Source organism: Cyanobium sp. HWJ4-Hawea, from assembly GCF_024345815.1.
Classification (GTDB): Bacteria; Cyanobacteriota; Cyanobacteriia; order PCC-6307; family Cyanobiaceae; genus Cyanobium_A.
The window spans coordinates 1-96,336 of record NZ_JAGQBV010000002.1 but is presented as its reverse complement, the minus strand read 5'-3'; the positions used below and the strand labels follow the sequence as shown (position 1 = coordinate 96,336).

Genomic DNA, 96,336 nt, shown 5'->3' with positions numbered 1-96,336 from the left:
GCCGCGACTGGCGATGGGACGACCTGGGCACTGGGTGGTTTGAGTGCTGCCCTTATCACCTGTGGCTGTTGTTTCCCCGAAGGTTTCCCAAGAAGAAAAGCTGGTGGCCGCCCTGATTGCCCTGCTGGAAGCGGGCACAACCCCCTGGCGGCGGGAATGGGACGGCGCCTCTGGCGGCCATCATCTAAATCTGCTTTCAGGGCGGCGCTACCGCGGCGCTAATCCGGTGTTGCTCACCCTGGGCCTGCACCTACGGGGTTCCGCCATCCCCTACTGGTGCGGGTTTCAAGAAGCCAAGGCCTTGGGAATCTTGCCCCGCAAGGGCAGCAAGGCGGTGCATGTGCTGCGGCCCCAAGTTCATCAGCGGGGCGAGGGACGGCTGGTTGATGCCAGCTCCACAGACGGGGCAAACCCCGGCGGCAGCTGGGTCAGCTATCGCTCCGTGGCGGTATTCAACGTCGTCGATCTGGAAGGTGAGGGGGCTGTGTTGCGACCCGAGCCGGAGCGGCTGGTGCGGGCAGAGGCTGTGCTCAGTTCGGGGCCAGTTGAGGTGCTCTTTGGCGGTGATCGGGCCTGTTACTTGCCCAGCCTCGATCGCATCCAGCTGCCTGATCGCAGCACCTTCCATTCCGCCGGGGCCCTCTATGCCACCTGGGCCCATGAAGCCATCCATTCCTCAGGGCACAGCTCGCGGCTGGCCCGCGATCTTTCCGGCGGCAAGGCCTATGCCCGTGAGGAGCTGGTGGCGGAGCTACTTAAGGAGTCGCCAAAGGTGTTGTTTCGGGTGCTCAGCGATGCCCGCAAAGCCGCCGACCTGATCTCTCCGGAAGCTCCTGAAGCCCACGCTCTGAGCTGGTCCTATTGCTCCGGATCTGTGGCAACCAAATCAACGGGCCAGGCCAAGAACCACCAGTAGCGAGCGGTTTAGACGCAGCAATTGATCTTCACTCAGCTGACCTATGCACTTGCCGAGTCGACTGCGGGGCACGGTGGTGAGTTTGTCCACCATCAGGCAGCTGGGTGACAGCCCAAAGTCACTACCCAGAAACCCCATCCAGCAGTCGATCCAACAACTTTTTCCTTAGCTCTGCCGAGATCTCAAGGATTAGCGACAGATCAATCTCTGGATCAGGCTCATTCGGGTCTGGATAGCGAAAGTCAACGGCAGCAAGAGATAGGCGGTTGAGATCTATCGATTCAGCACTCCAACAGTCGTCGGCCTGGCCTAATAAATCCGACAATTCTCGGAGGTTGTGGATTTTTGGGACAGGAAGCTGCAGTCGCATCAGCTCAGCCTTGAAGAGCTTCTCAATGCATTGCTGCAGGTGAAAGCAAATGCTTCTCCAATTACCGCCAGCTTCAGAAAGGATCTGGCTGTCTTTCCAGTCGTGCTCCGCGTAGCTAATCCAGGCCTTAACCAAAGGCGTGAGCTCAGCCATGGAGCACTTCGCCGTGATCAATGGCTTCACGGATGAAGGGATCACCCCATTCATATCGCTGCTCTGCAGCTTCTGGTCTGCAAAGCAATAGGTCAACCGGAAACGACGGATCTCCCACCTGCAGCATCGTCAGCCTCTGCTCGAAGGAGCTGCCTTCAAACGGCATTACCACCAGGATGTCGGCATCGGAATCCCAACGGGCCTCTCCTCGTGCCTGGGAGCCAAACAAAATCACTTTCTGAGGAGAAAAGTGTTCCACCAGCCGCTGGGTGAAAGCCCTCAAGGCTTCGCGGCTAACCAGGGGAGGCGGAGAAGGAACCATCTAAATGATTATCGCGCAACCTGAAGGTTCAGGTGTGGGTAGTTGAGCCTGGCTGCCACCACCCACCGCCACCCGTCTCGTGTTGAATTCATAAACAGCTGGGTGACAGCCCAAAGTCACTGCTTAGAAACCCAATCCAGCAAAGGGATCTCCATGCAGCTCCGCATCGGCAACGGCTACGACATGCACCCCCTGGTGGCTGGCCGGCCGCTGATCCTGGGGGGCCAAACCCTGCTGCATCCCGATGGGCTGGGGCTGGATGGCCACAGCGATGCAGACGTCTTAGTGCACGCAATCATGGATGCCCTGCTGGGTGCCCTGAGCCTCGGCGACATTGGCAAATACTTCCCGCCCGACGATCCCCAATGGCAAGGCGCCGACAGCCTGGTGCTGCTGGAGCAGGTGGTTGCCCTGGTGCGCCAGCGTGGCTGGAGCGTGGTGAATGTGGATTCAGTGGTGATCGCCGAGCGGCCCAAGCTCAAAGCCCACATCGAAGCGATGCGGGCCGCCATTGCCAGCCGCATCGGCATTACAGCTGAACAGGTGGGGGTAAAGGCCACCACCAATGAAAAGTTGGGTCCAGAGGGCCGGGAAGAAGGCATCTCCTGCCACGCCGTAGCCCTGTTGCAGATGCCATGATCCGGTTGCTTTGTATATGTCTGTCGTTGCTGTTGCTGGCAGCCCATCCGGCCCCAGTGGTGGCGGCCTTCAACGAACCAGACGGCAGCTACGCCCTGGTCGTGGTTGAGCAATTGCGCCTAAAAGTGCCAAGCGAATCTCGCCAGGCCTGGCTTGAGGCGGAACAGGGCAGCTGGGAGCCCTGGCTGGAGCAGCAACCGGGCTTCCTGGGGCGCCAATTGCTCTGGGATCCCCAGCGCCAGGAGGGCACCCTGCTGATTCGCTGGGCCAGCCGCGAACAGTGGAAAGCCATCCCAGAGGCCGACCTATCCGCCGTGCAGCAACGCTTCGAAGAACTGGCCCGCGCAGGCACCAAAACCGCCCTCGGCAACCCCTTCCCCCTGGTTTTTGAAGGAGAGCTGCGGCTGCCATGAGCTCGGCGGCCTATGTGCTCGGCTGCGATGCCGAAGAACAGGGGCGCCTGGCCAGGCAGCACGCCACCTGGAGCGCAGAGATGCAGGCCGGATGGCAACGGGCCGGCTTTAGCGCCGGCCAGCGGCTGCTGGATTTGGGCTGCGGCCCCGGCCACGCCAGCCTCAAGCTGGCTGAACTGGTGGGCCCCACAGGCAGCGTATTGGCGATCGACAGCTCAGCGGTTTTCCTGGCCCAGCTGGAGCACCAGTGCCTCCAGCGTCAGCTACCGCAGCTGCAGACCCTTGAACACAACCTCAGCAACGCCCTTCTGAAAGAACTTGGTTCTGGTGGCTGGGATGGGGCCTGGTGCCGCTGGCTGGCGATGTTCCTGCCCCAGCTTGAGCCCCTGCTCGACCTCCTGCTTGAGGCCCTCCGGCCCGGCGGCAGGTTGGTGATGCATGAATACCTGCGCTGGGACACCTTCTCCCTGCATCCGCGCGGCAGCAACCTGGAGTTATTTGTGGGGCGTTGCATTGGCCATTGGCGCTCCCATGGCGGCGATCCCGACGTCGCCCAGCGGCTACCGGCCCTACTGGAAGAGCGCGGCTTCAGGCTGTTGCACAGCCAGAGCCTGATGGCCTGCGCCCCCAGTGACAATCCCAAGGCGCTCTGGCTGCAGGATTTTCTAGGCAGCTATCCGGCCCAGTTGATGGCAGCCGGCTGCTGGAGCGCCGATGAACAGCAAGCCCTGGAGGCTGAACTCCACTGGGCAAGGCAGCATGCCAGCTTGTGGGTTACCCCGGCCCTGGTGGAAATGGTGTGGGAGCGGCCATGAGCATCCAGCACCGACTCGATCTCGGCCGTCGCCAGCGCCTGGGCATGGTGGAGGCGATCTGGGGGGAGCACAAAAGTGCCGAGCAGATCGCCCAAATTCTTACCGAGCTCAATAACGCTGGTGAGTTAGCCCTGGCCACCCGCATCAGCCCCGAAAAGGCCGAGGACGTAGCTGCTGCCCTGGATGGGGCGGTGCAAAAGGCGATGGCCCTGCAGCACCATCCCCAGGCCCGCTGCCTGACTGCGGGAGCGCTGCCAGCGGCTGATCCCAGCCGGGGAGCCGTGGCGATTCTCAGTGGCGGCACCAGTGATCTGACCGTAGCCAGCGAAGCCCAGCTGGCCCTGGGCTGCCATGGAATTGCCACCAGCCTCGAGCTCGACGTGGGCGTGGCCGGCCTCCATCGCCTGCTCGATCGACTCCCCGCCATAGCCAAGGCCGATGTGCTGCTGGTGTGCGCCGGCATGGAGGGGGCCCTGCCCACCGTGGTCGCCGGGCTCCTTCCCCAACCGGTGATCGGAGTACCGGTGGCGGTGGGCTATGGCGTCAGCGCTGGTGGCCATGCGGCCCTAAACGGCATGCTGGCCAGCTGCGCCCCGGGCCTCAGCGTGGTCAACATCGACAACGGCTACGGAGCAGCCATGGCGGCCCTGAGAATCCTCAATAGCCGCAGCCCCATCAAGCCCGTTTAGAGGTGCTGGAGCTGGGGATAGGCCGTGATCAGGGCATCGGTGCTGAGCACCTCACCGGCCCCATCGGGCTGCCAGATCACTTCCAGTGCAATCAAGTCTTCTGCACCCACCCCACCTAGCTGCTGCAGCGATTCCCTGAGCTGATCAGCCGAGCCTGCACCACTGAGGGTCAAGCGACTGCGGCTAGCCACCAGCAGGGTGATGGCGATGAAATCACTGCTGGCATCACTATCTCCGGCCTCAACCGTGCCCGCCGTCAGCAGTTGACCGGCCACATTGCTGGTGATCTCGCGATCGAGCTTGCTGCGCTCTGCCACAGACAAGCGGTTAAACGTGCTTTCAGCACTGGTGAAGGGCACCTGGCCCACTTCGGCATTGGCGTAAACCCACAAATCGGGATTACGCAGCAGGGCCAGGCTGGTTTCCTGCAAAACCTGCTGCAGGCCACCGGGGCTATTGGTGTCTGCCCGGCTAGCCAGGCGGCGCAAGTCGGTTTGCAGATCGCGGGCCGAAGCCAAAAGACCAAGTTGCAGCTGGGCAATCGCCACCGGGCCATCAACCCGGCGGCTGTCCTCACGGGGCACAAGTGCGGAGCGGCCGCTGCCAATCGCACCGCCACCTCCGCCCCGCACCGCATTGACCAGCAAGCCCACCACGGCCATCAGCACCAAAAAGCCAAACAGGCCGCCACCACCAAAACCAAAAAGTGGAATCAGGAAGGGAAAACCAATGCCGCCGCCGTAGCCACCGCGGGCGCCACCCCCATAGCCGCCTCCATAGCCGCCTCCATAGCCACCACCCCCGTAGCTGCGGGGCATCGATGGTGCAGAGCGAAAGCTGCCTCCACCAATTCGGCCACCACTTGCTGCCCAGCTGGGATCAGGCCTGGCCAGCAGCAGCACAACCGTGAACAGCGGCAACACCATCCAGCTCAAGCGCCGGCTCCATAGGCGGCCCACTGATGGTTGGGATGGGAGCGCCAAGGCGCAGCTGCAAGTGACCAAAATCTAGGAACCACCCCCCACGATGGTGACCACCTCCAGCACATCGGATTCCACCACCACCTGCTGGGGCCAAAGTTGGCGGGGCAAGATCACGCCGTTGAACTCCACCACCACCAGCTGGGGGCGGTAGCCCAGCTGGTCCAGCAGTTCCGGCAGGGCCAATCCCGCCGGGCAAGGGCGCGCTTCTCCGTTGAGCTGGATCGTGATCGTGGTGTTTGGCATTTCCCCATTCCCCCCCATCACCGGCTCAGGCCCCCTGCCCCAGGGCTTGCAACAGGCCATGGGTGGCGGCCTTGGGATCACTCGCCTCGGTGATTGCCCGCACCACGGCCACCCGTTGGCCGCCCGCCTGGCGCACCGCAGCAATGGCCGCCTGGTCAATGCCACCAATCGCAAACCAGGGCAGGGGGCTCTCGGCCGCGGCCTGACGCACATAGTCAAGGCCCACCGGCTCCCGGCCGGGCTTGGTGGGGGTGGCGTTCACCGGGCCCACCCCCACGTAGTCGCAACCGTCGGCCACGGCCTGGCGCAGCTGCTCCAGGCAATGGGTGCTGCGACCGATCAACTTGGCTGGCCCCAGGAGCTGGCGGGCGATGGCCGGCGGCAAATCCCCCTGGCCCAAGTGCACCCCATCGGCATCCACCGCCAGGGCGATGTCGATGCGGTCGTTGACCACAAACAGGGCGCCATGGCGGCTGCAGAGCTGGCGCAGGTTGCGGGCCTGCCCCAATTTCTGGCTGTCATCCAGATCCTGGCTGCCATCTGGGCCACCACCCTTTGAGCGGTATTGGACCAGGCGCACCCCCCCCTGCAGGGCCGCCTCCACCATTTCCTCGAGCCGGTTGCTGGGGCTTGTAACTAGGTAGAGATGGCATTGGGCCAGCTGGAGCCGGCGCTCCTGGCCGCCCCGGCAGGCCTGCAAAAGGTCCACCTCCAGGTCGTAGAGGGCGTAGCGCAACAGGGAAGCCTCAGAGGCAAGCTCGCCATCCAGGCTGCGGCCAAATTCCTCCAGCACCCGCAGGGCCTCGTGCACCCTGCCGGCATTGGCGCCCACCACCTGGCTTGGGGCCTGGCGCTCAGCCTGGGCGGGATGGGCCATGCCAGCGGCCGGATCGGTGGCGCTATGGCGGGCAAATTTGTATTCGTCTCGGTGCAGGCGGCCAAGCCTTTGGCGCATGTCCTTACTGCGGGCCACCAGATCGGCCCGATCCAGGCCAAAGCGGGCCCAATCCTCCAGAACCCTCAGCCCCTCTCGGGCCCGATCCAGGTTGGCGTCCAGCAACCGCTGCACCGCAAGGAGCCCAGGATCAGGTGGTGTGGAAAGCGACATGGCGAAACGGCGCAAGCTGTTTAGGGTTGGTCCAGTGCACAAGGGCTGTAGCTATGGACCAGGGCAGCCCGATGTTGGTCTTGATTTCAGGGATTCTGCTGCTGGGCGGCATCGCCACCTTCATCGGCTGGGGTCTCACCCATGCCTACCCGAGCCCATAGCGGCCAGCTCCGCCTGGCCCAACTGCAGGGCCTGGGCCGCATCAGCCGCAATTTGGGTGCTGAGGGCCTCAAAACTCTCAAACTTCATCTGGGTACGCAGCCAGGCCAGGGGTTCCACCGTCAACTCCCGCCCGACCAGCTCCACCCCAACCAACTCCTCGCCCTGGTCGAGTAGATGCACCTCCACGGCTGAGGGGGCCATCGGATCAACGGTCGGCTGGGGGCCCAGGTTCATCACCGCCGCACAGGTGGGGCCATCCCCCACCGCCGCCAGGGCCGCATAGACCCCTTCCTTAGGCAGAAACTTGCGGCCATCCACCTGCAGGTTGGCGGTGGGCCAGCCCAGCTCCCGGCCCAGGCCGCGGCCGCGCACCACCCGGCCACTAAAGCGATAGGGGCGCTCCAGCAGGCGCCGCGCCTCCGCCACATCCCCGGCGGCCAGGGCCCGGCGAATCCGGCTACTACTCACCCGCTCGGGGCCATCCCACAACATCGGCAGCACCTGCACTGCCATGCCATGGCGCTCGCCCAGGGTTTTGAGGGTTTGGGCATCGCCGCTGCGGCCGGAGCCAAAGCGGAAGTTTTCTCCTACGGCAATGCTTTGGGCCGCCAGCTGGGCCACCAACACCTGCTCCACAAAAGCCTCTGGCGTCAAGACGGCCAGGGCCCGATCAAAGGGCACAAGCACCAGCTGGCGAATCCCGAGGGGCTCGAGCAAGGCCAACTTTTCCGAGGGCAAATCGAGGCGCAGGCGTGCCTCACCGTGCAGCACCTCCCTGGGGTGGGGCCAGAAGCTGACAACCGTTGGCACTGGGCCTAGGGCGGGTTCTGAGCCAGTCACCGCGGCAATTACTCGCCGGTGCCCATGGTGCAAGCCATCAAAACTGCCCAGGGCAATCGCTGTGGGACGGTCAGCGTCCTGGGGTGATCGCAGGGGTATCAACGCTACGGAACCCAAAGGCAATGCGGGCTAAAACGATTCTCCCATGGCAACTTTGGGGGCAACCGACTGCACCGCGATGGCCGACCGTCTCGACCTCCAGCTGATCTCCGCGGCGCTGCGGCGGATGGGCTGGATTCGGTTCTGGATCCAGGTGGTGCTGTCCGTAGTGGTGGTGGGGGTGCTCGTGTTCAACAACATCGGCGGACGCATGGCCGCCAATTCCTCCAGGGCCCTGGGCCTGGGCCCGGGCATTTCCCTGACGACCCTGTCTTTCTTCGTGCTGCTGTGGTGCCTCTGGCAGGGCTGGCTGATGATCAAATGCGGCCGCGCCTTAGATAGCGCCGCCCGGCCCAGCAAGGGTGAAACGGCCCGCCTGATCAAGCGGGGCCTAATCGCCGACCTGGTGGGCCTCACCCTTGCGGTGGTGGGCTATCAGTCCTTGGCCGGCAGCCTCTTTGTGCAGGCCTCCCAACAGGTGCCAGGTTTCTTTGGGGCCCAAATCCAGGGCGCCGCCGGTGGCCGGGGCTCAGTGGTGGGGCTGCCGATCACCTCGATTGAGATGTTTTCCGTACTGGGCAACACCCAGGTGCTGTTTGCCCACCTGCTTGGCCTGGTGATCAGCCTCTGGCTGCTGCAGAGGATCTACCGGCCCTCCTAGCCGTGGATGCCGCCCAACTCAGGTAGGTCGGAGCTGGCGCCCCGCCAGAAAATATCCGGTTGCAGGGGGGTGAGCGAGGCACCGCCGGCATGGACATGGGCCACATCGGTCGGCCAATCGCCGGGCCCTGAAACCACGGCATCCAAATCGTTGGCCACCTCGCCGGCCAGCCAGTAGTAGGTGCGGCCCCGGGGATCAACCCGCTGATCGAATTGATCGGTGTAGCGGCGCACCGCATTGCGACACCAGCGCAGGGGCCCAATCGCCTCCAGGGGCCTCGGCGGCACGTTGAGGTTGAGCAACATTCCCTCGGGCCAGCCCCGTTGCAGCATCTGCTCTGCCACATCCAGGGCCATCTGGGCCGCCGGAGCGAACTGGCGCCACTGGAAATCGGCGCTACTGACAGCCAGGGCGTTTAGCCCCTCGATCGTGCCCTCCATCGCCGCCGAAACGGTGCCGGAATAGAGCACGTCGGTGCCGAGGTTGGGGCCATGGTTGATGCCGGAGAGCACTAAATCGGGCCACTCATCCAGCAGGCTGAACAAGGCCAATTTGACGCAATCGCTGGGGGTGCCGCTGCAGGCCCAGGCCCGCACCCCATCGTCAAATAATTCATCGGCCCGCTCCGCCCTGATCGGGGTGTGGAGGGTGAGGCCATGGCCGGTGGCCGAGCGCTCCTGATCCGGGCAGACCACACTCACCTGGTGGCCGCGGGCCACGGCCGCATTAGCCAGGGTGCGAATGCCCTCGGCAAAGACCCCGTCGTCGTTGCTGATCAGGATCTTGAGCGGTGCCATGGGGGAAAGGCGTGATTGCCGGGTCGCCTCCTTACAGTCTCAGATCCTTTCGCCCCTGCCGTGAGCGCCACCGTGTCCCTGCAGCAGCTCACCGCCCAACTGGAGTCGTTGGAAGCGGAGGCGGCCCAAGCGATTGCCGCCGCAGCCACCCCGGCCGACCTGGAGGAGCTCAGGGTGGGCCTGCTTGGCAAAAAGGGGAAGCTTTCGGGCGTACTCGGCGCCATGGGCAAATTGCCGGGCGAGGAGAGACCCCTGGTGGGGCAGCGCGCCAACGTGCTCAAGGAGCAGGTGCAGGGCCTGCTAGCTGAGCGCCTGGGCGGATTAAAGGGGGCCGCCATGGCCGAGCGCATTGCCACCGAAACCCTTGATGTAACTGCCCCAAGCAGCTACATCCCCGCCGGCCACCGCCACCCCCTGATCAGTACCACAGAAGAGATTGTCGACATCTTTGCCGGCCTGGGTTACCGGGTCTCGGAGGGCCCTGAGATCGAGACCGACTACTACAACTTCACCGCCCTCAACATCCCCGAGCACCATCCAGCCCGGGACATGCAGGACACCTTTTACCTAGGTGACGGCCGCCTGCTGCGCACCCACACCTCACCGGTGCAGATTCGCTATCTCGAAAACAACCCCCCGCCGGTGCGGGTGATTGCACCGGGCCGGGTTTACCGGCGCGATGCGGTGGATGCCACCCACTCGCCGGTGTTTCACCAGGTGGAGGTGCTGGCCATTGATGAGGGCCTCGATTTCACCCACCTGCGCGGCACGGTAACGGCCTTCCTGCAGCAGTTCTTTGGCGACCTACCGGTGCGCTTTCGCGCCAGCTACTTCCCCTTCACCGAACCATCGGCCGAGGTGGATGTGCAGTGGCGCGGCCGCTGGCTGGAGGTGATGGGCTGTGGGATGGTCGACCCGGCCGTGCTCAGCGGCATGGGCCTGGATCCGGAGCGCTGGAGCGGCTTTGCCGCCGGCCTGGGGGTGGAGCGGTTCTGCATGGTGCGCCACGGCATCGACGACATCCGCAGGCTCTACACCAGCGATCTGCGCTTCCTCGAGCAGTTCTGAGTAGGAAAAGCCGGCAGCGCCCATAAACTCAGGCAACCTTCGCCACCCGAGCGGTGCCCCGGGTTGGTCTGATCGTTAATGACGGCAAGGACGTGGCCATGGCCACTGCGGATGCCATTGAGGCCCGCTTCACCAAGGCGGGCTATGGGGTGGCGCGGGTCAGCAGCGCCGGCGGCATGGTCGGTTTCGCCAACCCCGACCAACACCTGCGCACCCGCGGCCACGCCGGATGTGTGCCCGCCAGCTTTGATGGCGAGATGGCCCTGGCGGTGGTGCTGGGAGGGGATGGCACAGTGCTTTCGGCGGCCCGCCAAACCGCACCGATTGGGGTGCCGATCCTGACGATCAACACCGGCCACCTTGGTTTTTTGGCCGAGGCCTACCTCAACGAACTCGACCAGGCCCTCGACCAGGTGCTCAGTGGCGAGTGGAGCGTGGAAGAGCGAACGATGTTGATCGTCAGCGTGATGCGCGGCGACCAGAGGCGCTGGGAGGTGCTCTGCCTCAACGAGATGGCCCTGCACCGCGAGCCCCTCACGAGCATGTGCCATTTCGAAATTGCCATCGGCCGCCACGTGCCCGTGGATATCGCCGCCGATGGCGTGATCCTCTCCACCCCCACCGGTTCCACCGCCTATGCCCTCAGCGCCGGCGGTCCGGTGATCAGTCCCGACTGCCCGGTGCTGCAGCTAACGCCAATTGCGCCCCACTCGCTGGCCTCTAGGGCCTTGGTCTTTAGCGACAGCGAACCGGTGACGGTTTTTCCGGCCACGCCGGAGCGGCTGATGATGGTGGTGGATGGCAGCGCCGGTTGTTACATCTGGCCAGAAGATCGGGTGCTGATCCGCCGCAGTGACCAGCCGGTGCGCTTCGTGCGGCTGGCCGACCACGAGTTTTTCCAGGTGTTGCGCAACAAATTGGGCTGGGGCCTGCCCCATGTGGCCAAACCCGGCAATGGCTGAGGCCCTGATCCTGCTGCTGGGCCAGGAGGCCAGCTGCCTTGCCCCGAGGCTGGAAGCCTCGGGCTATCTCACCTGCGAGCACCCCCCAGGCGGCCATCCAGAGCTAACCATTGCTCCAGATGCGGTGCTGATCTCCGCCGCTGAAGCAGGCCAGATCCCCTGGCTGCGCCAGCAATTGGGCAGGGTGCCCCTGCTGCTGGATGTGGAGCAAGACACCATCGAAGCCCGCTCCCTTTGCCTCAGCACCGGCGCCGACGACTTTTGGCTTTCCTGCCTGGGGCCCAGCGACCTACTGATGCGCCTGCGGCTCCACCTCAACTTGAGCCAGCAAGTGAGCATTCCGATCCAGTTGCTGCAGGTGGGGGATCTGGTGGTGAACCCCAGCGCCCGCCAGGTAAAACGCGCCAGCCGCACGGTCAATCTCACCGCCCGCGAATACCAGTTGCTACTGCTGCTGCTGGAGCGCAAGGGCACCGTGGTGAGCCGCGAGCAAATCCTGCGCCTGATTTGGGCAGACCAGCAGGGCGCCTCCAGCAACGTGATTGAGGTCTATGTGCGCTACCTGCGCCAAAAACTGGAAGGCGGAGGCGAGCGTCGCCTGATCCACACTGTGCGGGGCCAGGGCTACTGCCTCAGCGAGCGCCTGCCCCACCTGGAGCCAACCGATGCCCCCTAGCGCCAAAAAAATAATCAGGGCAGCCCTTGCCCTGGCACCGATTTTGGCAGGGGCCAGCTGGGCTGCTCCGCCCCAATATTTGCCGGTGGAGGCCCAGTGGTGCCTGGCCAAGGGCCCCTGCATCCAGCTCGAAGTGCCCAACACTCCGCAGCAATATGCCTGGGGCCTGCAGCTGCGTCCGCCCCTTTCGCCCCTGCGGGGCATGTGGTTTCGCTTTGAACCGGCCGGCGTCCAGCGCTTCTGGATGCACCGCACCCCCGAACCCCTCGACATCCTGTTCGTGCGCAACGGCCAGGTGCTGGCGATCGAAGCCAAGGTGCCACCCTGCATGCACCTGCCATGCCGCAGCTATGGCCCCGACCTACCCGTGGATGGGGTGATTGAACTGGCAGCCGGCCGCAGCCAGCAGCTGGGGATTGGCATCGGCAGCCCCGTAACGATTAGGCCCGTTCCCCCCGCAACACGAACACGGGATTGAGGGGCGCCAGGCGCGTGCCGCCGGCCAGGGGGGCCCCGCGCCAGGCCTGGTGTTGGGCCACCTTCACTTCCATCCCGGCCCCGTCCATTACGGAGCGCAGCTCGCCCAGGGCCTCCACCGTGGCCAGGGGGATCACCACCACCCCCTTGGGCCGCAGGCGCTCCAGCACCGCCAGCAGGATCGCCGAGCGCCCCTCACCGCCGCCGCCGATCACCACCCGATCGGGATCCGGCAGGTCCGCCAGGCCATCGGGCGCCCGGGCTTCCCTAATCCCGGCGGGTTCGACGCCCAGCCGTCCGGCATTGGCAGCGATCAAGCCAGCGGAGCCGCCGCGGGATTCAAGGGCCCAAAGCTGCAGCTCCGGCCTCAGCCGCAGGGCCTCCAGGCCAATACTGCCCACCCCCGCCCCGATGTCCCAGAGCACCCCCTGGGCGGGCAGGGCCAGATCCGCCAACAACTGGATACGCACCTCCCGTTTGGTCATTAGCCCGGGCCGATCCGGCAGCTGCAGCCAGAGGCCGTCGTCGAGGCCAAACAGGGGCAGAGCTGCCGGCTCGATGGCCGCTGGAGCTTCAGCGATCAACAGCACCAGGTGCAGGGGGTCAATCTGCTGGGGCAGCGGTGCTGCAGCACTAAGGCGCTGCACCCGCTCCTGGGGATGGCCGAGGCGCTCGCATAGCCAGAAGCCATAGGCGGCCTCCAGGCCAGAAGCCCGCAGGATCTGGCGCACCGCCTGGGCGCCGCCGCGGCCCGGGTCGGTGAGCACCGCCAGGGCCGGCGGCCGACCTTGCAAAGCCAGGGCCAGGGGTTCGGGATCGCGGCCATGGAGGCTCACCCAGCTGGCGTCCTGCCAGGCGCGGCCGATGCGGGCAAAGGCCAGCTGCAGGGAGCTGGGGGCTGGATGGAAGCGCAGCTGGTCCGCCCCAAAGGTCTGCAGCAGCACCCGACCAATGCCAAACCAAAGCGGATCGCCGCTGGCGAGCACCACCGCCGCCCGGCCCGCCGCCAGGGCCTGCTGCAGGGCCGCAATCAACGGCTGGGGTTGGTCGCTGCTGATCCAGGCAGCCCCAGGGCCACCGGCCAGTTCGGCCTGGGCCAGCAGGCGGCTGGGGGCCGCCACCAGCTGGGCCCTCTCCACCAGGCTGCGCAGCTCTGGATTGAGGCTGGCCAAGCCCGAGGCATCGCAACCCACCACGTCGATGCAGCCGGCGGAATCGGGGATCGTCAAAGCGCCAGCAGAATGGGGCAAGTGTGGTCATGTTGCCGCCATGAGCGACCGCCGACAGCGCATCCATGAATTGGTGGTGGCCCTGCTGGGCCAAAAGGGCGAGCTCGAATTGCTCGATGGCCACGACAACGGCTTCGCTCCCGCCGGCACCGATGCGGCCGGCTGGCTAGATCGCAACCGCCGCCTGGTGCAGCGCTACTCCGCCCTGGTGCGAACCGCCGTGACCCTCGATGCCCTCGTGGATCAGGAAACAGCCAGCAACCTCTGACAAGCTGGGCGCATCTTTTTTGGCCCCATGGCGCGCTTCGGCCTTTCCGCCCTCAAATCGCTTTTGCGGGGTATTGGCTCCCGGCGACCTGACTTCCTGCGACCTGGCGCCAGCAGCTGGAAAGCCCCTGCCGCCAGTTGGCAGCGCCCCATCGGCCTGGGCTGGGAGCAGCCCTACACGGTGCGCTACGCCAGCAACCTCGACGACGGCCCCAGCCATGGCATGCCCCTCGGCGGCTTTGGGGCTGGCTGCATCGGCAGGGCGCCCGATGGCAACTTCAACCTCTGGCACCTCGATGGCGGTGAGCACTGGTTTGGGGTGATCCCCGATTGCCAGTTCGCCCTATTCGAAAGCAATGGCCGCAGCAGCCGGGCCCATGCCCTGGCGGTCAAGCCGGATCAAGATGCCAGCCGGCCGGAAAGCGGCGAGCCCCTGGCCGCCTGGCAGTGGTATCCCGCCAGTAAGCCTGAACAATCCACGGGCACCTATGCGGCCCGCTACCCCCTCAGCAGCACCAACTACACGGGGGTCTTTGACGCCGAAGTGAGCTGCGAGGCCTTCAGTCCAATCCTGCCCGGGGATTACCAGCGCACCAGCTACCCGGTCGCCGTGTTCGTTTGGCGGCTAAAGAACCCCACCAACAAGCCCCTTGACCTCTCCTTACTGCTGAGTTGGCGCAACATTTCAGGCTGGTTCACCAACACTGACCCGAGCGCGGCGGTCGAGTTCCGCGACGACGGCAGCCCTGAGCACAACTACGCCCCGGCGATTGGCAGCACCCAGGGCCAACGCCAGCGGCTGGTGGACCAGTCCGATCTCCAGGGAATTTTGCTCGAAGCTGGGCGCTCCAGCCCGATCGCCGAGGGCCAGGGGCAGTGGTGCATCGCCACCAGCCCCCAGGCCGGGTTGGAAATCCAACGCTGCAGCCGCTGGGACCCCAGCGGTGATGGCAGTGAGATCTGGGGACCATTCTCCCAGGACGGCTCCATCCCCCAGGGCAACGACACCCGGGTGAGTGGGGCCGCCGATCCGGCCAGTGCCGCCATGGCGCTGCGCTGCCAACTCGCCCCTGGCCAGAGCCTGGAAATTCCAGTGGTGATCAGCTGGGACCTACCGGTCACCGCCTTTGCCACCGGCACCCGGGCCCTGCGGCGCTACACCGACTTTTTTGGAAGCAATGCCGGCGCCACGGAAGGTGCTACTGAGGGCACCAATGCCGCTGCGATCGCCGCCGAGGCCCTGCGGGATTGGCCCAACTGGCACAGCCAAATTGAGGCCTGGCAAAAGCCGGTGCTGGAACGCACGGATCTGCCCGAAACCCTGCGGATGGCCCTCTTCAATGAGCTCTACGACCTCGCCAGTGGCGGCAGCCTCTGGACCGCCTCCAGCCCCCTCGACCCGGTGGGTCAATTCGGGGTGCTCGAGTGCCTGGACTACGCCTGGTACGAGAGCTTGGATGTGCGGCTCTACGGCTCCTTCGCCCTGCTGCAGCTCTGGCCCGAGCTCGACAAGGCCGTGCTGCGCAGCTTTGCCCGGGCCATTCCCGCCGCCGATGCCACCCCCAGGCCCATTGGCTGGTATTTCACCCAGGGCAAGGGGCGGGTCGAGGCCGCCCGCAAGGTCGCAGGTGCCACACCCCACGATTTAGGCGCCCCCAACGAGCTGCCGTTTGAGGCCACCAACTACACCGCCTACCAGGATTGCAACCTCTGGAAAGACCTGGCCAGCGACTTCGTGCTGCAGGTTTGGCGCACCTTCTGCCTGGCCCCCAACGGCAATGATCAGCGCTTTTTGGCCGATTGCTGGCCCGCCTGCGTGCAGGCCCTGCGCTATCTCAAGCGCTTTGATGTCAACAACGACGGCCTGCCCGACAACGGCGGTGCCCCCGACCAAACCTTCGACGACTGGCCCCTTAAAGGCGTCAGTGCCTACTGCGGCGCCCTCTGGATCGCGGCCCTGGAAGCGGCCCTGGCGATGGCCCAACGGTTGCAGCTCGAGAGCGGGCTCGACACCTCCTCCGAACAGCGGGAATTTGGAGATTGGCTGGGCCAGTCACGCCGCAATTTCGATGCCCTGCTCTGGAATGGCGAGTACTACCGGATCGATGCCGAGAGCGGCACCCCCGTGGTGATGGCCGACCAACTCTGCGGCGACTTCTACGCCAGGCTGCTGGGCCTGCCGGCGGTGGTGGCCGACGAGCGCGCCAGCTCCTCGCTCCAGGCGGTCAAGGAGGCCTGCTTCCTCGGCTTCCAAGGCGGCCAGCTGGGGGTCGCCAATGGCCTGCGCCGCGATGGCACCCCCCTCGATCCCAACGGCACCCACCCCCTGGAGGTATGGACAGGCATCAACTTCGGCTTGGCCGCCTATTACAGGCTGATGGGCGATGGCAAAACCGCTGAGGCGATCTGCTTGGCTGTGGTCAACCAGGTGTATGCCGGTGGCCTGCAATTCCGCACCCCAGAGGCGATTACGGCGGTGAACACCTTCCGGGCCTGCCATTACCTGCGGGCGATGGCGATCTGGGCCCTGTGGGCCACCCACACCAATTGGCAGCCCATTCCCGGCGCCGAGCGGCCGGCAATTACCAGCGAAAGGGCATGAACCGGTTTCAAAGGCTGCTTCAAAAGGGGCTCGAGGCCCTGCTGGCCAGCCTGCTTTTGGCCCTATTGCTTTTGGCGCCCCCGGCGGCCCTATTTCTTTTGGCGCCCCCGGCGGCCCAGGCCCAGCTCCACAGCGACAACAATTCCCCCCCCGTGGTGCGCAGCATCGAGAGCCTGCGCGACCTCGACTACCAGAGCTGGCAGCTGGTGGCCTACCGGGAAGGGCCCCCAGGCGGCCCCCTGATCCTGCGGATCGTGGGCTATCCCGGCAAGGTGCGGCTCGATCACCCCACGGCCCTACGGGTAAAAAGTGGGCGCCAGCACTGGGATTTAGAGGATGTCACCCTGGCCAATCCCCAGCTGCTGGGGGATGGTCGAGCCGCCGCCGCGGAGTTTGATCTGGCGCCCCTCCTGGCCGACCTGAAGCAAGATCGCCCGCTGCGCCTGGCCCTAAACGGGGTGTTCGTGGAACTGCCGGTGCCGCCCTTTGTGGTGGAGGAATGGCGCAGCTTGGCCAAGGCCAAGGCATGAGCGCCTGGCTGCCCTGGATGGAGCGGGCCCTGCAACTGGCCGCCCTGGGCGCCGGCCGCACCAGCCCCAACCCCATGGTGGGAGCCCTGGTGCTCGATGGCGCCGGCCAACTGGTGGGCGAAGGCTTCCACGCCAAAGCCGGTGAACCCCATGCCGAGGTGGGGGCCTTGGCCCAGGCGGGCGATCGGGCCCGGGGCGGCACCCTGGTGGTAACTCTCGAGCCCTGCTGCCACCAGGGGCGCACCCCCCCCTGCAGCGCGGCCGTAATCGCAGCCGGACTGCGGCGGGTAGTTATCGCAATGGCCGACCCCAACCCCCAGGTGGCTGGTGGCGGCATTGCCGAACTGCAGCAGGCCGGCCTGGAGGTGATCGTGGGGATCGGCGAAGCCCAGGCCCTCCAACTAAATCGGGCCTTCTGCCATCGCCTCGCCCATGGCCGGCCCCTGGCGATCCTGAAGTGGGCGATGAGTGTGGATGGCCGCACGGCCCTCAGCAATGGCGCCAGCCAATGGATCAGCGGCCCCCAGGCCCGAGCCTGGGTTCACCAGCTGCGGGCCCAATGCGATGCGGTGATCGTCGGCGGCGGCACCCTGCGCGCCGACAACCCCCTGCTCACCTCCCGCGGCAGGCGCAGCCCCGAGCCCCTGCGGGTGGTGCTGAGCCGCAGCCTCGAACTGCCAGCCGAGGCCCAGCTTTGGCAAACGGACCTGGCTCCCACCCTGGTGGTCCATGGGCCCGAGGCGACCCCGGCTAGGCGGCAAGCCATTGACCAGCTGGCCCAAAAGCCCGGATCAGAACGGCTGGAGCGCCTCGAACTGGCCAACTGCGGCCCCCTGGCCCTGCTGGAGGCCCTGGCGGGGCGGGGCTGCAACAAGGTGTTGTGGGAATGCGGCCCTGGCCTGGCAACGGCCGCCGTGGCGGCGGGCTGCGTCCAGGAGCTGGCGGCGGTGATCGCCCCCAAGTTGCTGGGGGGTCTGCCAGCCCAAACCCCCCTGGGGGAGTTGGGCCATACCGCCATGGATCAGCTGGTGGGCTGGGGCAGCCAACCGCCCCAAAGCCTCGGGCCAGACCTGCTTTGGCAGCTCAAGCTTGAATGAAATTGCGCAGCTTGCGGGCTTCCACCCCGGCCCGGGCCTGCAGCTCGCCATCGCTGAGGCTGGATTCCTGGCGCTGCTGCGCGGCGATTACATCAGCCTCATCAAGGGGATAGCCCGCCCCGCGGGCCAGGGCCAAGAAGGCTTCCAATTCCAGGGGTTCGGCCAGGCTTTGCTGCAACTCCTGGCAGCTGCGGGCGTGGGCCAAAAAGGCATCCAGTTGCGCAAGGCTCATGGTTTGGCGGCCTCCGATAGCCGATTTGGTCCCAGGTCTAGCCCAGGCCCACCAGCGTTCGGTTCTCCCAACCGGGAATCAATTCAGCGGGGTGAGCAGCGGCCCTAGCTTGGTCGCACCAAGAGCAGCCGCAAAATGGCGATCCGCCAGGACGACAACCGCCCCACGCGGCGATTCGGCTTGATCAACATCATCCTGATCGGCTTCGGCGTGCTGCTGCTAGTTAGCAACTTCCTGCCAAATCCGGCGACCCAGGTGCCGCGGGTGCCCTATTCCCTGTTCATTGACCAGGTCAACGGCAACAACGTCAAACGGGCCTTCATCACCCAAGACCAGATCCGCTACGAACTCACCACCGTGGAAGACGGGGCGCCATCCGTTCTCGCCACCACGCCGATCTTCGACATGGATCTGCCACAGAGGCTCGAGGCCCATGGGGTGGAATTTGCGGCCGCTCCGCCCAAGCGTCCCAGCTTCATCACCACCGCCCTGAGCTGGGTGGTGCCCCCCCTGATCTTCATCCTGGTGCTTCAGTTCTTTGCCCGCCGCCAGATGGGCGGTGCCCAGGGGGCCCTGAGCTTCACCAAGAGCAAGGCCAAGGTTTACGTGCCCGATGAGGAGTCGAGGGTCACCTTCGCCGACGTGGCTGGCGTGGATGAGGCAAAGGCCGAACTGGCCGAGATCGTCGATTTTCTGAAGAAGCCCGAGCGCTATGCCGCCATTGGCGCCCGCATCCCCAAGGGTGTGCTGCTGGTGGGCCCCCCTGGCACGGGCAAAACCCTGCTCTCCAAGGCTGTAGCCGGTGAAGCGGGCGTGGCCTTTTTCATTATTTCCGGCTCGGAATTCGTCGAGCTATTCGTGGGGGCTGGCGCAGCCCGGGTGCGCGACCTGTTTGAAGAGGCCAAGAAAAAGGCCCCTTGCATCATCTTCATCGACGAACTTGACGCGATCGGCAAGAGCCGTTCCGGCTCAATGGGAGTGGTGGGCGGCAACGACGAACGTGAGCAGACCCTCAACCAACTGCTCACCGAAATGGACGGTTTCGCCGGCCAGGACAAACCGGTGATCGTGCTTGCGGCCACCAACCAACCGGAAACCCTCGACGCGGCGCTACTGCGCCCGGGCCGCTTCGACCGCCAGGTGCTGGTCGATCGCCCAGACCTTTCCGGCCGCAAATTGATCCTGGATATCTACGCCAAAAAGGTGAAGCTCTCCAGCGCCGTTGACCTCGACAAAATTGCCCAGGCCACCAGTGGCTTTGCCGGTGCTGACCTGGCCAACCTGGTAAATGAAGCTGCCCTATTGGCCGCCCGCTCCTACCGCACCGAAGTGGAACAGGGCGACCTCAATGAGGCTATCGAGCGGGTGGTGGCTGGCCTGGAGAAAAAGAGCCGGGTCCTGCAGGACGATGAGAAAAGGGTGGTGGCCTACCATGAAGTGGGGCACGCCATCGTCGGGCACCTGATGCCAGGCGGCAGCAAGGTTGCCAAGATTTCGATTGTGCCCCGCGGCATGAGCGCCCTGGGCTACACCCTCCAGCTCCCCACCGAAGAGCGCTTCCTCAATTCCAAGGAAGACCTCGAGGGCCAGATCGCCACCCTGCTGGGCGGCCGCAGCGCCGAGGAAATTGTCTTTGGTGAGGTCACAACCGGTGCCGCCAATGATCTGCAACGGGCCACCGACATCGCCGAGCAAATGGTTGGCACCTTCGGCATGAGCGAAACCCTCGGCCCCCTCGCCTACGACAAGCAGGGGGGTAGCCGCTTCCTTGGTGGCGGCGGCAATCCCCGCCGGGTTGTCAGTGATGCCACGGCCCAGGCAATCGACAAGGAGGTGCGCGGCCTGGTGGATTCAGCCCACGGCAGGGCCCTCGACATCCTGCGCCACAACCGCGGCCTGCTCGAGTCAATCTCCCAAAAAATCCTCGAGAAAGAGGTGATCGAAGGAGATGAACTCAAGGACCTGCTCGCCTCCTCAATCCTGCCCGGAGCAGTGCCCGCCTGAACCAAAACACTTGACGGCGGGGCCCCCAATCCCGGATAAGGGTTCTTTGACATAGGCCGATGGCTGCCAGCAGCGGCTACCCCGCCTTGGCGGAACTCCAGGGGAGTGACTTCCTCTCTTCGGCGGACATCACCGCTGATCAGACCAGGCAGCTGCTGCGGCTCGCCGCCGACCTCAAGGCGGAGCGCACAACCATCCACCTTGGTGGCCGCTGTCTCGGCCTGATCTTCAGCAAGGCCTCCACCCGCACCCGGGTCAGCTTCACGGTGGCAATGGCCCGCCTAGGCGGGCAAACCATTGATCTCAATCCCCAGGTAAGCCAGGTGGGTAGGGGCGAACCGGTGGCCGACACCGCCCGGGTATTGAGCCGCTACGTGGATGCGCTGGCAATTCGCACCTTCGCCCAGGAGGAGCTGGCCGAATATGCCCATTGGGCCTCCATTCCCGTAATCAATGCCCTCACCGACCTGGAGCATCCCTGCCAGGCCCTGGCCGATTACCTCACCCTGCAGGAAGCCTTCAACGACCTGCCAGGCCTGACCATGGCCTACGTGGGCGATGGCAACAACGTGGCCCATTCCCTCATGCTCTGCGGTGCCCTGCTGGGGGTGAACGTGCGGATTGGCTGCCCCAGGGGTTTTGAACCAAGTGCAGCGGTGCTGGAGCAGGCCCGCAAGCTGGCGGCAGGCCATTGCCAGATAGAGGTGCTGCACGACCCCGTCGCCACGGTGCGGGGCGCCCATGGCCTCTACACCGACGTCTGGGCCTCCATGGGCCAGGAACAGGAACAGTCGACCAGGGAAGAGGCCTTCGCGGGCTGGTGCCTCAGTGAAGACCTGGTGGCAGAAGCCGATGGCCGGGCGATCGTGCTCCACTGCCTGCCTGCCCACAGGGGCGAAGAAATCAGCGCAGGCGCCATGGAAGGCTCCAGCAGCAGGGTGTTCGACCAGGCCGAAAACCGCCTGCACGCCCAACAGGCCCTGCTCGCCGCCCTACTGGCCAACTAACAGGGCAGCTGGCAGATCGGGACCAAAAGCTAGACAAAACGCCCGGAAGGCGGTACATCTGTATTAGCTAGGCCCCGCGCGTCCATTCGCGCTGCCCCCTTCCCTGAGCCAATCCCCCGCCGTGCGTCACCCCGACCAAGAAGCCCTCACCTCGGCCCAGCAGGAGCTCTACGACTGGTTGAGCGACTACATCGGCAACAACCGCCACAGCCCCTCCATCCGCCAGATGATGGAGGCCATGGGCCTGCGCTCACCGGCCCCGATCCAGAGCCGCCTGCGCCACCTCCAACAGAAGGGCTGGATTACCTGGCAAGAGGGCCAGGCCCGGACCCTGCAGCTTCTTGGCGGCCTGACGGGCGGCATCCCCGTGCTGGGCTCGGTGGCCGCAGGGGGCCTAATCGACACCTTCGACGACGTAAGCGAGCGGCTCGACCTCGCCCCCGTGCTGGAAACAAGGGGCCTGTTCGCCCTAACCGTGAACGGAGACTCGATGGTGGATGCCCACATTGCCGACGGTGATGTGGTGCTGATGGAGCCCGTAACCGACCCAAGCCGGATCAAGGCGGGAACGATCGTGAGCGCCCTTGTGCCGGGCAGTGGCACCACCCTCAAACACTTCCATCGCAAGGGCAGCGAGGTACATCTCGAGGCCGCCAACCCGGCCTACGAACCGATCGTGGTCCCGGCAGAACAGGTGGCCGTTCAGGGGAAACTGGTGGCCGTCTGGCGCCAGGTGTGACCTGGCGTTGTAAGCTCTGCTAACGCCAGGCAAGGCCCTCGGGCCAAGGCAGAACGACCAGCGTTCATCCCGCCAAACGTAACTATGGGGCCATAGCTCAGCTGGTAGAGCACCTGCATGGCATGCAGGGGGTCAGCGGTTCGAATCCGCTTGGCTCCATTCAAATTTTACCCTCGATATCACCCTCTATTCCTGTATGCCCATCGCCCGGGGCGGCAGTAACAGAGGGTGATCGACAATTTCATCATGCTTCTCGGGTGCCTGAGCCTTGGGTTAACCTTTTCATAACTTATGCAATTTCTGCATGGCGCTGACCGGAGCTGAACTTGTAGCAAAAGTAAGAGAGCTGGGCGAATCTTCCAAATCCGACATGGTTCGCAGTTGCGGATACGTCAGCACCAAAAAAGACGGCAGCGAAAGGCTTAATTTCACCGCCTTCTATGAAGCCCTCCTCGATGCAAAAGGCCTGAACCTCGGCGATCAGCGCGGCAAGGGCAAAGGCGGCCGCAGCCTTAGCTATACCGCCAAGGTGCACTTCAATGGCAACTTGATGGTTGGCATGGCCTACATGGAAGAGCTGGGCTACAAGCCAGGTGACCAGTTCGAAATCAAGCTCAACCGCAACGAGATCAAGCTGACCCCCTTGGGTGGTTCAGACGAAGAGTAATAACCAACAAAATAATTGCCATCTGGCAATCACCAAGGGCCCCTAGGGCTCTCCCCTAGGGCGATCCCCTCTTGCCACTCCGGTCCGATTTACCCTCCACAGACCCGCCAGCAGGGTTAGGGCCAGCAGGGGCATTTCACCCCAGCGGTCGTAGGGGGTAAGGGCGCTGAGCTGGGGCACCTTCAGCAGGGAGGTGGCCGCCCCATTTACCGGCAACCTCGTCACCACCAAGCCCCGGGCATTGATCAGGCCACTGGGGCCGGTGTTGGCAACACTCACCAGGGCCCGGCCGGTTTCGATTGCCCGCAACTGGGCCAGGGCCTCAAATTGGGCCTGCAGCAAGGGCGGATAGGGATCGAGGTTGGCGCTCACCAGCAACCAGCGCGCCCCTTCCCTGGTGGCTGCAGCCAGGGCCGAGCCATCGGATAGCTCGTAGCAAATGGCCGCCCCAATTGCCCCCTGGGGTCTGGGCAGCAAGCGCGAAGGCTCCCCTGGTTCGAGGCCGCCGACGGCCGAAAGGCCACTCCAGCGCAGCAATCCGCCCAGGGGCACCCATTCCCCCAAGGGCACCAGACGGTGTTTATCAAGGGCCGCGCCGGCCCTGCTCTCGCCTGGCTCAAAACGCAGCAAGCTGCTGCGCTGCTCCCATTGCCTGCCCCTTTCCTGCCAGCGGAACCCCCCGCTGATCAGCTGCACCGGTGCCGGCTCAGCCAACAGGGGATCTACCCCCATGGCCCCCTCCGGCAAAAGCACCGCAACCACCCCCAGGCGCCGGCCCTCCTCGAGGCCCAGGGCCAGGCGCCTATCCAACAGCGCCTGCTCGGCGGCTTGAAACTTCTGGCGGGTGGGGATTGCTGGCTGCACCACCAACACCTCTTCTGTGGCTGAGCCCACCAGGGGAATTGCCGCCAGGGCCCAGGCGCCTAGTCCATGGGCGACCAGCACAACCAGGGCGCTGATCGAGGCCCATTTGCGCCGTCCGCCGGGGCCCGCCCGCCAAAGCTGCCAAAGGCACCAGCCAATGGCCAACTGCACGGCCGCCAACAGGCCAGCCCCCCCCCAACTGGCCAACCCCGCCAGGGCCCGGTCGCCCGGCAGGGCCGCCCCGCCCAGGCCGATCCAAAACAGGGGCCCCTTGGCCAGGGCCACCTCCACCAGCCCCCAGAGGCCAGACAACAGCAGGGCAGTGCTGGGCCGAGCCCCATTCAGGCGCTGGGCCAGGGCAACCCAGGTAGCCACCAGCAGCGCCCCAGCTGCCGCGCAGAAGAGCAAGAGCAACCAACAGAGCGGCAGGCTCAAGGCCATGGGAACCCCAATCCAATCGAGGGGATGGAGGGCCAGTAGCCAGCGGTGGCTCACCAGCACCGCCAGCCCCCCCCAGATGGCAGCGGCACCAATGGCTGGGCGCCGCTGGCCGCCCTCTGCAGCGGCAAATGACCAAAGGGGCACCAGGGCCAGCCACAACAGAGGAGGCAAACCCAACGGCGGCAGGGCCAGCCCCGCCAGCGCTCCAGCAACTAACCCAGCCGAAACACCGCCCATGGCCGGCGAGCCTAGGGGCGCCAGGTAGGCAGAATCAGCCAATCTTCCGGCGCGATTTCGCCACTTCGCCATGCGCGACATCCTGATCAGCTCAGCCGTGTGTGTGGCCTGCCTGCTGCTGGCCCTGGTGAGTCAATTGGTCAACCCGACCATCGTGGCAGCGGCCAATCCCGCTGCAGAGACAACCAGCGGCTTCATGAATGCCGTGGCCGCACCCGCGATCAATAACCGTTTAGAAGTCGATCCGGAAGATCCCAACCCCACCCTTTTTGCCATGGCAACCGACATCGCCCAAGCCAGTGACCTGGGCGGCGACATCTCCTCCCCCAAGGCCCGCATCACCCCCAGCGGCCTCAGCATCACCGATTTAGTAGTAGGTGAAGGGACAGAGGCCGTAAACGGCCAAACCGTGAGCGTCAACTACCGCGGCACCCTCGAGAACGGCAAGGAGTTCGACAGCAGCTATGGCCGGGGCCCCTTCTCCTTTCCCCTTGGCGGCGGCCGGGTGATTCGTGGATGGGATGAAGGCGTGGCCGGGATGAAAGTTGGCGGCAAGCGCAAATTGGTAATTCCCCCGGATCTGGCCTACGGCGAGCGCGGTGCTGGCGGCGTAATTCCGCCAAACGCCACCTTGATTTTTGAGGTGGAATTACTGAAAGTGGGCGGTTAACCGATCTGCCCCCAGCCAGGGCAGCGAAAAGCCATCGGTAAGATTTGCCCACGGCAAAACGCTCTACTTGAACCCATGGCCCACACGCTGCCCGCGCTGCCCTACGGCCTCGATGAGCTCGAGCCCCATATTTCCCGCTCCACCCTGGAGTTTCACCACGGCAAGCACCACGCTGGCTACGTCACCAACCTCAACAATCTGGTGGCGGGCTCAGACCTGGAAAGCAAAAGCCTCGAAGACACCGTCAAGGCAGTTGCCGGTGATGCTGGCAAGGCCGGTGTGTTCAACAACGCCGCCCAGGTTTGGAACCACAGCTTCTACTGGCAGTGCATGAAGCCCGGTGGTGGTGGCCAACCCACTGGCGCACTGGCCGAGAAGATCACCGCTGACTTCGGCAGCTACGAAGCCTTCGTGGAGCAGTTCAAAACCGCCGGTGCCACCCAGTTCGGCAGCGGTTGGGCCTGGTTGGTGCTCGATGGCGGCACCCTCAAGGTCACCAAAACCGCCAACGCCGACCTGCCCCTGGCCCACGGTCAAACTGCCCTGCTGACCATGGATGTCTGGGAGCACGCTTACTACCTCGACTACCAGAACCGCCGCCCCGACTACATGACCACCTTCCTTGAGAAGCTAGTCAACTGGGACTTTGTGGCAGCAAATCTGGCTGCCGCCTGACTCCTAGCCCCCGCCCGGATCAGGCGGGGGCTTTTTACTAAACACCCCAAAGCCAAGGGCCAGAAAGCTGGGTTAATCTGACCAGATAATTCTGGTCTGTTTTTTCGATGACTCAGATCATCAATGTTCAGCAGGCCAAGACCCACCTCTCGGCTTTGCTCGCTCGGGTGGCAGCAGGCGATCGAATCGTGCTGGCTCGCCATGGCAAACCAATCGCCCAGCTCGTACCTCTAGATCCAAAGCCCAAGCGCCAGCTGGGGTTCATGCAAGGCCATGTCGACCAAAGTTTTTTTGAACCCCTGCCAGACGAAGAGCTGAAGGGCTGGCAAGCATGAGGCTTCTGTTGGACACCCATGTGCTGCTGTGGGCTGCACTAGAGCCCCATCTCTTGTCAATCAAAGCGCGCGATGCCTTGGAAGACAGTGCCAACGATTTGTTCGTGAGTGCCGCCAGTGCTTGGGAGATCGCAACCAAATGGCGACTTGGGAAATTAACCCACGCCGCTTCCGTAGTTCACAACTACCCTCAGGTGCTGAATTCCCTAGCCGCCACTGAGATACCGATTGAGGGGAGGATCGCTCGTCAGGCTGGGTTACTTGAGGTAGAGCACAGAGACCCCTTTGATCGATTACTTGCCGCCCAAGCGATGGGAAGAGAACTCACATTGGTAAGCAGCGATCCCGCTTTCCGTGGGTTCACTGGCTTGGCGCTGCTGAACTAAGCACCGCCTCCGGCGGGATCCACATGGCATCGCCATAGGAGAAAAAGCGATAGCGCTGCCCAATTGCTTCGGCATAGAGATTGAGCAGCCTCTCGCGGCCAATTAGGGCACTGACCAGCAACAACAGCGAACTTTTCGGCAGGTGGAAGTTGGTTAGTAGCCCCTGCACCACGGCAAAGCGATAGCCCGGCTGGATCACCAGATTCACCGGTCCCTGGTGGGGTTGGAGCTGGCCCCCATTAAGTGCTGCCACGGCCTCCAGGCTGCGCACGCTGGTGGTACCCACCGCAATCACCCGCCCACCCCGCTGCCTACAAGCCTTCACAGCTTCCACAAACTCAGGCTTCACCTCCACCCATTCCTGGTGCAACTGGAGTTCACTGAGATCCTCATGTTCGAGGGGCCGGAAGGTGCCAAGGCCCACGTGCAGTGTGATACGGCCCAGCTCCACACCCCGAGCCTCCAATCGCTCCAATAGGGCATCGCTGAGATGAAGACCTGCCGTAGGTGCTGCCACTGCTCCCGGGGTTGTCGCATAGCGGGTTTGATAGCGCTCCTGATCCCGGTCACTGTGCTGGTGGATGTAGGGCGGCAATGGCACTGAGCCATAGCGCACAAGCAATGGTTCCAACGCCGCCGCATCTGCGCAGTTCGCGGGGAATTGCAGGATGCGGCCACCTGTTTTCTGATCGAAGCCCACAACCAATAGTTCCAGGGCTGGCTCGCCGCTGGCCTCCACACTCAATGCATCCCCTGGCTTAAGTTTTTTGGCGGGCTTGGCCAAACAAAGCCAGCGCCCGTCACCCACGGGCTCCAGCACCAGAATTTCGACCGCACCGCCAGTGGCCCGCCGCGCCAAAAGGCGGGCCTGCAAAACCCTGGTGTCGTTAACCACGAGCAGATCACCTGGGCGCAGCTCGTCTGCCAGGTCCCACACGGTTCGGTGGCGGGCGCCCTCCCCTGGGTCCACCAAGAGCAATCGGGCCCCATGGCGGGGCTCCGCCGGCAGCTGGGCGATGCGCTCCTCAGGCAGATAAAAGTTATAACTGGAGAGTTTTAGATCAGCTGGATCAAGCATCAAGCAGGTAGATAGAAACGGACCAAGGTAAATACCAATTGCTGGTGCTCGGCCAGGGCTTGGCGCAAATTAATACCCCTCTGATTGAGCAGCAAAGAATCAAATCGATAGCGAGGTATCGCTAAGGGCATGACAATGGTGATAGTGGTATCACCCCAAAGCTTCGAGAGGCCATCGACGTAATCGGCAAATGGATTTATCAAGGATGAGTATGGACTTTCAAGGATTTGCAACTCCAGGTTGGGATCGCTGCCAACACTTGAGCGCCAAGCTGCCAACAAAGGCTCCTCGCTCTCCCCATCTGGCTGCACCCAGACGCCAATCACCCGATCTGAAACGGTGGCTGCATATCTCAATGCCTGCACCGTGGGCTTAGTCCAAGCGGCAATCCAAACCACACTTATATTGCCAATTTTTAAATCCCGAACTGGCACATTGATTGCACACACATCCCCGGGCGCAATACCTATTTCTTGATAAACCTTGCGATAGCGGGCACGAATATTTACCAGCGCCATCACCAAAAGCGGTATCGCCACAACCACGGTCCAGGCACCTTCCCCAAATTTGCTGATCACAATCACAATCAGCACCAATAGGGTGCTGATTGCACCAACACCATTCATTAGGGCCCGCGCCAACCAGCTCTGACCACGCTTACGCCACCAGTGCACCACCATGCCGCCCTGGGAAATGGTGAAGGCTAAAAACACACCAATGGCGTAAAGATTAACGGCAATAGTAGTATTACCCTGGCATACAAGGATGATAAATCCAGTTACAACTAGAAGTGCAAAAATACCATTTTGAAAAACCAGACGATCCCCAACCCAGCCCATCTGACGCGGCAAGAAGTTGTCCCGGGCCAGCAGGGCTGAAAGCCTGGGAAAATCAGCGAATGCCGTATTTGCCGCCAACATAAGTATCAGCAGGGTCGTCACCTGCAACAGCACAAACAAGGCACTTTTAGCTCCAAATAGGCGCATGCCGATCTGGGCCATCACGGTGACATCCGGATTGGGGGCAATTCCATACATGAACCCCAAACCACTCACCACCAAAAACATGCTGGCCAAAAGCAAGCCCATTACCAAGAGTGTTGCCCTGGCCCGCTTTGCCGCCGGGTCGCGAAAGAGTTGCACCCCATTGGCAATCGCCTCAATGCCGGTCATGGCCGAACAACCCGAACTAAAAGCCCTCAAAATCAAAAACAGACCCAGGGGCTCCACCGCTCTGAGCAAGGGTGGTGGATCGGGGGTCCAACCATGGCTGGTAACCAAATCATGGAAACCTGCCACGCCAAGCAAGGCCACCATTACAACAAAGGCATAGGTGGGCAAAGCAAACAGGCGGCCCGTATCCCCCGCTCCCCGCAGGTTTGCCCAACCCACCAATACAAGAAGCAGCAAGGCAATTGGCACTTCCCAGGGCAACAGGCCAGGCACCAGGGAAGAAAGGGCCTGGGTTCCCGCCATCAAACTGACAGCAGAGGTGAGCACATAATCAATTAATAGGCTGGCAGCCGCCACCAGACTTGCCAGCACACCTAAATTTTCACGACCAACAATATAGGCTCCGCCTCCTTGGGGATAGGCAGCAATCGTCTGCCTATAGGACATCACCACAATGGCGATTAATAGAACAATTGCCAGGGTAATTGGCAATGACAATGACAACCTCTGGCTGCCCGCCAGAATCAATACCCCAAGGGCTGCCTCCGTGGCATAGGCCACGGAGGAGAGCGCATCCGAAGACAAAATCGGCAGCGCCTGAAAACTTGGCAGGGTCTTGGATTCGGTCGCGGCCCGCGGAATTGGCTTACCGAGTAGTCGGACCTGCAATGAATTCTTCATTCAGCCGAATTTAACGCGTAAATATCTACCGCCCATCAAATCACATTGACCCTTGCCGAGGCTCAGATTGCCAGGCTTTCGGGATTGGTCTCGATCAGTTGGGCCAGGTCCTTGAGGAAAGCAGCCCCTTGGGCCCCATAGATCACCCGGTGGTCAGCGGTGAGGTTTACCTGCATTTGGCGCTTAACGGAAATGGAGCCATCCTTGCCGGCCACCACTGCCGGACGAGAGGCCGCCACCGCGAGGATGGCACCGGTACCCGGGGGAAGGATCGCGTCGAAGCGATCAACACCAAACATGCCGAGGTTGGAAAGGGTGAAGGTGCCGGTGCTGTATTCCTCGGGTTGCAGCTGCTTGGAGCGGGCCCGGGCCACCAAATCAGCCCAATTACGCGCCATCGAATAGATATCGGTTTTGTCGGCGTTGGCAAGCACTGGCGTAATTAGGCCCCCATCCTCCATGGCCACAGCCACTGCCACGTTTACAGCCGTGGGATAAGACATGGCAGATCCATCGGCGGAAATTGCACAATTGACCTGGGGATGGCGAGCCAGGGTGACACCCACGGCCTTTGCCAACAGGGCCGTCATGGTTACCCCCTTGCTTTTCACTTGTTTATAGAAAGCATCCAGCTTGTCGGTCGTGATGGTGTAACCCACGTGGAAACAGGGCACGGCCAAGCTGGCCACCATGTTGCGGTTGACCGCGTTTTGGAGGGTGTTGAAGGCCACGCTGTCACCGGGGGCCCCAAAGGCCTCACCTGCAGGGGCCGGCGCTGCGGAGCCATTGCCACCAGCGGAGCCATTGCCACCGGCGGAGCCGTTAACACCAGCCGCGCTGACGGCTGGACCGCTGCCCTCAGCCACCCTGGGAACGGTGATCGGCTGGCCGGTGGCCTTGAGCACATCCTCGGCCTGGATCCGACCATGGGGTCCACTGCCGCGCAGCGCCTCCAGCGCCACACCGAGCTGGCTGGCGAGTTTCTTAGCCCGGGGGGATGCCACCAGCCGACCACTGGCACTGGAAGCGACCGCCAGCACAGGAGCTGGTGGGGCCACTGGGATCACGGGCGTTGCCGCAGGCGTAGAAACGGCCTCTGCCGTGGGGACAGCAGCAGGGGCTGGGATGGCTGCTGGTGCTGCTGCAGGAGCGGCAGCCGGCGCAGCTGGAACGGCAGGCGCATTGGCCGCCACCTCGGCAATTTCAGACTCGGTTTCCACGATCAAGGCAATCGTTTCGCCCACGGGCGCAGTGCCACCGGCGGGCATCAACACCGCCGCCAGGTAACCCTCGTTAAACGACTCCACATCCATATCCGCCTTATCCGACTCGACCACCAGCACGGATTCACCGCGCTCAACCTTCTCGCCAGGTTTTTTGAGCCACTCCACAATCTTGCCCTCGGTCATCGTCGACGAGAGGGCCGGCATGAAGATTTCGTGGGTTGCCAAAGTCCTGTCTCCGCCTGGGGTTAAAGAGAGTCGCGGCAATCTGGTCTGCGGCAGGCCCAGGGTGGGGCAAACGCAGTGAAAGCAGCTCTTACTTCAACTTTAGAAGGGCAGCGGGCTGCCCGCCAGGATGGGTTTGGCCGCCTAACAGGCGAGATGCCAGCCCAATTAATCAACTCCCAGATCAAAACGATCCGCATCCATCACCTTGACCCAGGCCGCCACGAAGTCGGCCACAAACTTGGCGGCCCCGTCGCTCTGGGCATACACCTCGGCAATGGCCCGCAACTGGGAGTTAGAGCCAAATACCAGATCCGCCCTGGTCGCAGTCCAACGCCTGCTGCCACTTGCGCGGTCGCTGCCCTCAAACAGTTCGCCGGTCCCATCGCTCGGCGACCAGCTGGTCGCCATGTCGAGCAGGTTCACGAAGAAGTCATTGCTCAGCACACCGATCCGCTCGGTGAACACACCGTGACGGACCCCATCGGTGTTTGCGCCCAACACCCGCAGGCCACCGACCAACACGGTCATCTCCGGGGCACTCAACCCCAGCAACTGGGCCCTGTCGACAAGCAGGTGCTCTGCGGAAACGCTCATCGGTCCCTTTTGCCAGTTGCGGAAGCCATCGGCCTGGGGCTCCATCACCGCGAAGGAGGCCCCATCGGTCTGCTCCTGGCTCGCGTCCATTCGGCCAGGAGTAAAGGGCATGCTGATGGGGTGGCCTGCGGCGGCGGCGGCCTGCTCCACACCCACGCCACCGGCCAACACGATCAGGTCTGCGAGCGACACCCGCATCCCCCCACTCCGGGAGCCATTAAAAGACTGTTGAACACTTTCTAGGTAGCCGACCACGCGCTGCAACTGCTGGGGCTGGTTGACCGGCCACACGGCCTGGGGAGCCAGGCGCACCCGCGCACCATTGGCGCCGCCCCGCCTATCGGATCCGCGGAAAGTGGAGGCGGAAGCCCAGGCGGCGCTCACCAGTTCGGAGTTGGACAATCCCGTTGCCAGCACGCGGGCTTTGAGGTCGGCGATGGCGGCTGCATCGACCACCGGATGGTCGAGAGCTGGAATCGCGTCTTGCCAAATCAAGTCTTCGGCCGGAACCTCAGGCCCCAGGTAGAGGCTCTTCGGGCCCATGTCGCGGTGGGTCAACTTGAACCAGGCCCGGGCGAAGGCATCGGCGAAGGCCTCCGGGTGCTGGTGGAAGTGGCGGGAGATTGGCTCGTAAATCGGATCGAAGCGCAGCGACAGATCCGCGGTGGTCATCATCGGCGGATGCTTAATGCCCGGGCGATGGGCATCGGGAATCAGGTGCTCCTCACGGCAGTCCTTGGCCTGCCACTGCCAGGCGCCGGCGGGGCTCTTGATCAGTTCCCACTCGTAGCCAAAGAGCATGTCGAAGTAGCCCATGTCCCAGCGGTTGGGGTTGGGCTTCCAGGCCCCCTCGATGCCGCTTGTGATGGCATCGGCACCCTTGCCGCTGCCGTGGCTGTTAGCCCAACCCAGACCCATTTCTTGCATGGACGCCCCCTCTGGAGCTGATCCGACAAACTCTTCGCTGGCGGCACCGTGGGCCTTACCAAAGGTGTGGCCGCCGGCGGTAAGGGCAACGGTTTCTTCATCGTTCATCGCCATGCGGGCGAAGGTCTCGCGCACGTCGCGGCCGGAGGCCACCGGATCGGGCTCGCCATTGGGCCCCTCAGGGTTCACGTAGATCAGACCCATCTGCACCGCCGCCAAGGGGTGCTCCAGCTGGCGATCGCCGCTGTAGCGCCCATCGCCTAGCCAGGTGTTTTCGTTGCCCCAATAGATGTCTTCCTCCGGTTGCCATATGTCGGCGCGGCCGCCGGCGAAGCCAAAGGTGCGCATACCCATCGATTCCAGGGCGCAATTGCCCGCAAGAATGATCAGGTCTGCCCAGGAGATGCGGTTGCCGTAGCGCTGCTTGATCGGCCAGAGCAGCCGGCGGGCTTTGTCGAGGTTGCCGTTATCGGGCCAGCTGTTGAGGGGCGCGAAGCGCTGGTTTCCGGTGCCGGCGCCGCCGCGGCCATCGGCGGTGCGATAGGTGCCGGCGCTATGCCAGGCCATGCGGATGAACAGACCGCCGTAGTGGCCCCAGTCGGCGGGCCACCACTCCTGGGAGTCGGTCATCAGGGCCAACAAATCCTCCTTCAGGCCCCGGTAGTCGAGCTGCTGAAAGGCTTTGCCGTAGTTGAAATCAGCGCCGAGGGGGTTGGAGGCCACTCCGTGCTGATCAAGGATCGCCAGATTCACCTGCTGGGGCCACCAATCCCGCGGCGAAGGTCCCTGGCCCGCCACCGACTTGGGGGCAGAACCGTGGTTAACGGGGCACTTACCAAGTTCAGTCATGGGATTGGGGAAAGGGGACAGCAAAACAAAGGAGATGGCCCCGGCGGGCTCACCAGACTCAGAGCGGTATGGCCGCCTAATCAGCGCCTTCTAACGCTTCAATCACACCATCGCGCACCAGCACAGCTGCCTGGAGTTTTTCAACGAGGTTGTCGCCCACCCGCACCTCGCAGAAGCTCTCAATCTGGCCCTGGTCCACGATCTGCTCCATTTCCAGGTCCCGCACCTGGCGTTGTTGCTCGAGCATCTGGCGCTTTTGCTCCTCCAGTTCGGCCCGCTTGGCGGCCACCTGCTGCTGGACCGAACCCACCTGTTCCTGCACCCGGGGATCAAGGGGGTTGGCGCTTTGGCGGCGAATCTCATCGACCAATTGCTGGCCCTCCTGCTCGAGTTGGGCCAGCTGGGAATCGGAGCCTGCCAGGGCGCTGCTCAGTTCCCGCTCGGCGTCCTCCTTCCAGCGGGGGGTCACCACGGCACGCACGGTGATGGTGCGCTTAATCGAAAGGGTGCCGTCGGCCATGGAATTTGCAAAGCAGCGCCCAGGTTGTCAGCGCCTACTGCCCGGGTCAACCTCAGCGGGCTCCGTAGATGGAAGCGATTGCCCCCACATCGCGCAGCCCAATCCGATCCCGGCGCTGCTTAAGGGTTTGGGTGAGCAGGCCATTTTCCAAGCTGAAGGGCTCCACCAGGGCCACCCCTCCCAGGCGCTCGTCGGGCCTGGAGCCAGGCCGCGCCGCCAGCAACCGGTTGCATTCCCGGGTGAGGGCGCGCAGCAAGGCATCCCCGGCCAACCCCTGCTGGGATCCGAAGGCCGCCAGGGCCTCGGCGCGGGGCACCACCAGGGCGCCCAACTGCTTGCGGTCCTGGCCCACCACCATCACCTGCTCCACCAGGGGGCTGGCCACCAGGGCCTCCTCCAGGGGGCCCGGCTCGATGTTTTCGCCGCTGCTGAGCACGATCGTGTCCTTGGCCCGGCCAGTGAGCACCAGGGTGCCGTCCTTGAGCAGATGCCCCAAATCGCCGGTGTCAAACCAGCCGTCGCCATCGAGAACCTGGGCCGTAGCCTCTGGTTTGTGGAAATAGCCCGCCATTACCTGGGGGCCCTTGGCCTGCACCAGGCCTGTCATGCCAATGGAGAGAAGCTGGTGGCCCTGGGGATCCACAATCCGCAGAGCTGTGCCCGGCAGGGGTTGGCCCGCACTGCCGCGGCGGTTGGCCCATCGACGGCGGCAGGTGAGAACGGGCGAGGTTTCGGTGAGGCCGTAGCCCACCAGCAATTCGATGCCGATCGCCTCGAAAAAGCCATCCACATGCATGGCCAGGGCTCCGCCGCCACTGATGGCGGTCCGCAGCCGCCCCCCCACCAACTGGCGCCGCAAAGCTGGCCAGAGCACCCCTGCCGCCAACCGGTGTAGGGGCCAACGCAAAACGGCTTCGATTACCGCAGCCGAGCGCACCCACCAGGCCTCGTCTGAGAGGGTGAGATTGAGGGCCTGGCGGCGCCGCCAGGCATGGGCCCTGCTGTTGGCCAAGCCCACCTGCAGCAGCCGCTGGCGCGACCGGGGCATGGCAGCCAGGGCATCGTCGAAGCCCGACAGCAGGGCCTCCCAAAGCCTGGGGACACTTATCAAGTAGTGGGGACGCACCTTCTGCAAATCAGCGCGCAGGTGCTTGAGCGTGGTGTAGGTCTGCTGGCAACCACAGGCGAGCAGCAAATACTCGGCGGCCCGCTCGTAGGCATGCCAGATCGGCAGCACGCTCACCACGTGGTCACCTGGCCTGGGCATTACCGCCACGCCGAGGGTGCGGATCTGATGCAAGAGGTTGGCGTGGCTGAGGGGCACCCCCTTCGGTTGGCCCGTGGTACCTGAGGTGTAAAGGATCGTCGCCAGGCGGTGGGGGTCGTCGCTGGGGGGCCGCATCACTCCAGCCCCTGCCCCCTGGGCCATCAACTCCGACCAGCCCAGGCAAGGCAGTGCTGGTGGTAGGGCCCCAAGGCCGGTTGGGCCAGGATCCGGTTCCCCCTCCAAAAGCACCACAAAGCGCAGGGAGATCGCTGGATCCTCGAACACCCCGGCGGCCTGGAGCTTGGCCAGCAGGGCCCCCGATTCCAGCACCAGGCCCATGGCGCCGGAGTCGGCCAGGATGTAGCGCAGCTCCTCCAGCGGTGCCGAACTGCCCCGCACCGCATCGGCGCCGCCGGCCCGCATCAAGCCCTGGTCTGCCTGCAACCAGCGGGGGCCATTTTCGGCAAATAGCGCCACCACGGAGCCAGGACCTACCCCCAGAAGGGAAAAGCCAAGGGCTGCCTGCTCAATCGATTGGTGGAGCTGGCGAAAACTGAGCCGTTCGGGCGGCTGGCTGTGGGGAGCATCGAGGGCCTGGGCCTCTCCATAGCGACCGGCCAAAACTGGCCACAGCTGCTCCAGCCCGCTGAGGTGGCTCCAGTCGTCGCGCAGGGCAAGGGCCCGCCGATCGCGGCGACTGGCTCGCCAGTGAATTTCGGCCTTTGGCAGGGCAGGAGCAGTCACGGGAAGGGGCACAACCGATCTGTTCTGCCCTAAGAATTACCACCCATCAAGGGCTTCCTGGGGCCTGGGGGGACGCAAGCTCAAGCCAAATTGGCGGGCTAGGGCCGCAAGCAATAGGGGGCGCAGCGCCCCGGTGCTGAGCTCCGGGCGCCAATCCACCAGCCGCCCCACCGGCCGATCGGCAATGCCGCAGGGCACCACCTGGGCAAACCCCTCAAGGGCACAGCTCACATTCAGGGCCAAGCCGTGCTGGCTCACCCAGCGCTTGGCCCCCACGCCGATCGCCGCCACCTTTTTGCCCCCTAGCCACACACCGGTGAGGCCCTCCAGGCGCTCCCCCCGCAAATCCAGCTCGGCCAACAGCTCAATCACCACCTGCTCCAGGCCCCGCAGGTAGGCGTGGAGGTCGGCTCCATGGCGAAGCAGGTTGAACACCGGATAGAGCACCAGCTGGCCCGGCAGGTGGTGGGTCACCTCACCGCCCCGATCAATGCGATGCAGCGGTAGGGGGGGATGGGCCGGATCAAAAAGCAAAAAATTCGGATCGGCGCCCCGCCCGAGGGTGTAGCAGGCCTGGTGCTCCAACAGCAGCACCGCATCGGGGCCATCGGGATCCAGCAACAGGCGCTGCTGCAGTTGCTTCTGGGCTCGCCAACCCTTTTCAAAGGCCAGGGGCTCGCCTGCTTCAAAAAGGATTGCGTCGACCGTTGTCCCCATGGGTTGGCGTTCCTAGCGTTGATGAGCACCAGCACCGGAGGAAGTAGGCACCTGATGAAACTGCTGATCCATGGACGCAATCTTGACGTCACCCCAGCCATTCGGGAGTACACCGAAACCAAGTTGGGTCGAGCTATCACCCATTTCGAGGGAATGGTGAAGGAGGCCGATGTGCACCTTTCCGTTGCCCGCAATCCCCGGGTACCCCAGCAGACCGTGGAAGTCACGGTCTATGCCAATGGCACTGTTATTCGAGCCCAAGAACACAGCGACAACCTCTACGCCAGCATCGACCTGGCGGCCAACAAACTTCACCGCCAACTGAATCGCTACCACGATCGCCTCAAGGATCACCACCACAGCCCTGGCCATCGGGCAACACCCACTCCCGGCACCGAGCAAGTGGTGGATGAGCAGGTGGTTGAGGGAGCCCTAACCGATGGCAAGGAGCCCCAACTGCCCAACCGGGGGGTGCGGCGCAAGTACTTCGCAATGCCGGCGATGGCCCTCGACGACGCCGTGCACCAGCTGGAGCTGATCGACCACGACTTCTATGTCTTCCGCGATGCGGACAGTGGCCAAATCCAGGTGGTCTATCGCCGCAACCATGGGGGATTTGGCTTGATACAAACCAGGGAGTCTTGAATCGGGACCATCCCCATCGGACCTCCGTAGGTGATTTGGCTGCCCTCCTGGACCACGCCCTGCTGGATCCCCATCAGGGCAGGGAGGCCGTCATCCGCTGCTGTGATGAGGCCCGCCACTTCGGCTTTGCCGGAGTTTGCGTGGCCTCCCGCTGGCTCGAGGTGGCCCGCGAACGGCTGCCCCTCTCCGGAACTGGCAGTGGAAGTGGCCGGGACAGGGGTAGTGGCCAGTCGCCGCGGCTGATCAGCGTGGTGGGGTTCCCCTTTGGAGCCGTGCCCCAGCCCATCAAGCAGGCCGAGGCAGAAGCGGCCATTGAGGCAGGCGCCGATGAATTGGATGTGGTGCCCGACTTCGGAGCCCTGGCCGATGGCAACAGTGGCGCCGTGCTGGATGAACTGGCGGCGATCTGCGAACTGGATCGGCCCGTCAAGGTGATCCTGGAGGTGGGAAAGCTCTCCCCAGAGAACCTGGAGCTGTTAGTGGAGATCGCCATAGACGCCGGTGCCCTCTTCCTGAAAAGCGGCAGTGGCTTTGGCCCCCCCGTCAGCGCGGCCCAGGTGCAAACCCTGCGGGACCTGGCCAGGGGCCGGGCCGCAGTTTCCGCCTCCGGAGGGATCAGCGACCTCTGGCACGCCCTGGATCTGGTGGAGGCCGGCGCCACGCGCCTGGGCACCAGCCGCAGCCTGGCCCTGATGGAAGCCTGGCGCAGCCGTGGCTGAACAGCGCCTCGAGGGCCTGGCCCTCAGCTGCAAACCGCTAGGGGAGCAAGACCGACTGTTGACCCTGCTCAGCGAAGAAGAGGGGCTTACTCGCCTGGCAGTGCCTGGCGCCCGCAGACCCAAAAGCAGCTTGGCCGCGGCCGTACCCCTGGCCCACCTACGGCTGCAGGTGGGGGGCGGCGGCAGCAGTGGCACCGGCCTCAAACGGGTGCGCCAACTCAAGGTTGTGCGCAACTACAGCCTGCTGGGCCAGCGCCTAGAAACCCTCGCCGCCGCCCAGGCCTTGGCCGAAATCTGCCTGGCCCTGGTGCCGAGCGGCAGCCCCGCCCCCGGCATGCTCAATGCCCTATTGGTTCAAATCGGCCGACTGGAGGAGCTGCTGAGGGAGAAGGGTCCAAATTTGGAGGCCCTGGCCACGGCGGTGCAGGGCGCCGTCCACCTCTTGGCCATTGGCGGCTATGCCCTGCCGCTGGCCCATTGCAGCCGCAGCGGCGATCTCCTAGAGCCACCGATCGGCAACTGGGAGTGGCGCTGCAGCCTGCTGCCCAGCGAGGGGCTGGCCATAGGTGCCATTGCCGGGGCCCGGATCATGCTCAACGCCTCCGAATTGGCGCTTTTGCAAAGGTTGCTCAGGCCAGCCCTTCCCCGCAAACGCGACGGGGAACTGATGGGCCCTGAGGCGGTTTGGCTCCATTTGCTTTCCCTCGTGGAGAGCTGGTGCAGCGAGCACCTGGGCCGCAAACCAAGGGCCTTCCAACTACTGAGAACTGGCTTTGGAGCATCATGAACAGCCAGATCGTGATGGATCACCCCGATTGAGCGGCCCCAAAGTCACCGTGGGAATAGCGGGCGTCTTAGCCCTGCCTGAATTTCGAAAGCTCTGGCTTGGACAGATCTTCAGCCAGTTGGCCGACAAGTTCTACATCGTCTTGATGGTGTTCCTGATCGCCCAGTACTGGGTGGGCACTGCACCCCCCACGGGCGGAGCCCTTGCCGAGGCCGCCGACGCCTTCAAATTCAACATCGATAGCCGGGCCCAACTGATCACCCTGCTGGCCACAGGCATCTATGTGGCCAACACAATTCCGGCGATGGTGCTGGGCCTGGTGGCGGGGGTGTGGGCCGATCGCTGGCGCAAGCGGGAGGTGATGGTGGCCTCCAACGCCCTGCGGGCCGGCCTGGTCCTATTGGTCCCCCTTTGTCTGGTGGAGGGACCCATCTGGCTGGGATTGAGTTGGGGCTATTGGGCCCTCCTGCTGATCACCTTCCTGGAATCGGTACTCACCCAGTTTTTTGCCCCTGCTGAACAGGCCGCCATCCCGATGCTGGTGCCCCAGCCCCAGCTCCTGGCGGCCAATTCCCTCTATCAAGCCACCAGCATGGGGGCCACGATCGTTGGCTTTGCCCTGGGTGATCCAATCCTGCGCCTACTGCAAAGGCTGCTCAATGGGGTTGGCATCCACGACGGCGAATTCGTGTTGCTGCCCCTCTGCTACGGCCTAGCAGCCCTATTCATCGCCCGAATCCACGTCCAGGAACCAGCGCGCAGCGAGAGCAGCGACAGCATCTGGCAGGAAATTGGCGATGGTCTGCAGGTGCTCAAGGAGCGGGCCAGTGTGCGCAGTGCCATGGTCCAGCTGGTGCTGCTCTACAGCCTGCTGGCGGCCCTCTATGTGCTGGCAATCAGCCTGGCTTCCGCCATCAAGGGCCTGGGGCCCACCCAATTCGGCACCTTGCTGGCGATGAGCGGCGTGGGCCTGGCAGTGGGAGCCGTGGCGGTGGCCCAGCTGGGCAATGGCATCAACCGGCGCAGTCTGGCCTCAGCTGGCCTTGGCACAATTGCCTTCAGCCTGGTTTTGTTGGGGCAATTGCGCGGCAATTTGTGGTTCACCCTGGGCCTTTGCGCCGTGCTTGGCATAGGTGCTGCCCTGCTGGCGATCCCAGCCCAAACCACGATCCAGGAAGACACCCCAGAAGCGATGCGGGGCAAGGTTTTTGGCCTCCAAAACAACCTGATCAATATCGCCTTGAGCCTGCCCCTGGTGCTCGCCGGCACCGTGGTGAGCCGCTATGGCCTGATGCCGGTGCTCTGGGTGCTGGCGGCAATTGCCCTGGGGGCGGCCCTCATGGAGCGACCCTGGCGGCGCTGTTAGCTTGAGATGCCGGATGCTTCAGCCCTGGTGGCCCACATTGCCTGGCTAGGCAAGAAATCCCCCTTCTGCGGCAACGTCACCTACGGCCTCAGCACCACCCACGCCCTGCGCAGTCGCGGGCATGGAATCAGCTTTATCCATTTCGACACGCCCGCCGGCACCATGAGCAGCGGCGGCGGGCCCGATGTTTCCCTGCCTTACCTGGTCAAATCCCAGGTGTACACAATCCCCTCCCCGGGGGCCCAGCGGGAGCTGAGGGAGTCACTGGAGCGACTGCGGCCCGATCTGGTGCACGCCAGCCTGACCCTCTCACCCCTGGATTTCCGCCTACCAGACCTATGCCAACAACTGGGGCTGCCGCTGGTGGCCACCTTCCACCCAGCCTTTGACGCCAGCCTGCGCAACATCACCGCCGGCACCCAGCAGCTCACCTACCAGCTCTATGCGCCGGCCCTGGCCAAGTTTGATCGGGTGATTGTGTTCTCCGAACTCCAGGCTGAGCTGTTGATGCGCTTGGGCCTGCGATCCGATCGCCTGGCCGTAATCCCCAACGGCGTGGATGTGGGAACTTGGAAACCAGCCATCCCAACGGCCATCAGCCCAGATCTGGCCGACCTGCGCAGGCGCTTTGCCGGCCGGCGGGTATTTCTCTACATGGGCCGGGTAGCCACCGAAAAAAATGTGGAGGCCCTGCTCAAGGCCTGGCGTCTGGTGCGGCCTGCCGGTTGCGTGCTGTTAATCGTGGGGGACGGCCCCCTGCGCAGCGCCCTGCAGACCTCAACGGAAGAGAACGATGTGGTCTGGTGGGGCTATGAACCCCGCCTGGAAATGCGCGTGGCCCTCCAGCAGCTGGCGGAGGTATTCCTGCTCCCCTCCCTGGTGGAGGGGCTGTCGTTGGCGCTACTGGAAGCCATGGCCTCCGGCACCGCCTGCGTGGCCACCGACGCCGGTGCCGATGGCGAGGTATTGGAAGGGGGGGCCGGCATCGTGATCAGCACCCAGGGCGTCACCACCCAATTGCGCACCCTGCTGCCGGTGCTACGCGACCAACCCGTACTCACGGCCGAATTGGGGCGGCAGGCCCGCACCCGGGCCCTGGAGCGCTACACACTGGAGGGCAACATCGACCAGCTGGAGAGGCTCTATGCCGAGCTGGCGCCCCGCCTCAAGCTAGAGCTGCCCCCACCTCAGCACAACAGGCCGCAAAGGCCGCTGCCGGGTCTGGGGCAGCGGTAATCGGCCGGCCAATCACCATCTGGCTAGAACCAGCTGAAATCGCCTGGGCGGGGGTCAGCACCCGCTGCTGGTCCCCAAGGGCCACACCGGCGGGGCGTATGCCTGGGGTCACTAGGTGGAAGGGCACGGGGTGGTCGGCCCGCAGCTGAGCCACCTCCAGGGGAGAGCACACACAGCCGCCAATGCCCGCCTGGGCAGCCAGCTGGGCCAGCTGGGGCACGTAGTTGGCCAATGGCTCAGTGATCTTCAATTCAGCGGCAAAACGGGCCGGATCCCAGCTGGTGAGCACCGTCACCGCCAAGAGCGTCGGCGCGGGCAAGCCTGCGACCCCTGCCGACTCCTGGGCCGACTCCTGGGCAGCCCGCAGGGCCTCGCTGCCGGCGCAGGCATGCACGGTGATCAGTTGGGCGCCCAGGCGGGCGGCGCTGCGGCAGGCGCCGGCCATGGTGGCCGGGATGTCGTGGAACTTGAGATCGAGGAATACCTGCTTGCCCTGGTCATGCAGCTGTTGCACCACCACCGGTCCGCCGGCTGCGTACAGCTCCAGGCCCACCTTGACCCAACGCAGCTTTGGCAAGCCAATGGCAAAAGCGAGGGCCTGGTCGGGATCCATGCCATCGAGGGCCACGATGATCCTTTCGGCCGGATCGGCAGCCGCAAAGGGAGCAGCTAAGGGCGCCATCAGCTCGCCACCAGGCGCCGGAAAATTTTCTTGCCGATTTGCAGCACCTTGCCCGCCAGCTCAGTTGCCGCAGCGAACTCCTGATTCGGGTCGGCCAGCTTGATCCCATCGAGCTTGACCCCGCCGCCCTGGATCTGGCGACGGGCATCGCTACTGCCGGAGCAGATGCCAATGGCACTGAGCAAGTAAAAGGCTTTGGCCGGGAAATTGACCGCGGCCATGGAGGCCTCGGGCACATCTGCATCGGCCGCACCCACGCCGGCCGCTCCCCCCACCAGCTTGGCCGCATCGGCCTGGGCCGCCTGGGCGGCAGCCAGTCCATGGCGCTGGCCAGTGATTTCAAGGGCCAGGGCCTTCTGGCGCTCCCGGGGATTGGCGGGCAAGCCAGCCAAATCCAAGTTGGTGAGCAGGGTGATGTAGTCGGAGAGCACCGCATCGGGCACCTTCTCAAGCTTCGAATACATCGAGAGCGGGTCTTCGGCTAGGCCCACGGTGTTGCCCAGGCTTTTGCTCATCTTCTGGACCCCATCAAGGCCCGGCAGGATCGGCAGGAGCATCGCAAATTGGGGTCGCTGGCCGAAGTGACGCTGCAGATCGCGGCCCATGGCCACGTTGAATTTCTGGTCGGTGCCGCCCAGCTCCAGATCGGCGCTAATTGCCACTGAGTCGTAGCCCTGCAAGAGGGGGTACAGAAACTCATGCAAGGAAATCGGCGTGCCCGAGCCGTAGCGGTTAGCAAAATCTTCTTTCGCCAGCATCTGGCCCACGGTGGTGGTGCCCAGCAGCTCAATCACCTCAGGCAGATCCAAACCCGAAAGCCATTCGCTGTTGCGCCGCACCTCCAGTCGACCGGGGGTCTCAAAATCAAGTAGGGCATGGGCAGGGTCCTGACCCTGGCCCAGCTGCTGCAGATAGGTTTCGGCGTTGGCCTCCACCTCGGCAGCGCTGAGCTGCACCCTGGTGGCGCTCTTGCCCGTGGGATCACCGATGCGGGCGGTGAAATCGCCGAGGATCAAAACCGCCGTATGGCCCGCATCTTGGAAGGCCCGCAGCTTCCTAAACAGGATTGAGTGCCCCAGGTGAATATCCGTGCCGGTGGGGTCAATGCCGAGCTTGATCCGCAGGGGCCGACCCTCGCTGGCAGCTTCCTCGAGCCTCGCGGCCAGTTGTTGGTCGCCATCGCTGGCCGAACCAGGCGCCGCTCCACAGGGGAAAAGATCGGCCACACCCCTGGCCAGAGCTTCCGGCAGGGCCCCTGCTCCCGTTGACCAATCTGCTGCTGCCATCAATCAAGTTCGCCCTTCATGCGCTCGAGGGTTTGGTTCATCTGCCCAAACATCGTTTCAGGAGTGAGTCCAAACTGGCCCAACTGGGTGCGCAACTGCTCAATGGTCAACTTTGCCTGGAAGTCTTCCGAGAGCTCAAAACGCTTCATGAACACCCGATAGCGCTCCATCATTTCTTCCATTCTCTCGATGTAGAGCTTTTTGCCCTCCCGATCAAACCTGGCGTACTCGCCACCCAGCTCCATCAGCTGCTGGTAATCAACAAAAAGGCGCTTGGCCTCATCTTGAACAATTTCGGATTCAAAGAACGCCATCGTCCAGGGCCAGGGCCGTGATCAATCAATTTTGGAGACAGGCGCCAGGTCTGCATAGTGCGGATCCACGTATGGGCAGCAAGTGGGCAAAAATGGGGCCATTAATTGCCCGCCACCCCTGGATTTCACACCCCTAATCGACCAGGTTCGCCGCAATAACGACCAGGCCAACCTGCTGTTGAAGGACGTCCGAATCGTGGCGTGCTTTGGCAGCAGGGCCCTCCTGGTGGCATTTCTCGGCTGGACCGCCAACCATGCCTCGGTGGTGGGAGCTGCCACCACCGAAGCGGAAGCACTCCAGCTGGTGGAGACCCAGCAGCCCCAGATGGTGCTGCTCAGCGACCGACTGGAGCAGGGCAATGGCATTTCGCTGGTGCAGCGGATAAAGGGCCGTTGGCCGCAGATGCACACCATCCTGCTGATCTGCCAGGAGCAGCGTCAACACCAGATCAAGGCCGCGATAGATGCCTGCTGCGATGGCATTTTGCTGGAATCGAAGCTGGGCCTGGGTATGGGGGTGGCCGCCCTCAACGCCGTGGGTGGCGGCGGCATTTTTATCGACAAAAGCCTGCAGGAGATCTTCCGTCGCGGCCACGAACATGGCGCGCCGATCGAACCGCTCACGGCCCGGGAGTTGGAGGTGCTTGCCCTGGTGGCCAAGGGCAAGGGCAACAGCAAGATCGGCTCAGAGCTCTACATCTCAGCCGACACAGTCAAGACCCACCTCAGCAACGTGATGCGCAAGCTCCAGGCCCAGGACCGCACCCAAGCCGCCGTAATTGGTCTGCGCTGGGGGCTGATCGACTGGCCTGAGATGGATTGGCCTCGCTAGGTTGGGTAGAGATGGCCCAACGCCCCTGGCTGGATCCCTTAGCCCGCAGGTTGCTCCTGGCGGCGGGAGCAACTGATCCGACTGGAGCAATCAACAAAGATGGGGATAAAGATGGGGATGTGGAGAGGGAGCTGCTGGCCCTGAAGTTGCGCCAAAACCCAGCCCTGCGCCTAGGCAGCGCCGAAGAGGTCCGCCACGCCGGAGCCCTGGGTTGGCGCCTAGACGTGAACCGAGCCACCGCCGCCGATTGGCTACGCCTGCCCGGCATCGGCCCAGACCAGGTGGATCTTTTATTGCGCTTACAACAGGGCGGCGTGCAGCTAACGGGAGCCGAAGATCTGGAGCGGGCCTTGGAATTGCCCAGCGCCAAAATCGAAGGCTGGTTACCGGTTTTGGATTTCCGTTGGTATGGCGAACCACCAAGCAGCCCAGCCCAGCCCCCTCGGGTCAATTTGAACCACGCCAGATCGCCAGAGCTCATTGGCCTCGGGCTCTCCCAGGAGCGGACCCAAAGGCTGATCGGGGAAAGGGCCAGGGAACCCTTCCAGGATTTAGCCGATCTCCAGCACCGGCTCCAGCTGCCTGCGGCATTGGTGGAACAGTGGATTGGCCGGGTGCGCTTTGGCCCGGCTGCAGCGAGCCCCCACAAGGGGGGGCCGGCCCTGCCCCTGGCACGGCCCAAGACCAGGGGTTAATGGCCATCCAGGGCGATCTATTTGCCGCTGCAGACACCCTGCAGCCGGTTCAAATCCCTGGGGAGCTCCCCCTACTGCGGCACCAATTGCTCAGCTGGCAAGAGCGCCTGCTGGCCCACCAAGGCCCGCTTTTTGCGGGGGAAGCAGCCCCCAGCAGCGGCCAAGGCCTGCTTTTTGAGCCTGGTCCAGGTAATGCGACGCACCTGGCCAGCAGCTTTAGCCCCCTAGGCCTCCAACCCCAGGCCCTCTCCTTCTGGCGCTGGCCCCAGGCGCCCCAGCAGGGTGCCGCCCTGTACTTCGTGATCGATCGCCCAGATTCAGGCCCAGCCACGGCCTACCCAGCCCCAGCCCTGCTGCTCTACGTGGGTGAAACCGCCAAGGCCGACCAGCGCTGGAAAGGCGAGCACGACTGCAAAAGCTACTTAGCGGCCTATCAGGAGGCCCTCCAAAAAGCCGATCTCCGTTGCCAGCTGAGCATTCGTTTTTGGCTTGATGTGCCGGTGGCCATCAAGCCCCGCCGCTGCCTGGAACAGGCCCTGATCCAGCGCTGGCTCCCACCTTTCAACAAGGAAACCCGCGGTCGCTGGAGCACCCCCTTCACCGCCGAAACCAAAACGGGCACCTAAATTAAGGACCGTTTGCATCCCCATTCATGCAGTTTCGTTGCCTGCCCCAGGACCTCGGCAATGCCATTGCCAGCTGGGAAGGCGACGGACTGGTGGTGGGGTTATTCGCTGAAGCAAAGGCCCTGGGCCACCAGGCCACAACCCATCAAGCCCTTGTCCAGAGATTTGGGCCCGAACTCCTCGAACGGCTAGAGCAACGCCGTTTCAAGGCAAAGCCCGGCGAATCGATCTGCATCGAGCGCCTGGGGGCAAAACCCCAAACCCTGATCCTGGTGGGCCTCGGCAACGAAGAGCAATGGGATCTTGATCGTCTGCGCCAGGCCGGCGCCGCCGGCGCCAAGGCCGCCGTGGCGGCGGAAGTGGGCCAGCTGGGCCTGGCCCTACCAACCGGTGTAATACCTGCTGAAGCCGCTGGTCAGGCCATGGCCGAGGCCGTGCGTTTGAGCCTCTTTCAAGACCAGCGCTTCAAAAGTGAAAGTGAAGCCCCCAATTTGCCCAGCGAGGTGTGCCTGCTCGGCCTGGGCGGTGATCTCAGGGAGATCAACCGGGCCTTGGAGGCCGTCGATGCCATCTGCTCCGGGGTGGAGCTGGCCCGGGAATTGGTGGCCGCTCCCCCCAATGTGGCCACCCCCCAGCACCTCGCCGATACCGCTTCGCAGATCGCCCAGGATTTTGGGCTCCAGCTCCAGGTGCTTGAGCGGGCCGACTGCCAGGCCCTAGGCATGGGTGCCTTTCTTGGAGTGACCCAGGGATCCGATCTGCCACCCAAGTTCATCCATCTCACCTACAGGCCCCAGGGGGGCTCCAGCCGCAGGGTGGCCCTGGTGGGTAAAGGGCTCACCTTCGATTCAGGCGGCTACAACCTCAAAACTGCCGGCTCCCAGATCGAAATGATGAAGTTCGACATGGGCGGCAGTGGCGCCGTATTGGGGGCGGCGAGGGCCATTGGCCAGCTCCAGCCGGAAGGCGTGGAGGTGCACTTCATCGTGGCCTCCTGCGAAAACATGGTCAGTGGCGGCGCCATGCACCCCGGCGACATCCTGACCGCCTCCAACGGCAAAACGATCGAGATCAACAACACCGATGCGGAAGGGCGGCTCACCCTGGCCGATGCCCTTGTTTACGCCTGCAAACTCGATCTCGATGCGGTTGTGGACCTGGCAACCCTTACGGGTGCCTGCCTAATTGCCCTCGGCGAAGAGATTGCTGGGCTGTGGTCGAGTAGCGATGGGTTGGCGGCTGCCCTGCTTGGTGCCGGCGACAGCAGCGGCGAGCCGCTCTGGCGCATGCCCCTCAGGCCCTCCTACAAGCAGGGCCTTAAGAGCTCCATTGCAGACATGAAAAACACCGGACCCAGGCCCGGTGGCTCGATCACTGCAGCCCTGTTCCTTCAGGACTTCGTCAGCCCCAACCTGCCCTGGGCCCACCTGGATATCGCCGGCACCGCCTGGAGCGACAAGGGCAGGGGCATGGATCCCGCTGGGGCCACAGGTTTTGGCGTGCGAACCCTGGTGCATTGGGTCTGCCAGGGGGCAGCCACCTAGGTTTAAAGCCACCTACCTCCCCATCTGAAATCCCATGGCCGTTCAGAAGATCCGCTGGTATGTCAAAGCCCAATTGGGGGTTTTGCTGTTGCCGGCGGGCCTGTGCCTGTTTGGCGAAGCGGTGATCCGCAAGGGCATTCAGGTTTTAGCTGCCTCGGGAAAAATCGAAACCTTGGCCAACCCGGGGCCCTGGTTTTGGTACGGAACCCTTGGTTTGATCCTGATCAACGCCGGCGTGGGCCTGATGATCGAGAGCGGTCTGCTGCGGGGCTATCCGGGCCGCAATTAAACCAATGGGCCTACAGGGCAATCAATAAGCCCAGTTACCAGGCGGCTCCTGTGCGGGCCTTGTTTCCCCAAAGGGAATCCAGGCGGCGGTCCCGACCGCAGGCCCAGCGGTAATAGTTGTATTTGACGCTGTTGCGATCGGCATAGTTCTGGTGGTAGCCCTCCCCTAGCCAAAAGCGCTGCAGGGGCTTGATCTCAACGCGGATCGCCGCCTCAGGCCTCTTCAATTCCGCCGCCGCTGACTTCAGGCTCGCCTCGGCGGCGGCGCGCTGCTGGGGTGAATTGAAAAAGATCACCGGCCGGTATGAATCACCGCGATCACAGAACTGTCCCTTGCCATCAAGGGGGTCCACATTGCGCCAGTAGCTGCGCAGTAGGGCGGGGTAGCTGATGCGCTTGGGATCAAAGCGCACCAAGACTGCCTCCTGATGACCCGTTCCCTCTCCAGATACCTGCTGATAGGTGGGATTGGCCAAGCTGCCGCCGCTATAGCCGCTTTCGGCCTTAACCACCCCGGGCAGTTTTTCCAAATCGTGCTCTAAACACCAAAAACAGCCCCCAGCCAGCACCGCCTCCTGGGTAGGAGGTGCTGCATAGGCCAGCGGTGCCAGCCAAAACAGGGCAAGAAAAAAGCCGAACAAACCGTGGGCAATGCGCCAATTTGCCTTCAAAGCGAAGCCTCCAGTACCTGATCCAGGATCGCCCTTGCCGCCCGCTGGGTAACCCCAGGTTCGCCCAACTCACTGCGCAGGCGTCCGTAGCCAGCGAGCATCTTCTGGCGAGGGGCGGAACCAGCTACAAGCAGGGGAAAAGCCTGCTGGAGGATCGCTTTGACCGTTAGGCCTTCCTGCAGCAGTTCTGGCACCAGGCGCTCCCCCAGCACCAAATTGACCGGAGAGATGTGGGGCACGTTGAAGCGCAGGATATGGCGCGCCAGGAAAGCCGTCACCCGACTAACCCGATAGACCACCACCTGGGGCACACCGCGCAGGGCCAACTCCAAATTGACGGTGCCCGACTTGGCAATCGCCACATCAGCTGCAGCACAGAGGGCTGGTTTAAGTCGATCGGAATCGGCGGCCGGAATGATTAGGGCCCTGACGCCCAGCTGATCCAGGTGCCTAGCCAGGTGACTTTCAAACCCAGGCAAACCGGTGGAAACCACCACCTGCAGGTTGGGATCCTGGCGCTGCAGGGAAGCGGCCGCAGCGGCAATTTTGGGAAGCATGTAGCGCAACTCCTGGCGCCTAGAGGCGGGCATCAGTAGTAGCACTGGGGCATCAACGGCCAGGCCCAGCTGCCGCCGGGCATCGGTCTTTGTTGGCAGCTCGCCGATCGTGTCCAGCAGGGGGTGGCCCACATAGGTGACGTTGGCGCCACGGCAGCGGTAAAAACGGGCCTCCTGTTCGAAGATCGCCAGGATTTGATTGGTGAAACTGATCAGATTGCTGCGGCCCTTGGAGCCAAATTTGAAGGCCCACTCCTGGGGAGCGATGTAATAGGTGACGGGCACTTGGGGGAATTTGCGCTTCAGCCTCAGGCCCAGGCTCACGTTGGGGCCCATGTAATCGATCAAGACAACCCCATCGGGGGGCTCTCCCTTGAACCAACGCTTGAGACGGCGCTGCAGCTTCAGGGTGGGCAGCACAAAAGGAATGGCCTCGAGCAGACCAATCGCCCCCATCCGGGTGGTGTTGGCCAACAGGACAGCCCCTGCCCTTTCCATCCGCTCACCACCCAGGGCCACCACCTCTAACTGCAATCCGCGGCGCTGGGCCTCTTGATACAGGGCCTTCACCAACAGGGAGCCCTGGAGATCCCCGGAAACCTCACCGGTACTAACCAAAAGGCGCAGCATCAACGCGCCCCGGGGATGGGCCCCCTCCTAGAGGGGGCCAGGGAGGCCTCCAGGAAGGCCACCAGCTGTTCAGCCGCGCCGCCCAGGGATTGGCTCCGCAACCTCTCGAGGGCCTGGGCCAGGGGCACACCCTCTCGATAAATCAGGTTCCAGGTGCGCTTGAGTTCAGTCAACTGCTGGCCCGCATTGGCCTCGGCTAGGCCACTGCGCTGGAGGCCGATCTTGTTGAGCGCCCGCACCCGCGAGGGATGGCCCTCAACCATGGTGAAGGGGGGCACATCCCGCTCAATCCGACTCATGCCCCCCACCATCGCCAAGGTGCCGATATGGACGAACTGGTGGATGCCCAGCACTCCGCCAATCACGGCCCGGTCGCCCACCACCACATGGCCGGCCACGGCCACCCCATTGGCAATCACTATTCGATCGCCCAGCTCACAGTTGTGGCCCAGGTGGCTGTAGGCCATCAGCAAGTTGCCATTCCCCAACCGCGTTTCTTGTTCGCCGGTGGTGGCACGGTTAATGGTTACGCACTCCCGGATCGTGTTGTCATCCCCCATCACCACGGCGGTGGGGTCACCTGAGTATTTGAGGTCCTGGGGTTCAAGGCCGATGCAGGCACCGGGAAAAATGTGGTTGCGCTCCCCCATGCGCACCCGACCATCCAGCACCACATGGGGGCCAATCGTGCTGGCCGCACCGATCACCACATCGGCACCAATAACCGCATAGGGGCCTACCCGAACCCCTTCACCCAATTGGGCCTTGGGATCAACAACAGCGGTGGGATGGATGGAGGTCGCCATCGCTCACGCCACCAAGGAGAACATCAATTCACCGGAACAGGCCAGTTGGCCATCCACCGTTGCTTCGGCCTTCACCTTGCCAAAGCGCTGGCGCTTGAGACTCAGCAATTCGCAGGTGATCAGTAGCTGGTCTCCAGGCACCACGGGCCGGCGAAAGCGCACCCCATCAATGCCCGCAAATACAAACAGCCCCTTCGGGAGATCTGGCATCTGGGTAACGATCAGGCCGCCCACCTGGGCCATCGCCTCCACAATCAATACGCCTGGCATCAAGGGGCGCCCGGGGAAATGCCCCTGGAATTGGGGCTCGTTAATGGTGACATTCTTGATGGCCACCGCCCTCTTGCCAGGGTCGTGCTCAATCACCCGATCCACCAGGGCAAAGGGATAGCGGTGGGGCAATAGACCCTGAATCTGCTCGGCACTGAGCACAACTAAAGAGGTTGCGGTTTCTGGCTCAGACAAGGATTTATGGGGCAGGGGAGCGTGGAAAAGCGAACCTAGGCCGCCAGGCTTTGGGGGCAGCTTGCCAAGACAGCGGCCAGGGAAGTGTGAAGCCCATGGGAGCCCCGATAGGCAAACACCTGGGCCCTTGGCAAGCCAACAAGCGCCAGATCGCCAATCAAGTCGAGAATTTTATGGCGTACCGGTTCATCGTTAAAACGCAGGGGGGGGTTGAGCCACTTGTCGCCATCGCAAACCAGGGCATTTTCCAGGCAACCTCCCTTGATTAAACCTGCTGCCAGCAACTGATCCACCTGGGAGCGCAGGCCAAAGGTGCGGGCTGGGGCGATCTCCGCAACAAAGTTCTGGGGGGTGAGGCCTAGGGAGAAGAGCTGGCGGCCAATGGCCCGATCCTGGAATTCAATGGCTGCCCCCACCTGGAAACAGGCGGCAGGTAGGGCAGTGGCAAAACTGCTGCCCTGCTGAAGAGTGACGGGTGACTCCACCATTGGGGCAGTCACGGACGTGCCTAGGGGGGCCAAACCAGCCTCAGCGATTGCTTCCACCCAGGGAAGGGCCGAGCCATCCAGCAGGGGCACCTCCTCCCCATCCACCAGGATTTCTGCCTGACTCACCCCGGTGCCAGCCAAGGCGGCCAAAAGATGCTCCACCGTGGCTAGCCGCCCGCCCTCGAGCTGAAGGGCCGTGCAGAGCTCGGTGTCGGCGACCTGGGAAGGCTCAAGCCGCACTAGGGGATGGAATGGCTTACTTAGCCAGCCAACCCAGTAACCCGGCCTCTCGGAGGGCTGGAGCCTGACCCTGGCCGCAATGCCGCTGTGGAGGCCCACCCCACTGCGCTCGACTGGGCCAGCGAGGGTATGGGCTTCGCCGTAATTCTCTGGCCAGGGATAGGAATCGAGACCGGGCAGCACTAGAACTTCCAGCCCACACCAAGGTTGAAGCGGTAGTTGCTGGTGAAATCCTGGGTCGCGATTTCCAAGCGCAGGGGACCTACCGGGGTGTTGACAATCAAGCCCGTACCCACGGAGAAACCATCACCTGGCTTACCAAGCTTTCCACCTGGATTGCCATTGATATCTGCCTGACTGCCAAAAGTAGTGCCAGCATCCACAAAAAGTTCGCCGCTAATAATCTTGAAAAGTGGAAATCTGTATTCAATCGTGGCCTCTGCCATGCTCTTACCCACGCCCAAGTCGCAGGTGTAGTAGCCGCGCACTGAGTTGCCACCACCCAGACAGAACGCTTCGTAGGGGGGGACATCTCCAACCATCGTGCCCAGGGTTCCCTGGAAGGCAAGGGCCTGTTTACAGTCTGGGGTTTCGCCATTTTTAGGCCTACAGCCCTTGAATATTTTTATCCAGTTAACCGGGATGTAATGGGTGGCACTGGCTCGCAAGCGGTTAAAAGTTGGCGAATCGGGGCCAACCGACATGAACTGCTCGGTACTTGCCGTAAAGAAATTGCCTTTAGTGGGGTTACGGGGATCGTTGAGGGTGCTGTAGGCGGTGCCTAGGCGAAAGCTGAGCAGTTGGTTTTCAGTTGCACAATTATAAGCCAAACAAATATTCGAGTTGGGCTGGCCAGCTATGGAAGCCCTAGCAGCAGCCGTTCCGGAATAATCCATCGGGGTTACTTTTTGGCCACCAAAAGCAAGGATCAAATTCCAGGGTGCTTTTTTAAAAGGATTGCCGCCATTCAGGGGCCGCACGAATTGAACGCTGGCACCAATGCGCTGTACCGCCACCTCATTGCCGGTATTAGTGGGCGGGGAATCGCCATTTAACGTGGCAAAGTAACTGTTATTTTCACTTTGAAAGATTTGCGGCACCTCCCTACTGAAGAAAATCCTAGTGCGCATTGAGGTGCGATATTTATTCCCCTTAATCCAAGGATTGGAGAGGCTGATATCACCCAATCCCCCATATTGTCCATAGGAGATGTTTGTTGAAAGATCCCAAGCCTTACCCCAAAGGTTGGAGTCCTGCAATTGGATCTGACCAAATACACCCTGGCTTTGGCTATAGCCCAAACCACCAGACAAAGAGCCTGAAGACTGCTCGACAATGCCAAGCACCACGGTTACCTTGCCCGGTTCTGAGGGCAGGGGCTTAAGGGTCACCTTGACATCGCCAAACAGGCCCGTGCCGTAGAGGCGCTTGATGTCCTCTTCCAAGGTGCGGCGATTAAACAGGGCACCAGCCTTAAGGGACACCTCGCGGGTAATTACGTACAACTTGGTCTTGCCCTTAATAGGCTGACCCTTGTCGTTGGTGGTGGAGCCTTCCTTGTTAATGAACTCCACGTCCACCCCGGCCACGGTGCCCTCCCGCACCTGCAGCTGAACATCACCATCGGGGCTGACCCGGCCAGGCCCCGTAACCCTGGCCAGGGAGTAGCCCTGGTCTGCGTACCACTTCTGCAGTTCCTGCATGCGCTGCTGCAGGGTGTTGAGATTGAGGGTCTTGCCGTAGTCGGCCGCGAAGGTCTCCTTGATTACCTGGGGCGGCAGTTTGGGCTTGGCCAGGTCAAGGCTGACCTTGGTAAGCACCGGATTGGCCACCAAGGTGACCACTAGGCGCACGCCCAAGGGGCCATCGATGGGCTTGATCTGCACATCCGAAAACCAACCGCTGGCGTAGATGGCCGAGAGATCGTTTTGCAGCTGGCTGCGGGTCACCCTGGTGCCAGGGGTTGTCACCATCGCCGCATAGGCAGCCAACTCCAGGCGCTCCCGCTCCGGATGGCCCTGAAGGCCCTCAATGGCCACCTCGGAAATTAGTACCTGCTTTTCGGCCGGAGGGGTTTTGGCTGCCGCTGCAGGAAGATTTTTTTTGGCAGGCTGGTTTTTTGGTGCAGGCTTGTTTCCTGGCGGAGCCTGGGCCAGCGCTGGTGCAGAGGCCAAAATCATGGCCCCAATGGCGGGAAGGGCTGCCCCAATGGCGGGAAGGGCAGAGGCCCTAAAACCAAACGAGCCAGCCATGGAAAACACTAGGGAGCGGCTAGGCCGCAAATTTGAGTGACCTTAGCCGTAATGTCTCGGCTCAGGACACACCCCTTGGACCCGTTTGCAGACCTGCCCGTAGGCCTCGACAACTCCCCCTAAATCCTGGCGAAATCTGTCCTTGTCTAGGATGCGGTCCTGGTCGTCGGCCACAGCCCCATCCCAGAGACGGCAGGTATCCGGGCTGATCTCATCTGCCAAGACCAGCTCACCTGATTGGGTTAGGCCCAGCTCAATTTTGAAATCGACCAGGATTAGCCCCGCTTCCGTAAAAAGCTCCAATAATTCCCGGTTGACCAGGCGGGCGAGGTCTTCGATTGCCTGGCGTTGCACCGGGCTGACCAGGCCCAGCAGTTCCAACCTGGCCTCAGTGAGCAGGGGGTCTCCAAAGGCATCGTCCTTGTAATAGAGGTCGAGCAAGGGGGGATCCAGCGGAGTCCCCGCCCCAATTGGCATCTGCTTACAGAGGGAGCCCGCAGCGATATTGCGAATCACCACCTCGATCGGAATCACCCGCACCGGCCTAACCAACATCCAGTTGGATCCATCCACACCGAGGTAGTGGGTGGGCACCCCCCGGGCAGCCAAGCGTTCAAAAACCAGGGCTGAGATCCGGCAATTGAGCTCACCCTTGCCAGCCAGCTGGGCCTTTTTGAGGGCGTTGAAGGCGGTGGCGTCGTCCTTGTATTCGACCGCCACCACGTCGTCGTGGTTGGTGGCATGCACTCGTTTGGCCTTGCCCTCGTAAAGGAGGGGGCCGAGGGTGTAGGCGCTCATGGCTTGCTTTGGAGCTGGGTTTGGGGCGGGTTTTGGGGCTGGAGAGCAGCTGCGTGGCCGCCGGCGGACCGGGGGGAGCGCAGTTGCAGTTCCAGGGCTGCCAACCGCTCCCGATCAGCTCGCGCTAATGGGGCTGGTTCAGTAATTGGGGCTTGGCGCCGGCGTGCCTTCCATTCACCGTAGGCATCGTCGATGCGGCCACTGAGTTTTAGGCGTCGCTGCATGGCCACGGAACGGCCCAGCCCCCCTTCGGCTTTATTTCCAGTTGGAGTTGGGGCATTGGCAGCATCCAGATCCAGCTGGCGATCTAGCAGCTCTGCCACCAGTCCCCAGGAGCCTGAGGCTGCGGCCTGCTCCAGGGCCAACTCCAGCAGCCGCTGTTTTTGCCCCCTTGGCAAGGAGTCTTGGGGGGGCAAAGCCTCCAGCAGGGCCACGGCCAGGGCGATACGCTCGGCCCGCACCGCTCCGCCTTGACGGCCAGCCAGCAGCACCTCCGCCGCTTCGCGGTTACGCCCCAGGCTCTCCAGATGGCTCACCAATAGATCCAGGGCCGAACGGGTGATCCAGCTGCCGTCTTCTTTTTGCTTGAGGGGCAGTTGGCGCAGCTCCAGGCTGGGAATGGGCCCTGAAGCCAAGTTTTGGAGGGCCTGGACCGCCAGGCCGTGATGGAGACCGGCCGCAGCAGCCCGCCACTGCATTTCCATCCAAAGGTTTCGCTCAGCCCCTGGAGCTGGCGAAAAACGGGCCAAAACCTGCAGCGCCAAATCCGGAGCCTGGCAAGTCAGCAAAACCTGGGCATTGGCCAGCACCACCGCCAGGGGCTGGGGCGCTGGCTTGATTGTCATCAATCGCTCCTGCAGCAGCTGGACGGTGCTGCTGTCGCCCTTGGCAATGGCCTCCTCGCAGGCGCTGGCGAGATCCTGCCCAGCTCCAGGCTGGGAGAGTCCAGCTTTGCCAGCTCCAGGTTGGGCGACCCCAGGCTGGCCGACCGCCAGGACCACCAAACTGGAAAGGCCGACCTTTACCAGGGCTGAAAATGGATAAGGCCGGGCCGGCATGTAGAGAAGGTGGGCACGGCGGCCCGCAATGCGGCGCCCAACCTAAGGGAGCTGCTGCGCTCCTTCCAACCCCCATCCCCCCCAAGTAGATGGCTCCAGCCGCAAGCCAAAGCCCAGCCCGGATCCTGGTGGTGGGAGGCGGAGGCCGGGAAAACTCCCTGGGCTGGGCCCTGGGCCGCTGCCCTGGTGTGGAGCAGGTGTGGATAGCACCTGGCAATGGCGGCACCGCTGATTTGGCGGGAGTTGGCCAGCTCGCCATCGCCGAATGCGACCAGGCCGCCCTGGTGCAGGCGTGCCAGCAGCACCAGATCGAACTGGTGGTGGTGGGCCCGGAAGCCCCCCTGGCCTCAGGCCTGGCCGACGCATTGCGCAGTGCTGGTTTCCCGGTTTTTGGCCCCGGGGCCGATGGGGCCCAGCTGGAAGCCAGCAAGCAGTGGGCAAAGGCCCTGATGCTGGAGGCGGGCGTACCTACGGCGGGCTACTGGGCCGCCAACAGCCGCGAAGAGGCCCTGGCAGTGGTGGATCGCGAACAGCAGGCCTTTGTGGTCAAGGCGGATGGTTTGGCCGCTGGCAAGGGGGTCACGGTGGCAGAAAACATCGAAGAAACGAAGGCGGCCATTGAGGAGATCTTCGCTGGCCGTTTTGGCGAGGCCGGCGCATCCCTGGTGTTGGAAGAGCGGCTGAGCGGCCCCGAGGTGTCGGTGTTTGCCCTTACCGATGGCTCCGGCATGGTGCTGCTCCCCCCGGCCCAGGACCACAAGCGTATCGGCGAAGGAGACACCGGGCCCAACACCGGCGGCATGGGCGCCTATGCCCCTGCCCCCCTGCTCGATGGGGCAGGCCTGGAAAATGTGCGCACCCTTGTGCTTGAGCCCATCCTGGCGGCCCTGCAGGGGCGCGGAATTGATTACCGGGGCGTTATCTATGCGGGTTTGATGCTCACCGCCCAGGGCCCCAAGGTGATCGAATTCAACTGCCGCTTTGGCGATCCAGAATGTGAAACCTTGATGCCCCTGATGGGTCCTGAATTGGCCCCAGTGCTGCTGGCCTGCGCCTCAGGCAACCTGGAAGGCGCTCCCAAACTGAGCGTTTCCCCCCGCTGCAGCGCCTGCGTGATCGCCGCAGCCCAGGGATATCCCGGCGAAATCCGCAGCGGTGATCCGATCTCCAGCGGCCTCCAAAACCAAAACGACCTCCAGCTATTCCACGCCGGCAGCCAACGCAATGCCAGCGGCCAATGCCACACCAGTGGCGGCAGGGTGCTGGCGGTGGTTGCCCAGGCGGAGGATTTCGATGGGGCCTTTGAGCGGGCCTACGCCGGCCTTAAGCAGGTGCATTTTGAGGGAATAACCTTCCGCCGAGACATCGGCCACCAGGTGCGCCACCGATGAGCTGGCAAGCGCGGTTAGGGCAATGGTGGGCTGAATTCAGCCTGCAAACCAAGCTGCTGGTGGTGGCAACCCTGGTGGTGAGCCTGCTGATGACAGGCATCACCTTCTTTGCCCTCAACAGCATCCAAAGGGATGCCCAACGCAGTGACACCCGCTTCGCCCGCGACCTGGGTCTGCTGCTTTCCGCCAACGTGACGCCGCTGGTGGCCGAGGGCAACGACCGCGAACTGGCCGCGGTGGCCGATCGCTTCTGGCGCTCTAGCCGCAGCCTCCGCTACATCTTTTTCGCCGACCCGGAAGGGGTCATTTACCTGGGCATTCCGATTGGCGGCACTGCCGGCAGCAGCAGCCAGTTACTTACCCGCCGGCTGGAATTGCCAGCCGACATCCAAACGCGCCCGGACAACCCCCTAATCCGCCAGCACCTCAGCCCCGACGGCAAGGTGACCGATGTATTTGTACCAATCGTGAGCCAGGGGCGTTACCTGGGGGTATTGGCCCTGGGCATCAACCCCAACGAAACCCTGCTCACCAGCGCCGCCCTGACCAGGGAAGTAACCGTGGCGGTGTTCATCTCAATCTGGGTGCTTGTGATCCTGGGCGCAGTGTTCAACGCCCTGACAATCACTCGGCCCGTAAAAGAATTACTGGAGGGGGTCCGCTCTATTGCCGGCGGCGATTTTGAAACGCGCCTCTCACTGCCGGTGGGCGGCGAACTGGGGGAACTGCTCGGCGGCTTCAACATGATGGCTACCCAGCTAGAAGTTTATAAAGCGGCAAACATCGAAGAGCTCACCGCTGCCCAGATCAAGCAGCAATCCCTTATCGCCACCATGGCCGACGGGGCAGTTTTACTAGATGCCGAAGGGGCAATTGTGCTGGTAAATCCCACTGCCCGAAGGCTGTTTCGCTGGGAAGGTCGCAACCTAGAAAGCAAAGACCTGATCGCCGAGCTCCCCGAGGTCCTGGCGATAGAGCTGCAGGCCGCCCTGGAAAGCCTGGTCAGCAACAGCAAGGATTCAGCCGATGTGCGCTGCAGCTTTGGCGAGCCGGCCCGCACCCTACGGATCGTGCTGCAGGCCGTTAAAGATGCCAGTGGTGAAAGCCTTAAAGGTATAGCGATGACCATCCAAGATCTCACGCGAGAGGTGGAGCTAAATGCGGCCCAAAGCCGTTTCATCAGCAACGTTTCCCACGAGTTGCGTACTCCTCTTTTCAACATCAAGAGCTACGTGGAGACCCTCCATGACATGGGGGACCAACTGACGGAAGCGGAGAAAAAAGAATTCCTTGGCATTGCCAACGACGAAACCGACAGGCTCACCCGCCTGGTGAATGATGTTCTGGACCTATCCAGGCTGGAAAGCGAGCGGATATGCACCCTGGAGCCCCTGGACGTGGCACCGGCAATTGAGCAAACCCTGCGCACCTACCGCCTAAACGCCGAAGAAAAGGGCGTCAAACTGGGCTTTGATGCCGAGGCCCAACTGCCTCGGGTTCTAGGCAATTGGGATTTATTACTGCAGGTGTTCGACAACCTGGTGGGTAATGCACTCAAATTCACCCCCCAGGGGGGGCAATTAATGCTGCGGGCCTACCCCTGGCCCGACCAATGTCAACTCACTTACAACTCAAGTGACGGCTCCAACAATAACTCAAGCGACAACCTAAATGACAACCCGAGCTGTGAACTCACCTCCCCATTGCCCAGGCTGCGCATTGAAATTGCCGACAGTGGTTGTGGCATCTCAGAAGCTGATCAAAGCCGCATCTTTGAGCGCTTCTACCGGGTAGAAAACGCGGTACATACGGAAGCTGGCACGGGCCTTGGCCTGGCGATTGTGCGCGGCATTTTGGAGAAGCACGGCAGCTTCATCAAGATGGCAAGCGGGCTGGGGGTAGGCACCCTCTTCTGGTTTGACCTAGCCCTGGAAGATTCCGATTCCGATGAATTGCAGCTGCAAGCTGATCGCCGCCGCTACGACTACGAAGCCAGCAGCCTGACCCGGAGCTAATCGTCGTCGGCCACACCGCGCACTATGCGTGATAGCTCGCTGCGCTCATCGGTGCTGATGCGGTGGGGAACACCACTGATAATCCGCTCAAAGTTAGAGAAGGAATCCTTGATCTCAGGGCCGTTGCTGGTGATCACAAATTCGCGGATTCCCTTGTCGTGCCATGAGCCGCGCATCTTGAACACGTTGAGGGCGCGGGCCATCTCACCGCAAATTTCCACGTATTGAAGCAACAGGATTGTGTCCGTAATCGTGGAGATATGGGAATCGGTGATCGAATGGCTACCCATAAACTCCTCGGAGGTGTTCGTGAAGAAGCCGGCAATTTCCTCCTGCTTGGCATAGCCGGTCACACCGATTACAAACTGGCGGAAGGCGTTATGGCTGACCCCCCGGGCCAAGGCAGATAGGGAATCGATAGCCATCCGGGATGGCTTGAACTGACTGATCTCGGTTTTGATGATTTGGAGATGGTCCTCTAGGCCCGTGGATTCCGGATAGGCACAGATGATCTTGAGCAGCCCGTCCTGCTCCATCTGCTCAAAGTCAATGCCCCAACTGGTGGCATTACGAAGCAACTGGGCCCGTGATTCCTCGTAGGCGAATAGGATTGCCCGCTCCTTGTTGGCGCAAGCATTCTCAACGAATTTGCTTACCAGCAGTGTCTTACCCGTACCGGTGGCACCGGTTGCCAAAATAATCGAATCCTTGAAGAATCCCCCTCCGCACATCTCATCTAGACGGGGCACACCCGAGCTCACTCGCACATTCGAACTGCGCTGGGTGAGGCGCATGGCGCCCAGGGGGAAGACGCTGATGCCATGGCTGCCCATGGTGAAGGGGAACTCCCCCTTCATGTGGGTGGTGCCCCTTAGTTTGAGAATTTCCACGGTGCGGCGGCGGCGCTCCCCCTCCAGCACGTTGCGGAGAATCACCACGTTGTCGGAGACAAATTCTTCGACGCCATAGCGGGCGATAGGGCCATATTCATCAATGCGTTCGGTGGTCATAACCGTGGTAACGCCAATCTCCTTGAGCCTGGCAATTAGGCGAAAAATCTCACGTCTTACCACCGAGACAGCATCGTATTGCTGAAACACTGCGGTGATCGAATCAATTGCCACCCGGCGGGCTTTATATTTACGAATCGCGTAGTTGATTCGCTCAATCAAACCTGAAAGATCAAAACTACCGGCCACATCCTGGCCCTCTGGATCGGGAGAAGCATCCAGAATAAAGAGCTTGTCCTGCTCCACCATCTCCTGGAGATTCCAGCCAAAGCTGGCGGCGTTGCGCAGGATATCTAGGGGCGATTCCTCAAAGGTGACAAGGATTCCAGGCTCGTTGTAATGACGAATGCCGTTGTAGAGAAAGTTCAGCGAGAAGACGGTTTTACCCGTACCAGAGGTGCCGCTGATCAAGGTGGAGCGGCCGATCGGCAGGCCGCCGTGGCAGACATCATCGAAGCCCTCTATCCCGGTCGGGAGCTTCTGGACCTGCATCAGGGAGGAACCGGTGGAGCTGGGATCCTGCATGGAAAAAACGGGCTTACAACGACGCTAGGCAGAAAGTGGCGCCCAAACCATGGAGAAGAGCTGAAGAGCGCTCAGTCGCCGGTGGCTGGGGCTTCGGTGGCATCGATCTCGCCATCTTCAAAGTCCTCCTCCACCAGCTCCTCGTAGAGCAGATCAAGCCCGATCAATACCCGCTCCCGGTTGGAGAGGTCGCCAATAATGCGGCGCACGGGCGGCGGCAAGATTTTGGCGAGGGTGGGGGTAGCCAAAATTTTGTCCTCCTCTGCCAGCTGGGGATTTTTGAGAACATCGATCACCTTGAGGGCATAGACACCACGAAACTCCGTTTCCAAGATGTTGCGCAGGGTCTTGAGGGCCCGCATCGAGTTGGGCGTGTTGCCGGCGACATACAACTTGAGGATGTAGGTCTTTCTGGGGGTCATGGCAGGGGCCTGCTGGGTCGAGCCAAAAAGGTCAAACTTGGGCGCCCAAGGGCGCGTCGGGAGGCACCGAACGGCGGTACATCTCACAAAGATGGGCCATCACATCAAGCAGGGCAAGGCGATAGTCCTGCAGAAAGTCGTTCTTGTGTCCCTCCAGCTTGAGCTGCTTGGAGAAGCCATCGATCAGATTCATGTGAATCTCTACAGCTTTGGTGACCGCCAGGTCACAGAAAAAGGCAGTGTTCACAAAGCTTTCTAGGGCCTGGTTGGCCGCGGCCGGATCCCGGAAATAGCTCAAAAGCAAGTCGCGGTAGGTGCGCTCAAGGGAACGCATCAGCACCTCCCTCTCCTGCTCCGGCAGATTTCGCAAAAAGCGCGCCGGATCCCGCTTATAAAAAACCCCAATAAATCCGAGCCGGCCCTTGAGCCGATTGGCCAGCTTCCAGCGCTCCGGGGGGCCCGGGGGCGCCTGCTCAGACGCCCCATCACTGGCGGACAAGCGACCGAGGCGCAGAAAGCGGGATACGGCCGCATCAAAGCTGTAGCTCAGTTGCTCGAGCTGGTCTGGCGGCAGATGCACCTCGGCATCGTGGAACTCCAGTTGGCCACTGACCTCTCCCACCACCACAGCCGGCAGCACCAGGCCCGCCCCCAGCAGGGATTGGTACACCTCAGGGGCAATCGCTCCCTGCTCCAGCAGCAGGGCATCAAAGGCATCCCGGCGCTCCTCGAGAAGGGCCGCCACATTTGGGGTTGGCTGGTTGGGCAGATCGAGCCAAACAAGTTCGCAAGGACCGCCGTCCAACCAGCGCCCGCAGGCCTCCTGGAGCAGCGGATCGCGAATCAGGGAGGCAATGGTTAGGGCGGGCTCGGGCATGGACCGCGATCGCAACGGGCAGGCCCCGGAGAATTGACGTTCAAATATTGACTAAAGGATGGCTGAAGTTGGAGAATTATTGTTTGTTTTTCAATTTGTGCGCCAGGCCCAATGAAGGCCCGGGTTTTGTGCCGACCCTGGGCTTTGCCCGAGTTCAGAGCTTTACCTCCTTCAGCCTGGCCACGCCCTTGCTGCCATGACAGACAAGAAAGTCACCGAGGCCCCCGGGCCCACCAATCCGAGCCCCTACGCAATTGTCGAGGCCTCCGGCCAACAGTTCTGGGTGCAACCAAACCGCTACTACGACCTCGACCGGATCAGCGCCGAGGTGGACAGCACCTTGACCCTGGAGAACGTTCTCCTCGTCAATGACGGCAAGGCCGCCACCCTCGGCCAACCCTTCGTCAAGGGAGCCAGCGTGGAGCTGAAGGTGATGGCCCATCGCCGCGGCCCCAAGCTGATCGTTTACAAAATGCGGCCCAAGAAGAAGACCCGCCGCAAGAACGGCCACCGTCAGGAGCTCACCCGGGTGATGGTCCAGTCCATCTCCGTCGGCGGCAAAGCCCTGGCCTGATCAAAGCCTGAACGGCAAAGGCTTCCCCTCCAGATATTCCACCCTGATTTCCTCCCCCCATGGCCCACAAGAAAGGCACAGGCTCCACCCGCAACGGCCGGGATTCCAATTCCAAGCGCCTCGGCGTTAAGCGCTACGGCGGTGAGACCGTAAGCGCCGGTTCAATCCTGATCCGTCAGCGGGGCACCTCGGTGCTACCCGGGGTCAATGTTGGTCGCGGCTCCGACGACACCTTGTTCGCACTGGTGGATGGGGTGGTGAACTTCGACTCCATCAAGCGGGGCCTGCGCAGCCGCAAGCGGATCAACGTTGCCATCGGCTGAAATTGGCCCCAGGCCAATAAAGGGAGTCCTTGCTGCCGGCGGACATCCGCCGGCTTTTTAATGGCCCAGCGCACGGGCTCGTTCAAGCCAACCGATAGGCCCGGGTGGTGATCAGGTAGGGGTGAAACACCTCGAGAAAGCGACTCTGCAGGGTGCGGAAAAAAGCCTCCACCAGCTCTGGGGCATCGAAGTGAAAGGGGTACTCACCCTGAAAGCCCTTGAAGAAATACCAGTTGAGCAGGGCGATGCCGGCTGGGGCGAGGCGCTCGGCAAACAGGGCAAGCTGGTCGGCAGGATCGCTCAGATGCTCAAGCACATCCAGGCAAACGATCGTGTCGAAGCGCACGGGCAGGGCCGGGTCAGCCATATCCCGATAGCAGCTCAGCTTGGCGCCCAGGCCGAGCTCGACAGCGCGAGCCTGTACAAAGGCGCGATTGTGGGGGTTGAGATCCACAAACCACACCCGCTCCACCTCAGGCAGCGCCGCTGCAGCCAGGGCATGGCTGCCGATGCCGCCGCCGAAGTCGAGCACCTGGCCGCGGGCAAAGCGCTGCTGCAGCCGCAGGGTGTCGGCGATGTAGTCGGCGCTGCCCAGGTGCCAGGCCGCCAGTTCCAGCAGGTGCCCCGTACCAACTGTTTCCTCGTAGAAACGGCCGGCCTGCTCCGGGTCAAAGGCGCCGGGATGGATTGCCGCCAGGTCGTTGGTGCTGGTGGGCAGCCGCCCGGCCAATTCCTCGATGCTGAGGTCCAAATATCGGGCCAACTGCGCCGAGAGGTCGAAGCCATCCGCCAGGAAGCGTTGCGGATTGAGCACGGGAAGGGTGGTCATGGCTTCACCGTAGGTCCCAAGGCAATGGCCCCAATGGTGGGCCGCAGAGGGGCAGAGTGGCCGCAGGCACTGCTGGCACCCGATCGATGGCTTGCGGCTTCCTAGTGCTCGACAAACCGGCCGGCCTCAGTTCCCACGCCTGTGTGGGCAGGGTCAGGCGGGCCTATGGCCTGAAGCGGGTGGGCCATGGCGGAACCCTCGATCCCGCCGTGACCGGGGTGCTGCCGATCGCCCTTGGCCCTGCCACCCGGCTGCTGCCCTACCTGGAGGGTGACAAAACCTACCGGGGTGTAATCCAACTGGGTATTCGCACCAGTAGCGACGACCTGGAGGGAGAGGTGCTGGACCGCTCGGCCGTACCCGCCCTGGGGGAAGGGGAACTGGATGCAGCCCTGGCGGCCTTTCGCGGCGCCTTTAAGCAGGTACCTCCCCAGGTGTCGGCGGTGCATGTGGATGGGGAGCGGGCCTACGCCCGGGTCCGGCGCGGCGAAACCCTGGAATTGGCGGCCCGGGCCGTGACGATCCACCGCCTGGAACTGTTGGACTGGGATGCAAGCAGCGGCAGCCTGGAGCTGGAGGTGGCTTGCACCGCTGGCACCTACATCCGATCCCTGGCAAGAGATTTGGGGGAGGCCCTGGGTTGCGGAGGCAGCCTGGCCCGGTTGCGCCGCACCGGGGCCCTGGGCTTTGGCCTCGACCGGGCGGTGGCGTTGGAGGAGCTCGACCAAGCACCGCCGCCGGCCCTGATAGATCCCCTGGCAGCCCTGGCCCACCTGAAGCAACAAAGGCTCGACCCTGACCAGGAGTTGGGCTGGCGCTGTGGCCGCTTGCTTGAGGCCAGCCCCGAGCTGGGCACGGGGCTCCAGACCGGTCAAGCGGTGGTCGTGGTGGGGGCAGATGGGAGCTTGGCCGGCATGGCCCGGGCCGTAGAAGGCGGCCTATTGCAGCCCAAACTGGTGTTTAACGCCGCCTGATCGGCCACCAGGGTGACCCGGGGGTGCAAGCCCAACCAGCTGGCTGGCAGTAGCTGCGTCGGTGCCGAGCTCAGCAACTGCTGGAGAATCCCTGCCTTGGCCGCACCGGTCACCACCAGCAGCACCTGGTCAGCCGCCAGGATTTCCGCCATCCCCAGGGTGATGGCCCATGGCGGAACCGCCCCAGGATCCCCCCCAAAGGCAGCGGCGTTTTGCTGGCGCGTCGCCCCACTGAGCTCCACCAAGCGGCAGGGGCTATCCCGCGAGCAAGGGGGCTCGTTGAAGCCCACATGGCCATTGAGCCCCAGGCCCAACAACTGCAGGCCCACACCACCGGCGGCCGCCAGCTCGCCGGCGTAGCGCTGCGCCTCCAGACCAGCTGCTTCCAAGCCAGAAGAGGACGCCCCACCATTGGGAAGCCGCACCTGGCTGGGATCTAGGCCCAGGGGCTCGCGCAGGTGGCGGACCATGAAGGATGCAAAGGATTGGGGATTGAGCTCCGATAAACCCACGTATTCGTCCAGGTTGAAGCTGCGCCAGCACTGGCGCCGATGCGCCTGCTCTGTCCCATCCAGCTCCGACCACAGCCGCACCAGCTCGGCATAGATCGGCTCCATGGTGCGCCCCGTTGCCAAGCCGAGGGTGCCTGTCGATGCCTCCAGCAGCCTGGCCGCCACCCATCTGGCCACCTCAGCCCCATCGGCCAGGGCGATCAGCTCATGGGGCTGCATAGGGTTTCAGCTCGGTGCCCCTGAAGTAGTAGCGCAGGATTTGGGGATAGTCCTCCCCGCGCAGGGCCAGGGCGTAGGCACCCCATTGGCTCATGCCCACACCATGGCCAAAGCCACGCCCAATCGCCATCAGGGTGGGGGCAGCGCTGGGCTGTGGTTCCACCAGGGGTGGGGGCAGCACCGGCAGAACGGCCTGGTCTGGATCAATCGCCACCGGCCCAGCCAATTGGAAATGGACCATGGTGCTGCGCAAGCCAAGGCGACTGCGCAACTCCGGGCCGGTTACCACCAAGGTGCCCAGGGGCCCCACCACCCGGGCCTGGCGCACCCTCCCAGAGGGGGTGGTGGAGAGCACGTCTATGCGGCTGGCCCCTCCCGTTTCGGCAAAGGCCTTGCGCAGGGCCTGCGGCTCCAGCTGCAGCTGCCAGCGGGCAACCGGGCTTTCCTGGTCCACATCGGGCACACTCACCAGGTAGGGCAACTGCTCTCTCCAAAGATCACCACTGTTTTCGGTGCTGCCGCCACTGCTGCTGTGGAAAACGGCATTCACCAGGCTTGGGCCGTACATCAGCACCTGGCCGCGGGTTTTGGCGACAGCTTCCCGGGTGGAGGGGGTTTCCGCTTCAACCCCCTTGTAAACCTGGCTGGCCACCGTGGAACTCACATCAAAGGCCTTGGCAGCCGAACGCTGCCTGAGGGCATAGGTGCGGGCCGCGACCGCCTGGGCCCGCAGTGCCGCCTGGGGCCAGCTGGCAGGCATTTCACTACCCACCACGCTGGTCAAATAACTCTCCAAACCCACATGGTTGATCGCCTGGAGCATGGCGGGATTGACCAACAGCTGGAGGCGCCCGCGGTAGCTGCGCTGTTTGAGGGCAAAGTCACCGCCAGGCTTGGCCACACCCAGGGAAAAACCACTGTCGAGGGGCTCTATCCAGATCTCGCGCACCGAAACCACGGTCGTAGGGCCGCCTGGGTCGGCCTGCACCAGCACGCTGCCAGCTTCCAGGCTGAAGCTGATCTCCGCTCCGGGGGCAATTACCTGGCGCTCTCCAGCCGCACCAGCGCCCCCCACCAACCGCAGGGCCAGGGGATAGTCGCTGGCGCTAACGCGCAGGCTCGACCCCTCAGCCAGCAACACCCGCACCGTGGGCTCCCGGCTGTCCTGCCTCTGGATGGCCTGCCTCTCGATGGCCCCAAAGGTGGCGGGGGCGGGCGGCAGAGGCCCTTCCTGGGCGAAGGCAAGGGCCGAATCGCTAGCCAAACCCAATCCGCCCACCAGGCCAAGGCCCCCCAGCAGGCCCCCCAGGCGCTGGCACTGCCGGGAGCGCAAATTGGCGGATGGGGGCGGCGCCACGGGCAACAACAAAAACAGCCAAGGGGCTTTCATTGTGCCCAGCTCGACTGGGGATAGCCAGGGCCGCGTGGCAGCATGATGAAGAGGCGCTGGGGGCCGCATGCAGGTCACCTTCTTAGGCACAAGCTCCGGGGTTCCCACCCGCGGCAGGAATGTTTCCTCCGTTGCCCTGCGGCTACCGCAACGCTCCGAGCTCTGGCTGTTCGATTGCGGCGAAGCCACCCAGCACCAGTTTTTGCGCAGCGAGCTGAGGGTCTCCCAACTCAGCCGGATCTTCATTACCCACATGCACGGCGACCACGTGCTGGGCCTGCCAGGGCTGCTGGCCAGCCTGGGGATGGCGGGCAGCTGCGGCGGCATGGATCTCTACGGCCCTGATCCCCTGCGCGATTACCTGGAAGGGGTGCTCCGCACCACCTCCACCCGGATTGCCTACCCCCTGCGCACCCACCGGGTAAAACAGGCCGCCAGCTCAGGGGAGCTGCTATTCGACGATGGGGAGTTCAGCGTACGCGTTGCCCCCCTTACCCACCGGATCCCGGCCTTCGCCTACAGGGTCGATCAAAAAAAACGCCCAGGGCACTTCGACGTGGCGCAGGCCCAGGCCCTGGGCATTGCCCCCGGGCCCATCTATGCCGAGCTCAAGGCTGGCCGCACCATCACCCTGGAAGACGGCCGAATCATCAATGGAGCATCCCTCTGCGGCCCCGAGCGTCGCGGTTGCAGCCTGGTTTATTGCACCGACACGGTGTTTTGCGAAGCGGCCGTTGAGCTGGCCCGGGGCGCCGATCTGTTGATCCACGAAGCCACCTTCTGCCATGGGGAACAGGAGTTGGCCTACCAGAGGCAGCACTCCACCAGCACCATGGCGGCCCAGACAGCCCTGGAGGCGGGGGTAAGGCAACTGGCCTTGACCCACCTGAGCCCCAGGTACATGCCGGGCAACCAGACCACCCCAGACGACCTGCTCGCAGAAGCCCAGGCGATCTTCCCGAACAGCCTGCTCGCCAAGGATTTCCTCAGCCTGGAAATCGCCAGTGGCAGCTAGCGCTTGCAACAGTTCACGTGATTCCGCACCGGAGGCCCCTTCCCCCGTGATACAAGGTCTCCGATGCGGTTGATCCGCCCCCTCCGGCTTCTCCCAATGGCCTCCTCCCTCTCCTTAGCTGCCTTCCGCAATGCTGCGGGCAACCTGGTCCGTGCACTGCTGGTTTTGCCCCTGGCCCTGCTGCTGGGATTTGCTTCCCCGGCGATGGCAGCCCAATGGAGCGCCGAACAACTTACCGTGCCTGCCACCCCTGACGGCACCGAGGTGACCTTCAACGAGCAGGAAGTCAAAGCGGGCCGCAAACTCTTCAACAACAGCTGTGGTGAGTGCCACGCCGGTGGCATCACCAAGACCAACCAGAACGTGGGTCTTGACCCCGAAACCCTGGCCCTGGCCACCCCTGCCCGCGACAACGTCGAGGCCCTGGTGGATTACATGAAGGACCCCACCTCCTACGACGGCGAATACTCGATTGCCGACCTACACCCAAGCCTGCGCAGCAGCGACATCTTCGTGAAGATGCGCGATCTGAACGACGACGATCTCAGGCTGATGGCTGGCTACATCCTGGTTTCTCCCAAGGTGCAGGGCCTCCAGTGGGGCGGCGGCAAGATCTACTTCTGATTCCCCAAAGCAAGCCCCCTCTAGGGGGCTTTTTTGCTGTACCACCATTCCTGGAGCTCTCCGGAGAGCCGCTGCGGGAAGAGGGTGATCACCGTGCGGGTTGGTCGCGCTCCGGGCAGGAGCAGCTCCACCGCATAGCTGGGACAACGCCTGGATGCCAAGTCGGGCACAAAGCGCCGACCGATGCGCCGCCAGCTGGGCTCCTTACTGCGCCAGGCCAGCCTGCAGCAGGGCCAGGGGAGCTCCTCTCGATCGAATAGTCGACAGCAGGGGCCAAGCACCCGATAGCTGAACTGGCCGCCGGGGCTTGCGTGCTCAGTGCCATGCTCCAAGAGGCCTTGCATAGGGGAAGCCGAAGCGGCCATAAAAAAGCCACCCCGCAGGGTGGCAGAAAAAGGAGTGGGGATCAACGCAAGGTTGGATGCCGTTGATCGCGGGGATTAACCGCTTGACCTGATGGCTGGAATTAATCGTTGGGCGAAGGCCCAAGCGATCAATAGAGCTCTTCTTCAGCGTGGGTCTTGATCGTGCAATCGCTGGTGGGGTAAGCCACACAGGTGAGCACGAAGCCAGCTTCGATTTGGTCGTCGTCGAGGAAGCTTTGGTCGCTTTGGTCGACGGTGCCTGCGGTCAGTTTGCCGGCACAGGTGGAGCAGGCACCAGCGCGGCAGGAGTAGGGCAGGTCAACGCCCTGCTCTTCAGCAGCGTCGAGGATGTACTGATCATCAGGTACCTCGATCGTTTTGTTGAGGCCTTCGCTCTCGCCGATGAGGGTGACCTTGTAGGAAGCCATGGAAAAGATTGGGGCTCACAGACAGCCGGAGGGCTAGGTCTGTAGGACCCGCCATTCATACATCCCCCAGAGGCCTTTCCAGGGCTTTTTTGGCGCTGAGGGGGTGAAGGCCAATCAAAGACAGGGCACTGATCAGTGTGCCTTATGTGACACGCCGGATCTTCATCAGGCCCCACTGGCTCTGTTGGGCGCTGAGTTCGGAGCTCCAACCCTGTGCCGCCAAGGCCTGTTGCAGGTTTGGAGCCTGGTCCACCAAAAGGCCACTCAAAAGACCCACGCCGCTTGGTGCCAAAACGCTGGCAAAGCTCGGGCAAAGGGCCTCAATCACCGGCGCCAGGATGTTGCAGAGCAGCAGGTCGGCCGGCTGGCCTGCCAGCAGGTCCTCAAGCACCTCAATCGACCCCAGGGCCACCTCCAGCCGATCGCTCAGGCCATTGAGGGCTGCGTTGTCGCCGGTGGCCCGCACGGCCAGGTAATCGGTATCGGCGGCGGCCACCTTCAACGCCCCGAGCCGCAGGGCCCCGAGCCCCAAGACGCCACTGCCGCAGCCCAGATCGGCCACCCGCAGGCCCGCCAGATCCATGCCCTCCAAGGCCTCCAGGCAGAGGCGGGTGGTCGGATGGCTGCCGGTGCCAAAGGCACTGCCAGGGTCCATGCAGATCACCAGGCGCTGGCGGTGCTCCTCGGGGCAATCCAGCCAGGCCGGCAGGATCAACAACCTCTCCCCCACGGGATCGGCCTGCCAGTGCTGCTTCCAGCTCAGGCTCCAGTCCTCGTCGGCCTGCTGGCTCCAGCTGATTGCGGGCAAGGTCAGGCCAAAGGGCTCGGCCAGGGCCCCGAGGGCCTGCTCGAGGTGTTGGCGCTCTGCGGGTGGCCAATCACTTTCAGGTAGCCAGGCCAGCAGGGTGCGCTGGCGGGGTGTTTCCGGGCGGTGCTGGATCGCCACCCGGGGGATACCCAAGGCCGTCAACTTCCAAAGCAGGGATTCCTCCAGCTCCGGCGCAGAGGCCAGCTCCAACCTCCACCAGGCCATCTCTAAAAGGTGACCGTATGAGCCTGCTGGATGCCGTTGATGCCGTTGATGGCTGCCAACAGGCTGGCCGGGATCGGGTCGTCCAGGCTCACCACCATCACCGCATCACCCCGCACGATGCGGCGACCCACCTGCATCGAGGCGATGTTGATGTTCTGCTCGCCGAGCACCGAGCCCAGGTGGCCAATGATGCCGGGCATGTCCCGGTGACGGGCGATCAGCATGTGGCGGCTGGGGGCCACGTTCACCGGGAATTCATCGATGGTGGTGATGCGCAGCTCACCATCGGCAAAGACGGCACCGGTAACGCTGTGGCTGCCGTTTGCTCCCTTGCTGCTCAATTGCAGGGATCCACCGGCAAAATCGCGGCTGGCCTCATCCTTGACCTCCAGCACATGGATGCCGCGGGCCTTGGCCTCCAGGCCGGCATTCACGTAGTTGATGCTGTCCCCGAGGGCGGTGGAGAGGAGGCCCTTGAGGGCTGCAATTACCAGGGGCTGGGCGGGGTGGTTGGCAAATTCGCCCTGGAGCCGCACTTCCAGCTGCTCGACGCTGCCACCGGCCAGTTGGCTGATCAGTTGGCCAAGGGTTTCGGCCAGCTGCAAATGGGGTTTGAGCTGCTCCATCACCTCGGGGGTGAGGCCAGGGATATTGACGGCGCTGCGGGCCGGCAGCCCCAGCAGCACGTCGCGGATCTGCTCCGCCACATCAATCGCCACGTTTTCCTGGGCCTCCTCCGTGGAGGCCCCCAGGTGGGGGGTGAGGATTAGCCGCTCTGGCACCGAGCGCAGGGCCGAATCGGCCTCCAGGGGCTCCTTGGCGTACACATCCAGGGCCGCACCACCAATAACGCCGTCGCGGACGGCATGGGCCAGGGCCGCCTCATCGATGATCCCGCCGCGGGCGCAATTGACGATGCGGGCAGTGGTCTTCATCGTTTTGAGCAGCTCCGCATTCACCAGGTTCTCGGTCTCTGGGGTGCGGGGCAGGTGCAGGCTCACGTAGTCGGCTTCCGCAAACAGGGCCGGCAACTGCATCAGCCGCACCTGCATTTGCTGGGCCCGCTCGGCCGAAACGAACGGGTCGTAGGCCATCACATCCATGCCCATGGCCTTAGCCACCCGGGCCACATGGGAGCCGATCTTGCCGAGCCCCACTACCCCCAGCTTCTTCTTGTAGAGCTCGTTACCCACATATTTCTTGCGGTCCCAGCCGCCGGCCATGGTGCTGGCATGGGCGTGGGGCACATGGCGCGAAAGCGCGAGCATCAGGGCCAGGGCATGCTCTGCGGCGGCGATGGTGTTGCCCTCGGGCGAATTCACCACAATCACGCCCCGCTTGGTGGCGGCGGGCACATCAACGTTGTCGACCCCCACCCCGGCGCGGCCAATGATGCGCAACTTGTCTGCGGCTTCAATGATCTCCGCGGTCACCTGGGTGCCGGAGCGGATCATCAAAGCGTCGTATTCGCCAATGATCGATTTCAGCTCGGCCGGCGGCAAGCCGGTCCTCACATCCACCTGGGCCACCTGGGAGAGGATGTCGATCCCCGCCTGGTCAATCGGATCAGAAACCAGAACCTTTGTCATGCCCGGCGGGTGGGTGGGTGAGCCGGGGGTGCAGTGTAGTGACCGGTTGGCTTGTTCCTGGAGGTTTCTGGCGGTGACTACACCTGTGGGGGCCAGCGTGGTGGTCGTTTTGGCCGATCGCAAGCGGCTGCATCAACTGCACAGCCAGCTGGCTGAGCGCCAGCCCCCGATGGTCCAGCTGCTGGCCATTGGCGAGGGCGAAACCGCTTTCGCCGATGTGGCGCGCCTAAATCCCGCCGCCGCCCGCCAACGGAGGCAGCGCAGCATGGCCCGCTGGCTGATTCCCTTTGGCTTTTTTGCCGGTCTGACCTTCACCTACATGACCGATCTAGACACCTTTGCCTTTGCCGGTGAGTGGAGCCAGCACCTGGTGGGAGCCCTGTTGGGCATGGGATCGGGCTGGATGGGCAGCTTTGCCGCCGCCGCCAGCGTCAGCTCGGAAGAGGACGACCGGATCCGCAGCCTGCGCAACCGGCTCGAGGAGGGCAGCTGGCTACTGCTGGTTGAAACGCCCTTTGGGGTGGAAATGCCCTGGGCCCTGCTGCAACAGGCCAAACCCAGGGCAGTGGTGCGCCTCGACGACTGAATCAATGGCCAGCAACAGCGAATCCATCTTGGAATTGGCAGCCCAGGCCCTCAGGAGCTGGGAGCCGCTCTGGACTGGTTTTCTGGACGGCCAACAGCGGGAGGAGGCCGAGCAGCAACTGGCCCAGCTGGCCGAATTAAATGTGCAGAGCTGGGGCGGCCATCCGGGGGCCGAACGGCGGCGACTGCTACTGCAACACCAAGAGAGCAGCCCCTTTCTGGGCAAGGGCGACGGGCTGGGCGGGCTGGAAATTAGTGGCAATTTTCTGTTTGATCCCGCCACTGCCGCCGACTTTCGCTCGGGTCTGCTGGCCTGCGCAGGGGTAGATCCCAGCGCCCTGGGAGATGTGTGGGTGCGGGGCGATCGGGGCGCCCAGGCCATCGCTTGTCCAGAGCTGGCAGACCTACTGGATGGCCAGCAGGCCCAGGTGCGCAGCATCGATGTGCAACTGCAGGCCAGACCCCTGGCTGAATTACAACTACCCGCCCAGCGGATGCCCAGGCGGCTGAGCAGCGTGGAGGCCTCCCTACGGCTCGATGCCCTGGCTTCTGCGGGCTTTGGCCTATCCCGAAGCCGCATGGCCGGGCTAATTCGCCAGGGGGATCTGCGCCTCAATTGGCAATCAGTCAGCAGCCCCAGCCAGGAACTAAAACCAGGGGATCGGGTGCAATGGAGCGGCCGCGGTGAACTGACCCTCGAGGCCGCAGAACGCACCAAGCGGGAGCGCTGGAGAGTGGTGATGGTGCGGAGCTAGGCCATGATTACAGGCCCAAAAGCTAATTTACCTCAGGCATTTTTACTCACCTGGGGAAGCCAAGCCCTGTCCAATTTGGGCAGCCAAACCAGCCTCTATGCATTGGGGCTATGGCTATTTCAACGCCAACAACACCTATCTGATTTTGCCGCAGTGGCGGTGGTGATGTTGCTGAGCAAACTAATCGCCCTACCCCAAATCGGCCATGGTTTGCGCCTGCTACCCCGACGGCGATTGATGTTGGTGGCCAATGGGTTGGCAGGTTTGGTCACTTTGAGCTTGGGTGCGGGATTACAAGCGTTGCCCGCAGGTCAAGACGTGCTGCGCTTACCGGTATTGGCATGTATGGCTCTCGTTGCCATGGCAGAAGCGGCCCTGGTGGTGAGTTTTGCAACTGCGATTCCTCTGCTGGTTAGCGAGTCCCAACTGGGCCAAGCCAATGGCCTTCTGGCCAGCAGTGATGGAGCAATTGCCATGGCAGCTCCTGCCCTTGGCGCCCTTTTGGCGGCGACCTGGGGCTTGCCAGGTGTACTACTTGTTGATGGCAGTACCTCCCTATTGGCAGCGATCTGCACCCTGGCCGCCCGTTGGCCCGCCTACGCCCTGCAGCCAGCCCAAACCAACAGGAACAAAAGTTCTAATCAACTTGAGCCGCAAACCCTTTTAGGCCTTCGCCAGAGCATGAAGCAGCTTTGGAGATCGCCCCAGTGGAGGCAACTACTTTTTTTACAGGCACTAGTAGCCGCAAGCCTCGCCGCAGTGGAAGTGCTATTCCCGGCCTGGCTGGCAGCCGCCACTGGTCCAGGGTTTTTAAGCCTGGCCATGGCTTTCGGGGCAGTGGGCTACGGACTGGGTTTGCGCCAATGGCAATCCGTGGAACCGAAACGCTGGCTGCTGGTGGTGAAGCGGGGCCTATTACTACAGGGGGTCTTGCTTACTGGAGCTGGCTTGCAAATTTTTCAAGATCTCAAGCCGGTGCTGCTCATGGCCGTATTGGTGTTTGCCAGCGCTGTGCCTTTAGTTCTATCTGGCCTGCAAAGCCTCTGGAGCTCCAGCATCCCGATAGCCGACCAACCCAAGTTATTTCGAGCGCGATATGGGCTCGACTGGTTAATGCGGTTACTCGCCCTGCTAGTGGTAAGTGGCCTTGTGGATCAGCTAATAACCCCAGCCGTATTTAGCTGGAAGATCAGCTGGCTACTCCCACCAGCAGTGATGGAGGCACTCGGCCATGGACCCGGCAGACCGATAGCCATGACCTTAGGCCTTACTGGCTGGGCTCTTTTGATACCACTCTGGGGTCAGTGGCGCCTCTCAGCGCAGACAATTCGATGAGAATTCTGATCTACACCTCCAGTGGCGGCACCGCCCACGATGCGGCCGCCGAGGCGATCCAACAGTGGCTGGGGCGCTTACTGCCGGAGGCCGAGATAAGGATCGACCAGGTGCTTGAGCGTTCCAGCGGCACCTATCGAGGAGGTGTGGAGCTCTACAACTGGATCCAGCGGCGCAAGCCCTGGTTGCACCAGATCTACTGGCGGGCGATGGAACTGGAGGACCTGATCAAGCCCGGCACCGTTTTGATAGGTCGCCGATATCTGATCAAGCAGCTTGAGGACTTCAAGCCAGACCTACTGATCTCCACCCACCCCCACACCAATCGAGGCCACTTCGATTTAGCTAAGCGAGTACTAGGACCGCAGCTGCGCTGCATTACCTGTTGCACAGAACTCGATGGCGGATTCGGGTTCAGCCGCAACTGGCTCAGCAGGCGCACTGATTTGTTTTGGGCCCTAACGCCGGATGTGGTGAAAGAGGCACAGCGGCGACGGCCCGGCCTGCCGGTGTCCTGCCTGGGCCCCCTGCTCTATCCGGCTTACCACGATGGGGGAGCTGCTCCGGCTGAAATTGAAGGTCTGCCGCTACTGGTGCTTGGCACAGGATCCAACGGAGCCAACAACCACATCCCCCTACTAGAAGAGCTGGTCTCCTTTGCTGGCCAGCTGAAAGTGGTGGCTCTTTGTGGCCGACGAGAAGTCGTACGCCAGGAGGTGCAGCATTGGGCAAAAAGCCATCCAGAGCTGGAGGTAGAGGCATTGTGCTACCAGGCACCCGCACAAATGGCCGACCTGTATCGCCGTGCCTGGGCTTTAGTTAGTCGGCCGGGGGCTCGAACAGCCACGGAGGCCCTATTCATGGCCTGCCCCCTTGTCTTCAATCACTACGGCACCACCATGCCCCAAGAATTGTTAGCACCCCGGTATTTCCAGGCACGTGGACTGGAAGAGTCAATCCATCGTCCATCCCATTTGGCCGAGCTTGTCAAGAGGTGGCTTGGCAATCCATCTGCCTACGCTGCAATGCGCCGGACATATCAAAAAGAAAGGCTTTTGTCGAATCCCTCTGAAATTGTCTCGGGTTTACTTCGATAGAGCAGAATCGATTGTCCCTACCGTCGTAGATGCCTGATCCGATCGCCATCGTTGGTATAGGTTGTCGCTTACCAGGCGGGATCAATTCAGCCCGAGAATTTTGGGATTTTCTTAGGGAGGGACGCGAGGCGATCAAGGAAGTTCCTCCCGACCGATGGAACCTCGATCTCCACTACAACCCTGATCCCGAGCACCCGCTAACCCAGCACGTGAGAAGGGGGGGGTTTGTCGAGGACATCGATCAATTTGATCCAGCTTTTTTCGGTATCACCCCCCGCGAAGCGGTGTGCATGGATCCCCAGCAACGCCTTCTAATGGAGGTGGCCTGGAGAGCATTGGAGGACGCGGGTCAGCCCCTTGAGCAGGTGCGTGGCACCGCCATTGGCGTTTTCATGGGGATCTCCAGTGCCGACTACAGCTCCCTGCTGTGGGCATCTAGGGAGGGCTTTGCCACCCCCGACAACGAGCCCTTCGTGCTACCAGGTAACACCGGTTGCATCGCCGCCAACCGCCTCTCCTATTTCTTTGATCTAAAAGGGCCCAGCTTCACTGTTGACACCGCCTGCTCCTCCTCCCTGGTGGCCGTACACCTGGCCTGCGAAAGCATCTGGCGAGGTGAATCGGTAGCGGCTCTGGCCGGTGGGGCGCAGGCCCTTATCCACCCCGGCATTCAGATGAGTTTCTGCAAGGCCGGTCTGCTGGCGCCGGACGGCCGTTGCAAGAGTTTCGATGCCAGCGCCGATGGCTACGTTCGCTCGGAGGGGGCGGGAGCGGTATTGCTCAAGCCCCTGGCCATGGCCCTGGCCGCCGGGGATCCCGTCTATGCAGTTATCCATGGCTCGGCTGTGAACTCCGATGGCCGCAGCAACGGCATGGTGGCACCCAATGCCCGGGCCCAGATTGCCTGTGTGAGGGCTGCCTTTGCCCGGGCTGGCATCGACCCAGCCGCCACCCAGTACGTGGAGGCCCACGGCACCGGCACCCGCCAGGGGGACCCAATCGAGTTGAGGGCCCTTGGCACTGTCCTAGGGGAGGGGCGACCCGAAGGCGAAACCTGCCGGGTTGGTTCGGTAAAGACCAACCTCGGCCACTCAGAAACCGCCGCCGGCATCACCGGCCTGATCAAGGCGGCCCTTTGCATTGCTAAGCGCCAGCTGCCGCAAAGCCTCAACTGCCGCCAGCCCAACCCAGCAATCGACTTCGCAGCTCTGAAACTGCAGGTTCAGACCAGCCTGGAGCCCTTCCCGCACCCAGATCGGGCAGCGGTGGTGGGTGTGAGTTCCTTTGGTTTCGGCGGCACCAATGCCCATGTGGTGCTTTCCGATGCTCCCCCGCAGCTGGCTCCGATGCGCTTCGGTGCCCGCATGCCACTGCAATTGATAACACTGTCGGCCCGCACGCCAGAGGCCCTAGCCCAGATGGCACTTGATCTGACTGCCCAATTGCGAGCCAAGCCCTCACTGAAACTAGCCGATCTGGCCACCTCAGCCAACCGCGGGCGCACCGCTTTCCGGCAAAGGGCTGTGTGTATAGCCAAAGACATCGACCAGCTGCTCGGCCAGCTCCAGGCCCTGGCAGCCGACCGGCGGCCTTTGCCCGAGGGGTTATCGCGTTCGACGGCATCACGCCGGCCCGGGAAGCTGGCGTGGCTGTTCACCGGCCAGGGATCCCAGGCCCTTGGCATGGGGGCAGAGCTGCTCAATCACCCCATTTTCCGCGAGGCGTTTGAGCAGGTGTCAGCCCTACTAGATCCACAGTTGGAGAGGCCACTGCGCGATCTCCTGACGCCCCCTGCTGGGGATGAAGCCCGCATTGCGACGCAACTGAATAAGACCGGTGCCACCCAGCCAGCCCTATTTGCAATCGGCTACGCCCTCAGCCAGCTCTGGCAGAGCTGGGGGATTCAACCCGATCTGCTGATGGGCCACAGCATCGGTGAAGTGCTGGCGGCCCATCTCGCCGGGGTGTTTTCCCTAGAAGATGGCTGCCGTCTGGTGGCGGCCCGCGGACGTCTGATGCAGGCTTTGCCTGCGGATGGAGGGATGGCGGCCCTGTTGGCACCGTTGGAGCAGGTGCAGTCCCTACTCAGCCGCCACCCCGAAGTGCAGGTGGCGGCCTACAACGGCCCGGCCAACACGGTGGTTTCTGCTCCGACGTCAGCTTTGAGGCAGCTGCTCAGGGAGGCAGAGACTGCCGGTCTTACCGCCCGCCAGCTGGCGGTATCCCACGCATTTCACACCAAGGCTATGGCCCCCATGTTGGAGGCCTTCGAATGCGAGCTGAGTCAGCTCACATTTTCACCACCCCAAAAGCCTTTAGTGAGCAATCTCACCGGCCTCCTTGCCGGCATCGAGATGGCCCAGCCCGAGTACTGGTGTGATCAGGTGATCAGTCCTGTGCTCTTCGCCGAAGGTATCGAAACCCTGGTAATTCAAGGGGCCCAGGTTTTCATGGAGATCGGTGCCCGGCCCACCCTGATCGGCATGGCGCGCCAGTGCCGCCAAGATCCGTCCCTCAGCCACATTCCCTCGTTGGTGCCAGGCCAGCCCGATTGGGAAGTGATGTTCACCGGCCTCGCCGGGCTTTGGCGCAGGGGTTTTTCGGTTGACTGGGAAGGATTTCATCGGCCCTTTCCTGACCGACGTATCTCACTGCCCGGCTATCCCTTCGAGAGGCAGCGCTACTGGTGGAGTCGGCGGGGTGAGGGGCAGTCTCCAGCCAGTTTTTGGCTCGACCATCTCGAGATCACAGGGCCCCAAAGCCTGCAGCAGGTGCCTGATTCAGCAGCAAGAGCCGAAGTATTCACCCGACTCGACTTCCCGAGTGAGTCAAATGATTTAAGGGTCTATCAAACTGTTCTGGCCAACTCGGGCTCCGATCTGGCCGATCACCGTATCCGCGGTCAGGTCGTATTCCCTGCTGCAGGTTTTATTACCGCGGCCCTAGCAGTGTTGGAGCAGGCAGGCCAGCCCCTAACCCTGGGGGCAATGCGTCTTGATCAACCGCTCAAGCTTGATGGTGATGCGACAACCGTGAAGTTGCAGTGTCACTGGTGTGCCGATGGCCTTGCATTCCACAGCCGCCAAGAATCTGCGCAGTCCTCTGCCTGGCAGCGCCACGGCGAAGTGGAGGTGCCAGCCGCGGCATCCATTGGTTTGCATCCTTTTTCCCCATCGCCAGTTCCGAACTCGGCGCTGGCAGTGGGGTTAGGAGGCCTTTACGAAGCTCTCACCCAGGTGGGTTTGGCCTACGGCCCCACTTTTCGAGGCTTGCAAGAATTAAAGGTGGAAAGAACCGAAGCCTGGGCTGAGCTGCAGCGGCCCAAGGGTGGGCTAGACAGGGGCCTGCTCGACAGCTGCTTCCAGGCGGTCGCGGTATTGCTGGATCCCGCAACTCGGGAAGGCCAGCTATTGCTACCGGTTGGATTTGAGGATCTCTGGCTGGCGGCCTTGCCCCTACCTGATCGGCTGCACTGTCAGGTGAGGTTGCAGCCGATCCAAGAGCCAGCCTTTGTGGTCGCAGACCTCCTGCTGCACAACGGCAGCACCCCCTTGGGTTGGATCCGCGGATTCCGCTTACGGCGCTTACCTCGGCAGGCCCTCGAATGGCTTTTCCCCCAGCCCATCGAGCCCCTTCCGCCCGGTCCCCACGACTGGTTGCTCGACGCCCAGTGGCAAGAGGCTCCGGACTTTGCTTACCCAGCTGAGCAAACGGGCGCAGAGAAGCTATTGAACGGATCAGAGCCCCTGCTGCTTTGGCCCGATCTCAGCGCTTCTGATAGCTCCCTAGAAGAACTGGCGGCCGCCTTGCTAGTTCAGGCCCAGCAACTTAAAGGGGGGCCCAGTCGAGCGGTTTGGCTGGTGCTTAAGGGAGGTGGCCCCTTGGCGGCGGGCCTGGCAGCCTTTGCCCGCTCAGCCGCCCTTGAGCAGCCTGAGATGGGCTGGACGGTGCTTCACCTTGCCGACGGGGCCGAACCGGCCGAGGCCGATTGGCCGGCTCTTTGGGCCCTCGGTGAGCGAGAACCCATTCTGCTCTGGCGTGATGGCCTGCCCTGGGTGCAACGCCTCAAGCCACTGGCCGATTCGCCTTTTCGCCTCGAAAGCGCCTCCTTGGGCAGCCTCGAGACCCTGCATGCTGTGCCCCTGCGGCGCAAAGGCCCTGGGCCAGGGGAATTGGAACTGGCCGTAGAGGCAACAGGCCTAAATTTTCGTGATGTTCTAAATGCGCTAGGGCTGCTGGCTGGCTACAGCCGGGAGCTTGGCCTTGATGCCGATGCCCGCATGCCCTACGGCGGCGAGTGTGTGGGCCAAGTGGTGGCTGTAGGAGCCGGGGTGGATGGGGCATTGGTGGGCCAGCGAATGCTGGCCGCACTGGCGGTGGGCAGCCTGGCCAGTCATGTAGTTTGCCGCGCCGCCCTATGTGTGCCGTTGCCGCAGAACCTGGATCCGGTGGTTGGAGCCAGTGTCAGCACGGCATTCCTCACTGCGATTTACGGCCTAAGCACCTTGGCAAGGCTTGAGCCTGGAGAAACCGTGCTGATTCACGCCGCCGCGGGTGGTGTGGGCCAGGCGGCCCTGCAGGTGGCGCAGCGCTGTGGCGCAAGAATCCTGGCCACCGCCAGCGCAGCCAAACAGCCAGGCCTGCTGGAGCAAGGGGTGGAAGCCGTCTTCGATTCCCGCAGCCTCGATTTCGCCGAGCAGGTGCGCACAGCCACTGGCGGCAAAGGAGTTGATGTGGTACTCAACAGCCTCAAGGGCGACTGGGTGGAGGCCAGTTTTGCTGCATTGGCAAATGGCGGTCGTTTTGTCGAGCTGGGCAAGATCGAGACCTGGAGCCGGCAGGAGGCTGAGCAGAGAAGGCCCGATGCCAGCTATCTGCCCTTCGACCTATTGGAAGTGGCGGCCGCCGATCCAGCCCTCGTGCGTGGACTATTGCTGGAGCTGCTAACTGACCTGGAGGAAAGCCGCTACGCCCCAATTCCGGTCCAAATGTTCCCGATTGAGCGCAGCACGGAAGCGTTCCGACTGATGGCCCAGGCCCGCCATGTGGGCAAGGTTGTGATCAGCCAACCGGAGCGGTCGGCTCCCTGGTCTATCCGCCCAGAAGCCACATACCTGGTGACCGGTGCGTTTGGGGGGATAGGCCAGCAGCTATGCCAGTGGCTAGCCAACCAGGGAGCCCGCTCACTGGTGCTGCTGGGGCGTCACCCCAACCACCGCCTAGGGGAGCAACTCCAGGCCCGAGGTGTCTACTGCAAGTTGGTGGAAATTGATCTGGCAGGCGATTGCTCCGACCAGCTGGCCGAAGTACTGCGGAGCCATCCAGTGAATGGGGTATTCCATGCTGCCGGCCTTCTTGACGACGGCCTGCTGGAGGCACAAACACCCGAACGACAAGCTGCAGTGCTTGCTCCCAAGTGGGGCGGCTGGCAACGGTTGGAGCAGGCCTGTCGCCTGGCGGGCTGCCAACCAGAGTTTGGAGTGACCTTTTCCTCCATGGCCTCCCTGCTTGGTTCCCCAAGCCAGACGAGCTACGCCACGGCCAACGGCGCCCTTGATGGGCTGGCAATGGCTGGAAGTGCCTGGCCCCTGCTCTCGATTCAATGGGGTCCATGGGGCGGCGCCGGCATGGCGGCGGGCCTGGAACGCCGCTTCGCGGCCCTAGGCGTGGGCCTTCTATCTCCTGACCATGCTTTCGAGGCCCTGGCGCTGTTAATGGAGCGGGGCCAACCTGGCTGCTGTGCAGTTCTGAACAACGATTGGCCACGGCTGGCAAGTCAGCTGGGTACGCGCCAGGCGAGCGTGCTGCAAGATCTGCTTGAGAGCGCACCCACTTACAGCCCCGAGGGCGCAGAGGCAAACCGGCTACGCCAAAAGCTGGCAACCGCCGACAGCGACCAGCGCCACCTCCTGGTGGTTGAGCTTTTGCAGCAGCGCCTGGCGACGGTGATGGGGCTGGAGGATGCCAGCAGCCTCGACCCGGGGGATTCCCTTTTCCATGTTGGCCTGGACTCACTGATGGCCGTTGAGTTGGCAGCCGGTATCCAGCGCGATCTGGGCGTGAAATTGGAACTGGAATCCTTAGCTGGTGACCCCACTGTTGAAGCACTGGCGGTGGTCCTGCTGGAGGCCCTCGAGGATCCCGATGCAGCTTCCGAGCGGGTACTGGATCTGGGCAAAGAAGCACGGCTGCCTAGCACCTGGAGCCTCCCCGCTCCTGCTACAGCAGCAGAAAATGCCCCGGATATTTCCGATGCCCCCATCGCTCCAGGGGGGGCAATCCTGCTAACCGGCGCATCTGGCTTCCTAGGGGCCTACTTACTGGCAGGTCAACTACAGCGTTGGGACGATTTACAGGTGCGCTGCCTTGTAAGGGCAAGCGACTCAGCTAGCGGGCTGGCAAGAATTCGCGCCAATCTTGACCAATACGGCCTTTGGCAAGACAGCTGGAGCAACCGATTGAGTGCCGTACCTGGAGACCTGGCCCAGCCCCGTTTTGGGCTTTCAGAATCAGACTTCGCTGACCTGGCCAGGGACTTGGGCGGGATCTTGCACAACGGTGCCCAACTCAGCCAAATGGCTCCCTACAGCCAACTTGAGGCTGCAAACGTTGGCGGTACCCAGACGGTGCTTGACCTGGCGGTGCACCCGGCCGCAAAAGGTGCCTTGCCACTGCAACTGATCTCCAGCGTTGCAACCTTCGAGGCGGCCGCCTACCGCAACCGGGTGATGCTTGAAAGCGACGATGTTGCGGAGTGGCGCGGCATCCATGTGGGCTACTCCCAGACCAAATGGGTAAGCGAGCGACTGGTGCTCGAAGCCGGGGCAGCTGGTCTGCCCGTAACTGTGTATCGGCCGCCCCTAATCGGCGGCCACTCCCAAACAGGTGCATGGCACCAGGACGACCTACTCCACAGGCTGCTGCGGGGTTGTCTAGCCCTGGGCATGGCTCCTGATCTGCCCTGGGAGCTTGATCTGGTCCCCGTCGACTATGTGGCTGATGCGGTGACAGCTCTGGCCTGGATGCCAGAAGCGGTGGGGCGAAATTTTCACCTGCAGCATCCTCAGCCCATGCTGCTGGCCGACCTTTTGGGCAGCCTGATTGCCAGGGGAGCCCCCTTGGAACTGGGATCAATGGATCGCTGGTTAGAGGCGATCGGCGACGATCACGCCAATCCCCTCTACGGAATCAGGGCCTTCTTTGTGCGGCGATGGGGCGAGGAGCAGCTCACCTATCCCGAGCTCAACCAGGCCGGTGTTCGGGCCCGACCAAGCTGCCAGGCAACGGTCGAATTGCTTGGCACCAAGGGAATTCAATGCCCTGGGTTTGAACAGTTAATCGGCCCCTACAGCCTCAGCCTGATCACGGGCATAGCTGCCAGTTGATCCCCCTATTGGGCCAAAGCGCCCGTCTCCTGGCTACCGGCTTAATGGCCGTTCTGGCCATACAAATTCTGCTCACCCTTGCATTTGCTTTCGTGGTGCGGCGGCGGCTCCTGGGGCGGCCAACCCTCTCCCTACCGGCTCCTCCGGCCGAGGTGGTGCTTTGCCTGAGGGGAGCTGACCCCAGCCTTTCAGATGCCCTCGAGGCCCTGGCGGCCCAGGCCTATCCGGGCCCCTGGCGGCTGCTGATGGTGGTGGATTCGCCCCAGGATCCAGCCTGGGAAGTAGCGAAAAGTAAGGTCGTCCAACTCGAGACGGCGGGATTGGCAAGCTGGCAGGGCGTCCGGCTGATCCCCCTGGAGAACATGCCTGTTCGGGGATCCTTAAAGAGCGCTTCCCTACGCCAAGCCTTCGGGGTACTGGACCCCAGCACCGAGCTGGTGGCGCTGGTGGATGCCGATGCGGTGGTTCCTACGGGCTGGCTTGGGGCCCTAGCGGCCGGCTGCGAGCAGAAAGGAGTGGGAGCGGTCTCAGGCAATCGCTGGTACGAACCGGAGAACGGCACTGGACCAGGCCTGGTGAGGGCGATTTGGAATGGCGGCGCCCTGGTGCTGATGACCCTGCTCGGCATTCCCTGGGGGGGCTCCCTGGCGGTGCGACGCAGCCTGATTGAGCCCAGTGGCTGGCGGGATGTGTTGGCGACCAGCCTCTGCGAAGACACAGGCCTGCCAGCGCCCCTGGCCCGTTGTGGCTGGCGCCACCAATTTCGGCCAGAGCTAATCGCTCTCGATAGAGACGACCAGATCAGCCTGGCCCCCCTGGTTCGCTGGATCAGCCGCCAGCTGCTCACAGCGCGCCTGCACCATCCCGCCTGGCCCTTGGTGGCGCTGCACGGCCTTGGCACCTGGCTTCTTTTGTTGGCAGCCCTACTGGTGCTGCTGCTGGGCCAAGCCATGGGGGCTGATGGGCTGGGTTGGCTAGCGGCGGCGCTTCTGAGCTACGAATTGGGTTGCCTGATGCTGCTGGTGTTTATTGAAACGGTGGCCTCTGGGGCAATGCTCACCCTGGCTGGTCAGCCAAACAGGATCGGGGCAATCAAAATTATTCATTTGCTGACCTGGCTACCCCTAGCCCAATTCGTATACGGATTAGCCACCCTGAGGGCGACCTTTGCTCGGCGGGTGGAGTGGCGCGGCGTGCACTATCGGGTTCGGGGCCAAAGCGTTGAGCGGCTTGACCCCTAGCTGGTGATTCAGCCCTTCAGCATCTGCTGAGCCAGGATCTGCATCGACTGGCGCAGGTTGGTTTCAATGAGTTCGTAGTAAGTCCCCAGCAAGAAGCTCGGGAGCTGGGGAACCACCTGGAGCTGGTGCCTCACCAGCACCCCTCCTCGCACCGGAGTAATCGACCAAATGCCTTGCAACTCCTTGATACGCTCACCACTTATCAGCTGATATCTCATCCTGCTGGGGGGCGTTTCCTGCACCTGCAGACGGGCATTAATACTGAGACCAAAGGTGTATGGGGCTTTATAGGTTTGCAATAGCTCAACCAACCTGCCGGAGCGACTAACCACCTTGGCCTGTTGGATGTCCGGCATCACGCCGGCCATGGATTCATAATTTGTAAGCACCCCCCAGGCCTTCTGAGCCGAAACCGGCACCACCACAGAGGCGCTGTACTTGCCATTACTGCCTTTCAGGCTCACCTTGCCACTTGGAGCGGCGGCCTGTAGCGGTAAAGCAAGTAATGTTGCCGCTAGGCCAAATGTCAAAGGGAGACTGCGTAATTGCAGCATACGGGTAGCGAGCAAGATGATTCAGGCGGTGAATCCATTGTGGTTCAAAGCATTCCCAGGAGAAGGGTTTATTTCCTAAGCGGTTTTGACCCCCGCGGGGCAGGCTTTTATTACCGCCTGTTCTGCGAACAAGTGCGCCAGCTAAGACGGCGTAGCAATAGACATTTGCATGTAAGCCATCGCCGAGGTGCGCAGGTTGATCACTTGATCAGTCGCTGGCAGGTCCGTGAAGAAAAGGGCCTGCAGCTTGATTTCTGCTTTCTGCACTGGGATGACATCGCCCGAGCCCACTGGCCGCGAAGCCCATTGATTTTGCTTTTCAGCGGCATCGGCATTTATTTCTGGTATCTGCTCCGAGGGGGGTATCTGCGCATGCGCCGCTGGTCCCCCCAGGTAGCTCTTTGTGGCCTCTATCCAGCGTTGTATCTAGCGGCTGTACTGCTAATGCTCGCAATAGCGGTAGTCCTGCTTGGTGCTCTGGCCACCTGGCTCCAACTTTCTGGCTGGATCAAGTTTGCCCTCGTCCCATCCTTGGTGGCGTTTGGCTCTTGGCAGGCCTGGCGCCTGGCTGAAAAGCTTGGTTTAGTTTGGCTATTTCGCTCAATCCGCTTCACCCACAGACTCGGCCAAGCCCGCGATGGCGACCTGCGCCAGCGGGTGGAGGAGCTAGCTGGGCGGATCGGAGCACTGGAGTTGGCTGAGCCCGCCCAGGAAGTGTGGCTGGTGGGCCACAGCAGTGGATCTTTTGTGATGGCGATGTTGGCGGCCGCCTTGCGCCGGCAGGGCATCGATCGACAGCTGGCGGGCAGGCTGAGGCTCATGAGCCTGGGCCAAAACCTCGCCAACTTGGCCGTTCACCCCAAAGCTCACCGCTTCCATGACGACCTAGCCCTGCTGGCCCAAGAACCCCGACTCCCCTGGCGAGATATCACCTCACGCCACGACTATCTCTGCTTTGCCGGGGTAGATCCATACCTCAGTTGCCGGGTACCGCGGCAAGGCTCAGAGGCCTATCCCGATTTGCAATTGATCCCCCTAGCCCAGAGGCAGGGGCTTAACAAGCTGGGGGAACTGCTCAGCCATCAGTTTGATCTCCACTTCGAATACTTGCGCACTGCCGAAGCCGAACTCAGTGGAGGTTTTGACCTAATCGAGGAGCTACTTCTGCCATGAGCATGCCCCTTCAAAAAACTCCGACCTATCCACCACCTGAGCCCTATACCCCCAACTTCTTAATCCGCATCCGCCGCGGTCTCCATTCCTGGCTGGGTCTGCTCAACGAATGGGATTTCCGCATCCCGGTGGGAGCGTTGGGCTTCCTTGGCCAGCACCTACTGCTGGTGAATGATCCACAGGCAGTCCGCAAGGTGATGGTTGGGGAGGTGGAGCAGTTTCCCAAGCACCCCTACACCCTGTGGATCCTGGAGCCACTGATCGGCCGGGCAATCTTTTCGGTCAACGGCGAGGAGTGGGCCCAACAGCGACGACTGCTCGACCAGGCCTTCCAGGTGGCCCAACTGCAGCGGGTATTCCCCCAGATGGCGGCAGCCTGCCAGGCCAGCCTGACCCGATTGGAGTCGCAGGCAGATGGCCGAGTGGTGGATGCCGAAGCCGAAATGACTCTGGTGACGGCCGATGTGATCGTGCGAACGATCCTGTCGCGGCCGCTGGAGCAGGGAGAGGCGATAGCTATCTTTTCGGCCTTTAGTCGCTATCAGAAACGGGCGGGAAGGGCCCTGATGCTGCGTTTTCTGCGCATACCGCGGCGGTCACTGCAGGCCTATCTGGCCACCCATGCCGCACCAATTCGCCAGTGGCTGGCAAAGGCGATTGATGCCAGGCTTGCCGAATCCGTCCACCCTGATTCAGGACCAGCAACCAACACCGGCCCCAACGACCTGCTGGCGGCCCTAATCGAGGCGCGCGACCCGCAAAGTGGCGCCCGATTCAGCCGTGATGAATTGGTGGATCAGGTGTGTTTCCTGTTTCTAGCGGGGCATGAAACCTCCGCCAGCTCCCTTGGCATGGCGGTCTATTTACTGGGCTGCTTCCCAGAAGTTCAGCAGCGCCTGCGCGCCGAGGTGCTACAGGTGATCGGCGACCGAGCCTGCGCGCAGCAGCAACCGCTGGGTTTTGAGGATCTTCGCCAGCTCAGCTATGGAGCTGCAGTCTTCAACGAAACCCTGAGGCTCTATCCGCCGGTGAGCTTCTTCATCCGCGAATCCCAAACCACCACCGAACTGGCTGGCAGCAGATGCCCAGTGAGGGCCCTGGTAACTATTTCCCCGTGGGTGATTCAGCGCCACGAGCAACATTGGAGCCAACCCAACGACTTTCGTCCGGAGCGTTTTTTAGTTGATGGCACAGCAGGGAGTGCAACCGCTGAAGAGCGGATTTGGACCCGCGATGCCTTTCTGCCCTATGGCCTTGGGCCCCGTAAGTGTCCAGGCGCTGCCTTTGCCCAGCAGGAAGCCCTACTGCTACTGGCGGAGCTGGTGCGACGCTTCGAGATACTGCCTGAAGGAGAACATGAGCCGGAATTGGTGGCAAGGCTTACCCTGCGCTCCCGCAATGGCATCAAGGTTCGACTGCGTTCTAGAAGCTAAGGCCGAGGCGTGCTCCCACCCTTATCTGGTCATTGCCAAGCAGCTGACCTAGATCGAGCAGTCCGGCGGCGTTGGATACGTAAAGATCAACAGTGGTGGAAGTAGAGGCAAGCCAGCGCAGGGCCAGGCTGCCGTTGGTGCCGTTACTGCCACCCAGGTCGGTGGCAACTGCGTTGAGTTCAGGTATTAGCTGGAAGCTACGGCCGAGTTGGAAGTTTGCACTGAAGCCCACTCCCCAGCTGGTGCCGTTTCCATTGCGGACGAATTTGGGATTGAAATTGAAGGCCATAACTGGGGTGGCTTCCCAGGTGTTGATGGTCTCAAAAAGGATGTAGCCCTGCTTGCTACTGGGATCCTCATTACGGCCAAGGGAGATGCGACCGGCCGCCCAGATGGGAAGGGTCTTCGTGGGCCGAAAGACCATCGCCTTGCCACCAAAACGCAAGTTGAAGCCGCCATCCCCGAGATAGGTATTGACGTAGCTGTTGCGCGGCTCGATGCCATTGAAGACGCCTGTGGCCAACTGGAATTGAAAGTCGTTGGAAACGGAATAGGAGCTATCAAAGAAAAGGTTGCCGCGGCTGTCGCCGTTGAACCAAAGCTGGGTGGTGCCGGCGGCAGGGGTGAGGGCGCTGTTAACAGTGAGACCACCAAGGGCAAGGGAAGCTTGGCGGGCTGTGTAGCGGGGACTTGGGGAATCGGGGGCGGTGGGAGTCCAGATGAAGCGGGTGCTGAGCATGGGCTCAGCCGGCGCGCTGGGCAAGGCAAGGAGAGCCGTGGCAGGGCTGAGGCCAAAGCCATTGGTGATGCTGGCCTCCAAGCCGATACGCGGATTGACGGCGATGTTGGCGCCTGCGCTGAGGATCGGCACCCTGTAGAAATTGAGGGCGCTGTCGAAGGCATTAGTTCCTGGCCCAAGGGGCAGCATGGCGGAACCAAAAAGCTGCACCTGGTTGCCCAGCCGGTAACTGGCACCGAGACCAAGGCTGATGTTGGTGCCATAGAAGTTGCCGGCACCGCCCTGACTTGCCCCCTGGGTATCCGGCAGGAAACTGATAGCAGGCAAAAAAGACAGTTGGAGCTGGCGGCTCGCCTGCCAGGAGAGGGGGAACGACAGTGAACCCACCCAATTGCGGGTGAAGACCAGCTGGCCTGAGTTGTTGAATATGTTCGGGGTGCCAGGGCCGTCGCAACTAACGGTGCCTCCGCAGCCACTACCTACGCTGAAGAGCTCTAGGGATCCCTCTGCTGCTAATTGCCAGCTGCCAGGCCCCTGGCCCTGGCCAGCTAGACGGGCACGAATGCTGCCGCCATAGATACTCCAGAAGTTGGCGGGCTGGGAGGGGCGACTTGGGATTAGGGCATAGAGGGGATCGTCGGCATAGGTGTAATAAGCCGACACCATCACGGCGGAATTAATTGCGAGATCGGCTCGAAATCCATAGTTTTGGTTACCGCTACCGCCTGCGGCACCACCATTGGCTGGAGTTACCTGCTGGAAGCTGAAGGTGCCGCCACCCTCCTCCAGCAAGTTGGCGGTGGGTAGTTGGCTAAGGCGCAACAAACTTCCGTAATCCACTGCCGTAGGCATATAGGCAGACAGGAATTCCTGAGCCTCTTCCTTGCTAGTGGGTGGCTTGCGGCCAGCGGCAAGGGTTTCGGGAGATGGAAGCTTGAAGGCCGGCTCCCCCTCCGGAACAGGTAGCCAAATGGGCTTGGCTTGGGCGGAGGCAGCCATGGCCAGGGGAAACCAGCGCACTGGAATCGCCGCAGGCGATTGACCAGCAGGCAAGGGCTTAAACACTGGCACCTGGCTAGACGCATCGATCCCCTTCAAAACAGATGGCACCTGCTTCCATTGCACCGCCAGGGGAGCTGGGGAGGAGGAACCCGAAGGCAGGGGCTTCCAAAAAGGCAAGCTGGCTGGAGCTCCCGCAGATGGTGCCTGCTTCCAAGAGGGCGGAGCAGGCGAACTGGCACCAGGAGTTGGGGGTAGGGCCTTAAAAAGGGGCCCACCCGGGCGGTCGCGCTGATCAGCAGGCAGGGCCTGCCAAAGGATGGCGGGCTGCTGAACTGGGATCTGGGCCGCTGGAGTTGGTGGGCTAGGCACCATTGATCACCAGCAGACCAGCCACGGGCTGTCCCTGGAGCTCAATATTTTGACGCAGTTGAACCAACTGTTCGCGGCTTGCCATACCGGGGCTGAGCACGAGCAGCTGGGCCTGGCAATTACGAGCCACGGTTAGATCGGTGGTGGCAACAACTTGGGCAGCGGGATCTGAGAGCTGGAGTGCTGCCTGGAGGATCTGCTGAAGGTCATTGGGCAATGGACCCATTACTGAAATCAAAGCGACCTGCGGACAACCTTGTAAAGCGCCATCCGCCAAGAGGGCTAAAGGTGCCTTCCAACTTGCTGGCTCGGCCAGCTCCAGCTGGGCAAGCAAGGGATAGGGCAAGGCACTGCGCAACTCATCCAGACTCCAAACCTTTCCGCCGCGCCGATCAACCACAAGTGCGGCACCTGAACCAAGCACTAAGCCGGCCAATAGGCCAAGGGCCATGTTGCGACCCTTCCTGGGTGAAACCGGCCGATCCAGCAGGGTTGGCGTAGAGATCAGCTCCCATGGATCCTCCTTTCGAGCTTGTTCAAGCGCTAAAGCCTGTCTTTGGACCTCTAACTGAGTAAGAGTTGCTTCATCCCTTGCCGCTTCTCTTAGCAGCTCTCTATAGCGAATTAAGACACCCTTTGGCCGCTCAGCTGCGGCCAAGCGCGCTTGGGCAGAGGCACGTTTTGCCAATAGATAGCCGTAGGTTTGACGCCTGAGGGTCCTAATCAGAACTAGCCTGCTTTCTTGCAAGCGGCGAATAGCGTCCTCTTTGTTTGTAAATTTTGACTTCAACATTGCTAACTGCATGTCGATTTGGTCAAGGCGCACAGGTAATCCCTTTGACGCCAACTCAGGAATATTGCTTCCCATGTACATCAGAGCCTCGGGATCATTGCTCAAAGCGTTGAGCTGCTTTAACTGCTCATTAATATTGCGAATTTCATTTGCGGCCTGTACGCGGACAGCCTCAATATTCAAGGAATTAATCACTTCAGCATCGCCCTTTTCTTCACCCTTGAGGGCGGTTAGATCCTGCTCAATGGCAAATTGCTGGGCCTTGCGAAGCGAAGCAACACCTTTAACACGGTATTTGCCGATTTGCAGATCTAAATAACGAATTGCCTGGGAAATCCCTCGCTCCCGATCTCGCCCGGAATACAATTGATATGCCTGGGAAATCCGCGAAATAACATTAACAATCAGTTCTCGATCATTGTCCTGGTAGGCAACATTAAGAACCGATGTTTCTTTTTCAAGCTTCACCTCAACGCTTTTTATCCAATCATCAAAACGGAGGTCGTCAACATTAACTCCTTGCAGAGCTTTTTGACGCCTTACATAATCATATACTGGTTTTAGTACTGAAGGGCTTTCTAGAATCTTTACCTCTGTTTTAAGGGCATCCCCGTCGCCTTTTAACCCCGTAAGACTTGCCAATCCTGGATTTGACTGCAGAAAAGCCTGCGCACCTCCTCCGGATTTCGATTCCTTACTGGCCAAGACTATCTGAAACTCTCCCTCCCACACCCGAGGGGCAGCAAAAGCGTAAATAGCACTTAGCAAAAATGTTCCACCTGCCACCTTGGCAATCAATTTCCAATGTCGCTTAAGGGCCGAGACAAGTTGCCCTAGGTCGATTTCATCGTCAGAAGTTGGCGCTGGAGGCTGAATAGAAGCCTTCGAATCATTATTCATCATTATTTTAAGTTGCTAAATACTTGTTGAGTGGCATAAATCCCCAAGAGTGGTGCCGTAATTTCCTGCAGCACTGTAACTCCAGCAGAAAGGGCAGATTCCTGGACTTGGATTATGTCGCCTGCCACCAAGATGGGATTTTTCAAAGAATTTGATGAGGCCCCAGGGCTGTATGAGAAAACCCGACGGTCCACTTCACCTTCGTTAGTGAATCTAATAAAGGAAATCTGACCACGCAGCAACTTGAGGCCCCCTGCAATTGCTATGGCCTGATTCAACGTACCCCCTTGGGGCACGGTAACTGCTCCAGGAGTGTTAACTCTTCCGCTCATAAAAACCTGAAGAAACTTTGGATTCAGGTTGGTTTGCCCAGCCTTGAGAAGCTGGTCTCTAAGCACAACAGTGCTTTTAGTGATATAAACCACATCCCCATCGAAAAGCCGGATATTTTGCGACTCATCCCCCTCGCTTAAAAGCGAAAGGAAATTCAAATTTGTCCTGATTTTGCCACCCCCTACACCAAGAGCTTGCCTTCGGGTTACCTGTATGTCCGCCAGATTCGAGAATGGCGTGATGCCTTCGGCTGTCTTTATTGCATCGAAAACAGTGGGGAACAGGGCACCAAAAGTAACCACACCCGATCCGCCAATTGCCGATCCGCCACCAGAAGCCAATGCACCCTGGGAGCCACCAGCCAAATCAGCACCTGAAACACCTGGCCGGGAAGAAAAGTTTGCCCCACCGTCGGCAGCGATAGAAGAATCGGCGGATCCTGACACCCCCGAAAGCTTCTGAGCACCAGAGAGGATGTAGTAACCAGGCCTGCGCACTTCACCACCCACATATACCCGAATTGGTCGGTAAGTAACTGGCCTTACGTACACTTCAGGGGAGCGCACATAGGCCTTAAACTGCTGCTGCAGGAAATATCTCAGCTCTTCTACAGTTAGGCCCTCCACATACAAAGCCCGCAAGCGGGGCAAATACATGGTGCCGTCAGGCCCGATTGAGTAAACACCAGAAAGCTCTGGAATATCAATTAACTCAACCTGCAGGGAATCTCCAGGGCCAAGGATGTAAGTGTCGTATATGACAGAAGAACGGGATTTCGCAGGAATTGGCGAATTGGCAGTAGCCGCTGCCTGGGTTTTCGCCCGGATAGGAACTGCAGTCCGCTGGGGAGCAGGGCTTGCAACAGCGACCTGGCCCATCAATAAAGTGCCAGCACCTAGGCAGGCACCGAAAGTATTAATTAACTGGCAAAGCCCCGGCATATGAGTGTATATTTGCATCAATACTACATCGGCGGAATCCCCTTCTTCGCCCATGGGCTCCAATCAGACGACTGTCTACCCCAGGCCCCGATCCCGTCCGCTGCTAGGTTGCTGGCGCTTCTGGGGCGATTAGCTCAGAGGTAGAGCACTACCTTGACACGGTAGGAGTCACTGGTTCGATTCCAGTATCGCCCATTTTCCAGTTCACGCTGTAGGCAACGTTGTCTGAGAACCCTGGGGCCGCAGCTGGTTTAACCGTTGTGGTCGGCCTGGGTAGGTCGGGCAGGGGGGCCGCCAAATTGCTCCGCCAGCAGGGTGAAGCGGTATTGGTGATCGATAGCCAAGGCGGGCCCGAGCAAGAAGCCCTTGCCGGCAGCCTCCGCCAGCTCGGCATTGCCGTAGAGCTGGCCAAACCCCTCACAGCAGAAACTTTCACCGCCCTGGCAACCCGGCCCAACCGCGTGGTGGTGAGCCCCGGCATCCCCTGGGATCAACCCACCCTGGTGGCCCTACGCCAGCAGGGAGTGGCCGTGGAAGGGGAGGTGGCCGTCGCCTGGCGCGCCAGCACTGGCAGCCCCTGGATTGGCATCACCGGCACCAATGGCAAAACCACCGTGACCCACCTGATCAGCCACCTGCTCCAAAGCGCAGGTCTGGATGCGCCGATGGCCGGCAATGTGGGTTTCTCGGCCGCCGAGCTGGTGCTCGAGCGCCTGCAACCGGGCCAATCCCTGCCCCAATGGATGGTGGTGGAACTGAGCAGCTACCAAATCGAAGCAGCCGCCCAGGTGGCACCAAAAATCGGCATCTGGACCACCCTCACCCCAGACCACCTGGAGCGCCACGGCAACCTCGACAACTACCGGGCCATCAAGCGCAGCCTGCTGGAGCGCAGCGAAGTGCGCATCCTCAATGGCGATGATCCCGACCTCCTTAGCCGTGCCAGCAGCTGGGATCGGGCCACCTGGGTAACGGCGGGGCCGCGCTTGGCCCTGCGGTCGCAGCTGCCTGAGGGCATAGGTCCGGCGCTCTGGATTGAGGGCGATGGGGTGTGGCGCCAGGGCCCTGGCGGGCCTGAGCATTTAATGGCGGCCGATTGCTTGGCCATGCCCGGCGCCCACAACCGCCAAAACCTGCTGCTAGCTGCCGCGGCCTGCCTGGAGGCGGGCCTCAGCGGCCAGCAAATGGAAAAGGCCTTTCGCCATTTTCCAGGGGTCCCCCACAGGCTCGAGCGGCTGGGCTGCCACAGGGGTGCGACCTACTTCAACGACAGCAAGGCCACCAACTACGACGCCGCCGAGGTGGCCCTCAAAGCCCTGCAGGGCCCCCTTGTGGTGCTGGCGGGTGGTGCCTCCAAACAGGGCGATGCCAACGGCTGGATCGAGGGGCTCAAGGCCCAGGCCAGGGCAGTGGTGCTCTTTGGCGCAGCCCAACAGGAATTTGCCGCCCTGCTTGATGCCGCTGGCTATGGCGGCACGGTGGTCTGCTGCCCAGAGCTGGCGGCGGCCGTAACCCAGGCAGCCGCCTTAGCCGCAAGGCTGGGTTGTCCTGAGGTGGTGCTTTCACCTGCCTGCGCCAGCTTCGATCAATACAGTGATTTCGAAGCCCGCGGCGACCATTTCCGCCAGTTGGTAGCTTCCCTGCCCGACAAGGATTGAGACGATGGCCTACTGGTTGATGAAAAGCGAGCCCGATGTCTACGGGATCAGCCATCTCCAGGCCGAGGGCACGACCCTCTGGGATGGCATTCGCAACTACCAGGCCCGCAACTTCATGCGCAGCATGGCGGTGGGCGACCAGGCCTTCTTCTACCACTCAAACACCAAGCCACCGGGGATTGTGGGGCTGATGGAGGTGGTTGAAACCGGGCTCACCGACCCCAGCCAATTCGATCCCGCATCAAAGTATTTCGACCCGGCGGCCAGCCCCGCCAAGCCGCGCTGGGATTGCGCCCGTCTGCGCTATTTGCGCACCTTTAGCAATTTCCTCAGCCTTGATCAGCTCAAGGAATCCTTTGGCCCAGAGGAGCTTGGAGTGGTCAAACGGGGCAACCGCCTTTCAATCCTGCCGGTGCCTGAGGCCAGTGCCCAGAAGCTCTTCTCCCTCCTGGAGGGGAGCTAGCCCCCCTGGCGATGCAGCTGCCCCAGCCCAAACACCAACACCACCCGGCAATCGCCATTCGAGGGGCCCTGGAGAGGGGCTGGAAAGCCTTCCGCCACTGCCCCTGGGTGTTGATGGGCTTCACCCTGGTTAGTGGGGGTACGAACCTGCTGAGCCAGCTGCTCTATCGCTACGAGAGCAGCCGCATCGTGGGTCTATTTGGCCATCCCGATGGCCTGGCCGTTGCCCTGGCAGGCCTGGCCTGGCTGGCCTATGCAGCCACCAGCCTCTGGTTGGTGGTGGGCCTGATGCGGGGAGCCCAACTCGCCCTAGCTGGCCAGAGACCCAGCCTCCAGGACCTAATGCGCCTTGATGGCCGGGCCATGGCCCGCTGCGGCGGCACCTTGTTGTTGATCCTGGTGCTCAATGCATTGATCCTGCGGTTTGCCCAGGCCAGTGCCTGGCTGCTGACCCTGCTGCAGCCCTGGCTTGCTCCCATCCCCCTGGTGGCGGGAGTGGCGGTGGCGGTATATCTGGCTGCCGATCAAATCCTTTGCCTGCCGCTCACCCTGATCGGCGGGCTATCCCCCCTGGCCTCCTTCCGCAGCGGCCGGGCTGCCGTGGATCCCCACTGGCTCCATGCCCTGGGCCTGACCCTGGTGGTGCTGCTGATTCTGTTGGCCGGTTTTTTGGTGCTGCCCGTGGGACTGCTGGTGGCCCTGCCGGTGACCTTCTGCACCCTGGCAGCGGCCTACGGGCAACTATTCGCAGAGATCAATTCCCTTTAAAACTGGCTTGGCCTGGAAACAAATTGGCCAGGTAGCAGCGGGTAACCCCCCGATCCTCCAGGCCGTTTTGCACCAAAAAACCCGCCACAGCCGCCTGCACTAGGCGGTATTGATCCCAATTGGGATGGCCTTCAATGAAGATCTTCATGGCACTGAGCAGGGCTTCGGGCACCTCGGCGCGAAAGCTGACCAGTCCCTCCTCGACCTGGGCTACTTGCTCCTTAGGAAGCTTTACCAACTCCTTCGCCACGCCCAGGGCCATTTGCCGCCATCAATTGCCAACCCAGTAAGCCCCCACCCCCGCCAGGGCGTCAACCAGCTGCAAAAAACCGTGGGCCCACCGTTCGCAAGCTGAGATCGCCTGACCCCACAGGGGCCCAACCAAGCAGGGGCGAGGCCTTAGCCGGACATCAAGCCAAAACCTGGAGAGTCAAGGGACTCGGACGAGCCAGCCAAGTAATCCCCAGGGCCCAGGTGGCCGCTAGCTGCCGGCAGCCTGGCCTGGGGAAAAGCTGGGGAATTTCCATCCCTGGGCTGGGGAGGGATCAATACCCCAGCAACCATCAGAGCTGCTGATCGCCCCAAAACCAACTAAGCCGGTCTCAGGCTGGATTGAACCCAGCTAGCCCCGCTGCCAAGGCTTGAGCAAAGGCTGGGGCCGCTCCCTGGCTCCAGCTCCCCTCCACCGCCCGCCTTTTAGGGCCAGGGCCAGGCATGGCCTCTGGACTGAGCAGGAAACGCAGGCCCCAACCATTTCGATCACCTTCCAGCTCAAGCCAAAGCTCCCCCAACTCCCACTCAAGGGTGATCGATTCCTCTGCCATCAACTGATCCGCCAGGTCCCCGTGCTGGGACTGCAGCTTGGCCACGCCCTGCAGCAGCTCCTGGGCCTCTGCTGCGGTGAGCTCCGTGGCCCAGCCGCAGCCACCCACCAACACAACATAAGGGTGACGCCCTGGATCGACCAGAAAACGCCAGCCCTCACCCTGTTGAACCAGCATTCCGGCTAGTTATCAGCCAGGCAGCAGATCGGGTTGATCCTGCTCGTCGCTGAGTTCAATAATCGCCCGCTGCACGGGCTTGACCATCGAGTCATCGAGTAGGCCATCAAAATCATCGAAACGGCGCTGCTTGGCCCTAAAGGCAATGCGCACGGTGGTGAGGTACCGGTTGCTGGAGTAGCGAATCAGGCTGTCGGCCCGCTGGGCCAATTCCTTGTAATTCACACCGATTGCACTTTGCATCTTGCCCAAACGCACCTGATCTTGTCTCTAGCGATGATCGTAGGGCAGTCGCGGCCAGAGGGATGGAAAACACCGGCACCCTGGCGATTGACTT

Annotated in this window: 96 protein-coding genes, 2 tRNA genes and 1 pseudogene; 52 read left to right on the top strand and 47 right to left on the bottom strand. The window is 62.4% G+C overall.

Going from position 1 to position 96,336, the window contains the following annotated elements:
• Nucleotides 1–61: 61 nt before the first annotated feature.
• Nucleotides 62–916: a zincin-like metallopeptidase domain-containing protein gene (locus KBY58_RS01220; protein WP_255002392.1), complete on the top strand. Its 855-nt coding sequence runs from the start codon at nucleotides 62–64 to the stop codon at nucleotides 914–916.
• On the opposite strand, the gene KBY58_RS01215 is transcribed toward KBY58_RS01220, so the two are convergent.
• Genes KBY58_RS01215 through KBY58_RS01205 form a run of 3 tightly spaced genes read right to left on the bottom strand, consistent with a single transcriptional unit; the run spans nucleotide 887 to nucleotide 1,761 of the window.
• Nucleotides 887–1,009 carry a type II toxin-antitoxin system PemK/MazF family toxin gene (locus KBY58_RS01215; RefSeq protein ID WP_255002390.1) on the bottom strand — a complete coding sequence of 41 codons (123 nt, stop codon included), beginning with the start codon at nucleotides 1,007–1,009 and terminating at the stop codon, nucleotides 887–889. The genes KBY58_RS01220 and KBY58_RS01215 overlap by 30 nt on opposite strands.
• Nucleotides 1,010–1,037: 28 nt before the next feature.
• Entirely contained in the window at nucleotides 1,038–1,439 is a 402-nt protein-coding gene (locus KBY58_RS01210) for a HEPN domain-containing protein (protein ID WP_255002388.1), read from the bottom strand.
• On the bottom strand, nucleotides 1,432–1,761 hold the full coding sequence (locus tag KBY58_RS01205; RefSeq protein WP_255002386.1) for a nucleotidyltransferase domain-containing protein: 330 nt from the start codon (nucleotides 1,759–1,761) through the stop codon (nucleotides 1,432–1,434). The genes KBY58_RS01210 and KBY58_RS01205 overlap by 8 nt, the downstream gene beginning before the upstream one ends.
• Nucleotides 1,762–1,914: 153 nt before the next feature.
• Between KBY58_RS01205 and ispF the strand changes: the two genes are divergently transcribed.
• From ispF to larB, 4 genes and pseudogenes are all read left to right on the top strand, one after another.
• Nucleotides 1,915–2,400 carry a 2-C-methyl-D-erythritol 2,4-cyclodiphosphate synthase gene (gene ispF / locus KBY58_RS01200; protein ID WP_255002385.1) on the top strand — a complete coding sequence of 162 codons (486 nt, stop codon included), beginning with the start codon at nucleotides 1,915–1,917 and terminating at the stop codon, nucleotides 2,398–2,400.
• Nucleotides 2,397–2,813 carry a TIGR03792 family protein gene (locus KBY58_RS01195; RefSeq protein WP_255002384.1) on the top strand — a complete coding sequence of 139 codons (417 nt, stop codon included), beginning with the start codon at nucleotides 2,397–2,399 and terminating at the stop codon, nucleotides 2,811–2,813. The genes ispF and KBY58_RS01195 overlap by 4 nt, the downstream gene beginning before the upstream one ends.
• The gene (locus tag KBY58_RS01190; RefSeq protein WP_255002382.1) at nucleotides 2,810–3,628 is read left to right on the top strand and encodes a methyltransferase domain-containing protein; all 819 of its coding nucleotides are present in this window, start codon (nucleotides 2,810–2,812) and stop codon (nucleotides 3,626–3,628) included. Before KBY58_RS01195 ends, KBY58_RS01190 begins: the two co-directional genes overlap by 4 nt.
• Nucleotides 3,625–4,296: pseudogene (gene larB / locus KBY58_RS01185) on the top strand (nickel pincer cofactor biosynthesis protein LarB); the annotation flags it as partial. The gene KBY58_RS01190 and the pseudogene larB, both read left to right, overlap by 4 nt.
• Nucleotides 4,297–4,313: 17 nt before the next feature.
• On the opposite strand, the gene KBY58_RS01180 reads toward larB, so the two are convergent.
• From KBY58_RS01180 to KBY58_RS01165, 4 genes are all read right to left on the bottom strand, one after another.
• Nucleotides 4,314–5,243, bottom strand: a complete 930-nt coding sequence (locus KBY58_RS01180; RefSeq protein WP_255002399.1) for a DUF1517 domain-containing protein — start codon at nucleotides 5,241–5,243, stop codon at nucleotides 4,314–4,316.
• A gap of 81 nt (nucleotides 5,244–5,324) precedes the next feature.
• Nucleotides 5,325–5,543: a sulfur carrier protein ThiS gene (gene thiS, locus KBY58_RS01175; RefSeq protein WP_255002379.1), complete on the bottom strand. Its 219-nt coding sequence runs from the start codon at nucleotides 5,541–5,543 to the stop codon at nucleotides 5,325–5,327.
• Nucleotides 5,544–5,568: 25 nt separating this feature from the next.
• Nucleotides 5,569–6,651 (bottom strand): thiamine phosphate synthase, encoded by a 1,083-nt coding sequence (locus tag KBY58_RS01170; protein WP_255002378.1) that lies wholly within the window; start codon nucleotides 6,649–6,651, stop codon nucleotides 5,569–5,571.
• Nucleotides 6,652–6,786: 135 nt separating this feature from the next.
• A complete protein-coding gene (locus KBY58_RS01165) occupies nucleotides 6,787–7,755 on the bottom strand; it encodes a bifunctional riboflavin kinase/FAD synthetase (protein WP_255002398.1) in 969 nt (322 codons plus the stop codon).
• Nucleotides 7,756–7,831: 76 nt separating this feature from the next.
• Here KBY58_RS01165 and KBY58_RS01160 point away from each other — a divergent pair, with 76 nt between their 5' ends.
• Nucleotides 7,832–8,413: a DUF3611 family protein gene (locus KBY58_RS01160; protein WP_254933809.1), complete on the top strand. Its 582-nt coding sequence runs from the start codon at nucleotides 7,832–7,834 to the stop codon at nucleotides 8,411–8,413.
• Here KBY58_RS01160 and surE read toward each other — a convergent pair.
• A complete protein-coding gene (gene surE / locus KBY58_RS01155) occupies nucleotides 8,410–9,210 on the bottom strand; it encodes a 5'/3'-nucleotidase SurE (protein ID WP_255002377.1) in 801 nt (266 codons plus the stop codon). The two genes, KBY58_RS01160 and surE, sit on opposite strands and share 4 nt — an antisense overlap.
• Before the next feature lie 60 nt (nucleotides 9,211–9,270).
• Here surE and pheS point away from each other — a divergent pair, with 60 nt between their 5' ends.
• Genes pheS through KBY58_RS01135 form a run of 4 tightly spaced genes read left to right on the top strand, consistent with a single transcriptional unit; the run spans nucleotide 9,271 to nucleotide 12,394 of the window.
• On the top strand, nucleotides 9,271–10,278 hold the full coding sequence (gene pheS / locus KBY58_RS01150) for a phenylalanine--tRNA ligase subunit alpha (RefSeq protein WP_254933811.1): 1,008 nt from the start codon (nucleotides 9,271–9,273) through the stop codon (nucleotides 10,276–10,278).
• Nucleotides 10,279–10,331: 53 nt separating this feature from the next.
• A complete protein-coding gene (locus KBY58_RS01145) occupies nucleotides 10,332–11,240 on the top strand; it encodes an NAD(+) kinase (protein WP_254933812.1) in 909 nt (302 codons plus the stop codon).
• On the top strand, nucleotides 11,233–11,916 hold the full coding sequence (locus KBY58_RS01140; RefSeq protein ID WP_255002375.1) for a winged helix family transcriptional regulator: 684 nt from the start codon (nucleotides 11,233–11,235) through the stop codon (nucleotides 11,914–11,916). Before KBY58_RS01145 ends, KBY58_RS01140 begins: the two co-directional genes overlap by 8 nt.
• The gene (locus KBY58_RS01135) at nucleotides 11,906–12,394 is read left to right on the top strand and encodes a DUF192 domain-containing protein (protein ID WP_255002373.1); all 489 of its coding nucleotides are present in this window, start codon (nucleotides 11,906–11,908) and stop codon (nucleotides 12,392–12,394) included. The genes KBY58_RS01140 and KBY58_RS01135 overlap by 11 nt, the downstream gene beginning before the upstream one ends.
• Here the strand turns inward: KBY58_RS01135 and cbiE are convergent.
• Nucleotides 12,357–13,622, bottom strand: a complete 1,266-nt coding sequence (gene cbiE, locus KBY58_RS01130) for a precorrin-6y C5,15-methyltransferase (decarboxylating) subunit CbiE (protein WP_255002371.1) — start codon at nucleotides 13,620–13,622, stop codon at nucleotides 12,357–12,359. The genes KBY58_RS01135 and cbiE overlap by 38 nt on opposite strands.
• A 40-nt stretch (nucleotides 13,623–13,662) precedes the next feature.
• Between cbiE and KBY58_RS01125 the strand changes: the two genes are divergently transcribed.
• Genes KBY58_RS01125 through ribD form a run of 4 tightly spaced genes read left to right on the top strand, consistent with a single transcriptional unit; the run spans nucleotide 13,663 to nucleotide 18,118 of the window.
• Nucleotides 13,663–13,890 carry a hypothetical protein gene (locus KBY58_RS01125; protein WP_254933816.1) on the top strand — a complete coding sequence of 76 codons (228 nt, stop codon included), beginning with the start codon at nucleotides 13,663–13,665 and terminating at the stop codon, nucleotides 13,888–13,890.
• A gap of 27 nt (nucleotides 13,891–13,917) precedes the next feature.
• Complete coding sequence (locus KBY58_RS01120; RefSeq protein ID WP_255002369.1) at nucleotides 13,918–16,491, top strand: GH116 family glycosyl hydrolase; 2,574 nt, start codon at nucleotides 13,918–13,920, stop codon at nucleotides 16,489–16,491.
• A complete protein-coding gene (locus KBY58_RS01115) occupies nucleotides 16,488–17,021 on the top strand; it encodes a DUF3122 domain-containing protein (protein ID WP_255002367.1) in 534 nt (177 codons plus the stop codon). The genes KBY58_RS01120 and KBY58_RS01115 overlap by 4 nt, the downstream gene beginning before the upstream one ends.
• On the top strand, nucleotides 16,991–18,118 hold the full coding sequence (gene ribD, locus KBY58_RS01110; protein ID WP_255002366.1) for a bifunctional diaminohydroxyphosphoribosylaminopyrimidine deaminase/5-amino-6-(5-phosphoribosylamino)uracil reductase RibD: 1,128 nt from the start codon (nucleotides 16,991–16,993) through the stop codon (nucleotides 18,116–18,118). Before KBY58_RS01115 ends, ribD begins: the two co-directional genes overlap by 31 nt.
• On the opposite strand, the gene KBY58_RS01105 is transcribed toward ribD, so the two are convergent.
• Nucleotides 18,105–18,350: a Nif11-like leader peptide family RiPP precursor gene (locus tag KBY58_RS01105; protein WP_255002364.1), complete on the bottom strand. Its 246-nt coding sequence runs from the start codon at nucleotides 18,348–18,350 to the stop codon at nucleotides 18,105–18,107. The genes ribD and KBY58_RS01105 overlap by 14 nt on opposite strands.
• 135 nt (nucleotides 18,351–18,485) lie before the next feature.
• On the opposite strand from KBY58_RS01105, the gene ftsH reads away from it, so the two are divergent.
• The 5 genes from ftsH (at nucleotide 18,486) to KBY58_RS01080 (ending at nucleotide 22,767) form a co-directional block, all read left to right on the top strand.
• Nucleotides 18,486–20,354 (top strand): ATP-dependent zinc metalloprotease FtsH, encoded by a 1,869-nt coding sequence (ftsH, locus tag KBY58_RS01100; protein WP_255002362.1) that lies wholly within the window; start codon nucleotides 18,486–18,488, stop codon nucleotides 20,352–20,354.
• A gap of 59 nt (nucleotides 20,355–20,413) precedes the next feature.
• Nucleotides 20,414–21,361, top strand: coding sequence for an ornithine carbamoyltransferase (gene argF / locus KBY58_RS01095; RefSeq protein ID WP_255002361.1), 948 nt, complete (start codon nucleotides 20,414–20,416; stop codon nucleotides 21,359–21,361).
• Nucleotides 21,362–21,482: 121 nt separating this feature from the next.
• Entirely contained in the window at nucleotides 21,483–22,100 is a 618-nt protein-coding gene (gene lexA, locus KBY58_RS01090; protein WP_255002360.1) for a transcriptional repressor LexA, read from the top strand.
• Nucleotides 22,101–22,186: 86 nt separating this feature from the next.
• Nucleotides 22,187–22,259, top strand: a tRNA-Ala gene (locus KBY58_RS01085).
• Between the two features lie 145 nt (nucleotides 22,260–22,404).
• Nucleotides 22,405–22,767 (top strand): AbrB family transcriptional regulator, encoded by a 363-nt coding sequence (locus KBY58_RS01080; RefSeq protein ID WP_254933824.1) that lies wholly within the window; start codon nucleotides 22,405–22,407, stop codon nucleotides 22,765–22,767.
• Between the two features lie 42 nt (nucleotides 22,768–22,809).
• Here the strand turns inward: KBY58_RS01080 and KBY58_RS01075 are convergent, their stop codons facing one another.
• On the bottom strand, nucleotides 22,810–24,351 hold the full coding sequence (locus tag KBY58_RS01075; protein ID WP_255002359.1) for an apolipoprotein N-acyltransferase: 1,542 nt from the start codon (nucleotides 24,349–24,351) through the stop codon (nucleotides 22,810–22,812).
• Nucleotides 24,352–24,379: 28 nt separating this feature from the next.
• Here KBY58_RS01075 and KBY58_RS01070 point away from each other — a divergent pair, with 28 nt between their 5' ends.
• The 4 genes from KBY58_RS01070 (at nucleotide 24,380) to KBY58_RS01055 (ending at nucleotide 26,375) form a co-directional block, all read left to right on the top strand.
• Nucleotides 24,380–24,979: an FKBP-type peptidyl-prolyl cis-trans isomerase gene (locus KBY58_RS01070; RefSeq protein ID WP_255002358.1), complete on the top strand. Its 600-nt coding sequence runs from the start codon at nucleotides 24,380–24,382 to the stop codon at nucleotides 24,977–24,979.
• 75 nt (nucleotides 24,980–25,054) lie between these two features.
• The gene (locus KBY58_RS01065; RefSeq protein WP_254933827.1) at nucleotides 25,055–25,654 is read left to right on the top strand and encodes a superoxide dismutase; all 600 of its coding nucleotides are present in this window, start codon (nucleotides 25,055–25,057) and stop codon (nucleotides 25,652–25,654) included.
• A gap of 107 nt (nucleotides 25,655–25,761) precedes the next feature.
• Nucleotides 25,762–25,989, top strand: coding sequence for a type II toxin-antitoxin system Phd/YefM family antitoxin (locus KBY58_RS01060; RefSeq protein WP_255002356.1), 228 nt, complete (start codon nucleotides 25,762–25,764; stop codon nucleotides 25,987–25,989).
• An 8-nt stretch (nucleotides 25,990–25,997) separates the two neighbouring features.
• Nucleotides 25,998–26,375 carry a type II toxin-antitoxin system VapC family toxin gene (locus tag KBY58_RS01055; RefSeq protein ID WP_255002355.1) on the top strand — a complete coding sequence of 126 codons (378 nt, stop codon included), beginning with the start codon at nucleotides 25,998–26,000 and terminating at the stop codon, nucleotides 26,373–26,375.
• Here the strand turns inward: KBY58_RS01055 and queA are convergent.
• The 7 genes from queA to lipB form a co-directional block, all read right to left on the bottom strand.
• Nucleotides 26,350–27,453, bottom strand: a complete 1,104-nt coding sequence (queA, locus tag KBY58_RS01050) for a tRNA preQ1(34) S-adenosylmethionine ribosyltransferase-isomerase QueA (protein ID WP_255002354.1) — start codon at nucleotides 27,451–27,453, stop codon at nucleotides 26,350–26,352. The genes KBY58_RS01055 and queA overlap by 26 nt on opposite strands.
• Complete coding sequence (locus KBY58_RS01045) at nucleotides 27,453–29,306, bottom strand: APC family permease (RefSeq protein ID WP_255002353.1); 1,854 nt, start codon at nucleotides 29,304–29,306, stop codon at nucleotides 27,453–27,455. Before KBY58_RS01045 ends, queA begins: the two co-directional genes overlap by 1 nt.
• A 62-nt stretch (nucleotides 29,307–29,368) precedes the next feature.
• Nucleotides 29,369–30,757 carry a dihydrolipoamide acetyltransferase family protein gene (locus tag KBY58_RS01040; RefSeq protein WP_255002351.1) on the bottom strand — a complete coding sequence of 463 codons (1,389 nt, stop codon included), beginning with the start codon at nucleotides 30,755–30,757 and terminating at the stop codon, nucleotides 29,369–29,371.
• 165 nt (nucleotides 30,758–30,922) lie between these two features.
• The gene (gene katG, locus KBY58_RS01035; RefSeq protein WP_255002350.1) at nucleotides 30,923–33,127 is read right to left on the bottom strand and encodes a catalase/peroxidase HPI; all 2,205 of its coding nucleotides are present in this window, start codon (nucleotides 33,125–33,127) and stop codon (nucleotides 30,923–30,925) included.
• Nucleotides 33,128–33,203: 76 nt separating this feature from the next.
• Nucleotides 33,204–33,647 carry a YlqD family protein gene (locus KBY58_RS01030; protein ID WP_255002348.1) on the bottom strand — a complete coding sequence of 148 codons (444 nt, stop codon included), beginning with the start codon at nucleotides 33,645–33,647 and terminating at the stop codon, nucleotides 33,204–33,206.
• Nucleotides 33,648–33,699: 52 nt separating this feature from the next.
• Complete coding sequence (locus KBY58_RS01025) at nucleotides 33,700–35,670, bottom strand: AMP-binding protein (protein WP_255002347.1); 1,971 nt, start codon at nucleotides 35,668–35,670, stop codon at nucleotides 33,700–33,702.
• Between the two features lie 24 nt (nucleotides 35,671–35,694).
• Entirely contained in the window at nucleotides 35,695–36,375 is a 681-nt protein-coding gene (gene lipB, locus KBY58_RS01020; protein WP_255002345.1) for a lipoyl(octanoyl) transferase LipB, read from the bottom strand.
• A gap of 54 nt (nucleotides 36,376–36,429) precedes the next feature.
• Here lipB and hpf point away from each other — a divergent pair, with 54 nt between their 5' ends.
• Genes hpf through KBY58_RS00995 form a run of 5 tightly spaced genes read left to right on the top strand, consistent with a single transcriptional unit; the run spans nucleotide 36,430 to nucleotide 41,128 of the window.
• Nucleotides 36,430–37,020, top strand: coding sequence for a ribosome hibernation-promoting factor, HPF/YfiA family (gene hpf, locus KBY58_RS01015; protein WP_255002396.1), 591 nt, complete (start codon nucleotides 36,430–36,432; stop codon nucleotides 37,018–37,020).
• 35 nt (nucleotides 37,021–37,055) lie between these two features.
• The gene (deoC, locus tag KBY58_RS01010; RefSeq protein ID WP_255002343.1) at nucleotides 37,056–37,739 is read left to right on the top strand and encodes a deoxyribose-phosphate aldolase; all 684 of its coding nucleotides are present in this window, start codon (nucleotides 37,056–37,058) and stop codon (nucleotides 37,737–37,739) included.
• Nucleotides 37,732–38,526 (top strand): DNA repair protein RecO, encoded by a 795-nt coding sequence (gene recO, locus KBY58_RS01005; RefSeq protein WP_254933836.1) that lies wholly within the window; start codon nucleotides 37,732–37,734, stop codon nucleotides 38,524–38,526. Before deoC ends, recO begins: the two co-directional genes overlap by 8 nt.
• 28 nt (nucleotides 38,527–38,554) lie before the next feature.
• The gene (locus KBY58_RS01000; protein WP_254933837.1) at nucleotides 38,555–39,892 is read left to right on the top strand and encodes an MFS transporter; all 1,338 of its coding nucleotides are present in this window, start codon (nucleotides 38,555–38,557) and stop codon (nucleotides 39,890–39,892) included.
• A gap of 27 nt (nucleotides 39,893–39,919) precedes the next feature.
• Nucleotides 39,920–41,128 carry a glycosyltransferase family 4 protein gene (locus tag KBY58_RS00995; protein ID WP_254934048.1) on the top strand — a complete coding sequence of 403 codons (1,209 nt, stop codon included), beginning with the start codon at nucleotides 39,920–39,922 and terminating at the stop codon, nucleotides 41,126–41,128.
• Here KBY58_RS00995 and pyrF read toward each other — a convergent pair.
• The 3 genes from pyrF to KBY58_RS00980 are packed head-to-tail and all read right to left on the bottom strand — an operon-like array spanning nucleotide 41,058 to nucleotide 43,410.
• Nucleotides 41,058–41,810: an orotidine-5'-phosphate decarboxylase gene (gene pyrF / locus KBY58_RS00990; protein ID WP_255002340.1), complete on the bottom strand. Its 753-nt coding sequence runs from the start codon at nucleotides 41,808–41,810 to the stop codon at nucleotides 41,058–41,060. The genes KBY58_RS00995 and pyrF overlap by 71 nt on opposite strands.
• On the bottom strand, nucleotides 41,810–43,096 hold the full coding sequence (gene tyrS / locus KBY58_RS00985) for a tyrosine--tRNA ligase (RefSeq protein ID WP_255002339.1): 1,287 nt from the start codon (nucleotides 43,094–43,096) through the stop codon (nucleotides 41,810–41,812). The genes pyrF and tyrS overlap by 1 nt, the downstream gene beginning before the upstream one ends.
• Nucleotides 43,096–43,410: a DUF1825 family protein gene (locus KBY58_RS00980; RefSeq protein WP_254933840.1), complete on the bottom strand. Its 315-nt coding sequence runs from the start codon at nucleotides 43,408–43,410 to the stop codon at nucleotides 43,096–43,098. The genes tyrS and KBY58_RS00980 overlap by 1 nt, the downstream gene beginning before the upstream one ends.
• An 82-nt stretch (nucleotides 43,411–43,492) precedes the next feature.
• Here KBY58_RS00980 and KBY58_RS00975 point away from each other — a divergent pair, with 82 nt between their 5' ends.
• The 5 genes from KBY58_RS00975 to KBY58_RS00955 are packed head-to-tail and all read left to right on the top strand — an operon-like array spanning nucleotide 43,493 to nucleotide 47,396.
• Entirely contained in the window at nucleotides 43,493–44,242 is a 750-nt protein-coding gene (locus KBY58_RS00975) for a response regulator transcription factor (protein WP_255002338.1), read from the top strand.
• A gap of 11 nt (nucleotides 44,243–44,253) precedes the next feature.
• Nucleotides 44,254–44,937 (top strand): hypothetical protein, encoded by a 684-nt coding sequence (locus KBY58_RS00970; RefSeq protein ID WP_255002336.1) that lies wholly within the window; start codon nucleotides 44,254–44,256, stop codon nucleotides 44,935–44,937.
• Entirely contained in the window at nucleotides 44,937–45,563 is a 627-nt protein-coding gene (locus KBY58_RS00965; RefSeq protein WP_255002335.1) for a GIY-YIG nuclease family protein, read from the top strand. Before KBY58_RS00970 ends, KBY58_RS00965 begins: the two co-directional genes overlap by 1 nt.
• 26 nt (nucleotides 45,564–45,589) lie before the next feature.
• Nucleotides 45,590–47,107 (top strand): leucyl aminopeptidase, encoded by a 1,518-nt coding sequence (locus KBY58_RS00960; RefSeq protein ID WP_255002334.1) that lies wholly within the window; start codon nucleotides 45,590–45,592, stop codon nucleotides 47,105–47,107.
• A gap of 34 nt (nucleotides 47,108–47,141) precedes the next feature.
• Nucleotides 47,142–47,396, top strand: coding sequence for a hypothetical protein (locus KBY58_RS00955; RefSeq protein ID WP_254933845.1), 255 nt, complete (start codon nucleotides 47,142–47,144; stop codon nucleotides 47,394–47,396).
• 34 nt (nucleotides 47,397–47,430) lie between these two features.
• Here the strand turns inward: KBY58_RS00955 and msrA are convergent, their stop codons facing one another.
• From msrA to KBY58_RS00915, 8 genes are read right to left on the bottom strand one after another with little or no spacing between them, the layout of a single operon-like run.
• Nucleotides 47,431–48,066 carry a peptide-methionine (S)-S-oxide reductase MsrA gene (gene msrA / locus KBY58_RS00950; RefSeq protein ID WP_409995696.1) on the bottom strand — a complete coding sequence of 212 codons (636 nt, stop codon included), beginning with the start codon at nucleotides 48,064–48,066 and terminating at the stop codon, nucleotides 47,431–47,433.
• The gene (gene lpxB, locus KBY58_RS00945) at nucleotides 48,063–49,253 is read right to left on the bottom strand and encodes a lipid-A-disaccharide synthase (protein ID WP_255002332.1); all 1,191 of its coding nucleotides are present in this window, start codon (nucleotides 49,251–49,253) and stop codon (nucleotides 48,063–48,065) included. Before lpxB ends, msrA begins: the two co-directional genes overlap by 4 nt.
• A complete protein-coding gene (lpxA, locus tag KBY58_RS00940) occupies nucleotides 49,253–50,059 on the bottom strand; it encodes an acyl-ACP--UDP-N-acetylglucosamine O-acyltransferase (protein WP_254933847.1) in 807 nt (268 codons plus the stop codon). Before lpxA ends, lpxB begins: the two co-directional genes overlap by 1 nt.
• A 3-nt stretch (nucleotides 50,060–50,062) precedes the next feature.
• Nucleotides 50,063–50,524 (bottom strand): 3-hydroxyacyl-ACP dehydratase FabZ, encoded by a 462-nt coding sequence (gene fabZ, locus KBY58_RS00935; RefSeq protein WP_254933848.1) that lies wholly within the window; start codon nucleotides 50,522–50,524, stop codon nucleotides 50,063–50,065.
• Between the two features lie 35 nt (nucleotides 50,525–50,559).
• Nucleotides 50,560–51,435: a UDP-3-O-acyl-N-acetylglucosamine deacetylase gene (gene lpxC / locus KBY58_RS00930; RefSeq protein ID WP_255002330.1), complete on the bottom strand. Its 876-nt coding sequence runs from the start codon at nucleotides 51,433–51,435 to the stop codon at nucleotides 50,560–50,562.
• Nucleotides 51,435–53,504 carry a BamA/TamA family outer membrane protein gene (locus tag KBY58_RS00925; protein WP_255002329.1) on the bottom strand — a complete coding sequence of 690 codons (2,070 nt, stop codon included), beginning with the start codon at nucleotides 53,502–53,504 and terminating at the stop codon, nucleotides 51,435–51,437. Before KBY58_RS00925 ends, lpxC begins: the two co-directional genes overlap by 1 nt.
• Nucleotides 53,505–53,546: 42 nt before the next feature.
• A complete protein-coding gene (purC, locus tag KBY58_RS00920; protein WP_255002328.1) occupies nucleotides 53,547–54,302 on the bottom strand; it encodes a phosphoribosylaminoimidazolesuccinocarboxamide synthase in 756 nt (251 codons plus the stop codon).
• Nucleotides 54,299–55,360 (bottom strand): hypothetical protein, encoded by a 1,062-nt coding sequence (locus KBY58_RS00915; RefSeq protein ID WP_255002327.1) that lies wholly within the window; start codon nucleotides 55,358–55,360, stop codon nucleotides 54,299–54,301. Before KBY58_RS00915 ends, purC begins: the two co-directional genes overlap by 4 nt.
• 89 nt (nucleotides 55,361–55,449) lie before the next feature.
• Here KBY58_RS00915 and purD point away from each other — a divergent pair, with 89 nt between their 5' ends.
• Entirely contained in the window at nucleotides 55,450–56,751 is a 1,302-nt protein-coding gene (purD, locus tag KBY58_RS00910) for a phosphoribosylamine--glycine ligase (RefSeq protein WP_255002326.1), read from the top strand.
• A complete protein-coding gene (locus KBY58_RS00905; protein ID WP_255002325.1) occupies nucleotides 56,748–58,766 on the top strand; it encodes an ATP-binding protein in 2,019 nt (672 codons plus the stop codon). The genes purD and KBY58_RS00905 overlap by 4 nt, the downstream gene beginning before the upstream one ends.
• Here the strand turns inward: KBY58_RS00905 and kaiC are convergent.
• The 3 genes from kaiC to KBY58_RS00890 form a co-directional block, all read right to left on the bottom strand.
• Nucleotides 58,763–60,301, bottom strand: a complete 1,539-nt coding sequence (kaiC, locus tag KBY58_RS00900; protein ID WP_254933855.1) for a circadian clock protein KaiC — start codon at nucleotides 60,299–60,301, stop codon at nucleotides 58,763–58,765. The genes KBY58_RS00905 and kaiC overlap by 4 nt on opposite strands.
• A gap of 71 nt (nucleotides 60,302–60,372) precedes the next feature.
• Nucleotides 60,373–60,723: a circadian clock protein KaiB gene (kaiB, locus tag KBY58_RS00895; protein WP_255002324.1), complete on the bottom strand. Its 351-nt coding sequence runs from the start codon at nucleotides 60,721–60,723 to the stop codon at nucleotides 60,373–60,375.
• Nucleotides 60,724–60,754: 31 nt separating this feature from the next.
• Entirely contained in the window at nucleotides 60,755–61,600 is an 846-nt protein-coding gene (locus KBY58_RS00890) for a circadian clock protein KaiA (protein WP_255002323.1), read from the bottom strand.
• A gap of 196 nt (nucleotides 61,601–61,796) precedes the next feature.
• Between KBY58_RS00890 and rplU the strand changes: the two genes are divergently transcribed.
• Nucleotides 61,797–62,174, top strand: coding sequence for a 50S ribosomal protein L21 (gene rplU / locus KBY58_RS00885; protein ID WP_255002322.1), 378 nt, complete (start codon nucleotides 61,797–61,799; stop codon nucleotides 62,172–62,174).
• A 59-nt stretch (nucleotides 62,175–62,233) separates the two neighbouring features.
• Nucleotides 62,234–62,497 (top strand): 50S ribosomal protein L27, encoded by a 264-nt coding sequence (gene rpmA, locus KBY58_RS00880; protein ID WP_255002320.1) that lies wholly within the window; start codon nucleotides 62,234–62,236, stop codon nucleotides 62,495–62,497.
• Nucleotides 62,498–62,579: 82 nt separating this feature from the next.
• On the opposite strand, the gene KBY58_RS00875 is transcribed toward rpmA, so the two are convergent.
• Nucleotides 62,580–63,326 (bottom strand): class I SAM-dependent methyltransferase, encoded by a 747-nt coding sequence (locus KBY58_RS00875; protein ID WP_255002319.1) that lies wholly within the window; start codon nucleotides 63,324–63,326, stop codon nucleotides 62,580–62,582.
• A gap of 86 nt (nucleotides 63,327–63,412) precedes the next feature.
• On the opposite strand from KBY58_RS00875, the gene truB reads away from it, so the two are divergent.
• A complete protein-coding gene (gene truB, locus KBY58_RS00870) occupies nucleotides 63,413–64,300 on the top strand; it encodes a tRNA pseudouridine(55) synthase TruB (protein ID WP_255002318.1) in 888 nt (295 codons plus the stop codon).
• Here truB and KBY58_RS00865 read toward each other — a convergent pair.
• On the bottom strand, nucleotides 64,198–65,031 hold the full coding sequence (locus KBY58_RS00865; protein WP_255002317.1) for a glucosamine-6-phosphate deaminase: 834 nt from the start codon (nucleotides 65,029–65,031) through the stop codon (nucleotides 64,198–64,200). The two genes, truB and KBY58_RS00865, sit on opposite strands and share 103 nt — an antisense overlap.
• Nucleotides 65,018–66,421 (bottom strand): SpoIID/LytB domain-containing protein, encoded by a 1,404-nt coding sequence (locus KBY58_RS00860; RefSeq protein WP_255002315.1) that lies wholly within the window; start codon nucleotides 66,419–66,421, stop codon nucleotides 65,018–65,020. The genes KBY58_RS00865 and KBY58_RS00860 overlap by 14 nt, the downstream gene beginning before the upstream one ends.
• Nucleotides 66,422–66,488: 67 nt before the next feature.
• Between KBY58_RS00860 and rnz the strand changes: the two genes are divergently transcribed.
• Complete coding sequence (gene rnz / locus KBY58_RS00855; RefSeq protein WP_255002314.1) at nucleotides 66,489–67,436, top strand: ribonuclease Z; 948 nt, start codon at nucleotides 66,489–66,491, stop codon at nucleotides 67,434–67,436.
• 96 nt (nucleotides 67,437–67,532) lie between these two features.
• Nucleotides 67,533–68,060, top strand: coding sequence for a photosystem II cytochrome c-550 (gene psbV / locus KBY58_RS00850; protein WP_254933864.1), 528 nt, complete (start codon nucleotides 67,533–67,535; stop codon nucleotides 68,058–68,060).
• Between the two features lie 20 nt (nucleotides 68,061–68,080).
• Here the strand turns inward: psbV and KBY58_RS00845 are convergent, their stop codons facing one another.
• From KBY58_RS00845 to serA, 4 genes are all read right to left on the bottom strand, one after another.
• Nucleotides 68,081–68,425 (bottom strand): hypothetical protein, encoded by a 345-nt coding sequence (locus KBY58_RS00845; protein WP_396099482.1) that lies wholly within the window; start codon nucleotides 68,423–68,425, stop codon nucleotides 68,081–68,083.
• A 128-nt stretch (nucleotides 68,426–68,553) separates the two neighbouring features.
• Complete coding sequence (locus KBY58_RS00840; protein ID WP_254933866.1) at nucleotides 68,554–68,853, bottom strand: ferredoxin; 300 nt, start codon at nucleotides 68,851–68,853, stop codon at nucleotides 68,554–68,556.
• 142 nt (nucleotides 68,854–68,995) lie between these two features.
• The gene (gene prmA, locus KBY58_RS00835; RefSeq protein ID WP_255002313.1) at nucleotides 68,996–69,886 is read right to left on the bottom strand and encodes a 50S ribosomal protein L11 methyltransferase; all 891 of its coding nucleotides are present in this window, start codon (nucleotides 69,884–69,886) and stop codon (nucleotides 68,996–68,998) included.
• Between the two features lie 2 nt (nucleotides 69,887–69,888).
• On the bottom strand, nucleotides 69,889–71,475 hold the full coding sequence (gene serA / locus KBY58_RS00830) for a phosphoglycerate dehydrogenase (protein WP_255002311.1): 1,587 nt from the start codon (nucleotides 71,473–71,475) through the stop codon (nucleotides 69,889–69,891).
• A 73-nt stretch (nucleotides 71,476–71,548) separates the two neighbouring features.
• On the opposite strand from serA, the gene KBY58_RS00825 reads away from it, so the two are divergent.
• Genes KBY58_RS00825 through KBY58_RS00800 form a run of 6 tightly spaced genes read left to right on the top strand, consistent with a single transcriptional unit; the run spans nucleotide 71,549 to nucleotide 83,873 of the window.
• Complete coding sequence (locus tag KBY58_RS00825; RefSeq protein WP_255002310.1) at nucleotides 71,549–72,061, top strand: hypothetical protein; 513 nt, start codon at nucleotides 71,549–71,551, stop codon at nucleotides 72,059–72,061.
• Between the two features lie 4 nt (nucleotides 72,062–72,065).
• Complete coding sequence (locus tag KBY58_RS00820; protein ID WP_255002309.1) at nucleotides 72,066–72,815, top strand: photosystem II S4 domain protein; 750 nt, start codon at nucleotides 72,066–72,068, stop codon at nucleotides 72,813–72,815.
• A 3-nt stretch (nucleotides 72,816–72,818) separates the two neighbouring features.
• A complete protein-coding gene (locus tag KBY58_RS00815) occupies nucleotides 72,819–74,150 on the top strand; it encodes an MFS transporter (RefSeq protein ID WP_409995695.1) in 1,332 nt (443 codons plus the stop codon).
• The gene (locus KBY58_RS00810; protein WP_255002307.1) at nucleotides 74,147–75,247 is read left to right on the top strand and encodes a glycosyltransferase; all 1,101 of its coding nucleotides are present in this window, start codon (nucleotides 74,147–74,149) and stop codon (nucleotides 75,245–75,247) included. The genes KBY58_RS00815 and KBY58_RS00810 overlap by 4 nt, the downstream gene beginning before the upstream one ends.
• Before the next feature lie 29 nt (nucleotides 75,248–75,276).
• On the top strand, nucleotides 75,277–82,632 hold the full coding sequence (locus tag KBY58_RS00805) for a type I polyketide synthase (protein ID WP_255002305.1): 7,356 nt from the start codon (nucleotides 75,277–75,279) through the stop codon (nucleotides 82,630–82,632).
• Between the two features lie 44 nt (nucleotides 82,633–82,676).
• Complete coding sequence (locus tag KBY58_RS00800) at nucleotides 82,677–83,873, top strand: glycosyltransferase (protein WP_255002304.1); 1,197 nt, start codon at nucleotides 82,677–82,679, stop codon at nucleotides 83,871–83,873.
• Between the two features lie 8 nt (nucleotides 83,874–83,881).
• On the opposite strand, the gene KBY58_RS00795 is transcribed toward KBY58_RS00800, so the two are convergent.
• On the bottom strand, nucleotides 83,882–84,337 hold the full coding sequence (locus KBY58_RS00795; protein ID WP_255002303.1) for an SRPBCC family protein: 456 nt from the start codon (nucleotides 84,335–84,337) through the stop codon (nucleotides 83,882–83,884).
• A 231-nt stretch (nucleotides 84,338–84,568) separates the two neighbouring features.
• On the bottom strand, nucleotides 84,569–84,718 hold the full coding sequence (locus KBY58_RS00790) for a hypothetical protein (protein ID WP_255002302.1): 150 nt from the start codon (nucleotides 84,716–84,718) through the stop codon (nucleotides 84,569–84,571).
• 243 nt (nucleotides 84,719–84,961) lie between these two features.
• Here KBY58_RS00790 and KBY58_RS00785 point away from each other — a divergent pair, with 243 nt between their 5' ends.
• Together KBY58_RS00785 and KBY58_RS00780 are read left to right on the top strand one after the other, a co-directional pair.
• Complete coding sequence (locus tag KBY58_RS00785) at nucleotides 84,962–85,600, top strand: hypothetical protein (protein WP_255002300.1); 639 nt, start codon at nucleotides 84,962–84,964, stop codon at nucleotides 85,598–85,600.
• Nucleotides 85,597–87,033 (top strand): cytochrome P450, encoded by a 1,437-nt coding sequence (locus KBY58_RS00780; RefSeq protein ID WP_255002299.1) that lies wholly within the window; start codon nucleotides 85,597–85,599, stop codon nucleotides 87,031–87,033. The genes KBY58_RS00785 and KBY58_RS00780 overlap by 4 nt, the downstream gene beginning before the upstream one ends.
• Here KBY58_RS00780 and KBY58_RS00775 read toward each other — a convergent pair.
• Genes KBY58_RS00775 through KBY58_RS00765 form a run of 3 tightly spaced genes read right to left on the bottom strand, consistent with a single transcriptional unit; the run spans nucleotide 87,023 to nucleotide 92,164 of the window.
• Nucleotides 87,023–89,143, bottom strand: a complete 2,121-nt coding sequence (locus tag KBY58_RS00775; protein ID WP_255002298.1) for a hypothetical protein — start codon at nucleotides 89,141–89,143, stop codon at nucleotides 87,023–87,025. The two genes, KBY58_RS00780 and KBY58_RS00775, sit on opposite strands and share 11 nt — an antisense overlap.
• Nucleotides 89,136–90,836, bottom strand: coding sequence for a GumC family protein (locus KBY58_RS00770; protein ID WP_255002297.1), 1,701 nt, complete (start codon nucleotides 90,834–90,836; stop codon nucleotides 89,136–89,138). The genes KBY58_RS00775 and KBY58_RS00770 overlap by 8 nt, the downstream gene beginning before the upstream one ends.
• A 2-nt stretch (nucleotides 90,837–90,838) precedes the next feature.
• Complete coding sequence (locus KBY58_RS00765; protein ID WP_255002296.1) at nucleotides 90,839–92,164, bottom strand: polysaccharide biosynthesis/export family protein; 1,326 nt, start codon at nucleotides 92,162–92,164, stop codon at nucleotides 90,839–90,841.
• Nucleotides 92,165–92,233: 69 nt separating this feature from the next.
• Here KBY58_RS00765 and KBY58_RS00760 point away from each other — a divergent pair.
• From KBY58_RS00760 to KBY58_RS00745, 4 genes are all read left to right on the top strand, one after another.
• A tRNA-Val gene (locus KBY58_RS00760) sits at nucleotides 92,234–92,305 on the top strand.
• A gap of 26 nt (nucleotides 92,306–92,331) precedes the next feature.
• On the top strand, nucleotides 92,332–93,768 hold the full coding sequence (gene murD, locus KBY58_RS00755) for a UDP-N-acetylmuramoyl-L-alanine--D-glutamate ligase (protein WP_255002294.1): 1,437 nt from the start codon (nucleotides 92,332–92,334) through the stop codon (nucleotides 93,766–93,768).
• Between the two features lie 4 nt (nucleotides 93,769–93,772).
• Nucleotides 93,773–94,231: an EVE domain-containing protein gene (locus KBY58_RS00750; RefSeq protein ID WP_254933872.1), complete on the top strand. Its 459-nt coding sequence runs from the start codon at nucleotides 93,773–93,775 to the stop codon at nucleotides 94,229–94,231.
• Between the two features lie 11 nt (nucleotides 94,232–94,242).
• Entirely contained in the window at nucleotides 94,243–94,998 is a 756-nt protein-coding gene (locus KBY58_RS00745; protein ID WP_255002292.1) for a hypothetical protein, read from the top strand.
• Here KBY58_RS00745 and KBY58_RS00740 read toward each other — a convergent pair.
• From KBY58_RS00740 to KBY58_RS00730, 3 genes are all read right to left on the bottom strand, one after another.
• Nucleotides 94,985–95,260, bottom strand: a complete 276-nt coding sequence (locus tag KBY58_RS00740; RefSeq protein ID WP_254933874.1) for a DUF2811 domain-containing protein — start codon at nucleotides 95,258–95,260, stop codon at nucleotides 94,985–94,987. The two genes, KBY58_RS00745 and KBY58_RS00740, sit on opposite strands and share 14 nt — an antisense overlap.
• Nucleotides 95,261–95,600: 340 nt before the next feature.
• Nucleotides 95,601–95,999 (bottom strand): DUF1818 family protein, encoded by a 399-nt coding sequence (locus tag KBY58_RS00735; protein ID WP_255002291.1) that lies wholly within the window; start codon nucleotides 95,997–95,999, stop codon nucleotides 95,601–95,603.
• A gap of 12 nt (nucleotides 96,000–96,011) precedes the next feature.
• Complete coding sequence (locus tag KBY58_RS00730) at nucleotides 96,012–96,242, bottom strand: DNA-directed RNA polymerase subunit omega (protein ID WP_254933876.1); 231 nt, start codon at nucleotides 96,240–96,242, stop codon at nucleotides 96,012–96,014.
• Nucleotides 96,243–96,336 lie beyond the last annotated feature (94 nt).

Coding starts and splice junctions, on each gene's coding strand:
- KBY58_RS01215 (WP_255002390.1), bottom strand. CDS start 1,009: ATGGTGGACAAACTCACCACCGTGCCCCGCAGTCGACTCGGCAAGTGC.
- KBY58_RS01210 (WP_255002388.1), bottom strand. CDS start 1,439: ATGGCTGAGCTCACGCCTTTGGTTAAGGCCTGGATTAGCTACGCGGAG.
- KBY58_RS01205 (WP_255002386.1), bottom strand. CDS start 1,761: ATGGTTCCTTCTCCGCCTCCCCTGGTTAGCCGCGAAGCCTTGAGGGCT.
- ispF (WP_255002385.1), top strand. CDS start 1,915: ATGCAGCTCCGCATCGGCAACGGCTACGACATGCACCCCCTGGTGGCT.
- KBY58_RS01195 (WP_255002384.1), top strand. CDS start 2,397: ATGATCCGGTTGCTTTGTATATGTCTGTCGTTGCTGTTGCTGGCAGCC.
- KBY58_RS01190 (WP_255002382.1), top strand. CDS start 2,810: ATGAGCTCGGCGGCCTATGTGCTCGGCTGCGATGCCGAAGAACAGGGG.
- KBY58_RS01180 (WP_255002399.1), bottom strand. CDS start 5,243: ATGGTGTTGCCGCTGTTCACGGTTGTGCTGCTGCTGGCCAGGCCTGAT.
- thiS (WP_255002379.1), bottom strand. CDS start 5,543: ATGCCAAACACCACGATCACGATCCAGCTCAACGGAGAAGCGCGCCCT.
- KBY58_RS01170 (WP_255002378.1), bottom strand. CDS start 6,651: ATGTCGCTTTCCACACCACCTGATCCTGGGCTCCTTGCGGTGCAGCGG.
- KBY58_RS01160 (WP_254933809.1), top strand. CDS start 7,832: ATGGCCGACCGTCTCGACCTCCAGCTGATCTCCGCGGCGCTGCGGCGG.
- surE (WP_255002377.1), bottom strand. CDS start 9,210: ATGGCACCGCTCAAGATCCTGATCAGCAACGACGACGGGGTCTTTGCC.
- KBY58_RS01140 (WP_255002375.1), top strand. CDS start 11,233: ATGGCTGAGGCCCTGATCCTGCTGCTGGGCCAGGAGGCCAGCTGCCTT.
- KBY58_RS01135 (WP_255002373.1), top strand. CDS start 11,906: ATGCCCCCTAGCGCCAAAAAAATAATCAGGGCAGCCCTTGCCCTGGCA.
- KBY58_RS01125 (WP_254933816.1), top strand. CDS start 13,663: ATGAGCGACCGCCGACAGCGCATCCATGAATTGGTGGTGGCCCTGCTG.
- KBY58_RS01120 (WP_255002369.1), top strand. CDS start 13,918: ATGGCGCGCTTCGGCCTTTCCGCCCTCAAATCGCTTTTGCGGGGTATT.
- KBY58_RS01115 (WP_255002367.1), top strand. CDS start 16,488: ATGAACCGGTTTCAAAGGCTGCTTCAAAAGGGGCTCGAGGCCCTGCTG.
- ribD (WP_255002366.1), top strand. CDS start 16,991: ATGGCGCAGCTTGGCCAAGGCCAAGGCATGAGCGCCTGGCTGCCCTGG.
- KBY58_RS01105 (WP_255002364.1), bottom strand. CDS start 18,350: ATGAGCCTTGCGCAACTGGATGCCTTTTTGGCCCACGCCCGCAGCTGC.
- ftsH (WP_255002362.1), top strand. CDS start 18,486: ATGGCGATCCGCCAGGACGACAACCGCCCCACGCGGCGATTCGGCTTG.
- argF (WP_255002361.1), top strand. CDS start 20,414: ATGGCTGCCAGCAGCGGCTACCCCGCCTTGGCGGAACTCCAGGGGAGT.
- KBY58_RS01080 (WP_254933824.1), top strand. CDS start 22,405: ATGGCGCTGACCGGAGCTGAACTTGTAGCAAAAGTAAGAGAGCTGGGC.
- KBY58_RS01070 (WP_255002358.1), top strand. CDS start 24,380: ATGCGCGACATCCTGATCAGCTCAGCCGTGTGTGTGGCCTGCCTGCTG.
- KBY58_RS01065 (WP_254933827.1), top strand. CDS start 25,055: ATGGCCCACACGCTGCCCGCGCTGCCCTACGGCCTCGATGAGCTCGAG.
- KBY58_RS01060 (WP_255002356.1), top strand. CDS start 25,762: ATGACTCAGATCATCAATGTTCAGCAGGCCAAGACCCACCTCTCGGCT.
- queA (WP_255002354.1), bottom strand. CDS start 27,453: ATGCTTGATCCAGCTGATCTAAAACTCTCCAGTTATAACTTTTATCTG.
- KBY58_RS01045 (WP_255002353.1), bottom strand. CDS start 29,306: ATGAAGAATTCATTGCAGGTCCGACTACTCGGTAAGCCAATTCCGCGG.
- katG (WP_255002350.1), bottom strand. CDS start 33,127: ATGACTGAACTTGGTAAGTGCCCCGTTAACCACGGTTCTGCCCCCAAG.
- KBY58_RS01030 (WP_255002348.1), bottom strand. CDS start 33,647: ATGGCCGACGGCACCCTTTCGATTAAGCGCACCATCACCGTGCGTGCC.
- lipB (WP_255002345.1), bottom strand. CDS start 36,375: ATGGGGACAACGGTCGACGCAATCCTTTTTGAAGCAGGCGAGCCCCTG.
- hpf (WP_255002396.1), top strand. CDS start 36,430: ATGAAACTGCTGATCCATGGACGCAATCTTGACGTCACCCCAGCCATT.
- pyrF (WP_255002340.1), bottom strand. CDS start 41,810: ATGGCGCCCTTAGCTGCTCCCTTTGCGGCTGCCGATCCGGCCGAAAGG.
- tyrS (WP_255002339.1), bottom strand. CDS start 43,096: ATGGCAGCAGCAGATTGGTCAACGGGAGCAGGGGCCCTGCCGGAAGCT.
- KBY58_RS00980 (WP_254933840.1), bottom strand. CDS start 43,410: ATGGCGTTCTTTGAATCCGAAATTGTTCAAGATGAGGCCAAGCGCCTT.
- KBY58_RS00970 (WP_255002336.1), top strand. CDS start 44,254: ATGGCCCAACGCCCCTGGCTGGATCCCTTAGCCCGCAGGTTGCTCCTG.
- KBY58_RS00965 (WP_255002335.1), top strand. CDS start 44,937: ATGGCCATCCAGGGCGATCTATTTGCCGCTGCAGACACCCTGCAGCCG.
- KBY58_RS00960 (WP_255002334.1), top strand. CDS start 45,590: ATGCAGTTTCGTTGCCTGCCCCAGGACCTCGGCAATGCCATTGCCAGC.
- KBY58_RS00955 (WP_254933845.1), top strand. CDS start 47,142: ATGGCCGTTCAGAAGATCCGCTGGTATGTCAAAGCCCAATTGGGGGTT.
- lpxB (WP_255002332.1), bottom strand. CDS start 49,253: ATGCTGCGCCTTTTGGTTAGTACCGGTGAGGTTTCCGGGGATCTCCAG.
- lpxA (WP_254933847.1), bottom strand. CDS start 50,059: ATGGCGACCTCCATCCATCCCACCGCTGTTGTTGATCCCAAGGCCCAA.
- KBY58_RS00925 (WP_255002329.1), bottom strand. CDS start 53,504: ATGGCTGGCTCGTTTGGTTTTAGGGCCTCTGCCCTTCCCGCCATTGGG.
- purC (WP_255002328.1), bottom strand. CDS start 54,302: ATGAGCGCCTACACCCTCGGCCCCCTCCTTTACGAGGGCAAGGCCAAA.
- KBY58_RS00915 (WP_255002327.1), bottom strand. CDS start 55,360: ATGCCGGCCCGGCCTTATCCATTTTCAGCCCTGGTAAAGGTCGGCCTT.
- purD (WP_255002326.1), top strand. CDS start 55,450: ATGGCTCCAGCCGCAAGCCAAAGCCCAGCCCGGATCCTGGTGGTGGGA.
- KBY58_RS00905 (WP_255002325.1), top strand. CDS start 56,748: ATGAGCTGGCAAGCGCGGTTAGGGCAATGGTGGGCTGAATTCAGCCTG.
- kaiC (WP_254933855.1), bottom strand. CDS start 60,301: ATGCAGGATCCCAGCTCCACCGGTTCCTCCCTGATGCAGGTCCAGAAG.
- kaiB (WP_255002324.1), bottom strand. CDS start 60,723: ATGACCCCCAGAAAGACCTACATCCTCAAGTTGTATGTCGCCGGCAAC.
- KBY58_RS00890 (WP_255002323.1), bottom strand. CDS start 61,600: ATGCCCGAGCCCGCCCTAACCATTGCCTCCCTGATTCGCGATCCGCTG.
- rplU (WP_255002322.1), top strand. CDS start 61,797: ATGACAGACAAGAAAGTCACCGAGGCCCCCGGGCCCACCAATCCGAGC.
- rpmA (WP_255002320.1), top strand. CDS start 62,234: ATGGCCCACAAGAAAGGCACAGGCTCCACCCGCAACGGCCGGGATTCC.
- KBY58_RS00875 (WP_255002319.1), bottom strand. CDS start 63,326: ATGACCACCCTTCCCGTGCTCAATCCGCAACGCTTCCTGGCGGATGGC.
- truB (WP_255002318.1), top strand. CDS start 63,413: ATGGCTTGCGGCTTCCTAGTGCTCGACAAACCGGCCGGCCTCAGTTCC.
- KBY58_RS00865 (WP_255002317.1), bottom strand. CDS start 65,031: ATGCAGCCCCATGAGCTGATCGCCCTGGCCGATGGGGCTGAGGTGGCC.
- KBY58_RS00860 (WP_255002315.1), bottom strand. CDS start 66,421: ATGAAAGCCCCTTGGCTGTTTTTGTTGTTGCCCGTGGCGCCGCCCCCA.
- rnz (WP_255002314.1), top strand. CDS start 66,489: ATGCAGGTCACCTTCTTAGGCACAAGCTCCGGGGTTCCCACCCGCGGC.
- psbV (WP_254933864.1), top strand. CDS start 67,533: ATGGCCTCCTCCCTCTCCTTAGCTGCCTTCCGCAATGCTGCGGGCAAC.
- KBY58_RS00845 (WP_396099482.1), bottom strand. CDS start 68,425: ATGGCCGCTTCGGCTTCCCCTATGCAAGGCCTCTTGGAGCATGGCACT.
- KBY58_RS00840 (WP_254933866.1), bottom strand. CDS start 68,853: ATGGCTTCCTACAAGGTCACCCTCATCGGCGAGAGCGAAGGCCTCAAC.
- prmA (WP_255002313.1), bottom strand. CDS start 69,886: ATGGCCTGGTGGAGGTTGGAGCTGGCCTCTGCGCCGGAGCTGGAGGAA.
- serA (WP_255002311.1), bottom strand. CDS start 71,475: ATGACAAAGGTTCTGGTTTCTGATCCGATTGACCAGGCGGGGATCGAC.
- KBY58_RS00820 (WP_255002309.1), top strand. CDS start 72,066: ATGGCCAGCAACAGCGAATCCATCTTGGAATTGGCAGCCCAGGCCCTC.
- KBY58_RS00815 (WP_409995695.1), top strand. CDS start 72,819: ATGATTACAGGCCCAAAAGCTAATTTACCTCAGGCATTTTTACTCACC.
- KBY58_RS00810 (WP_255002307.1), top strand. CDS start 74,147: ATGAGAATTCTGATCTACACCTCCAGTGGCGGCACCGCCCACGATGCG.
- KBY58_RS00805 (WP_255002305.1), top strand. CDS start 75,277: ATGCCTGATCCGATCGCCATCGTTGGTATAGGTTGTCGCTTACCAGGC.
- KBY58_RS00800 (WP_255002304.1), top strand. CDS start 82,677: ATGGCCGTTCTGGCCATACAAATTCTGCTCACCCTTGCATTTGCTTTC.
- KBY58_RS00780 (WP_255002299.1), top strand. CDS start 85,597: ATGAGCATGCCCCTTCAAAAAACTCCGACCTATCCACCACCTGAGCCC.
- KBY58_RS00770 (WP_255002297.1), bottom strand. CDS start 90,836: ATGAATAATGATTCGAAGGCTTCTATTCAGCCTCCAGCGCCAACTTCT.
- KBY58_RS00765 (WP_255002296.1), bottom strand. CDS start 92,164: ATGGGCGAAGAAGGGGATTCCGCCGATGTAGTATTGATGCAAATATAC.
- KBY58_RS00750 (WP_254933872.1), top strand. CDS start 93,773: ATGGCCTACTGGTTGATGAAAAGCGAGCCCGATGTCTACGGGATCAGC.
- KBY58_RS00745 (WP_255002292.1), top strand. CDS start 94,243: ATGCAGCTGCCCCAGCCCAAACACCAACACCACCCGGCAATCGCCATT.
- KBY58_RS00740 (WP_254933874.1), bottom strand. CDS start 95,260: ATGGCCCTGGGCGTGGCGAAGGAGTTGGTAAAGCTTCCTAAGGAGCAA.
- KBY58_RS00735 (WP_255002291.1), bottom strand. CDS start 95,999: ATGCTGGTTCAACAGGGTGAGGGCTGGCGTTTTCTGGTCGATCCAGGG.
- KBY58_RS00730 (WP_254933876.1), bottom strand. CDS start 96,242: ATGCAAAGTGCAATCGGTGTGAATTACAAGGAATTGGCCCAGCGGGCC.